This window comes from Bacillus mycoides, assembly GCF_018742245.1.
Taxonomy (GTDB): domain Bacteria; phylum Bacillota; class Bacilli; order Bacillales; family Bacillaceae_G; genus Bacillus_A; species Bacillus_A cereus_U.
The window spans coordinates 535,686-651,028 of record NZ_CP036132.1; the positions used below are offsets into that span (position 1 = coordinate 535,686).

The window sequence follows — 115,343 nt, forward strand, 5'->3', positions numbered from 1 at the left end:
TCACCACTTTTGGAGGATTAGCTCAGCTGGGAGAGCACCTGCCTTACAAGCAGGGGGTCGGCGGTTCGATCCCGTCATCCTCCACCATATAAATTATATGAATAATATTGTCGCGGGGTGGAGCAGTACGGTAGCTCGTCGGGCTCATAACCCGAAGGTCGCAGGTTCAAATCCTGTCCCCGCAACCAAACATTCTTGTAATTTGGTTGCTAACACTTATCATATAATTATATAAATAATATTATCGCGGGGTGGAGCAGTACGGTAGCTCGTCGGGCTCATAACCCGAAGGTCGCAGGTTCAAATCCTGTCCCCGCAACCAAATGGTCCCGTGGTGTAGTGGTTAACATGCCTGCCTGTCACGCAGGAGATCGCCGGTTCGACCCCGGTCGGGACCGCCATTTTAATAAGGCTCGGTAGCTCAGTCGGTAGAGCAGAGGACTGAAAATCCTCGTGTCGGCGGTTCGATTCCGTCCCGAGCCACCATTTTAATAAAATATGCCGGCTTAGCTCAATTGGTAGAGCAACTGACTTGTAATCAGTAGGTTGGGGGTTCAAGTCCTCTAGCCGGCACCATGTAAGTTTCGGAGGGGTAGCGAAGTGGCTAAACGCGGCGGACTGTAAATCCGCTCCTTTGGGTTCGGCAGTTCGAATCTGCCCCCCTCCACCATTTTACATAGGGGCATAGTTTAAAGGTAGAACTGAGGTCTCCAAAACCTCCAGTGTGGGTTCAATTCCTACTGCCCCTGCCAAATATATAAACACAACATGGCGGTTGTGGCGAAGTGGTTAACGCACCGGATTGTGGCTCCGGCATTCGTGGGTTCAATTCCCATCAGTCGCCCCATTTTATTTTTAAAAATTACAAATAAATTAATGGATACTTACATATAATTAAGTAAAACTTCGGTGGGCTATAGCCAAGCGGTAAGGCAACGGACTTTGACTCCGTCATGCGCTGGTTCGAATCCAGCTAGCCCAGCCATTTTTGCGGAAGTAGTTCAGTGGTAGAATACAACCTTGCCAAGGTTGGGGTCGCGGGTTCGAATCCCGTCTTCCGCTCCATTTTAACTTCATATGGCGGCATAGCCAAGTGGTAAGGCAGAGGTCTGCAAAACCTTTACCACCGGTTCAAATCCGGTTGCCGCCTTTATTTTATGCCGATGTGGCGGAATTGGCAGACGCGCACGACTCAAAATCGTGTTCCTTCGGGAGTGTCGGTTCGACCCCGACCATCGGTATCGGTGACTTAAAAAAGACTCTAACAGAAATGTTAGAGTCTTTTTTGTTAAATTATGCTATGTGATTCTAAAATTCGTAATAAACTTAGGAATTCATGTATAATATAACTTGTCGAAAGAACAAAATGATAGTGATTTATATTATGTCTGTAATATGAATCAAAAATGAACTTTTTATATTTCTTTTAAAAATGTGTTGAATACACATTATATTTCATATTAATATTTTTATGTAGATTTAAAATGGGAAAGAGAGTGGAAAGTATGGGTCGTAAATGGAACAATATTAAAGAAAAAAAAGCATCAAAAGATGCAAATACAAGCCGTATATACGCGAAATTTGGACGTGAAATTTATGTGGCAGCAAAACAAGGCGAGCCAGATCCAGAATCAAACCAAACGTTAAGAGTTGTATTAGAACGTGCGAAAACATACAACGTGCCAAGAACAATTATTGACCGTGCGATTGAAAAGGCAAAAGGCGGTTCAGAAGAAAACTATGACGAGCTTCGTTATGAAGGCTTTGGACCAAACGGATCTATGGTAATTGTAGATACACTGACAAATAACGTAAACCGTACTGCAGCAGATGTACGAGCTGCATTTAGCAAAAACAGTGGTAATATGGGTGTAAACGGTTCTGTGGCTTACATGTTTGATGCGACAGCTGTTATCGGTCTTGAAGGTAAAACATCAGATGAAGTTCTTGAAATTTTAATGGAAGCAGATGTAGATGCACGTGACATTTTAGAAGAAGAAGATTCTGTTATCGTTTATGCTGAACCTGATCAGTTCCATTCAGTACAATCTGCACTTAAAGGTGCTGGTGTTGAAGAATTTACAGTTGCAGAATTAACAATGCTTGCACAAAGTGATGTAGAACTTCCTGAAGATGCTCAAGTACAATTTGAAAAAATGGTTGATGCATTAGAAGATTTAGAAGATGTACAACAAGTTTACCACAACGTAGACTTAGGAGAATAATAAGACAGGAGACCCTTTCGTTTAGCGAATAGGGTCTCTTTTTTATGGATTTTTTAAAGGTGTTTTTATTGTCGGGAGGGAATATGGTTATATGATATATATGAAATAACCGTATTTCTAGGAGGTATTTCTGTGGAGCATAAAACACCGAAGCATATTGTTGCTGTAGCAGGTTACTTAACAAATGAAAAGAATGAGGTGCTTTTAACGAAAGTGCACTGGCGAGCTGATACGTGGGAAATGCCTGGAGGACAGGTAGAAGAAGGGGAAGCGCTCGATCAAGCTGTTTGCAGAGAAATAATGGAGGAAACAGGATTAACTGTGAAGCCTATCGGAGTTACAGGGATTTATTATAATGCTTCTATGCATATTGTAGCTGTTGTTTTTAAAGTAGCATATGTTAGTGGTGAAATAAAAATTCAACCTGAAGAAATACAAGATGCTAAATTTGTTGCTTTAAACGAAGAGAACATTGATGAGTATATAACGCGTCCTCATATGAAATCAAGGACACTTGATGCGATGAAAGCAATGCATTTCATTCCATACGAAACATGGGAAGTTCAGCCATATAATCTTATAGGAAGATTGTAAAGTTTTGGTTAGTTATTTGAGGACATCTCAAATTGCTAACCTTTTCTTTATGTATACTGTTTCAGAAAAAGGTCACAATAATAAAGTGTAGGCTAATAATTAGTGGAGGAAGCAGGGCTACTACCTAATTTTCTAGCTTTAGCCAAGTTTTGAGGGAGAAGTCTTACTGCCCAAAAATAGCGAGATAATGCGAAAGCTACTATTGATTTACGGAACGTTTGTTCTGTAAAATAGTGATATATCATATATAATTAGATTGCTAGATGTTTAAAAGTATAAATGTATAAACTGATATAATAAAAGAATAAAATGAAATTAAGGAGAGTCCTACTTCCTATAAATAGTATGATAAACAAATGTATATTCAATATTTCATATGAATAGTAGATAAAAAAGGACTGTGATACAATACACTTTTACACCTTACAATGTTGTAAGGTAGGTGTAAGAGAAATCGATGGGATATTCTTTTACAACAAGGTATTCTTAAATTAAGAGTTATATATGCTGTGTGGAAAAGAGGTGTTCGAGATGAAAGAACGAGTATTATCTAGAGTGAATTATCATCAAAAAGTTGCATTAAATCCATTAACTAAATTTCTTTATAAAGCCATTATATTATTATTATTGTTAAGTTTTGCATTATTATTCGTTGGAAATGTAATGATTGAGCGAAGTGATATTAGTAAATTACATGTACCCGCTAAGTTAGAGGTGCCAGAATCATTAACACACGCATTTATTGCGACGGAAGATAAAAGGTTTTATCATCATAACGGTTTAGACTATATAGCAATTATTCGAGCTTCTATTGAAAATATAAAAGCTGGTGGTGTTGTGCAAGGAGGAAGCACGATTACACAGCAGCTATCTAAAAATGCTTTTTTATCTAATGAACGTACATTTTCTCGTAAGTGGAAAGAAATTTTTTATACGAAAAAAATTGAACGTACATTCACAAAGGATGAGATTTTAAAATTATATGTGAGTAATATTTACTACGGAGAAGGAGCATGGGGAATTGAAAAAGCAGCAAACCTTTACTTCGGTAAAAAGGTGGATCAATTAACATTGGCAGAGAGTGCAATGATGGCTGCTGTAGTAAAAGCACCAGCTTATTACTCACCTGCACAAAATTATGATAAAGCAGTTGAGAGACGGAATGTAGTTTTAAGGCTAATGGAGAAAGAAGGGTATATAAATCATGATGAATATGTGCAAGCAGTTAGTGAGAAATTAGTAATTCGTCATGATATAAAAACAGAGCAATCCATGTTAAAAAATGCCCGTGAAAAAGCAGTAAGTTAAGAGAAGTTCCTATATAGGGACTTCTTTTTTTGAATAAATTGTGACAAATCGTGACACAATATCGTCACAAATGTTGTATTTTTGTAATTTATGTGAGCGTGTTCATTGCGTGACCTATGTAAGTATTGATATTATGTGTATTGTGTACAATGCTGTATACAGAATATGAATTTAAAGAGGAATGTATATGAAATCATCGAACAAACTCATGGTTCTTGGTGTAGTTTTTTCTATCGCAGTATTGATTGTAATCGGGACAATTGTGTATAGCATCATAAATGACAAGAAAGATAAAGGGAATGAGATGTTTGCTTATTCTACGCAACAATCTTTAGGGAAAGATGATGCTCCAGTTAAGGTAGTTGAATTTGGAGACTTTAAATGTCCTGCTTGTCGTACTTGGGATGTAACGGTATTACCACGATTAAAAGAAGAGTATATTGATAAAGGTAAAGTGCAGTTATATTTTATTAACTTCCCGTTTATCGGAAAAGACTCTGATTTAGGTGCAGCTGCCGGTGAAGCAATTTATAAACAAGATCAAGATTCATTCTGGATTTTCTATGATGAGATTTATCAAAATCAAAAGAAAGATACGGAAGAATGGATTACAGAAGAATTACTTCTTAATATTGTGAAAGAAAAGCTTCCGAAAATTAATGTAGAACAGTTTAAAAAAGATTTACACAGTAAAGAAATGAAAGACAAAGTACGTAAAGATTCAGATCGTGCTCAAAAATTAAAAGTTCAAGGTGCTCCTTCAGTATATATAAATGGGAATCTTGCAAACCCTGATTTCGATAGTATGAAGAAGGCAATTGATAAAGAATTGAAAAAGTGATGAGGTATCTCATCACTTTTTCGACTTTTTTCGATAAATTTCTTGCTTCGATTTTTTTTACATGCTATACTACTTTACATAAGTTATTTCAATATCTTATATTTATTCATATTTGCGGGTGTAGTTTAGTGGTAAAACAAGAGCCTTCCAAGCTCTGGTCGAGAGTTCGATTCTCTTCACCCGCTCCAAATTTTATTTAATGTTTTTCTGATAAATTGTGATCAACGCAGTGTTTCGTTTCTAAGATAAACGAAGCATTGCGTTTTTTTAATGTTTGAAAATCATAATTATATGCGAAAATAGAAGTAAAGAATATTATTCCAAAAGTGAATTGCTAACCAATATAGTCGTTACATAAGGGATGGATTCATCGGAGGAGGCGATAAAGAATGGATTTTGAACAATTAAAGCAAGATGTAATTGCGTATAGTAAAACGATTGGTATAGATAAAATAGGTTTTGCCAGTGCTTCACCATTTGAGGAGTTAAAGCAGCGTCTAATCCAGCAACAACAGTTGAATTATCAGTCTGGATTCGAAGAACCTGATATAGAGAAGAGAACGAATCCACAGCTATTGTTACCTGGTGCGAAATCAATTATTGCGATTGCTTTAGCGTACCCTTCAAAATTAAAAAATGCACCATTAAGTAAGCGTGGAGAACGTCGCGGGATTTTTTGTCGTGCTTCTTGGGGCCAAGATTATCACCTTGTTTTACGAGATCGTTTGCAAAAGTTAGAGGCGTATTTAATCGAAAAGCTTCCGGATATAGAAGTGAAATCAATGGTTGATACAGGGGAGCTAAGTGATCGAGCTGTTTCAGAGCGTGCCGGTATTGGATGGAGTGGTAAGAACTGCGCTATTATTACGCCGGAATTTGGTTCGTATGTATACTTAGGAGAAATGATTACGAATGTTCCATTCCCTCCTGATCGGCCAATAGAAGATCAATGTGGAAGTTGTACGAAATGTATTGATATTTGTCCTACAGGTGCTTTAGTACAAGGCGGCCAGTTGGACTCGAAGAAATGTATTGCATTTTTAACACAGACAAAAGGATTTCTGCCTGAAGAATATCGCGATAAAATAGGAAATCGTATATATGGATGTGATACGTGTCAGACTGTTTGTCCGAAAAATAAAGGAATGGATTTTCATAACCATCCTGAAATGGAGCCTGATCCTGAATTAGTTAAGCCATTATTAACACCACTTTTAACAATTAGTAATCGTGATTTCAAGGAAAAATATGGGGTTATGTCTGGTTCATGGCGAGGTAAAAAGCCATTGCAACGAAATGCTATTTTAGCACTTGCACATTTTAAAGAAACAGCAGCAATTCCTGATTTAATCGGTGTTATGAAAGATGATCCAAGACCAGTACTTCGGGGAACAGCAGCATGGGCACTTGGGAAAATTGGTGGAGACGGAGTAGGAGAAGACATTGAGAAAGCAATGGAACGTGAGAAAGATGAAGAGGTTCTTCATGAAATGAATCGTGGACTTGAATTGTTAGCACAGAAAAAAGAGTAGATAATATTTCCCTTTTTCATATTGTAATATGGGAGGGAGACGAAATGGTTGTAAAAGCGAATATTGAAAAGCAAGTGCAACAGTTTTTAGCATATATAACAGAGAAACGAACAGATGTAGATGGTATTGCAGTAGATCTGTTACAAATGGTACAGAGAAAGAAACAATTGTTTCAAAAGCGTAGTGCACATATAGTGGAAGCAACTGCAGATATTTCTTTCATTAGACAATTGAATAGTAATGAGCATCAAGAAATTGATTATCAAATACACTTGAAATATTTAATTAAGCATAAAGAATTATTTTATATCGAAGAGGAACAATTAAAACGACGAGTTTGTTTAAAAAATAGTCGTATAATAGATGATTATGCTCTTGAAGTGTCAGAAGAAATAGAAATAGGTGAAACGTTAGAACGGGAAGTCACGAAAGAAAAATACGGTTCATATCAATATAATCGTTTAGAGGCAGTGAAATATGCAGAGCGTTGGTGGGATGATCGCAATCCTGCATACCGTAATTTTCCTGATAATTGTACAAATTTCATTTCACAATGTCTGCACACTGGAGAAGTGCCAATGAATGGACATCCTAATATTCGTAAAGGGTGGTGGCAAAGGGGAAACCAGTGGAGTTGGAGCTGGGCTGTAGCACACTCTTTTTATTGGTATTTGTCAGGTGCTACAGCTGGTCTTCGAGCAGAAGCAGTAGAAAAGCCAGAAGACCTTATTCTTGGCGATGTAATTGCGTATGATTTTGAGGATGATGGTAGGTGGAATCATACGACAATTGTAGTAGCAAAAGACGCAGCTGGTATGCCGCTTGTAAATGCACATTCAGCGAATAGCCGCAGGCGTTATTGGAACTATGAAGACTCTAGTAAATATACACCACAAATGAAATATAAATTCTTTCATATTATTAATGGGTAGAGATTTTTCGTTCAAGTGGTATAATACGTAGTAGACAAAAAATAGAGGTGAATATCGCGTGGGAGTACATGTTGTTTTATATCAACCAGAAATTCCAGCAAATACAGGGAATATTGCACGTACTTGTGCAGCAACTGGAACAGAGTTACATTTGATTAGACCGCTTGGATTTTCAACGGATGACAAAATGTTAAAGCGTGCAGGACTAGATTATTGGCAGCACGTAAAAGTTACGTATTATGATTCAATCGAAGAATTTTATGAGAAAAATAAAGATGGTGAATTCTTCTATTTAACAAAGTATGGCGAGAAAGCTCATACAGCATTTGATTATAGCAAACGTGAGAAGGATTACTATTTCGTATTTGGAAGAGAAACAAATGGATTACCAGCTAATGTAATTGAAGAAAACTTCGATCATTGTTTACGTATTCCAATGACGGATAAAGTACGTTCATTAAATTTATCTAATACAGCAGCAATTTTAATTTATGAAGCGTTCCGTCAACAAAATTATCCAGGATTAGATTTAGAAATCGTTTATTAAAAGTCGCCATTTGGCGACTTTTTTATTTTTTTGAAAAAATATGTAATCATACATTTTAAAAAAGGTACATATTCATATAGAATGAGATATATGAATAAAAATAGATAAGACGGGTTGAGATAAATATGAAGGAACAATATAATAATCAAAATACCTTTTTAAGTATGATAGATATGGATTTAGTAAGACAGGGACTGTTACATGCTATTCAAGATTTAGTGTTTATTGTGAAAGTTATTGACGATGAAACTTTTAAATATATTTATGTGAATAAAATAGGAATGGATCACGCCAGGCTAGGGAAAGAATGTTATGGAAAAACTTTTGCAGAAGTATTACCAGAAGATACGGCAAGATTATTGCAAGGACAATATGAAAAAGTAATGAGAGAAGCGAGAGCAAATACATTTTGTGATGTAATTAGTTTGCCAACTGGAGATATACATTATGAATCTTCACTTAATCCAGTATGCGATGTAAATGGAACATGTCAGTTTATTATTTGTATTACTAGAGATATTACAGCACAGGTTAAGAAAAAAGCGGAAATAGAAGAAAAACAAATGTTATTTAAGTCATTACTAGAATATAATAATGATTCCATTGTATCTGTAGATTCTATTGGAAGAATTACATATGCAAATCCAGCAACTTATGAAATTTTTGGGTATCGATATGAGGAGTTAAAGGACCAATTTATTTTTCAGTTTATAAATAAAGAATATGAAAAAACTTTTCAAATTATATTTAAGAATGCTTTACAGGGAAAAGCAAAACAAATTGTTGCAAAGAAATATGTTCATAAAGAAGGATATGAACTTTATATTTCTGTGAGGACTATCCCCATTATTGTGAATAGTGAAATCGTCGGGGTGTACATTGTTACGAGAGATGTTACGAGGCAAGTATTAAATGAGATGAAAACAGAGTATTTGGCTTACTTCGATCAGTTAACGGGGTTAATGAATAGAATATCATGTACAAATAAACTAAATGAATTTTTAGATGATAATAAAGAATTTGCATTGGTTTTTATAGATTTGGATGAATTTCACCTTATTAATGATACATTTGGTCATAAAGAAGGGGATCAAGTATTAAAAAAAGTTACTGAATGCCTACGAGAACTAAAAATAGAAGATATGCATTTATTTAGAGAACATGATGATCAATTTGTTATGTTAATAGAAAATATAACGAAAGAATGCGTAGAGGAAGTGGCACAAACAATATTAAAAAGAATTAGTGAGCATTTTGTAATAGAAGAAGAGGATGTTTATTTGAGTGCATCAATTGGGATTGTAATGGCTCCAAAAGATGGAATGGATGAAAAAATGCTTTTCCAAAGAGTCGACACAGCTTTGGAAAAAGCAAAGGAAAAAGGAAAAGGATATTATCATTTTTATTGTAGTGGATTAGATTGTGAACGTGAACAAAGGTTTATAATAGAGAATCAGTTACATCGTGCTATAGAGAAAAATGAATTTTTCCTATATTATCAACCTCAAATTAATATTGAAACGGGAAAGATAGCCAGTATGGAAGCGTTAATAAGGTGGGAGAATAAGGAGCTAGGATTTGTCTCGCCAAATCAATTTATCCCACTTGCTGAAAGAACTGGATTTATTATTAAACTTGATGAATGGGTAGTACATCAAGTTTGTGAACAGATACGTGAATGGTTAAATAAAGGGTATGAAGTTGTACCAATTGCAGTTAATATTTCAGCTAGACATTTTCGTTCTATTACATTAATAGAGATGATTACACGTGCTTTAAATAAGTACAACGTCCCCCCTCATTTATTAGCAATAGAAGTTACAGAAGGGGCTCTTATACATAAAGATTTATCGAAAAGAGTGTTAATGCAGTTAAAAGAACAAAATTTAAAGATTCATTTAGATGACTTTGGAACGGGATATTCATCTTTAAGTTATTTAAAAACATATCCGATTGATACGTTAAAAATTGATCGTTCTTTTATGGAAGGTATATATAAAGATGAAAGAGATACGAATATTACGGCTGCAATTATTCATTTAGCACATACTCTAGGGTTAAATGTAATTGCAGAAGGAGTAGAAAAATCGGAACAGATACAATTTTTAAAGGAAAAGAATGTGAAACTCGTACAAGGTTATTTTTATAATCGTCCTTTGTCAATATACGATGTAGAAAATATTTATTTTAAATAGTGTATAAAAAACAAGAAAAAAAGTGATGTGCTGAAAAGCACATCACTTTTTATGTGTACCTGGTTTATCGTTATAACCAGATGTGAAAATAGCTGTAAGAAATGTGAGTGATACACCTAAAATTAATAATAACTTCATCCTAATTTCCTCCTTACTTTTTCGGTTTACGAATCCTATTTGTGAATCGAAATGTATGTAAGGTTCCTAGAAGAAAAGAATTTATTTACAATGAATAGCAGCGTGAAAACTTTAATACCTTTATTATACAGAATTTTCTTTGAATTTTGGAGAGAATTTTATAGCGCTATTATATATTTCGTTTTGATTTAAAGAATGTTTAAGGACATCCTAGCATACCTTTTATAATAATCCGATTGAACAAGGAGATGGGGGAGGAGCTATAATGGATATTCTAAAGAAAATTGAACAATATCGGGAAGCAGAAGAACGTTTACAATGGGAAGGTACGTTTGCGGAGTATTTGGAGCTTGTGAAAGAAAGACCATGGGTGGCTCAAACAGCACACTCTCGCATTTACAATATGATAAAAGATGCTGGAATTGAAGAAGTTGATGGTAGAAGAAAATATAACTTCTTTAGTAATCAGCTATTTGGATTAGAGGATGCTTTAGAACGCCTTGTGGAAGAATATTTTCATCCATCTGCAAAACGATTAGATGTTAGAAAACGTATTTTGTTATTAATGGGGCCTGTTAGTGGTGGGAAATCAACATTAGTTACGATGTTGAAACGAGGATTAGAAACATATTCACGAACAGATCGTGGAGCGATTTTTGCAATAAAAGGCTGCCCAATGCATGAAGATCCACTTCATTTAATTCCGCAGCATTTACGGAATGATTTCTTTGATGAGTATGGAGTAAGAATTGAAGGGAATTTATCACCATTAAATGTTATGCGTCTAGAGCAAGAATATGGGTCAAGAATTGAGGATGTAGTTGTAGAGCGTATTTTCTTCTCTGAAGATCGCCGTACAGGAATTGGTACATTTAGTCCTTCTGATCCAAAATCACAAGATATTGCCGATTTAACAGGTAGTCTAGACTTTTCTACAATTGCAGAATACGGTTCGGAATCAGATCCTCGTGCATATCGATTTGATGGAGAATTAAATAAGGCGAACCGTGGAATGATGGAATTCCAAGAGATGCTAAAATGTGATGAGAAATTTTTATGGCATTTATTATCGCTTACGCAAGAAGGAAATTTCAAGGCAGGCAGATTTGCGCTTATTTCAGCAGATGAATTAATTGTAGCGCATACAAATGAAACAGAGTATCGATCCTTCATAGCAAATAAGAAAAATGAAGCATTGCATTCACGAATTATTGTAATGCCGGTTCCATATAATTTACGGGTTAGTGAAGAAGAACATATTTATGAAAAAATGATTCGTGAAAGTGATGTGTCCAATGTTCATATTGCACCGCATACACTTCGCGTTGCAGCAATGTTCACTATTTTAACTCGTTTAAAAGATCCGAAGCGTCCAGATATTGATTCAATTAAAAAGATGCGTTTATATGATGGAGAAACGGTAGAAGGGTATAATGCGATTGATGTAGAAGAATTGCAACGCGAATATCAAGATGAAGGTATGAAGGGGATTGATCCTCGTTATGTCATTAACCGAATTTCTTCTACAATTATTCGAAAAGAGGTACCATCTATTAATGCACTAGATGTACTGAGATCGTTAAAAGACGGATTGGATCAGCATCCATCAATTAGTAGTGAAGACCGAGAGCGCTATATGAATTTCATCTCATTAGCGAGAAAAGAATACGATGAAATTGCTAAGAAAGAAGTACAAAAAGCGTTTGTTTATTCATACGAAGAATCAGCTAAAACACTTATGGATAATTACTTAGATAACGTCGAAGCGTACTGCAATAAATCAAAATTACGTGATCCTTTAACAGGTGAAGAAATGAGCCCAGATGAAAAACTTATGCGTTCGATTGAAGAGCAAATTGGAATTTCAGAAAATGCTAAAAAGGCATTCCGTGAAGAAATTTTAATTCGCATTTCTGCCTATGCACGTAAAGGGAAACGCTTTGATTATAATTCACACGAACGTCTTCGTGAAGCGATTCAGAAAAAACTATTTGCTGATTTAAAAGATATAGTGAAAATTACAACATCAACGAAAACACCAGACGAAAATCAGCTTAAGAAAATCAATGATGTTGTTGCACGCTTAATTGATGAGCATGGCTATAATTCTTCATCTGCGAATGAATTGTTACGATATGTAGGTAGTTTGTTAAATCGATAGTTTGATAACAAAACGCTGTCTCTTATTCTCGGGACGGCGTTTTGTTATCTATTGATATTTGTAAAAAATGTCATAGCTTGTCCGAATATAATAAATTAAGATGCGATTTTATGAATTTCTTGTCAATTATTTTTACAATATGCATATGATAGAGTAACCAACCATTCATACAAAAAAGCCAACACAATATAATATGTTGCAAAACGAAAATGTGTGCAACAATGCATTGTGTTTCTTTCTTATCAACGGCTGAATGTTTATTTCTATTATGTGAGTGGCAAAATTTTGTTTAAGATGCTCGGAGTATTGTATGAAAAACGCTATATATGTTTATGGGATGATTTTCGATGAACAGTTATTTTTTAAATATTATAGTTACGCACACTAGAAAACAAAATTATAGATTGCTGTTCATAAGAGAAAACAAATACAGTAAGGAGGGAAAGGCATGGGCGAAGAAAATCAACCAAACTATACAATTTCACAGGAAAACTGGTCCCTCCATCGCAAAGGATATGACGACCAACAACGCCATCAAGAAAAAGTACAAGAGGCAATTAAAAATAATTTGCCAGATCTTGTAACAGAAGAAAATATTGTTATGTCTAATGGTAGGGATGTTGTGAAAATACCGATTCGTTCTTTAGATGAATATAAGATTAGATACAATTATGATAAAAATAAACATGTTGGGCAAGGGAACGGTGACAGCAAAGTTGGCGATGTCGTTGCGAGAGATGGATCAGGTGGTCAAAAGCAGAAAGGACCAGGAAAAGGGCAAGGGGCAGGAGATGCAGCTGGAGAAGATTATTATGAAGCAGAAGTCTCAATTTTAGAATTGGAGCAAGCGTTTTTCAAAGAGTTAGAGTTGCCTAATTTAAAGAGAAAAGAACTGGATGAAAACCGGATTGAACACATTGAATTTAATGATATTAGAAAAACAGGATTATGGGGAAATATCGATAAGAAACGAACGATGATATCTGCATATAAACGAAATGCAATGCGTGGTAAAGCATCTTTCCATCCAATTCACCAAGAAGATTTAAAGTTCCGTACTTGGAATGAAGTGTTAAAGCCAGATTCAAAAGCTGTTGTATTAGCGATGATGGATACGAGTGGATCGATGGGGATATGGGAGAAGTATATGGCACGTAGCTTCTTTTTCTGGATGACAAGATTTTTACGCACAAAGTATGAAACCGTAGACATTGAGTTTATTGCCCATCATACGGAAGCGAAGGTCGTTACAGAAGAAGAATTTTTCTCAAAAGGAGAAAGTGGTGGAACGATCTGTTCTTCTGTGTACAAAAAAGCACTTGAGTTAATCGATAATAAATATTCACCAGATCGCTATAATATTTATCCATTCCATTTTTCAGACGGTGATAATTTAACTTCGGATAATGCTAGATGTGTAAAGCTTGTTGAAGAGTTGATGAAGAAGTGTAATATGTTTGGGTATGGGGAAGTGAATCAGTACAACCGCCACAGTACACTTATGTCAGCATATAAAAATATTAAAGATGAGAACTTCAGATATTATATTTTAAAACAAAAAGCAGATGTATTTCATGCGATGAAGAGCTTTTTTAAAGAAGAATCAGGAGAGAAAATGGCATAACCCCTTTTGAAGGGGTTTATTTTTTTGTAAACTTTTTATTTTTTTAGTTGACAATGATAATGAAAATCATTATCATTTATTCGAGAATGATTACATTTTGATTTATATATTTCGGAGGAGATGTAAAGTTGAAAAAAAATAAAAGAAAACATATAAATGCAATGTTAATAGCGGCGACGTTATCGTTACCGTTTGCTGTATATTCGACACCTGCTTTAGCGGCAGTAGCAATTGAGGCAAATAAAACTGGATATGCTTTAGAAAATGGTACATATGATGCTGTTATTAAAGCGTATAAAGATAAAACAAATGAAGAGTCCATGGCAGCTGTTTATATAAAGGATCCGAAATTAACAATCGAGAATGGAAAGAAAATCGTAACGGCAACGTTAAGTGATAGTGATTTCTTTCAATACTTGAAAACAGAGGATATTCATACTCCTGGTGTGTTTCATGATGTGAAAGTAATATCTGAGGATAAAAAGAAAAATGGGACGAAGGTTGTTCAATTTGAAGTTGGAGAACTAGGAAAAAGGTATAATATGCAAATGCATATTTATATTCCAACAATGGGATATAATAATAAATATCAAGTACAGTTTGAAGTAAATACTTTAAATTTAGAAAATAATGTTCCAGAAAAGCAAAAGGAAAATAAAGAGGATAAAGTGGAAAAACAAGAAAAAGTTGCGAATGTAGTAGTTGATAAGAAATTACAACAGCATATTAATAAGTACAATTTAGATAGAAAAAATATAAATGAACCTATAACGAAGGAAGATTTATTAAAGATTAAAACATTAACCATATATTCAGGTGAAGGAATAAATGAAATAGCTGGTTTAGAATATATGACAAACTTAGAGAAGTTGACATTAAGAGAGTCTAATGTAACAGACATATCTGCTATCTCGGAATTGAGATATTTAAAGTTTTTAGATTTATCCTCTAATCCAATTGAAAGCATTCAACCCGTTTCTAAGCTAGAGAATCTTGACATGCTCTTTTTAAGAGATAACAAAATTGCGGATCTTACACCATTAAGTCAAATGAAAAAGATTAAAACATTAGATTTAATCGGTAATAATATAAAAGATCTTACACCATTATTTACAGTGTCATCTTTAAAAGAAGTATACTTAGCAAATAATCAAATTAGTAATCTTTCGGGTATTGAGAAGTTAAAGAATGTGAAACTACTATGGATAGGAAATAATAAAATTAGTGATGTTGAGCCTATTAGTAAAATGAGTAACCTTATTGAACTAGAAATTGCTGATAGTGAAATAAAAGATATATCACCATTATCTAAATTAGGAAAATTACAAGTACTGAATTTAGAAGAGAATTATATTTCTGATATATCAGCACTTGGCGAGCTAACAAATTTACACGAAGTAAACCTTGCAGCGAATGAGATTTTTGATATAAGGCCTGTTCAAGAACTAGGTAAGCGAATTTGGATTGACATTCAGAGACAAAAAATCTTTTTAGATGAAGCAAGCGTAGATGAAGCAATAAAAATTCCAATATATAATCTTAAAGGAGAACCACTTCAAAATATTAATTTAAAAAGTGAGGGAGCTACTCTGAATAACGGATTTATAAAATGGAATAGCCCTGGAGAAAAAATATATGAATTTAGATTAGATACGAATTCTGCTGAAAGTAAAATAAGGTTTAATGGGATGGTTATACAGAATATAGTTGAAAAACAAAAAGAAAGTGAAAATGTAATTCTTGATAAAACTTTACAACAACATATTAATAAAGAGAATTTAGGTAGAGAGAATCTCAATGCCCCTATAACAAAAGAGGATTTATTACAGATTAAAACATTAGAGATACTTAAAGAAAAAGGAAAAGAGATAAAGGATGTAACTGGTTTAGAGTCCATGGTGAATTTAGAAAACTTAACTTTAGAAGGAGTGGGCTTGAAAAATATTGAGTTCATCTCGAACTTGAAACAATTGAACGCTATGAATGTATCTCATAATCAAATTGAAGATATAACACCGTTATCTTTATTGAAAAATCTACAGTGGTTAAATCTTGCAGACAATCGTGTTAAAGATGTATCGGTTCTTGGCTCGATGTTAGACTTAATTAGTCTAACATTAGCTGGAAATGAGATTCGTGATGTAAGGCCGTTAATACAGTTAGGTCAGTGGTTTACAATTGATGTCGGAAGACAAAAAATCGTTTTAAATGATGCAAAAGTAAATGAAGAAATTCAAGTTCCTGTATATGATTTAGAAGGAGAAACTATTGAGAATATTAAATTGTCAAGTGAGGCGGGAACGCTTAATAACGGAGTAATAAAATGGAGTACTCCAGGCGAAAAGGTATATAAATTCGAGTTAGATTCTGATGAAATTAGTATAAGATTTAACGGAACAGTGATTCAAAATATAGTTGAAAAAGAAGAAGTAAAAGAGCCGGTAAAAGAAGTTGAAGAAACAAAAGAAGAAGTAAAAGAGCCGGTAAAAGAAGTTGAGGAAACAAAAGAAGTTGAGGAAATAAAAGAAGAAGTGAAAGAACCGACAAAAGAAATTGAAGAAACAAAAGAAGAAGTAAAAGAGCCGATAAAAGAAGTTGAAGAAACAAAAGAAGAAGTAAAAGAGCCGGTAAAAGAAGTTGAAGAAACAAAAGAAGAAGTAAAAGAGCCGGTAAAAGAAGTTGAAGAAACAAAAGGAGAAGTAAAAGAGCCGGTAAAAGAAGTTGAAGGTATAAAAGAAGAAGTGAAAGAACCAGCAAAAGAAGTTGGAGAAACAAAAGAAGAGGTAAAAGAACCAGCAAAAGAAGTTGGAGAAACAAAAGAAGAGGTAAAAGAAGCGACAACTAGATTGGATCAAGAGCCAAAAGGGGATAATCAAGTTGGGTCAGTGAAAGTGGTAGGACAAGAGAGTACGAAAGAAAAAGATTCAAATAAACAACATGCTAAGAAGCAAGAGGAAAATCAGAAATCTTTAGCAGCAACTGGTGGTCAAGCTAACACATCGAGTTTACTTTCTGGATTAGCACTTGTTTTTTCAGCATTAAGTATGTTTGTATTTAGAAAGAGATTATTTAAGAAATAAATAACGTTTTATCTTATTATTACAAAGAATATATATTTTTTGAGAATACCTTATCATAGCAATTTCATGTTGAAATATGCTTATGATAAGGTATTTTTGAATAGGGGAAGGATATTAATACGAGGATGTTTTGATCACTTAAATAATGGAGAAACTGTAGCGGAAATTGTGAGTACTCTTCGTTCACGATACGTTCAAAATGTATGAAGAAATAATATGAAATATTGCATTTTATATCACTTTATCCAGATAATATGTTAATTTCGTGAATGGAATATATAAATAGGGGGCAATGATATGAACAAGAAATTAAAGATTAATAAAGTGATGCTTAGTATTAGTACAATGGCGCTATCGTTAGGAGCAATTCAAACGAATGTATTAGCAGAAGAACAGGTATCGTATAACGTGTTGAAAACGAAACCGGTTGGAATTGAAAAGCCAGTAGATGAGGTTGGACATGCTTCTAAAGCCGAGGAAACATTATCGTTTCAAGAACGTTTAAAAGTAGGAGACTTGTCACAGCGACCAGCACCTATTACGAAGAGTTCAGAAGTAAAGCAAGTTAAAGAAAGCTATTCGATGGCTGATTTAAACAAAATGAATGATCAAGAATTGATTGAAACGTTAGGAAGTATTAAGTGGAATCAAATTACAGACTTGTTCCAGTTTAATGAAGACGCGAAAACTTTTTATCAGGACAAAGGAAAAATGCAAGTAATTATAGACGAATTAGCTCATAGAGGTAGTACATTTACGAAAGATGATTCAAAAGGAATTCAAACGTTTACTGAAGTGTTACGTTCGGCTTTTTATCTTGCATTCTATAATAATGAATTAAGCGCCTTAAATGAAAGAAGCTTCCAGGATAAATGTTTACCTGCTTTAAAAGCAATCGCAAAAAATCCAAACTTTAAGCTTGGAACAAATGAGCAAGATACAGTAGTATCTGCATACGGTAAATTAATTAGTAATGCATCAAGTGATGTTGAAACGGTGCAATACGCATCGAATATTTTAAAACAATATAATGATAATTTTAATGCATATGTAGACGATCGTATGAAAGGACAAGCTGTGTACGATATGATGCAAGGCATTGACTATGATATACAGTCTTACTTAATTGAGGCTCGTAAAGAAGCGAATGAAACGATGTGGTATGGAAAAGTAGATGGGTTTATTAATGAAATAAATCGTATTGCTCTTCTAAATGAAGTAACGCCAGAAAATAAATGGCTCGTTAATAATGGAATTTATTTTGCTAGCCGTTTAGGAAAGTTTCATAGCAATCCAAATAAAGGATTAGAGGTTGTTACACAAGCAATGCATATGTATCCACGTTTAAGTGAACCGTATTTTGTTGCGGTAGAACAAATTACAACAAACTATAACGGGAAAGATTATAGCGGGAATACGATAGATTTAGAAAAGATACGTGAAGAAGGGAAAGAGCAGTACTTACCAAAAACGTATACATTTGATGATGGATCTATTGTATTCAAAACGGGAGATAAAGTATCCGAAGAGAAAATTAAGAGATTATATTGGGCAGCAAAGGAAGTAAAGGCTCAATATCATCGTGTAATTGGAAATGATAAAGCTTTAGAACAAGGTAATGCAGACGACGTATTAACGATAGTAATCTATAATACTCCAGATGAATATCAGTTAAATAGACAATTGTATGGATATGAAACAAACAATGGTGGAATTTATATTGAAGAGACAGGTACATTCTTTACATATGAGCGTACGCCAGAGCAAAGTATTTATAGTTTAGAAGAGCTATTCCGTCATGAGTTCACTCATTATCTTCAAGGAAGATATGAAGTTCCTGGTTTATTTGGAAGAGGAGATATGTATCAAAATGAAAGATTAACTTGGTTCCAAGAAGGGAATGCAGAATTTTTCGCAGGATCTACTCGTACAAATAATGTAGTACCGAGAAAGAGCATCATTAGCGGATTATCATCTGATCCTGCAAGCCGTTATACAGCAGAGCGTACACTATTTGCTAAATATGGTTCTTGGGATTTCTATAACTACTCGTTCGCATTGCAGTCGTACTTATATACTCATCAATTTGAAACGTTTGATAAAATTCAAGATTTAATTCGTGCGAATGACGTGAAAAATTATGATACATATCGTGAAACTTTAAGTAAAGATCCGAAGTTAAATAAAGAGTACCAAGCTTATATGCAGCAGTTAATTGATAATCAAGATAAGTATAATGTGCCGGAAGTAGCAGATGATTATTTCAATGAACATGCACCAAAATCGTTAACAGAAGTGAAGAAAGAAATTAGTGAGACGTTGTCTATGAAAGATACAAAAATGACAAAATATGAGTCTCAATTCTTTAATACATTTACATTAGAAGGTACGTTTACAGGTAGTGTAACAAAAGGTGAATCAGAAGACTGGAACGCAATGAGTAAAAGAGTAAATGAAGCTTTAGAACAAGTATCGCAAAAAGAATGGAGCGGCTACAAAACGGTTACAGCATATTTCGTCAATTATCGTGTGAATAGTTCCAATCAATTTGAATATGATGTAGTCTTTCATGGTATCGCAAAAGATGACGGAGAAAATAAAGCTCCGACAGTTAATATAAACGGTCCTTATAATGGGCTTGTAAAAGAAGGAATTCAATTCAAAAGTGATGGATCAAACGACGAAGATGGAAAAATCGTTTCTTATTCATGGGAGTTTGGAGACGGAAGAACAAGTACAGAAGTTAATCCAGTACATGCATATGAAAGAGAAGGAACTTATAAAGTAGCGTTAAGAGTAAAAGATGATAAAGGAAAAGAGAGTAGAAGCGAAACAAATGTTACGATTAAAGATGGACGTTTAACAGAATCTGAACCAAATAATCGTCCAGAGGAAGCAAATCGTATCGGGCTAAACACTACTATAAAAGGTAGCCTTATCGGCGGGGATCACACCGATGTTTATACATTTAATGTAGCATCAGCGAAAGATATCGATATTTCTATTTTAAATGAGCATGGAATCGGGATGACATGGGTACTTCACCATGAATCAAATATGCAAAATTATGCAGCTTACGGTCAAGCTAATGGAAATCATATAGAAGCAAAATTTAATGCAAAACCAGGTAAGTACTACTTGTATGTATATAAATATGATAATGGCGATGGAACATACGCATTATCAGTAAAATAAATGCTTTTCCAATGTATGTTTAACTTTACTTTTTGTGGAAAATAGTATATTATATAGATATATAATATATCGGTTATTTACTAGGAGGAGCCTGTCACAATAGGTTTCTCCTGTTCTTTTTTAGGGGCCTGTCTTACAGGTTTTTCTTTAAAAAATAAATAACTGAAAATTAAGAACGATAATCTTTGAAAGAGGTGATTCATACAAATAAAAAGAGGGTTGTTTAAGAAAGGGGGATAAGAAATGATCTTGTTTGGTTATCCACTTGAAACAATTTATTTATACGGATTTATAATTGCAACTATACTTACTGTTATTTATATCTTTTTTGGAGATATTTTTGAATCAATATTTAGTTTTGGAGGCGGATCTGTATCCGTTGTAACGTTGCTACTTAGTTTTTTCGCAATGTTATGTGGACTTAGTTATATAGGAGAGTATTTATATTCCTATAATAGTCTCGTTATTTTCGGGGGCTCATTTGCTATATCTTTTATCGGTGTTTTCATAATGAAAATACTAATTTTAAAACCAATTGCAGAAGCAGAACAAAACACGGTGCAGCGTATGGATGAATTCATTGGTTGCAAGGGAGAAGTCATTACGACAATTCCTACAGAAGGATTTGGTGAAGTATTAATCTCCTCTAAATTTGGAAGTAATGCAATCCCAGCTAAAACAATTGGAAAGAAAGATATTTCACAAGGAACTGAAGTTATTATCGAGGGAGTTCAAGATGGTGTTTTGCTTGTACAGAACATCGCTTATTCTTTAAAAAAACCAAAATTATAAGGGGGAATTTACATGACGATTCCATTAATTATCGGTGGAGTTTTACTCGCAATTTTAATTCTACTCATTTTAGTATTCATTACGAAGTATCGTACAGTTGGTCCAGATGAAGCATTAATTGTAACAGGGAACTGGCTTGGTGGTGGAAAGAATGTTGTTACCACTGATGATGGAAAGAAGATTAAGATTATCCGCGGTGGTGGTACTTTCGTTGTGCCAATTATGCAACGAGCAGAACTTCTTAGCTTATTAAACTATAAATTAGAAGTTGGAACACGTGATACGTATACGAAACAAGGTGTACCGATTACAGTAAACGGTGTTTCTATTATTAAAGTAGGATCGACAATTGAAGAAGTTTCTACAGCAGCTGAACAATATTTAGGAAAAGAAACGGAAGAGTTAAAAGTAGAAGCAAAAGAAGTTTTAGAAGGGCATCTACGTGCTATTTTATCTTCTATGACAGTAGAAGATGCTTATAGTAATAGAGAGCAATTCGCACAAAAGGTGCATGAAGTAGCTTCTACTGATTTGAAGAAGATGGGACTTCGCATCGTTTCCTTTACAATTAAAGAAATAATGGATAAAAACGGTTACTTAGATGCACTTGGTCAGCCGCAAATTGCAATGGTTAAGCGTGATGCAACAGTTGCAAATGCAGAGCGTGAAAAAGAGGCGAGAATTGAAAAAGCTCGTGCTGAGAAAGAAGCAAAAGAAGCAGAATATCAACGTGATGCACAAATCGCTGAAGCTGAAAAACATAAAGAATTAAAAGTACAATCTTATAAGAGAGACCAAGAACAAGCTCGCGCAGATGCAGATCTTTCTTATGAATTACAACAAGCGAAAGCACAACAAGGTGTTACAGAAGAGCAAATGCGAGTTAAAATCATTGAGCGTGAAAAGCAAATTGAGTTAGAAGAAAAAGAGATTGCGCGTCGTGAAAAGCAATACGATGCAGAAGTAAAGAAAAAGGCAGATGCAGATCGCTATGCTGTTGAACAATCAGCTGAAGCGGAAAAAGTAAAACAAATGAAAAAAGCAGATGCGGATCAATATAAAATTGAAGCAGAAGCAAGAGCACGTGCAGAAGAAGTTCGTGTAGAAGGGTTAGCAAAAGCAGAAATTGAAAAAGCACAAGGTCAGGCAAAGGCAGAAGTACAAAAGGCACAAGGTACAGCGGAAGCAGATGTTATTAGATTAAAAGGTTTAGCAGAAGCAGAAGCGAAACAAAAAATTGCAGAAGCATTTGAATTATATGGGCAAGCCGCGATTATGGATATGGTTCTTAAAATGCTTCCAAGTTATGCGAAAGAAATTGCGAGTCCACTTAGCAACATTGATAAAATTACAGTCGTTGATACAGGCGGTGGTGGAAAGAATAGCGGTGCCGGGAAAGTTGCAGGGTATGCGACAGATTTAATGGCAACAATGCAAGAAACTTTAAAAGCCTCTTCTGGTATTGATTTAAAAGAATTACTAGAAGGATTTGCTGGAAAAGGTGCAGTACAGCAACTATCAAACGATAAACCTGTCGTATCTGTAGTAGAAGGTGAGAAAAAAGAAGTAGAGAAAGATAAGGAATAGTAAGGTGAAAAGCCCCTCTAGTAAATAGATATTAGAGGGGCTTTTGTGTGTTTATATGACTCTCTGCTAACACTAAGGCAGAGTAGTGAATAATGATATAAAAGTAAAGAAATAAATGTGGTATGATTAAGTTGAAAAATCTGTATATTCTTTGAATTCTATCTTCAGTAATGTTAGGGGAATGATTTTGAAATTGAAGAAATTGAAATTGCAACCGAGAATTACATTAACTATTAGTACACTTATTCTTGCTGTACTGCTGTTAACGAGCTATTTATTTTACTATATATTATCTGAAACAGTAGAAGAGCAAATTGGAAAAAGGGCGTTGCATGTTGCGAAAACAGTTGCTGCTATACCGGAAATCGGGGAAGCTTTTCAAAAAGAAAATCCAGCTTCTATTATTCAGCCAATTGCAGAAGAAATTCGAATCGAAACAGATGCTGACTTTATTGTAGTTGGAAATAAAGATGGTATTCGTTATGCACATCCTAAGCGAGATAAAATAGGAGAAGCTATGGTGGGTGGAGATAACGAAGGGGTTCTATTAGAAGGGAAATCTTACGTTTCGAAAGCAACGGGATCATTAGGGCCTTCATTACGTGGAAAAGTCCCAATTCGTAATCAGGATAATGAAATTATTGGTGTAGTATCTGTTGGTTTTTCAATGGATGATATTCATGGAGCGATAGAAGTGTATGGAAAGCGTGTGTTTTGGATTACAATAACAGGTCTGTTAATTGGGATAATTGGCTCTGTATATTTAGCAAAAAGTATTAAGCGGATGATGTTTGGAATGGAGCCAGAAGAAATTTCATCTTTATACGAGGAGCATAGTACAGTTATTCAATCTGTACGTGAAGGAATTGTAGTAATCGATAAAAATGGAATGGTTAGTTTAGTAAATCAAGCGGCATACGATATCCTTTCTTTAGATAAACAACAAAATATAATAGGGGCATTTATTTTAGATGTTATTCCTAATTCATCGATACTGGATGTACTTCAAACTGGAGAAGAACAATTTGATCGCCAATTAAATATAAAGGGGCAGGATGTTATTGCCAATCGTCTCCCTATTAAAGTTAATCATAAAGTAACGGGTGTAGTATCCAGCTTACGCCTGAAATCTGAAATGGATCAATTAACAGCAGAATTGTCTCAAACGCGGCAATATACAGAGGCATTGCGGGCACAAACGCATGAATATAACAATTTATTATATACGCTTTCAGGTCTTATCCAATTAGAGTCGTATGAAGATGCTTTAGAGCTTATTCATAAGGAAACGGCAGTATATCAAGAGTTCGTTCAATTTATTATGAAACGAATTCAAAATCCATGGTTAGGTGGGATTTTAATTGGATTTTATAATAGGGCGCGAGAGTTGAAGATTGATTTTATGTTAGATAGGGAAAGTAGTTTAGAAGAGTTAAGTCCGCATATTGAGAGTAATTACGTTGTTTCTATTTTAGGGAATTTGATTACGAATGCATTTGAAGCAATTGAAAGAAATCACGAGCATAATAAGAAAGTAAGAATGTTTGTAACAGACATTGGTGAAGAAATATTAATTGAAGTGGAAGATTCAGGACAAGGTGTTCATGATGAAATAATTACAAGCATATTCTATAAAGGTTTTTCGACGAAAGCGGGCGAAAAACGTGGATATGGGTTAGCAAAAGTGAAAGAGTTAGTGGAAGATTTAAATGGAAGTATTGCGATTGAAAAAGGGGATTTAGGTGGTGCTTTATTTATCATTGCATTACCGAAAGAGAGAGGCGAATTGTAATGAATGAGGGGATTGAAGTATTGATTGTAGAAGATGATATTCGGATTGCGGAAATTCATCGTCGTTTTACTGAAAAAATTGAGGGGTTTAAAGTAATTGGAACAGCAACGACTGGGGAACAGGCGAAGGAATGGTTAGAGTTTGTAAAGCCGCAACTCGTTTTATTAGATGTATATTTACCTGACATGCAAGGGACTGAACTCGTCACATATATTAGGCATAATTTGCATGATACAGATATTATTATGATTACAGCCGCATCAGAGACGGATGTAGTGCGGCATGCTTTACGAGGCGGAGTAACAGATTATATCGTAAAGCCACTTACGTTTGATCGGTTTAAAACAAGTTTAGAAAGTTATCAAAAGAAGATTACGAAGTTAAAGAAAAATGCTCAATTATCTTCAGAACAGATTGAACATCTATGGTCCCAAAGAGGGGTGCAGGCAAATCAAATAGAATATGCACCAAAAGGAATCGATCCTTTAACGTTAGCAAAAATAAAAAAGCATATGTTAACTGTTAATGAGGAGGGAATTACTGCAGAGATGCTAAGTTCAATGGTAGGTGTAAGCCGATCAACTTCGAGGCGCTATTTAGAGTATTTGATCTCTGGAAAGAAAGTGCATGCGGAGCTTATATATGGAAGTGTGGGGAGGCCAGAAAGAAGGTATTTCCGCGTTTCTTCATAGGGGACTTTCACAACAATAAAAACAGTAGAGGATTACATTTCCTCTACTGTTTTTATTGTTTCATCTTATATTGGAATAATTCCAATTGCAATTCCAGTAATCAACATAACCATTGTCGTTCCAACAGCCCAAAGTAAAGTAAATCGTTGGTGTTCACCAAAATCAACCTTTGCCATACCGACTAATAAATAAGTGGAAGCAACGAGGGGACTCAGTAAGTGAACAGGTTGACCGAGTAACGAAGCACGTCCCATTTCTGCTGCACTAATTCCGTAAGCTGCAGCAGCTTTCGTTAAAATAGGTAATACACCGAAGTAAAAAGCATCATTAGACATGAAAAATGTGAACGGCATACTTAGTAAAGCTGTAATAATTGGAAGCTGGGGGCCAAGTGCATCTGGTATAAGAGTAACAACACTTTGAGCCATCGCATCTACCATTTTTGTTCCAGATAGAATACCTGTGAAAATTCCAGCAGCAAAGACGAGAGAAACAACCGCTAATACGTTCCCAGCGTGAGACGCAATACGCTCTTTTTGTTGTTCTAAGTTAGGGTAGTTAATCATAACAGCAATAGCAAAAGCGACTGTAAATAAAACAGGTAACGGCATAATCTCTAGTATGAGACAAACGAGGAGGGAAGCAGTTAATAAAAAGTTAATCCATAGCAGTTTCGGGCGTTTATGTATTTCAGCTTCAACTGTCGCAGCTTGCTCATCCATTGTTTGCATGTGTTTTAAGTATTGCACATCCATAATTCCTAAACGTTTTCTTTCTTTTTTTCCAAGATAGTAGGCAACGAAAACTACCCAAATTGCACCAGCAATCATTCCTGGTATAAGTGGTGTGAAGAGTTCTGATGCATCAAGTCCAAGAGCACTCATAACCCGAGCTGTTGGTCCACCCCAAGGTGTAAGATTTGTCACACCTGCTCCTAACATAACAACCCCAGCTAATATAAGTGGATTCATCCCAAGACGTTTATATAGTGGATACATTGCGGAAACTGTAATCATATATGTTGTTGTTCCGTCCCCATCTAATGAAACGATAATAGTAAGGATAGCCGTACCAACAACAATTTTTAAAGGGTCACCTTTTACAAATTTCAAAATTTTACTAATGACAGGATCAAATAAACCACTATCAATCATAATCCCAAAATATAAAATGGCGAACATAAGCATAATACCAGTAGGTGCTAACTTTTTAATACCGTCTAACATCATAGGACCCATATTTGCATAAAATCCACCAATTAATGCGAAAATAATTGGAATTAATATTAATGCTACTAATGCTGACATACGTTTAGTCATAATCAAAAACATAAAGACAAATACCATTGCAAATCCAAGTAATGCTACCATGTAATCTCCCCCTCAAAAAAATGATTGCGCTTTCAATATAGAACGAAAATTCAGATAAAAGGTTTTTTATTTATAATAAAAGGTTCAATTCGAATGGTAAATAATTAAAGAAATAACATCATTAGAAACATAATCTTTATTTTGATCATTTTGTTCACGAGGTAATTTTGAATTTTTAAAAAGATAAATACCTGTATGCAAGAATGGTAGAATAAGGTGAAAAAGAGAAGCGCGTGAAGTAGGGAGTAGATTTTGAATGGAAACAAGAATAGAAGAAATTTATAGTTCATGTACAGGAATAGTAGAAGAGATTTTTATTAATGAAACCTCTTACGTATATGAATGGGAGAAATTAATGATGATCCGAAAAAATGACGGCGAGATTGAAAAAATCGCAGTAGGGATCAGTGGAAATATAAGATTAGTAAATGTAGAAGTTGGACAGAACATTGATACGGACACATTATTAGTTAAGTTGGAAGATGATTTATTAATTACTGGTTGTGAATGATGAGAGATGTGTAGAAGTAACTGCACATCTCTTTTTTGTTCCATATATTACAAAAAGAACATTGTTTTTTCACAAATCTCACACAGTTTTTTGATATTCTTCTAGTTGAATATAAATATAACGAATAGATATTTTGAAATAATGTATTCTCGTTGAGGGGGATTATATTGTTTTTTAGGGAGGAAATAAGGATGAGAGTAAAGTATGCTGCGCTTGCTATATGTTTATGTTTCGTATTTACAGTAGTAGGGTGTGGAAAAAAGGAAATAGAAGTTGTTGCAGTTGATGAGAAAAACGATAAGTGTGATATTTGTCAAATAGGGGTAATGGATAATCAATTCACAACAGAAATTATTTTGGAGAATGGAAAAGCATTAAAATTTGATGATATTGGCTGCATGTATAAATGGATGGATAACAATAAAAATGAGAATATGAAAGAAAAATTTGTGCGAGACTACGATACGAAAGATTGGATTCCATTGCAGGAAGCAACTTATGTATATGATAAAACAATAACAACACCTATGGCTTATAACGTAATTTCTTTTAAAGATAAAAAAGATGCAGAAAGTTTTGTGTCTAAATATACTGGGGCGGTCCTTTCCTATAAAGATTTATCAGAGCATAGGTGGGAAATGAATAAAGAGATGATAGGGAAACCGAAAAAAGGGAATAGCGGAGGACATTCTCATTAATCCGAAACAGTAGTTACATAAAGGACAACCATCTAAGGTTGTTCTTTTCTTTGGCTGATGAGATGAAAAATTGAAAGATAAAAGGTGTAAAATAGTTAGAAGAACAGTTACAATATAATATAGTGACATATTCAGAGTGATTACTATGTGTATTTGAGTAATTAAGGGTAACAAAGATGTACAAGTATCGCTGAAACATGCTAAACTAATTGCTCCATAATATTAATGATGGAGCTGGGTGGCATATCATTCCAAACATGAATTATATGTTGAGAAAACATGAGCATAAGTATACTATGACAATTGAAGAAGGAATATAAGGTGCTTATGGATAAATCTATTGAAGAAGAGTTATTGCATGTGATGGAGGAATGGTTAAGAAAACATTATCTTTCATAGGAGCTGTAGTTGTGAGAAAACAAAAAATTTTATTATGTACATTATTAGGACTTTTAATGATGGTAGTGGCTTGTGATAAGCAAGAAGAACCTGAATCGAAACCGGTTCACGTGAAAAACGAAAAAAAGCAAGAAAAGCATAAAGAAAAGGAAAAAGATAAAGAAGAGACTGGTATAAATTTAATGGATAAGCAATTATTGCTTTCTGCGACCCTAGGTGATACAGAAACGACTATGAAATTAATAAAGGACGGGGCAAATATAAACGTAGAGGGCGATAATGGAGAAACACCTATCTTGGCAGCGGTGTATCAAAATCATATAGAGACAGTTAAAGCGTTAATTGATGCAGGCGCCGATATTGAAATCCAAGATGAAAAACAAAGCAATCCATTTCTTTATGCTAGCAGAGAGGGCTATACAGACATCGTAAAACTACTAATTAATGCAGGTGCTAATACGAAAGAAACTACTAGGTCGGGTGGAACAGCATTAATTTCTGCATCAGAGCGTGGTCATGTAGAGGTCGTAAAAGAATTATTAGAACATACGGATATTGATGTGAATTATAAAAATAATCGTGGTGGGACAGCATTATTAGAAACGATTGTGTTAGGAAATGGTAGTGACAGCCATAAAAGGGTAATTCAAATGCTTATTGAGCATGGAGCGGATGTAAATATGGCTAACAATGAAGGGACTAGGCCATTGCAACATGCTGAAAAAAGAGGTTTTAAAGATATTGCGAATATGTTGAGGGTAGCTGGAGCGAATGAAGTAGTGCAGCCACAACAACCAATGGAGTAAAAAGAAGAAGAAATAAAGGGTACGAATTAATCCCATTTAGATAGACAGAATGAAGAAGTCATTTAGTATGATGGATTCAGTAATGTGTATTTAAATGGGGTTTTTGTTTTGAACATGAAAAATAGAGTATGGATGGATAGTATATGGAGACACACATAGTAACTAAGGAGGATATAAATGAGGCTTTCAGAACTTGAGTTAATAGCAATTCAGGCAGAGGTTTTATTTGTTCATAATCAAGTAGGAAAAATGATATGTGTAAATGAACAGGGAAATTCGAAAGCACCGCGTTTTTTTCTTGGCAGAACTCGTGAAGGGAATATAAAGAGATATCATTATAATCTGGATAGTGAAATGATAAGTAAGATTGAGAAAATAATTTTAGAATGTTCAAATCATATAGAGATAGCAAAGATTATTAAAGTATTAAATGATGAGAGAACGGTGGAGAATATTTGGATGGGTTCTGCTTACATGTTTCCAAATAATTTAAATAAGCCGACTAGGGCGATACAAATAACAGAGAAAAATAAAGAGCTTTTGCGAGAAAATTTCCCTAATCTAATAGAACAGATGGAATGGAGGCAACCTTATTTTGCAATTGTTGAAAATGAACAAGTAGTTTCTATATGTTGTAGTGCAAGAAGCAGCCCAGAGGCTTCTGAAGCGAGTGTAGAAACGTTAGCTGAGTTTCAAGGGAATGGATATGGTTCGGATGTTGTTACAGCCTGGGCGATATCGGTAAAAGAAGAAAAACGTATTCCACTGTATAGTACTTCTTGGGAGAATTTTGCCTCACAAGCAGTGGCGAGAAAACTAAAATTGATTAAATACGGAATGAATTTACATATCACTTAAATTTTAAACACAGTTGTTTGCTGTTGGAGTTTATTCGAATATCTAGATTCCTGTAAAGAAAGCCGCATCCTTGTTCAGGATGCGGCTTTCTTTACAGGGAGATAAGGGATCAAAGAAATGATGAAGTCTTATCTCTTTTATATGAGTAAAGGGTCTAGAATGAATTTTGTCCTTGTCATTATTTGTTTAACTCCATTGCAACCTGTTTCCCATTTACGAAAACCTCTGCCACCGCTACTAAAACTTCCATCACTTTTTTCATATCTTATCTCTCCTTGTTTTTTGTTTTATTTCTTACTTTTAGTATAAGGAAATGCAGTAATTACAACCATCGAATTGGATGACAAGAGACTTACAGTGTTGTAAGGATAATAGTTTTAGTTTGTAATAAATGTGATTTCGAATATCGATTCAGAAATTTCTGTCGTTTTGAATTATAATTAGAAAGAGAATGGTTTAGAAAGAAGAGGATAATATGAAAAGAATTCTTGTTATTAGTGATATTCATGGAGAAATAGAAAAGTTCGAACAATTATTGGAAGAAGCTCACTACGATACAAAACAGGATCAACTAATTTTATTGGGGGATTATGTAGATCGTGGCCCGAATGCACGTGCTGTAATTGAAAAGGTGAAAGATTTAAAAGAAGAAGGAGCGTTCGTTTTAAAGGGGAATCATGAAGATATGATGATTAAAGCGTTAACGACTGATGAGGAACGTTCATGGAACCATTGGGTAAAAAGCAATGGTGGGGATAAAACATTATATAGCTATGGATTCGTAGAAGAAGACATTGTGGTTAATGAGGAGGACTTCCAAAAGCCGATTTTAAAATCTCATGTATTAGAGGAACATGTAAAGTTTATTCAAGAATTAGATCATTACATTGAAACAGAAGAGTATATATTTGTACATGCTGGTGTTGAGACAATGAAACAAGTTTCTGAATCTGAACCGTACACGTTAATGTGGATCCGTAATGAGTTTCATAGTGGGTATAGTGGCGAAAAGGTTGTTGTATTTGGCCATACGGAAACAAAAACGCTTCATGGTAGTGAGAATTGCGGAGTGTATTTTGGTAGTAATCGTATTATTGGAATTGATGGCGGGGCTGTGTATGGTGGTCAGTTAAATTGTTTGGAGTTGCCGAGTAAAAAGGTATATGTAGTAAAAAATTGAAAGAGATAAGGGCAATCTTATTTCTTTCAATTTTTTATTAAGCGAAATTTAAGAAAGAGCTTTTATAATAAAGGTTTAAAATTCTCTATCGAGCAAAAATTCAGCAGGGGATATGTGGGAATGGAATTACATGATATGATTACATTCTTTCGTTAGGAAGAGAAGAAATGTAATAATAAATAGAATTGAACTATATTGTGGAAGGTGAGAAAGGCCGATGCGCTTACTTGTAGTAGAAGATAATGCTTCTTTATTGGAGTCTATAGTACAAATTTTACGTGATGAATTTGAAGTGGACACGGCAATGAATGGGGAAGATGGTTTATTTTTAGCATTACAAAATATATATGATGCAATATTACTTGATGTCATGATGCCAGAAATGGATGGATTTGAAGTTATCCAAAAAATACGAGATGAAAAGATTGAAACGCCAGTTTTATTTTTAACAGCGAAAGATTCTTTGGAGGATCGAGTTAAAGGCTTAGATTTTGGCGGGGATGATTATCTCGTTAAGCCGTTTCAAGCACCGGAACTAAAAGCGAGAATTCGTGCTTTATTAAGACGAAGTGGTAGTTTAACAACAAAGCAGACAATTCGTTATAAAGGAATCGAATTGTTTGGAAAAGACAAAGGCGCACAAGTCGATGGGCAAGCAATTAAGTTGACCTTAAAACAGTATGAACTTCTAGAGTACCTCATTCAAAATAGCGGTAAAATTTTAATGCGTGAACAAATTTTTGATCGTGTTTGGGGATTTGATTCAGATACAACAGTAGCTATCGTAGAAGTGTATGTTCATCACTTACGTAAAAAATTAGAGCCATTCGGTTATCAGAAAGATATTCAAACTGTTCGTGGTATTGGATATATATTAAAAGGACAATGAAAAAGGGAAGTATGTTTCAAAAAACACGTATTCGTCTGACTATAGTAAACTCATTAGTATTTATCCTATTAATAGGAGTATTAGGGAGTATTATTTATTCATACACATATAAGCGCATTTATAATGAAGTAGATACATCCATAGAAAAAATGGTTCAGCATAGAGAGATTTCAGATGATAAAAAACTACCTAAAAAAATCAGGGGATATTTCCCAATTGGGGATCCAAGGATAATAGAGTTAACTTGGAGTGGAAACAGAGTGGAGATAGGTGGCGAAAACGGCAAACGTCGTTTTATCTTCGAAGACAATTTGGAAAAGTTTTCTCCAAAAAAATTAGAATCTTTGCAAGATATTGAAGTGCAAGGGCTATATTTTAGAACGTTCGCGTTTCAAAAAGATGGAAAAATAGTTCAAATCGTACGCGATATAACAGCTGAAGAAGAAATGCTAAATACATTATTTTTAATTCTCGTTATAGGTTGTAGCGTAGGAAGCCTATGTGCAATAGGAATCGGCTTTTTCCTAGCTGGTAGAGCACTCATACCTATTCAAAATTCATGGGAAAAACAGCAGCGGTTCGTTTCTGATGCATCACATGAATTAAGAACACCGCTTGCAGTTATTCAATCAAAAACGGATGTGTTATTCCAGTCACCATCCGCTACGATAGAAGAAAAGGCGATGGATATTTCTACAATTTCAAAGGAATGTAGGCGGTTATCGAAGCTAGTTAGCAATTTATTATTATTAGCACGTTCGGATTCTAATCAAATTGAGGTGGATAAGAAAACATTTAAACTTGATAAATTGTTAGAAGAAATAGTAGATCCATATAAAGAAATTGCTTCTTATCAAGAAAAAGAGATGATATTAAAAGTAGAACACGACATATTGTTTATGGGCGATAGAGAGAGAATCCATCAAATGATGGTCATATTGCTAGATAATGCGATGAAGTATACGAATGAAGGCGGGCATATTCAAATCGATTGCACGCAAACGAACAGTTCGATTCGTATACAGGTGAAAGATGATGGGATAGGAGTTACAGAAGAGGATATTCCAAAATTATTTGATCGTTTTTATCAAGGCGATAAAGCGAGAAGTACATCAGAGGGTGCGGGATTAGGTCTTTCAATTGCGAATTGGATTGTAGAAAAGCATTACGGGAAAATATCAGTAGAGAGTAAATTGGGAGAGGGCACCTGTTTTGAAGCGATTTTCCCTAAAAACCAAAGAATATAAGTGAGAAGACGATCTTGTTTTTACAAGGTCGTCTTTTTTTAAGGGAAAGTTAAGGAACAACTTGTAGCATGTATTACATAATGGAAACTTGTGATGGAAAGAAAAGCTGTAAGGTTTTTTGAATGAACTGGATAAATCATAAGGTTATTTCTAACAGAGATGAAGTTTATGTATAGTATAAAAAAAATTATGGGAAAGCTGGAAAAAGAAAGCGTGAGAGGGAGGAAGAAGTCTTGAAAAAGAAAATGATGACGGTATTCACTATTGGAGTAATGAGTTTAAGTATATTAGGGGGTGCCTCTCCTTCTGGAATGACAAAAGGAAAGACAGATTACACGCAGCGTAGTAAAGAACAATTAAACAATGGGAAGATACATGCAATACATACAGAAGAAAAAGCAGAGAAATTAGGAATTGAAACAGAGGGAAAAGAACAAATTACGTTAGAAAAAGAAATTCATGAGACGGAAGTAGGAAGAGAAGCTGATCAATTAGGTATCTCGGCAGAAGGAAAAGATGTTGGAATTCTTTCAGAAGAAATTTATGAAACAAAAGTGAGGCAAGAAGCGTTGAAACTAGGAATATCTATAGAGAATACGCCGATTGTAAGTTTAATTGATCAAATTAATAAGATTAAAATTAATAATGAAGCAGAAAAGCTTGGTGTTTCAACTGAAGGAAAAGAAATAGAAGAAATTGAGGAAGAAATCTACGGCACGAAAGTTAAAGAAGAGGCAGAAAAGCTAGGTATTGCTCAACAAGGAAAAGAGATGGAAGAGTTAGCACAAGAAGTGTACGAACAAAAAGTACAGGAAGAAGCAAAAAAATATCATATTGATTTATATGGCAAAGATATATATCAAGTATTAAGAGAAATAAATGAGCAAAAGGTAATAGAGATAGCAGAGGAGCTTAATATGGATAGAACGAATATGGGCATTCAAGAGCTAGCGGAAAAAATAAAACGAGAACAACCTGAAAAAGGAAACGAACTAAAATTTATACCAATGATTCAAACAGATGCAGATGCGTTTTATTCGTATTTAACGAATTAAAAAGGGCGTGAGAGTGATACGAAAATGGAAGTGGTATATATGTATTACCGTACTATGTATAGGAATATGGTGGGCATATACAAATGGGATTACAACGTATGTGGAGAAAGTAAAGGGGTTACTATTATCAAGTATACAAAGTCAAAAACGAATAGAGTTTAGTAATAACGATGAAACAGTCATGTTATCAAATGTGCCCTTAATTCAGCAGTTACCAGAGCTAGAGAGAGGCTGCGAAGTAACAAGTTTAGCGATGATGTTACAATACGCGGGTGTTTCTGTAGATAAGATGAAATTGGCGAGTGAAATAAAAAAAGTTAATTTTTTAGACGATGGTGTAAGAGGAAATCCGAATGAAGGATTTGTTGGGAACATTTATACGTTTTCTGAATCGGGATACGGTGTATATCATGGACCACTTTTTCAATTAGCGAAAAAGTATTTACCGAATGAAGCTGTTGATTTAACAGGGAAGGGTATAGAAGAAATTTATAAGAGTGTAAATAATGGACAACCGGTAGTCATGATTACGAATGCAACATATGCACCGCTAGATGAGGATGAATTCACTATATGGGAAACAAATGGTGGAGATGTTTCCATTACTTATAATGAACATTGTGTTGTTCTTGTTGGATATGATAAGGAATATGTATATATTCGCGATCCTCTTAATGAGAGCTTGGATGTAAAGGTGCCAAGAGGAAGCTTTGAACAGGCATGGATGCAGATGGGAAGTCAGGCAATTAGTTATGTAAAAGGTGTTTTTAAGAAGCGAAAGTGATATGAAACAAGAGAACTTCTATATGGGGTTCTCTTATTCTGTAAGTTAATCTTTTTAAAAATAACTAAATATGCAGAAATGCATAATTGAGCAAAATAATACATATTATTATATATTGTTTCCAAAGTTGTTGAAATAACGAAGAGTGCAGCGGCTGTAGAAGAATAAGTTTATTTGATGGAAGAAGAAAAGAACTATAAGAAACGACTGTAAATTTAAAGTATAATAACAGCAAATAAGTAAGGTGAAAATGATACCACCTTACTTATTTTTCTATTTAATAACTAGGGGAGCTATTGAAGGAATGAGAAAAAGAAAAAAACTATGGAATTTATGGAAAACGATTACATTATTAGTGTGTACAGTTGTAATTTTTTCTTTACTCGTAACAGATATTTTAATTAGCCATAATGTTGAACGAACGACAGAAGAAAGTCAGGCAGAGAAGGCAAAAACGATTGCACGTATTGTGGCAAATGATTCTATTGTAATTGATGGATTGGCGGGGAATGTAGATACCTCCTTGATTCAAGTGTATACAAATAAGATATTAAAGAGTACGGATGTTCAATTTATTGTAGTTATGGATATGAATGGAATCCGAAAATCTCACCCCAATCCTCAAAAAATAGGGCAACATTTCATTGGAGGAGATGAAGGAACGGCATTGAAGGGAAAGGAACATGTGTCGTTAGCAGAAGGAACTTTAGGGGTCTCTATGAGAGTATTTATACCGGTTTTTTCTGAAACAGGGGAACAACTTGGAGCGGTTGCGGTTGGAATTTCAGCAGATAATGTAAAAGAGCGAGTTAAGGAAAGTAGACATATTATGTATATCGGTGTTGGAGTTGGAGTGTTAGTTGGCATTATAGGAGCGATATTGCTAGCTAGACATATAAAGAAAAGTTTATTTGGTCTTGAGCCGCATAGGATAGCGAAAATTCTTGAAGAAAGAAATACGATGTTACAATCGGTCAAAGAAGGTATTATTGCTGTGGATAAAGAAGCGAAAGTAACGTTAATTAATAATGAAGCAAAACGGCTATTTAAGAAAAGTGGACTTGAAGAAGACTTTATTGGTAAAGATGTTGAATTGTATATGCCGAATTCACGTATAAAAGAAGTGTTGCAAACAGGAGAGGTACAATTAAACGAAGAACAAAAGATTTATGGGATTACGATTGTTACTAATCGTGTTCCTTTATATGTAAAAGGAGAAATAGTTGGTGCAATTGCAACATTTCGTGATAAAACAGAAATTAGAAAATTAGCAGAAGAATTAACTGGTATTAGGCTATATGCGGAAGCATTACGGGCTCAATCTCATGAATTTATGAATAAAATGCATGTCGTATTAGGGCTAACACATATGAAACAGTATGAAGAATTACAGAAATATGTAAGTAGTATGGTATCAGAGCATCAATATGAAATGGGGGGGATTATGAAAAAAATTCAAAGCCCAGTATTTGCTGGATTTTTACTAGGTAAACTCAGTTATGCTAGAGAGAAAAATATAAAGTTAATTATAAAAGAAGATTCTTACTTACCAGAAATATATGATGAACGTATCATTCATGAACTGATCACCATTGTCGGAAATTTAATCAATAATGCATTAGACGCAGTGACGAATTGTGAGAAGAAGCAGGTTGAAGTTGGAATACAATATGGGGATACATTAATCATTACAGTACAAGATACGGGGAAAGGCATAAAAGAAGATGAAATTGATGCATTATTTATAAAAGGTTATTCTACAAAGGGTGATAATCGGGGGTATGGTTTGCATCTTGTAAAGGAAAGCATACAGCGAATAAATGGAGGAATTTATGTTCAGTCATTGTTAGGAACAGGAACGACAATAACGATTGAAATACCTAAAAGTAGGGATGAGAGATAAAATGATCAAAGTTTTGATTGTAGAAGATGATCCGATGGTTGCGATGTTAAATACGCATTACTTAGAGCAAGTTGGAGGGTTTGAACTTGTCCATGCAGTTAACTCAGTTAAATCGGCGATAGAAGTGTTAGAGAAGTCACGAGTAGACTTCATATTACTTGATATTTTTATGCCTGAGGAGACTGGATTTGAGCTTTTAATGTATATTCGAAATCAAGAAAAAGAAATTGATATTATGATGATTTCAGCTGTACATGATATGGGAAGTATAAAAAAAGCATTACAATATGGAGTTGTAGACTATCTAATTAAACCATTTACATTTGAACGCTTTAAGGAAGCATTAACTGTGTATCGAGAAAAATTTACTTTCATGAAAGAACAACAAAAAATTAGTCAATCGGAATTAGATTCGCTAATTTTACAAAAAGAAAAAAGAGAGTCCTTTGACTATAAAGAGCTTCCGAAAGGATTAACAAAGCAAACATTGCAACTAATTTGGCAGCAAATCAAATCGCTTCACGGGCAAGCATTTACAACAGATGAAATGGCGAAATTAGTAGGGGTTTCAAGAGTTTCTATTCGAAAGTATGTAATGTTTTTGACTGAAATTGGAGTTTTAGAGAATGAAATGGTGTATCAACATGTGGGAAGGCCGGTAAGTAAATTAAGGTGTATTGACCAAAATAAAATAGACTTTTACGTATAAGCGACTTATTATAGGTCGCTTATACTTTTTTTAATTACAAAAGTAGTTACAAAACTTACAAAAACTATTTTTACTATTGAAAGCGTTTTAATATTGTTATTAAGAAAACAAGGGGGTGCCATATGGGAATTCAAAAGAATGTGGAAGCGGTATCATTTTCTGAGGGGAATGAGGTACAAAGAGAATCGTTCGCTTCTAAAATTATGAATGTAAAAATCGGTGTAATACCTTTACCGTTATATGTAGTATTGGCTGCTATTATTTATGGGGCATCTGTATATAATAAATTACCAGCAGATATGATTGGTGGATTTGCAGTTATTATGATTATGGGTATTTTCTTAGGTGACATTGGGATGAGAATTCCAATTCTAAAAAACATCGGTGGTCCAGCAATTCTTTCATTATTTATTCCATCGTTACTTGTATTTTTCAACTGGATGAATCCAGCTTCAATGGAAGCTGCGACTATGTTAATGAAAAAATCGAACTTTTTATATTTATATATTTCTTGTTTAGTAGTAGGAAGTATTTTGGGAATGAATCGTAAAGTGTTAGTACAAGGTTTCGTTCGCATGTTTATTCCTTTAGTAGTAGGAACGTTAGCTTCTATCGCAGTAGGCTTATTAGTAGGTTCACTATTTGGATTTGAAATGAAGCAGACATTCTTCTTTATCATCGTACCAATTGTGAGTGGTGGTATTGGGGAAGGGATTTTACCGCTATCACTAGCTTACGGTGATATTTTAAATGAATCATCAGCAACATTTGTATCACAGCTTATTCCAGCAGCTATTATCGGAAATATGTTTGCAATTGTGAGCGCAGGCTATATGAAGCGTTTAGGTGAGAAGAGACCTGAGCTTAGTGGGAATGGTGTATTAGTAAAAACAGATAATCAAGCAGAGTTATTAAAAGAGCAAAATACAGAAAAGCCAATTGATTTCTCATTAATGGGAGCAGGGTTATTGATTGCATGTACATTCTTTATTTTCGGAGGATTTGCTTCTAAATTTATCGGTATTCCAGGAGCAATTATTATGATTTTTTCAGCAGCACTTGTGAAATACTTTAAATTAATGCCAGCAAAAATGGAGCAAGGTGCATTCCATTTATATAAATTTATTTCAAAGAATTTAACTTGGCCGTTAATGGTTGGTTTAGGATTGCTATATATTCCGTTAAAAGACGTAGCAGCAGTTCTTTCTGTAGGATATGTTGTTGTTTGTGCATCAGTTGTTCTTACAATGGTAGCATCAGGTTTTCTTGTAGGGAAAGTGATGAAAATGTATCCAGTTGAATCAGCAATTGTAACTGGATGTCATAGTGGTTTAGGTGGAACTGGAGATGTTGCTATTCTATCAGCTTCAAATCGTATGGAATTAATGCCGTTTGCGCAAATTTCAACGCGTTTAGGCGGGGCAGCTGTGGTCGTAACAGCAACAATTTTATTAAAAATGTTTTCATGATCAAAACAAGCTAGCTATATTCGTATAGCTAGCTTGTCAAATTAAGGGGAGATTATAAGTATGTTAGAAAATGAAATTAATGAAAGATCATTATTATTGCATAAAGAGTTAGTAGGGAAAATTGAGATTACAAGTAAAGTAGAAGTGAATTCAGCAGATGATTTAAGTCTGACTTATACACCAGGGGTAGCTGAGTCTTGTAAAGCAATTGCAGCAGATGAAGAAACAGCGTATGACTATACAGCAAGAGGGAACATGGTGGCAGTTGTTTCAGATGGAACAGCAGTACTAGGTTTAGGGAATATTGGACCGAAAGCGGCTATGCCTGTTATGGAAGGGAAAAGTATTTTATTTAAGAAGTTTGCGAATGTAGATGCTTTCCCGCTATGTTTAGGGACGACTGATGTGGATGAAATCGTTACCCTTGTGAAAAATCTAGAGCCTACATTTGCAGGTATTAATTTAGAGGATATTGCAGCACCACGCTGTTTTGAAATTGAAAAACGATTAAAAGAAGAAACGAATATTCCTGTATTTCATGATGATCAGCATGGGACGGCTATTGTCGTTTTAGCAGCTGTTATTAATGCATTAAAAGTTGTAAGTAAACAAATGGATGATGTGAAAATTGTTATTAACGGTGCGGGTTCGGCAGGAATTGCAATTGGAAAATTATTATTAAAAGCTGGCGCAAAACACATTACGTTAGTTAGTTTAGAAGGTATTGTTTGTGAAGGTGAAACATGGATGAACGAAGCGCAAATCGAAGTTTCACAGAAGACAAATCGAGAATATGTACGTGGAACATTAAAGGAAGCGATTCATCAAGCTGATATTTTCATCGGTGTATCTGCTCCAAACGTATTAACGAAAGAACTTATACAGACGATGAACGAGAAACCAATTGTGTTTGCAATGGCGAATCCAATTCCAGAAATATTCCCAGAGGACGCATTAGAAGCTGGGGCAGCTGTAGTAGGAACTGGGCGTTCTGATTATTCGAATCAAGTAAATAATGTATTGGCGTTCCCTGGAATATTCCGCGGTGCGTTAGATGTACGTGCGACTGATATTACAGAAGAGATGAAATTAGCGGCAGCATATGGGATCGCTAACATAATTACAGACGAAGAGCGTAATGCGAATTATGTAATTCCAAATCCATTAGATAAAAGAGTTGTTCCAAGTGTTGCAGAAGTAGTAGCGAAAGCAGCCATTGATTCAGGGGTGGCGCAAATTACGAAAATGCCAAGTTATAGATAGTCAAAAGCAGTGCCTTAAAAAGGCACTGCTTTTTTTGAGATAAGAAATCAAAATAATGAAGAAGGATAGAATTATTTATGTCCCTTCATTATTTATTTAATTCCATTGTAACTTGTTTACCATTTACTAAAACCTCAGGTACTGCTACGATCACTTCTATCATTTTTTTCATCTCTCATCTCTCCTCGCTTCATTTCTTACTTTAAGTATAAGAGAAGAGAGAGAATCCAACTATTGAAGTACGTGACGTAGAAATTACATTGTTGTAAGGAAGTATTCCAGTTTTGTCACTTTATTCGGCAGTGATTACAAATTGATCATAATATCTTTCATTCACATATATGTTTAATACCCATAATCCAGATGAAGGTAGTGACATTACGAGAGGGAGTTCTTTTATTGTAGTATCGATTGTATTTGAAGTAGTCCAATTTGGTTCGGAAGTTTCTTTTGGAACGATTATTGGTGTTGGAAGGATAGAGCCTTGTTTTAAAGCAATAATAGATAGTTTTCCAGTTGGCATTTTAGGATCTAGGAAGAACCACATTATTTCATTTTGCTCATTTGCGATAATAGAGCTATCAGCCATTGCAATTTTTCCTTCAATGCCTTTTAACGGTATTTTTCCTTCTACGAATGATGGCGCTTCTTCCCAATTTACACCTTTTAGGACACTAAGATGAAAAAAGGAAGGTGCGTTAATTTGAGAGGATGACGTTTCTAGTACTTCTTTTTTAGGTACATTTGAATCGGGTTGCACTTGCGCGCAGCCAGTGATGAGGAAGGAGAAAAGTAGCATAGTTCCGATTTTTTTCATGGTGCCACACTCCTAATTTTTATTGTTAGTGTAATTGTATTTGCTAGAAGACGAGACAATTCCTTTAAATCATAAAAAGAGGTCGTAAGTTTTGTACGACCTCTTTTGACATTTTCTATCCCGATTGGTGCGGGCTAATAATCAGTGGGGGATGGAATCTCCCGCTGATTAAAGTTTCACTTTATATTTGTTCAGTTGAAAAGGTTGGTTCTCTTTCTTTTTGAGGCATTGTTAAGAAAATAACAGAAAGAACGATACATACTCCGCCTAATAATTGATATGCTCCAAAGGATTCATTAAGCCAAGCGATTGAAACGATGGCAGCTACAAGTGGTTCAATGCTAGATAAAATACTTGTTTCTGTTGCTGCTAAATATTTAAGACTCCCGATATAAAGAAGGAAAGAAAGAGTGCCACTTATAATGATAAGAATAAGCATAGAAAAAGTTTGAAATGTGAAAGTTTGCGAAATCTGATTCCATCCAAAAGAACGATTACAAATAAGCAGTGCAATCCCTCCAATTAACATCCCCCAGCCAATTACTATAGTTGTTCCGCATTCTTTAATAAGAGAAGCCGGATGAAGGGTATAAAACGCAAAACCAATCGCTGTTAATAGGCCGAAAGTAATAGCTGCTTTAGATAAAACAATATTTTCAATTGAACCGTTTGTAATAATAAAGTATGTCCCTGTTAGAGCAGTTATAATTGCGAGTATTTGCATAGAAGCAGGGAATTTCTTTCGCTCAAACGCAACGTAAATGGTAATAAGAATAGGACCTAGAAATTGAAATAGTGTTGCCGTTACCGCATTACTAATATGAACTGTTTCGATAAAAGCGTACTGAGCACCAAGCATGCCAAGAATAGAGAAAATTATAAGTTGTATAAAGTGTTTAGGATGTTTCCAAATGTGAAATATGTTTTGTTTTTTAATAAGTAAGAAAGCCAAAATGAATATTCCTGCGAGTAAGAGGCGAATTGTTAAAAAATCAATTGATGATACGTTCGTATGTTGAAATAGCCACTGAATCATGGGACCAGATAATCCCCACAGGGTAGCTCCTGTAATAATCATCATAAGTCCGATGCGTCTACCATTGTTCATTATCATGCATCTCCTCTCTAGTATTTGATTATTAATGTGTTACATGATAAAAGGAATTATATAGAACTTCTGGTACTGTAAAAAGTATCAGTTATGTGTTTTTGGGAGGGGTCAGATGTTGTGTTAGAACTAACACCTAATTTGAGTGCAAATAGTAAGACAGCATTGTATGTACAATTGTATGAGTATATAAAAAAAGAGATTAAAGATGGAACGATTCCGGCCTTTACGAAATTACCGGCTAAGAGGAAGCTGGCGACATATTTACAAGTGAGTAAAAATACAGTTGAAGCTGCTTATGAGCAACTTCTTGCTGAAGGATATATTGAGTCGATTTCTAGAAAAGGTTATTTTGTATGTGAAATCGAGCAAATGATTCATGTGGAAGGCAGCGAAGAGGTAATAGGAGAAGCGCCTTTTCAAGATAAGAAGTATAAATTTGATTTCACTCAAACGGGTGTGGATACTAATACTTTTCCGTTTCATGTATATCGAAAAATCACGAACGAGGTATGGCAATTTGAAAATAAAGATTTACTTTTTATTGGACATCCGCAAGGGGAGGTAAGTTTACGAGAAGAAATCGCGAGCTATTTGTATGAATCTAGAGGTGTACGATGCGTAGCTAGTCAAATTGTAATAGGAGCGGGTACGCAAATATTAGTAAAAATGTTATTTCAGTTGTTAAAGGGAAGTCGTTATGCGGTTGAAAACCCTGGGTACCATCGGAAAATGGTTGTTTTCGAGCAAGGGGAACAAAATGTACAAATGTTATCTTTAGATAGAGATGGAATTCGTATGTCACAGTTAGCGGATAGCCATGCAAATGTTGTATTTGTTACACCTTCGCATCAGTTTCCTTGCGGGATGATTATGCCAATTACGAGAAGAATGCAGCTTTTACAATGGGCGGAAAAAGAAGAAGGAAGATATATTATTGAGGATGATTATGATAGTGAATTTCGCTATTCAGGAAAGCCAATTCCAGCGCTGCAAGGGTTAGATAGAGATGGGAAAGTAATTTATATGGGGACGCTCTCTAAAGCGCTATTACCGTCATTACGGATGAGTTATATGGTGTTGCCAAAATCCCTCATTAAGCAGTATCAGGAGCAATATTTATTTTACACACAAAGCGTTTCAAGAATCGATCAAGAGATCATTAAGAAATTTTTAAATGACGGGCATTGGGAAAAACATATTCATAAAATGCGTGTTGTGTACCGAAAGAAGAGAGACCGTCTTGTTTCGGTAATAGAAAAATATTTTTCTAATCGCATTGAAGTAATAGGGGAAGATTCCGGCCTACATATTTTATTAAAAGTGCATAACGGGATGGAAGAGAAAGAATTAATGGAAGCTGCAGCTGAAAGGAGTATTAAAGTGTACCCTGTTTCGATGTATTATAGGGAAGGGACTTCTCCCAAAAGTACAGTATTGCTTGGATTTGCGACTTTATTAGAGGAAGAAATTGAAGAGGCCATTCAATTATTATATACAGCATGGTTTACAAGAAAGTAAAAAACATCCTCATAAATGGAGGATGTTTTTTTATTATTTTTCTTCATCTAGGAAAAGAACCATATGCTCTTCATCCCAATATTGTCCGTTATATTTTAATGAGCGTTCTTGCACACCAAATGTTTTAAATCCTAATGACTCATAAAGTTTTTTTGCACCATCGTTTCCGACAACAACATCAAGCATAACTTGCTCTACTTCTAGAGATTTAGCAAGTTCAAGACATTCCTTAATAAGTGATTTTCCTGCTCCAAGTCCGCGTGCTTTTGGAGACACGTATACTGAACCAATTTTCGCTTTATGTTCTTGTTTTACATATGGTTTCGTTTCCAGTGTTGCAACTCCGATTAATTCTCCATCTTTAAATGCACCTAGTGTATAGTTCTCATCTTGTGCTAATTTTTGGGCTTTATATTCAATAGCACACTCTTTATTAATAATATCTTCATAAGAAGAGCTGAAAGCTTCCGGGTTTTGTTTTAACCCTTCTACTCGAAGTTCTAAGTAAATTTCTGCTTCGTCTTTTGTTAATACATGGATATCCAATTATATCACCCTCCAAATCTTTGACAGTTATACCTATATTTTATATTGAAATAAGAATAATTTCAAAAGCTTAGCTTATATGAGCTGGTTTTATAAATAAAATAGCACCAGTAGTGTTGACTACTACTGGTGATTTCACACATATATTATTCAAATGGTAATTCAATTATAAATTCTGTTCCGACTTCTAACTCGCTTTTAACTTTGATAGAACCATTATGAAGTTCTACAATTTCCTTTGCAACAGCTAGTCCAATGCCTTTTCCTCCTGTAGCTCGTGTTCTAGATTTATCGACACGGTAAAAGCGATCGAAAATGTGTGAGATATCCTCTTTTGGAATACCTTCACCTTCATCTTGTATACTTATTATAAAAGTATTCGCACTGGTTAGTACACGTATTGTTATAGAAGTGTTTTCTGGCGAATGTTGATAAGCATTATGCAATAAATTTAACATCACTTGTTCCATACGCCTTTCATCTATACAAACTTCTAAATCATTTTTACAGTACACATGAATTTCTATTTGTTTGTTTGTTAATGTTGTTTTTGTTTTTTCAACCATTCGTTCTAAAAATGGCCTAAGGAGCATTTTTTGTTTTTTAATAACGAATTGATGTTGCTCTAATTGTACGAGCATAAATAAATCTTGTACGAGATCAGTTACACTATCGGTTTCATCCTCGATGATTTGTAAATACTCTTCACGTTCTTCCTTCGTTAAAGAATCTCTCTTTGCCACTTTCGCATAACCTTTCATATAAGTTAGTGGAGTGAGTAACTCGTGCGCTACACTGGCAAGAAATTCGTTTCGCTCTTTTTTCATATACGTCAGTTCACTAGACAGTTCCTCAATGGTTGTGGCTAAACTTCCAAGTTCATCATTGCGTTTAATCCCTAATTGAATTGGCTTGTTTAATTTTGACATTTTTTCTGTTGCTCTCTTCATCTTTATAAGAGGATCTGTAATAACTCGAGAAAAAACAAAGACAGAAATAGTTGTTAAAATAAGTGTTAAAATACTCACGATAATGAATTGATTCATGAGTCTAAGTAGCATATCTTCTAAGAAGGATGTTTTTAAGAACATGTGTAATTTGCCTTGAAAGTCTTTTGTATCAATTGGTGTTACTGTTGAGATGAATTTTGATTTTTTCCAATTCTTTTCTACTATTAATCCGCCCCTTTTAACGGGGGCGATTTTACAATGAAGTTGTTTTTGCATATCTTTTGTTACTGTTTCTGAGGCCGAAGTGATTTTTCCATTACTGTCAGTGATAACAATGGCTATATCAGAATTAGTAAGTGCTTCTGTTTCCATTAAGTCTTCAGCGGCACTTTCAATAGAGAAGCCGGAAGAGGCAGGGCGGTTGAGATGTTCAGTATGTTTTCTTTTCTCAGCGTATTTGCCGTATTTGCTCCATTTTGCACGCTGTTCAATCGTATTACGATAGCGATTTCCTTTCTCTAAAAGAGCAAGCGTCTCCTCTTCAACACGCATTTTTGAAAGACTTTTATAAAAAGATACGAAAGCGATTGTCTCAATACATAAAGCTAATATTAAAAAGTATGTCCCAACTTTAAGGGAAAGTTTGCTCATTTTCTCACCATACCTTATTTCATATAAAGTGAAACTTTAATCAGTGGGGATTTATCCATCCCCACTGACAGAAGTAATTATTCATTTTTCCATTTATATCCGACTTTATAGACAGTTTCTAAGTAATCTTCAACTGGAAATCCTTTTTTGCGTAACTTATCCCGTATGTTACGAATATGTGAATCGATAGTTCTATATTCGATATCTGTTTGATAGCCCCAAATCTTCTCGATTAAATCGTCTCGGCTGTAGGCACGGTTTGTATTTTGTAAAAATAGTCCGAGTAACGAAAATTCAATAGGAGTTAGTGAGATTTTTTCATTATAAACTGTAACAGTATGTTTCGTTTTATCCCACTCAATACCATTGAAGCTAACAAAGCTATCTTTCTTTGTACGACGTAATATAGCCTCGATTCGCGCGACTAATACATGTTCATCGAATGGTTTTGTAATATAGTCATCTGCTCCCATGGTCAGGCCTTTGACCATATCATAATTTTGGTTGCGAGCTGTTAGCATAATAATTGGAACGTTGGAAATTTGACGGATTTGATAGCAAGTATCCCACCCATCCATATTTGGCATCATAACATCTAATAAAATAATATCGAAGACCTTTTGTTCGATTAATTCTAGCGCTTCAAGGCCAGAGGTAGCTTTCATACAAAAATAGCCACGAGGGCTTAAGAACAGATCTAATAATCGTAACATACGTTCTTCATCGTCTACTAATAAAATTTTCACCATAATCTTGTGCACCCCAAACTCTTCATTCTACTTGTATAGTTTACATGAAAATAATAAAAAACTCTTTTTATGTGATTGAATGGATGGCTGATTTTTTCAATCAGGGCAATTGACATAAAAAATGCACTAGTTTTGCACAACTATTTTTTATAATAGAAAACGTAGCGACACAAATACCCTATGTTGCGACATAACGTCATGTCATTTTATTTATAAAATGACAATTCCATTCTATTGTGTATGTGAGATAGAGAGGGTTTTCGTATTCACCTCGCATCGGATAAGAAAAATTTCCTATCTCACACTTTTTTTAATATAAAGGGGATTGTACACATGAGTAAAAAAGTAGAACATTTACAAAAAGAAAAGCAAGATCGTAATGCGATTGTAATGTGTGTTGCGGTATCTATGCTTATTATGATAAGTTGTGTAAATAAATTTTTCGGGATTTTATAATAGAAAAAAAGCTTATTGCTTCTTAAGAAGCAATAAGCTTTTTTAATGTTTTCTATATAATAAACCAAGGTAGAATTGCCAGTCCAGAAGTTACAATTGCTGTAGCAAATATTAAAAAGATAGCTTGTTTGTTTTGTTTCATGTTACATTCTCCTCTACATATCAATTGCATGCTATACGTTCATGAAATACTCAGCGGGAGATAGATTATCCCCACTGATTAAAGTCTCACTTTATATTTTTAGTATAACGAATGGAAAGGATTGGAACGATTGATAAAGGTGACATGAAGATTACATTGTTGTAATGAAAAAAGCATCTTAATTAATAAGAAGATGCTTTTGAAAAATTATATTAAAATGTTAATTATTTAAGAATAAAACCATATGCTCTTCGTCCCAATATTGGCCATTATGTTTTAAGGACCGTTCTTGCACACCGTAAGTTTGGAAGCCGAGGGACTCATATAATTTTTTTGCAGCAGTGTTATCAGCAACAACATCAAGCATGAGCTGTTCTACATGTAATTTATCGGCATTTTCAATAATCGCTTTAATTAAAGCTCGTCCTGCACCGAGACCACGCGCTTTTGGAGAAACAAAAACGGAGCCGATTTTTGCTTTATGCTCTTGCTTAATAAATGGCTTTGTTTCTAGAGTAGCAATACCGACTAAATCATTATCTTTGAAGACACCTAGAGTATACTTATCCGGATTGCTTAATCGCTTTGCCATAGCAGCGACAGGGTTTTCATGTTTAAGAACATCTTCATAAGAAGAGCTAAAAGCCTCAGGGTTTTTCGTTAAACCTTCCATACAAACTTTCAAATAAATTTCTGCGTCCTCTGTTGTTAATAAGCGAATTTCCATAGTTGTAACCTCCTAGATTGATTCAAATTTAATTCATTAACTTTGTAAGATTAAGTTTAGTTAAATGTATTCTGTGACTATTCTTTCTTAATTTGTAAAAGAATGAAGAGATTATGCTACTATGTTTTTATTTTATTTATGTAATGAAATTATATATTAACTTCATTAACTATTCAAGGATTTAATATATTACATTTTTATAACTAAAATTCCCACTTTGTAAAGGAGTCATTTTTATCCCACTATTCGTGGGAGTCGGGTTGCCCGTAAAAGCCCGATTGGTTTGGGCTAATAATCAGTGGGGAGGGAAAAACCCTCCACTGATTAAATTTCCACTTTCTTTTACGTAGTCAATCGTTTATTTTGTAGCCATCGATTCGTTCTGGATGTGTATAAATATTGCAAGATCCATTTCGAATAAATCCTACTACGGTAATACCTAAATCATGGGCGAGTTGCAGAGCTAGTTTAGTTGGAGCTGATTTAGATAGAACAATTTCGCAACCTATTTTTGAAACCTTTAACAAAATTTCAGATGAGATGCGTCCGCTAAACGCAATGATTTTCCCTTGAACGGATATATTGTTTCGTAAACAATGACCGTATATTTTATCTAGCGCATTATGTCTTCCGATATCCATTCGTGCTAAAAGAATGTTTTTTCGATCACATAGAGCGGTATTATGCACACCACCCGTTTGGCGAAATGTAGTTGAAGATTGTTGTAAGGAAGTCATTAGGTGAAAACATTCTTCCGGAGTAATAGTTATATGTATATCATGTAACTTCTTTGCTTTTGCTGCATCGTTGACGAAAACAAAACCTTGTCTACTTTTTCCGCAACAAGAAGTTACGTACCGTTTATTATATAAAGTTTGATAGAGCGGATTAATTTTTGATGATTTTACATGAACAATACCGTTTTCTTTTTGGATCCATAATTCTTCAATATCTTTATAAGAAGAAATAATTCCTTCAGAAATTAAAAAACCGATTACCATATCTTCAATGTAATTAGGAGTGCATACAACTGTTACGTATTCTTCGCTATTTAATTTAATTGTAATAGGAGATTCCGTAACAACCTCATCGGTTTGTTTTGAAAATGTACCAGATTGATAGCGTACAATCGTATATGTTTCTTGAGTAGGCCCCATATTAAATTCCCCTTTATATATATTTTTCTCCATATTTATCATAAAACATCGAAAAAACAAAAGCATCTACTAGTAAGAAGATAGCAGATTATTTTGGTTATTATTGTATATGTACGATATAATAGATTTGTAGAATAGCGACATTTTCAAGCTTTCGTAGTTATACCTTATAACATCTAGAATCGACTTCCAAAGGAAAGTATTTTAACAGGGCGTTTCAAAAATATGTACAGCAACGCATTTTTGAAAACGGATTCAAAAATGTGTTGTACAGTTAGTTGTAAGGAGAGGGGAAACTATGACAGAACAGACAGTCCGTGTAACCGTTGATGGTAAAGAATTTTTCGCATCAGGTGAAAAGACGATACTCCAATTATTTAACGAAAGTAATTTAGAACATCCTCAAATTTGTCATGTACCAGAGGTAGATCCTATTCAAACTTGTGATACATGTATTGTAGAAGTAGATGGAAAGTTAATGCGTGCTTGTTCAACAAAGTTGGAAGATGGCATGCATATTGAGAGGCAATCGGAACGTGCGAAGGAAGCACAAACTGAAGCGATGGATCGAATATTAGAGAATCATTTATTGTACTGTACGGTATGTGATAATAATAATGGTAACTGTAAAGTCCACAATACAGTAGATATGATGGGAATTGAAGAACAGAAATATCCATATGAACCGAAAGTAAGTGCATGCGAAGTGGATACGTCGCATCCATTCTATCGATACGACCCAAATCAATGTATTGCCTGTGGGCAGTGTGTAGAAGTATGCCAAAATTTACAAGTGAATGAAACTTTATCGATTGATTGGAGTTTAGACCGCCCACGTGTTATTTGGGACAATGGTGTGAATATAAATGACTCGTCTTGTGTTAGCTGTGGGCAATGTGTAACAGTTTGTCCTTGTAATGCATTAATGGAAAAAACGATGCTAGGAGAAGCTGGATTTATGACTGGTTTAAAACCAGATGTGCTAAATCCAATGATTGATTTTGTAAAAGATGTAGAGCCTGGATATAGCAGTATTTTAGCAGTTTCAGAAGTAGAGTCCGCGATGCGTAAGACGAAAATTAATAAGACAAAAACAGTGTGTACATTTTGTGGTGTAGGTTGTTCATTTGAAGTCTGGACGAAAGATCGTCAAATTTTAAAAGTGCAACCTGTTTCAGATGCACCGGTTAATGGTATTTCCACATGTGTAAAAGGCAAATTCGGATGGGACTTTGTGAACAGTGAAGAGCGTATTACAAAGCCGTTAATTCGCCAAGGAGATATGTTTGTTGAGGCTTCATGGGAAGAGGCTCTTGAAGTTGTTGCATCTAATATGCAACATATTAAATCAGAATATGGTAGCGATGCGTTTGGGTTTATTTCTTCTTCGAAAGTAACAAATGAAGAAAACTATCTTATGCAAAAACTAGCTCGTCAAATATATGGAACAAATAATGTAGATAACTGTTCCCGTTATTGCCAATCTCCAGCAACAGACGGTTTATTTAAAACTGTCGGTATGGGCGGAGATGCTGGAACAGTGAAAGATATTGCTGAGGCAGGTCTTGTTATTATTGTTGGTGCAAATCCAACAGAAGGACATCCTGTACTTGCAACTAGAGTGAAACGTGCTCATAAATTACATGAACAAAAACTAATTGTCGCAGACCTTCGTAAACATGAAATGGCGGAGCGTGCTGATATATTTGTTCACCCGAGTCAAGGGACGGATTATGTATGGCTTGCTGGGATAACGAAATACATTATCGATCAAGATTGGCACGATAAAAAGTTCATAGCTGAAAATGTAAAGAATTTTGATGAATATAGCAAAATGCTAGAGAAATATACGCTTGATTATACTGAGAAAATTACAGGGATTTCTAAAGCTCAGTTAAAAGAAATGGCTCGTATGGTATATGAAGCAGATGGTACTTGTATACTTTGGGGAATGGGTGTAACTCAAAATACAGGAGGAAGTACAACGTCGGCAGCAATTTCAAATTTACTTCTCGTTACAGGTAACTACCGTCGTCCTGGTGCCGGTGCGTATCCGTTACGCGGGCATAATAACGTACAAGGTGCTTGTGATATGGCGACATTACCGAACTGGCTTCCGGGTTACCAAGCAGTTTCAGATGATGTGCATCGTGCGAAATTTGAAAAAGCATACGGTACTACCATTCCGAAAGAACCGGGATTAAATAATATCGCAATGTTACTTGCGGCCGAAGAAGGAAAACTGCGTGGTATGTATGTTATGGGAGAAGAAATGGCTTTAGTAGATTCAAATGCCAACCATGTACAACATATTTTAGCGAATTTAGACTTCCTTGTTGTTCAAGATATGTTCTTATCGAAAACAGCTCGTTTTGCCGATGTTATTTTACCGGCAGCACCAAGCTTAGAAAAGGAAGGAACATTTACAAATACAGAGCGCCGTATTCAAAGATTGTATGAAGTATTGAAGCCACTTGGTGATTCTAAACCAGATTGGTGGATTTTACAAAAAGTAGCTCGTGCACTGGGCGGAGACTGGAATTATGGAAGTCCAAGTGAAATTATGGATGAAATTGCATCGCTTGCCCCGTTATATTCACAAGCAACGTATGACCGTTTAGAAGGCTGGAATAGTTTATGTTGGGGTAGCCATGATGGTAGTGATACACCGTTATTATATGTAGATGGATTTAACTTCCCAGACAAACTAGCACGATTATCACTAGATGAATGGGTTCCGCCAGTTGTAGCACCAGATGAGTATGATTTACTATTAAATAATGGCCGTATACTAGAGCATTTCCATGAAGGAAATATGACGAATAAGTCGGCTGGAATTTTATCTAAAGTGTCTGAAGTATTTGTTGAAATTTCACCTGAACTTGCTAAAGAACGCAATGTGAAAGATGGTGGTCTTGTAGAGTTAGCATCACCATTTGGAAAGATTAAAGTACAAGCGCTTGTTACAGATCGTGTAACTGGAAATGAGTTATATTTGCCGATGCATGCGACAGTAAATGAAGAGGCAATCAATATTTTAACAGGAACAGCAACAGACATTTATACGTGTACACCAGCTTATAAACAAACAATGGTGAAACTGCGCGTATTACGTGAAAAAGGAAATCGTCCGTTACCATCTTCAAACCCGAGAGATAAAAAACGCCATCCGCAAAATGGTGTTGAAATCGAGAAAAAGTGGCAAAGAAAACAATACGTATCACTTGTGGACCAGAATTAGGGGGCGGAGATAGTGGCAAAAGAGATTACTTTAATTAAAAAGAAGATTGTAACAGAAGAAGAAAAAAAACAGCAAGTAACAGATGAGTTGTTAAATGATCTAGCTGAAAATAGAGAAGCAGTAGAAGAGACGATGCAGCTATTAGCGCAGTTGCACAAAGCTGGAATTTTAGATGCAGCAATTAGTTTACTTGCTGCAAAAGAAGATGTTTCCAAAATAGCTGTTGAACAATTGAATCGTGAACCAGTAAAAAACGCATTAAACAATATGATGGGGGCAGGAGAGGCATTATCTTCAGTGGACCCAGAAATAACGAAACAAATAACATCTAGTTTAGTCACTGGATTACAATTTGCAACGGATGAGCTGAAAAATGGAAAGAAAACAAAAGTGATGGATTTCTTTAAGGTATTAAAAGATCCAGATATCAACAGGGCGATTACATTCGGTTTTAGTTTCTTAAAAGCATTTGGACAAGGATTAGAGAAAAAATAGAGTGAGTGAAAAAAAGTGATGGGATTAGCCATCACTTTTTTCATTATATGTATAAGAGTGTTCATGTTAAGCGGAATATATTATTATTAAAAAGATGGATTGGAACTGGAAATGTGGAATCCATCTCAAATACCGTTTTAGAATTTGGAGGAATATATGCAACACCGTAAAAAACTATCTATACCAGGAGTAATGGGACATTCCTTTCAAACAGTTAGATTTGCTTTTTGGAATGTATTAACCTTTCAACTTGTTTATAAATTATTAGCAGCGATTGTATTTGTCCCGCTATTTGGGATCATTTTTAATAAGTTATTGTATTTTGGTGGTTATGCAAATGCAACGAACGATGAATTATTAGTGTTTTTAAAGACACCATACGGCATCGTGGCAATCGTAATTTTGTCATTGTTAGCACTGTTTCTTATTTTTACGGAATTTGCGGTACTTATTATTATTTCGTATTTTGCTCATAAAAGACAAAAGGTGAAATTACGTCCGATTTTATATAAAACGGTAACGTATTTACCTACTCTTTTCACATATTGCTTACCAGGATTTATTTTATATGCTGTCGTATTATTACCTCTTTTAAATATGGGATATGAAACGGCATTAATTCCGCAAATTCAAATTCCTAACTTTATTACAGGAGAACTCTTCAAGACAACGATGGGACAAGTTGGTTATTACACGTTCTTTGCTGTAGTCGCGTATTTGAACCTTCGCTGGATTTTTGTTCTACCTATTGTCGTTTTAGAGCAAAAAACATTTCGCGTGGCAGCACGCAAAAGTGCAGCTTTAGTAAAAGAAAGCTTTTTTAAAGTACTATTCTTTTTAGTAGGTTTTTTCATTTCAATAGGGATTGTGTATATTGTATTTTGGGGAATATATTTATTGTGCCTATGGGGTGTGTATGAATTTACAAACCCGAAAGGAACATTCGCATTGTTAGCTGAATCAACAATGTCTGTATTCCTAACAAGTACATTGTATTTATTTAGCTTTATCGTGACACCATTTTATATTATGGCGATTACGCGATTGTATTTGCAAAAGGTTCCGGTTGAAGATGTTTTACTAGAAGAAGGATTAGACTATTCAAAATCGAAAGCAGATAAATGTTTCTTCCAAAAACATCGTTGGAAATTTATTGGTGTATATATTGTGGGAATTATTATTGCTGGAATGGTCGTTGCCTTCATTGTAACCTTTATTTCAAATTCGTATAAAGAACCGATTATTATGGCACATCGTGGATATATATCAAAAGGGGTAGAAAATACGAAAGAAGCTGTGCAAGGTGCTATTGATGCAAAAGCAGATTACGCTGAAATCGATGTACTGCAAACGAAAGATGGCGAGCTGGCAGTAATTCATGATTTGAAGTTAAAACGTCTTGCCAATGAGAATGTACATGTATCAGATTTGACAATGGATGAGTTAAGGAAACTTACTCTTAGCCAAGATGGATTCTCAGGGGGAATTAGCACATTAGATGAAATTATTAAGCTTTCAAAAAATAGAATAAAACTCAATATAGAAGTGAAGCTTCACGGTAATGAGAAGGATTTCGTAAATAAAGTACTAAAAACAATTAAAGATAATGACTTTGAGAAACAATGTGTTATTCAAACGTTACATTATCCGCTCATTAAAGAGTTTAAGCGTGCAAATCCAGATATAAAAGTAGGATATATACTTTATGCAAGTAGAGCTAACTTAAAGAATGTGAAGGCTGATTTTTATGTAGCAGAAGAATATATGTTAAATAAGAAATTAGTAAAAGAAGCAAGGAAGTTAAATAAGCCAATTTACGTATGGACAGTAAATGATATGGAAAGTTTAAAGGCATATTATAAGTTAAACGTAGATGGTATCATTACCGATTATCCTGAAGACGCAGGTGAAACAATTAAGATGTTAAAAGAACAAGAAGCTGAAGAAAGCGATATATTTGATAAAATTACAGAAACGACAGAAGACTTGTTTTCAAAATTATTTATAAGTTACCCAGCTGCTGGTTAAATGCCAGTAGCTGTTTTTTTTATGAAAAGAATATATTTCTAAAGTATTGTACAAAGTAATAAGTGTATATGTATACGTAACTACTTAGTTTTTTTACATTGTTACGTTATTGTCAAATAATAAATAATAACTATGCATTTTGAATGGATATAATAGAAATAGAGTGATAGATGATGAAGTGGTACGCAGAACTCAATAGAATCCATGTTTTATATATTTACACTATTCTAAATATATAAACTTTAAAAAAATAGTATGTTAGCGTTTTCATAACTTTTAAGTTATGCTAGAATAAGGACATAAGTTATTAATTATTTAAAAAAGAAAAAAGAATTCCTTTTTTCTGTTAATTATAAGGGGGCATTTCATTATGCGTATTGGGGTACCAGCAGAAATTAAAAACAACGAAAACCGTGTGGCAATGACACCAGCAGGTGTTGTACATTTAGTTCGTAACAATCACGAAGTATTCATTCAAAAGGATGCAGGTGTAGGATCTGGTTTCACAGATGCTCAGTATGTTGAAGCGGGAGCAAAAATTGTTGATACAGCTGAAGAAGCTTGGAACATGGAAATGGTTATGAAAGTTAAGGAACCAGTTGAAAGCGAATACAAACACTTCAGCGAAGGTTTAATCTTATTCACATACTTACACTTAGCTCCAGAACCAGAATTAACAAAAGCGTTAATTGAAAAGAAAGTTGTTGCTATCGCATATGAAACAGTACAATTAGAAAACCGTTCATTACCATTACTTGCACCTATGAGTGAAGTAGCTGGTCGTATGGCTGCACAAATCGGTGCGCAATTCCTTGAGAAAAACAAAGGCGGTAAAGGTATCTTACTTGCAGGTGTTCCAGGAGTTAAACGTGGTAAAGTAACAATTATCGGTGGTGGACAAGCTGGTACAAATGCTGCTAAAATTGCAGTTGGACTAGGTGCGGATGTAACAATCATCGACTTAAGTGCAGAACGTCTTCGTCAATTAGATGACATTTTCGGAAACCAAGTAAAAACTTTAATGTCTAATCCTTACAATATTGCAGAAGCTGTAAAAGAATCTGATCTTGTAATCGGTGCAGTATTAATCCCAGGTGCAAAAGCGCCAAAACTTGTAACAGAAGAAATGATTAAATCAATGGAACAAGGTTCTGTTGTTGTAGATATCGCGATTGACCAAGGTGGTATTTTCGAAACAACTGACCGTATTACAACTCATGATAACCCAACTTATGAAAAACACGGCGTTGTGCATTATGCAGTTGCAAACATGCCAGGTGCGGTTCCACGTACATCAACTCTTGCATTAACAAACGTAACAGTACCATATGCAGTACAAATTGCTAACAAAGGCTACAAAGAAGCTTGCCTAGGCAACACTGCATTATTAAAAGGTATTAATACATTAGAAGGCTATGTAACATTCGAAGCAGTTGCAGAAGCTCACGGTGTAGAGTACAAAGGTGCAAAAGAATTATTAGAAGCAGAAACAGTATCTTGCTAATAGAAGCATTATACAAAACAAAATCGAACAATATATAAAACAACATGATAAGAGCTAAGAGATAATACCTCTTAGCTCTTCTTGGTAAAAGGGGGCATTCATCGTGGCCAACCTATTTAAAAAGAAATCCGTTACGCAATTGTTAGGGGAAAGTAAAAGTAAAACTTTGACGAAAACGCTAGGGGCATTTGACCTAACAATGCTAGGGATTGGTGCGATAATTGGTACAGGAGTTCTAGTATTAACGGGATTAGTAGCAGCAAGAGATGCTGGTCCAGCAGTTATTTTTTCATTCATGATTGCAGCAATTGTTTGTGGATTTGCAGCTTTATGTTATGCAGAGGTTGCATCTGCACTTCCTGTTTCAGGTAGTGTGTACACATATTCATATGCAACAATTGGTGAGTTTGTTGCCCATTTAATGGGATGGACATTGCTATCCGTATATGTCGTAACAACTGCCGCAGTAGCTGGCGGATGGACAGGTTATTTCAATAATTTAGTGAGCGGATTGGGAATTGAAATTCCTAAAGCATTGTTAACGATTCCAGCGCAAGGTGGTATGGTGAACTTACCCGCAGTTATCGTTACGTTGGTGATAACTTGGTTATTATCACGTGGTACAAAAGAAAGTAAGCGTGTGAATAACATAATGGTATTAATTAAAATTGGTATTGTTGTTTTATTCATTGCAGTTGGTGTATTCTACGTGAAACCAGAAAACTGGATACCATTTGCACCGTACGGCTTAAGTGGAGTCTTCGCCGGAGGAGCAGCAGTATTCTTCGCTTTCTTAGGATTTGATGCATTAGCAACTTCTGCTGAAGAAGTGAAAAATCCACAACGTGATTTGCCGATTGGTATTATTGCTTCATTAGTCATTTGTACAATCATTTATGTTGTAGTTTGTCTCGTTATGACAGGTATGGTTTCTTATAAGGAATTAGATGTACCTGAAGCGATGGCCTATGTATTAGAAGTTGTAGGACAAGATAAAGTGGCTGGTGTAATCGCTATTGGAGCTGTAATTGGTATTATGGCTGTAATTTTCGCATACATCTACGCTACGACACGTGTATTCTTCGCTATGAGCCGTGACGGTTTATTGCCAAAATCTTTTGCGAAAATTAACAAGAAGACAGAAGCACCAACATTTTCAGTTTGGTTAACAGGAATTGGTAGTGCTTTAATTGCCGGATTTATCGATTTAAAAGAATTGTCGAATTTAGCGAATATTGGAGCGTTATTAACATTTGCGATGGTTGGTGTAACTGTCATCATTCTTCGTAAAACGCATCCGAAATTACAACGTGGATTTATGGTACCACTTGTACCGATCTTACCGATTATTTCAGTTGCAAGCTGTCTATTCTTAATGGTAAATCTACCGTTAAAAACATGGATATACTTCGGTGTTTGGTTAGCAATCGGAGTGGTTGTATACTTTGTTTATTCGAAAAAACATAGTCATTTAAAAGACGATGGAAGTTCGCAAGATAGTTTAGAAAAAGCTAATTAAAGGGATATAAAGTTAGTAAGCCTTGTGCGTCTAGGGAGCGCGCAAGGCTTTTTCTTTTGGGGAAATAAAGGAGACCAATGTTATGTTGTCGAATTTTTATGTCGGAATATAAGAAGGGGTGGAAAGATGGAGGCGAAAGTTGTCGTTGGAGCAGAGGGATATAATAATAACCCAGGTTGGTTACATACGAATGAAGAAGAATTAAATTTATTAAAAAGAGAAACGTGGCTTAATAAATTTCAGCCTAATTCTTTATCAGTAATTTTGGCTGAACACGTATGGGAGCATTTATCGTATGAAGAAGGTATAGAAGCAGCTAAAATATGCTATGAATTTTTACAAGATGAGGGTTACATTCGTTGTGCGGTACCAGATGCATTTTTTCCAAATGAAGAATATCAGCAAGGTGTGCAAGTAGGAGGGCCAGGTCCATTAGATCATCCGGCTGCAAGTCATAAAATTGTACATAACTATAAAACGATTGTATCTATGTTTGAAGTAGCGGGTTTTCAAGTAAAGTTGCTAGAGTATTGCGATGAAAATGGAGAATTTCAGTATAATGATTGGAATGAGCAAGGAGGTTTTATTTATCGATCGAAACGTTTTGATTATAGAAATCAGGATGGTAAATTAGGATTCGCTTCGTTAATTGTGGATGCAGTGAAAGTTAATAAATAAGAAAAGGATGTGCGATAGCTTTCGTGCATCCTTTTTGTATGAAGAGCATGATAGATGCGGAGAATATTTAGGTGTTTATTTTGAAATGTGAACGAAATTGTCAAAAAAATCTTACGGATTTTATTGACACATATGAACAGACGCTCATATAATAAGAGTATAAGATATATGAATGATTGTTCATATGTTCAATTAAAGAGGTGAGCTATAATGGCTGGAAATAAAATAGAAACGCAACAGGAAGCATGTTCTCAAACGGTAATTCACGAGGAAATCGTGGATCAAGTAAAACAAACAATTCCGACTGATGAAAGTTTAAGTAAAGTAGCAGAATTATTTAAAGTATTAGGTGACCGTACACGTACGAGAATATTACATGCATTATTTGAAGCTGAAATGTGTGTTTGTGATTTAGCTTATTTATTAGGAATGACGCAATCTTCAATCTCACATCAGCTTCGTGTATTAAAGCAAGCAAAGCTTGTAAAGAACCGTAAAGAAGGAAAGGTAGTTTATTATTCATTAGCTGATCAACACGTAATTCATATCTTCGAGCAAGCGTTTGAACACGTAAACGAGGAAGAATAAAAACGCGAGGAGGGAGAACGATGGCAGAAGCATTAGTGAAAAAGAAACTTATGCTAGAAGGTTTAGATTGTGCAAATTGTGCAATGAAAATTGAAAAAGGTGTTGGGAATATAGAAGGAGTAACGTCTTGTTCCGTAAACTTCGCAACAAAAACGATGCTTTTAGAAACACCGCAAAATAAAGAAAATCAAGTTGTTACGGAAGCGAAGCAACTTGTTACAAAATTAGAGCCGCATATTAAAGTGCAAGAAGAACAAAAAACAAAATCAATAAAAGAAGTATTTGTATTAGAAGGCTTAGATTGTGCAAATTGTGCAATGAAGATTGAAAATAAGGTAAAGGAAATGCCAACAGTTTCAGAAGCGACTGTTGATTTCGTATCAAAGAAACTACGAGTAGAAGTTACGAATAAAAGAGAAATTGAATCGACTGTGCAAAATATAAAAAATGTTGTTCAAAAGTTAGAGCCAGATGTAAAAGTTGTTCGGGAAGAGGAAAAAGGACACGACCACGGTCATGATCATGGTGATGGAAATGTGAAAAAGATGATAGGACGATTAGTAGTCGGTGGAATTTTGACAGGAATTGCTGCATTAGCTGGATTACCGCAAATGATAACAATTCCATTATTCGTCCTTGCGTATTTATTAATAGGTGGAGATATCGTTTGGAGAGCGGTAAGAAACATAACTCGCGGCCAAGTATTCGATGAAAACTTTTTAATGGCGATTGCAACTTTAGGAGCTTTCGCGATTCAACAATATCCAGAAGCTGTAGCAGTTATGCTATTTTATCAAGTAGGGGAATTGTTCCAAAGTATTGCAGTAAATCGTTCTCGAAAATCAATTACGTCATTAATGGATATTCGTCCTGACTATGCGAATGTGAAATTTGGAAATGAAACGAAACAAGTATCACCAGAAGATGTGCAAATTGGTGAGTATATTATCGTAAAACCAGGTGAAAAAGTACCGTTAGACGGGAAAGTAATTGAGGGAACATCAATGATGGATACTTCAGCGCTAACAGGTGAGTCTGTACCGCGAGAAGTAGAAGTTGGTAATGACGTATTAAGTGGTTTTGTAAACCAAAATGGTGTATTAATTGTTGAAGTTACAAAAGAGTTCGGTGAATCGACTGTATCGAAAATTTTAGACTTAGTACAAAATGCAAGTAGCAAAAAAGCACCAACAGAAAACTTTATTACGAAGTTTGCACGTTATTACACTCCTGTTGTAGTTATAACAGCAGCAATAATGGCATTTATTCCACCACTTATTTTAGAGGGTGCTACATTCTCCGATTGGATTTATAGAGCGTTAGTGTTCTTAGTAATCTCTTGTCCATGTGCGCTCGTTGTATCGATTCCTCTTGGATTCTTTGGCGGTATTGGTGGGGCATCTAAAAGTGGTATTTTAGTAAAAGGAAGTAACTATTTAGAAGCATTGAATGATGTGAAATATATCGTTTTTGATAAAACAGGAACATTAACAAAAGGTGTCTTTAAAGTTACGAAGATGGAGCCTAGTGAAGGTATTACAGCTGAAGAGCTATTAGAATATGCAGCATTTGCAGAAGTATATTCAAATCATCCGATTGCACAATCTATTCGAAATGCATATGGAAAATCAATCGATGAAAATGCTATTGAAGACTATAGTGAAATTTCTGGTCATGGTACGGTTGTAAAAGCACAAGGAAAAGAAATTTTCGCAGGTAATGCTAAATTAATGAGCAAAGAAAACATTACATTTAAGCAACCCAATACAGTAGGTACACTCGTTCATGTTGCTGTAGATGGTAAATATGCGGGTTACATCGTTATCTCTGATGAGGTAAAAGAGGATTCAAAACAAGCAATTCAAAAGTTAAAAGAACTAGGTATTAAGAAGACAGTCATGTTAACTGGTGATGCAAAATCAGTTGGTGCAGCTGTTGGTAAAGAATTAGGTTTAGATGAAGTTCATGCCGAATTATTACCACACCAAAAAGTAGAAGAAATCGAAAAAATTGATGCAGCAAAACGCGGTAAAGAAAAGATTGCATTTGTTGGTGATGGTATTAATGATACACCAGTATTAGCACGAGCAGACGTTGGTATTGCGATGGGCGGTTTAGGGTCAGATGCAGCAATTGAAGCTGCTGACATCGTTATTATGACTGATGAGCCTTCAAAAATTGTGACAGCAGTAAAAATTGCAAAACGTACACGTAGCATCGTATGGCAAAATATTATATTTGCATTAGGGGTAAAAGGGTTAGTGTTATTACTCGGCGCCTTTGGTATTGCAACAATGTGGGAAGCGGTCTTCTCAGATGTTGGTGTGACGCTACTTGCAGTTTTAAATGCAATGCGTGTACTGAGAGTGAAAGATTTATAAAAATAAGAGAGGGCGCGATTACGCCCTCTCTTATTTTTATTATTTTACTGTGTTATTGAGGATGACTGTTGGTAGCGTAATATTGAAAAAAACAGAGAAGGAGAAACTTCTCTGTTTATTTTTGTATATTTTTCGCAACCTTTTCTCGAACAGTTTGAATATAATTCATTTTATGATCCCAACATTCTTGGCTTAAATCGACAGGGTACTCTTCAGGGTTTAAAGTTCGCATATACTCTTCCCAAAATAGTGAGAGGCTGCGTTCGTTATATTTTTGGATATCTAATATATTGGGTAATTCATACGTTCTTTTACCGTTAACGAAAATATCTTGATGCAGTTCGCGTGCTTCAAAGTTTGTTACGAATTTACTTATATATGTGTGAACAGGATGGAACATTTTTAAACGTTCTTCTTTTCCAGGTTCTTCTGACTCTAACGCAATATAATCGCCTTCTGCATGATCGTTAACACGGTTAATAATACGATAAATTCGTTTAAGTCCTGGAGTGGTAATTTTTTCAGGGTTAGATGAAATTTTAATTGTATCATTTAATTTTCCGTCAGTATCTTCAATAGCGACTAGTTTGTAAACAGCCCCTAATGCTGGTTGCTCAAAGGCTGTAATCAGCTTTGTGCCAACACCCCATACATCAATCTTTGCCCCTTGAGATTTCAAATGCATAATCGTATATTCATCTAAATCGCTAGAAGCGATAATTTTTGTGTTTGTAAATCCAGCTTCATCAAGTTGTTTTCTTGCTTCCTTTGATAAATATGCCATATCACCACTATCCAGGCGAATGCCATAAAAATTGATACGATCCCCGAATTCTTTTGCGACACGAATCGCATTTGGAACACCAGATTTCAAAGTGTCGTATGTATCGACGAGAAATACGCATTTTTTATGTGTTTCAGCATATTTTTTAAACGCAACATATTCATCACGATATGCTTGAACGAAAGAGTGGGCATGTGTGCCGGCTACAGGGATGCCAAAGCGTTTCCCTGCCCGAACGTTACTTGTAGAAGAGAAACCGCCAATGAAAGCAGCTCGTGTTCCCCAAAGGGCAGCATCAAACTCATGAGCACGCCTTGTACCGAACTCTAAAAGCTCATCGTTATTTGCAGCGTGCTTCATACGTGCAGCTTTTGTAGCAATTAATGTTTGGTAATTTACAATATTTAAGAGGGCGGTTTCAATTATTTGTGCCTCGCCAAGTGGTGCATCGACACGTAATAAAGGCTCATTATTAAAAACAACTTCGCCTTCTTGCATACTACGAATTATTCCAGTGAACTTCATATTTTGTAAATAATGAAGGAAGTCTTCTTCAAATTGCAGCTCGGCTAAATAAGCGAGATCACTTTCGGTAAAGCTGAAATTTTCTATGTACTCTACAATTTTTTCAAGCCCAGCAAAAACAGCATAGCCGTTTTCAAACGGAAGCTTTCGAAAGTATAGATCAAAAACAGAACGGCGAGTATGAATACCATCTTTCCAATATGTATAAGCCATGTTGATTTGATATAAATCTGTATGTAAGGCGTAACTATCGTCTTTATAATGATTCATTGCGAAAACACCTCCGTAATTTGGTTATAGTATACCAATTTTTCCCCTTTCGTAGCAAAGAAGTAATAGGGGATTGAAGTCAAGAGAGAAAAAAATGAAATAATGCATATTTTTTAGAAAATTTACATTTATCAATTTATATTTCTTTAGATTTTATGTATTATTAGAGTAATGGGGGTAATGAGAATGGAGGAGGACAATGCAACAAACATTAGAAAAAATAGGCAAGCAAGTCTTTTATAAACGGCTACAGCAAAAAATGACACAAGAAGAATTATGTCAGGGCATTTGTTCTGTCTCATATTTAAGTAAGATCGAAAATGGAAAGATTGAAGCATCAGAAGAAATTCTACAATTGCTCTGCACAAGACTAGAAATTGCTGTGACAGATTTGAGAGATGTAGAAGAAGATGTGAAGGTGAAGTTGGACGAGTGGTTGAATGCACTAATTCATTTGGACAAGCAACAGGTAGAACGCATATATGAAGAGTTACAAGGTGAAATAAAACATGTTGTAGATTTTGAAATTATAAATTATTATAAACTGCTTTATACACGTTATTTAATTATGAAAAGGGATTTTCCTGCTGTTGAAGAAGAGTTAGAGAGCTTAAAGAAGATGTACAAAAAGTATTCACCATTCCAGAAATTATTATATACGTATAGCAAAGGGTTATATTATTTTTTACAACATAAATATAAGAGGGCTTTGGAGTACTTGGCTCGAACAGAAGTAATGGCAAAGGAACAAGGTTATCACGAAAATGGAATATATTTTAATTTAGCTCTTGTTTATAATGAATTAGAAGTTGAACATATGACTTTACATTTTGCTAATGTAGCGATGGAAGGATTTAAGAATGAATATAAGTTCCGTTATGTGATAAATTGCCAATTACTTATTGCGCTGAGTTATATACAAAAAAAACAATATAATGAAGCGCTATCTATTTATAACAATATTTTGAGAGAAGCAAATTCTTTCGCTGATAAAGAAAGCATAACAGCTATTGCTTTAAATAACTTAGGATTCTTGTACTATAACTTAAAAGATTATGCAAAAGCTAAAGATTATTATTTGCAATGCTTACAGTATAAGAAGGAAGAGGATTTAAATTATATTGATGCAGTATATGAGATTGCTTTACAATGTATTGAATTAAAAGAATTTGAAGAAGCGAAAGATTGGATCGGTAAAGGGATAGATGTCGCGAAGAGGGATGAAAAGTATAAAAGTATGCTATATATACTTTTAATGCTTAAGTATAAATACTTTGAAACTAAAGATGTTTATAAAAAATTTTTAGAAGTTGAGGCAATCCCATTTTTTAGAGGTGAAGAGAATAAAAAGGAATTAAAAATGGTGTATTTAGAACTAGCAGGGTATCATGAAGAATTATTAGAGTTTCGAGAAAGTAATAACTATTATAAATTAGCAATTAATTTATTAGAAGAAAAGGGAGGAAAATAATATGAAGAAAATAATTATTGGTGCTTTGGCTTTGGTAGCTGTATTAGTGGTATTGGAACCGCAATATGCTTGGACATCGGATATCTATGGTCAAGGAGAGAAAGTAGTTGAAGTGATAAACTCTTAATAAAAACCCCTTTCCAAACGGAAAGGGGTTTCTCATTATTTGTTCCCTAAAATTCTACAAAACTTGAGAAAAAAGTTATTTGAATTTTTAGTATATTAATAGTGGAAACATAATGCTAATATGAAATTACTCTTTTTCAAAAATTTTTTATTAGGGGGAAGGTTATATGAAAAGGAAGAGTTTAGCGTTAGTGTTAGCGACAGGAATGGCAGTTACAGCGTTCGGAGGGACAGGCTCTGCATTTGCGGATTCTAAAAATGTGCTCTCTACAAAGAAGTACAATGAGACGGTACAGTCACCTGAGTTTATTTCTGGTGATCTAACTGGAGCGACTGGTAAGAAAGCGGAATCTGTTGTGTTTGATTACTTAAATGCGGCAAAAGGTGATTATAAGTTAGGGGAAAAGAGTGCGCAAGATTCTTTCAAAGTGAAACAAGTGAAAAAAGATGCTGTAACTGATTCAACAGTAGTACGTATGCAACAAGTTTACGAGGGAGTACCTGTATGGGGGTCTACTCAAGTAGCTCACGTAAGTAAAGATGGTTCTTTAAAAGTACTGTCTGGAACAGTTGCGCCTGATTTAGACAAGAAGGAAAAGTTGAAAAACAAAAATAAGATTGAAGGCGCAAAAGCAATTGAAATCGCGCAACAAGATTTAGGGGTAACACCTAAATATGAGGTGGATCCAAAAGCGGACTTATATGTATATCAAAACGGTGAAGAAACAACATATGCATATGTTGTGAATTTAAACTTCTTAGAGCCAAATCCAGGAAACTATTACTATTTCATTGAAGCGGAAAGCGGTAAAGTGTTAAATAAATATAATAAACTTGATCATGTAACGAATGATGATAAGTCACCAGTTAAACAAGATGCTCCGAAACAGGATGCGAAAGCGGTTGTAAAGCCTGTAACAGGAACGAATAAAGTGGGAACTGGTAAAGGTGTATTAGGAGATACGAAATCGCTTAATACAACGTTATCTGGATCATCTTACTACTTACAGGATAATACGCGCGGAGCAACAATTTTCACATATGATGCGAAAAACCGCTCAACATTACCAGGAACATTATGGGCAGATGCAGATAATGTTTTCAATGCAGCGTATGATGCAGCAGCAGTAGATGCTCATTACTATGCAGGTAAAACATATGATTACTATAAAGCTACATTTAACAGAAACTCTATTAATGATGCGGGAGCGCCATTAAAATCAACAGTTCATTACGGAAGTAAGTATAATAATGCATTCTGGAACGGCTCACAAATGGTCTACGGAGATGGTGATGGTGTAACATTTACTTCGTTATCTGGTGGCATTGATGTAATTGGCCATGAATTAACACATGCTGTTACGGAAAACAGTTCAGATTTAATTTATCAAAATGAATCAGGAGCGTTAAATGAAGCAGTTTCTGATATTTTTGGTACGTTAGTAGAGTATTATGATAACCGTAACCCAGATTGGGAGATTGGTGAAGATATTTATACACCTGGTAAAGCGGGAGATGCACTTCGTTCTATGAGTGATCCAGCGAAATATGGTGACCCAGACCATTATTCTAAGCGTTACACTGGTTCAAGTGATAACGGTGGAGTTCATACAAACAGTGGTATCATTAACAAACAAGCTTATTTATTAGCAAATGGCGGTACGCATTTTGGTGTAACTGTAAATGGTATAGGCAAAGATAAATTAGGTGCAATTTACTACCGTGCAAATACACAGTATTTCACGCAATCTACTACATTTAGCCAAGCGCGTGCTGGCTTAGTGCAAGCAGCAGCTGATTTATATGGTGCTAGCTCTGCAGAAGTAGCGGCAGTTAAGCAATCATTTAGTGCTGTTGGTGTAAACTAAGATATTTCTATTCATATGAGATAGGTATTAATAGAATATACTTCAAAAAATAAAGAAGGAGCATAGGCTCCTTCTTTATTTTTTTCTCCATTTTTTCCACAAATAAAACAATCCAACGCAACCCGCGATTGTTACAATCCACTTCGCTTCATTTGTTCCGTTAATGACATGATATGCAGAATATACTTCAATCAATAAGGCTGGTACTTTCCCTATTGTACTGGCAATACTGAAAGAGAGTAATGACATTTTGCCGAGAGCTGCAAATAAAGTAACGATACTGGACGGAATGAAAGGAATAAAACGAAAAGATAGGACGAGTAGAAATGCCTCTCTGCCTTCTACGTAAAGAAGACGTTCTACCTTTGGATACTTATTTACTTTATCGTGAGTGAACTTTTGAAGGCCTATGCGATAAATATAAAACGAGATAATAGCCCCTAATGCCTCACCTGAGATCGAAATGATTGTGCCATTTGTTACACCGAAGAGCTGTATATTAATGGCGGTCAAAAAAATACTAGGGATAAAACCTAAAAGACTGATGATGATGTTGATTAAGATACTAAGTGGAATTGCGATTGAATAATAGTCTGTTAAGAAGTTTTGAATTGTTTCAGCCATTTTATAAAATCCTTTATCTTTTTTTGCATTACACCATATTTCCATTGTATAGGCAAGTGCAAATTTACATAATGTAGAAAACAGTTGATAGAAAGGGGTTTGTATACCTTATATAGGTATTGGGTATATAAAAGTAGGGGTATATTTATTCTGTTTAAAAAACACTCCATAAACCCTATATTTAAAGGATTTATGGAGTGTTGTGATTGGTATTTTTATCTGGGAAATAATCAGAAAAACATGGGGGTATATTTTAAGGGGGGCGAAAAACAGTGATTTGATGAAAGGGGGTTGGAAAATATAGTGAAATGAATGAGGGATTTTAAAACTGTATACATTTTTTCTTTGTGAAATTGACTTTTAGTGGAGTTACGATAATAATCATGGAAGAGGTGATACGATGAAACGACTAAGTAGTCTTTTCTTGAGTAGTTTATTGGCACTAATGCTGATTTTAAGTGGATGTGCAGGAAAAGAACAAAAAACAGAAAAACCAAAAGAGGATCATTCTACATCAGTAGAAAAAATTAGTGATAATATTTTAGATGAAATGGAAGGGCCACCTAAAAATGGTCATACGATTGAAAGGCATGTTGGAAAGACAGAAGAAGAGCTGAAAAAACGTTTGAGTACAGATAAAGTTTCAGCGGCAAGTACATACTATGATAAGGAAACAGCGACAAAGGCTGTGAAAGATAGTTTAAAACAACATGATAAAGAAATTCAGGATTGGTTAAAAAACTCTAAAGAGGCTCGCCTTGTATTGAATACAACTCATTCATTCCCAGTTGGAAAAACAGTAATAAAGAAAAATATGAATGTAAAAGACAAACTAGTAAAGACTGTTACTGTTTTAGCGAGAGATAAATCAGGAGATCTAGGATTTAAGATTATTACTTCTTATCCATCAGATAAATAAAGGGGGGAGTATATATGTATCCAACATTACAATACTTTTTAAAATCATACTGTACGTTAAGTATTCATGAGGATGAAATAGTAAGCGTGATGGAAGAGTTTATAGAGCAAGAAGATGAAGGAATTGTTTTGAAATTACGCGATGAATTAGTAAATATGAAGAAAAAGAACGCGTGGGAAGAAGCGTGCGTATTAGCTGCGAAGCAAGGGAATCGTATGTGGTCTTTAGAAGAAACGAAAGACCATCTCGAAACTTTTTTACTATTATTGCAAAAGAAAAAGGCGTGAGTAGATCACGCCTTTTTGCATACGCTTTTTGAAATTTGTCCGTTTGATATTATCTCATTGTTTTGGGGCACTTTTATATACGCTTTTTGAAATTTGTCCATTTGATATTACTTCACCGTTTTGTGTTACTTTTTTATACGTAACCGCTGTTATTTTATCACCAGTATTACTAATTACTTGAGAAGAAACTTCAACATTTTTACCAGTATTTGTACCGAAAATGCGAGTAGTAATACTACCTCCATTTGAAAATGCTTGAATGTAAATATGCTTACCTGTATTGTTTTTAAATTTTAAATCCGGACCATAATCTGCCACTGCTGCATCTTGCCCAAGTGGTAAATAATTTACGGGCATAGAATGATTGCTTCGAGAAACAATTCCTAAATCTGCCCTTAAAGCTGCGCTATATAAAGTACTACTTACTTGGCAAACACCTCCGCCTGCACTTTGTATAACTTTACCTTGTGAATATACTGCTGCGGATTTATAGCCATTTGCAGCATCAGTTACGCCAACACGACCATTAAAACTAAACGTTTCATCAGGTGCTACAATAACTCCACTTAAAGTATTAGCTGACTTATTTACGTTATAGGACTGATTTCCATTACGGCCAGCCATTGGGGTAGAGTATTCAGCAATCACTTCTTTAATCCCCATTTGTTGTATATCTTCTGTAGAACGTTCAGGTTTTATTGGTGTAACTGGTAATACCACATCGGATGTGCCAGAAGTAATAGCCTGATTCGTTAAAGCGGTTAATTGTCCTTTATCAATTTTTTCCCCATTTTGACTTTGGCTAATATTCACTGTAGAGCCTTCAACACTTAATTCGGCGTTGACAGGATTTTTTAATGTTTCATTATATTTATCCTTTATAAAGGTTTCATAAGTTGTTGTATTTAATTGTGGTGTTAATTTATAGTCACGTTTTACTTCACCGTTTTCAGCTTGCTTACGCATGTTGTAACGATTCATTACGTTCCCTTCTTGCTCTTTAAAGATATTGTCGACAATATCCTTCTCTTTATAATCTACTCCTAAATCTTTCCATGTGTAATTTTGTTTATCATTTTGGAATACGTAGTTAAGAGATTTTTGATTTAATTCATTCACCTTTTGATTAACAAGGGCTTGAATATCTGCTTTATTTTTTCCATCAAGAGAAATACCTTCAAATGTAGTGTTTGGTAGTGCAGTTGTATTTAGTTGATTATTTAATTTGGATACATATTGATATCCACCAATACCACCAACACAAAGTAATATGCCACCAGCAATAGCGGAACCAATCAGTATTTTGCTTAGCTTCATTTATTTCCCCCCAGAAAAATTTGTATAAATATATGTATTACATTTTTTGTATAAAAATGATGAAAATAACATTATGTACGTACTAGTATACTATTATTTTCACTACGCGTGTAATGTTTTTATAAAAAATGTTACACCGTTGTAATAATTGTCTCTTTTTGTCACAATATGCATGAGAAATATGTTGAAAATTATAATAAAAAGGCTGCTTAGAAAAATCTAGCAGCCTTTTTATTATAATTTTTTATGCTCATTTTTATTCGTAACACCGAGATGTTCTTGAAGTGTTGTCGATATATCATTAACACTCTTTTCGTTGGGAACGTAATAATAAATACCACCTATATATTTATCAGTACCTTCCACTTGCAATTTATCCATTTTTAAATCTGAACCCATTGAATTTTTTGCAATCGTCATCATATCATCGAAAGTTAAATTTGTTTTTAAGTCTGTATCGACAGCATCTAATAGGCCACCGATTTTATTAATGGAATTAAGGGACAGTGCTTTTTCAGCAATAGCTTCTAAAACAAGTTGTTGTCGTTGACCACGCATATAATCACTGTCGATATGACGAGTTCTCGCTAGTGCAAGTGCTTCTTCTCCATTTAAATGTTGACGCCCTTTTTTTAGGTGAATAGCATCTGCTTCGTCACTACTATTTTGTTCTGTGAACTCAACTGGAACGTCGACAGTTATACCACCTAGAGAATCAACGATCTTGATAAAGGATTTGAAATTAAATTTTACATAGTAATCAACTGGGACATCTAAAAAGTTTTCTACTGTATCAATTGTGCTGTCTACACCACCAAATACGTGCGCATGTGTAATTTTATCATATTTATCACGTGATTTAATGTAGACGCGTGAATCACGTGGAATGCTGACCAGTTTAACAGATTTATCATTTTTATTAATTGTTGCAAGTAGTAATGCATCTGTACGAGTCGCTTTTCCGTAACCTTTTTCCCTGATATCACTTTCATCAACACCCATAATCAGGACAGAAATATTGTCAGTCATAGGTTTAACAGCTTTTTCACGTTTGCTGGATTTATCTCCTCGGCCTAGTTCAGAATAAGCATTACTTAAAACAGATTTTGCTTTACTGTATATATGGAAGGAGTAACCTCCTGCCCCAAGTGCTACAATCAATAATGGAATAAGAATGAACCAAAGTAGACGTTTTTTCTTAAAGCGTCCTTTTTTGGCTCGAGTTTCGTTGTTAATGTCGGATTTCATCATTTTTTCTCCTTTAAAACAATCAAAGTGTATACATCTAGAAGCGTATTAAAACACATAAAAAATATTGTACGCTAAATAAAAGGTATTGTACATGTATAAAAAATAGATGTCTTGATTATTTATAAGACATCTATTCGTTATTGTATACAAAAGACAGGGATAAGAAAATGATAAAATTTTACCTAATTAAAGCATAATACTTACAATAATCGCAGATAAAATACTAACAAGAGTAGCTCCGTATAGTAATTTTAGGCCGAAGCGGGCAACAACATTTCCTTGTTCTTCGTTTAACCCTTTTACCGCGCCGGAAATAATTCCAATGGAAGAAAAGTTGGCAAAAGAAACGAGGAAGACAGAAATAATACCAACTGTACGGATAGAGAGAGTGCTAGAAATTTTATTAAGATCCATCATTGCTACAAATTCATTTGTTACAAGCTTTGTTGCCATAATGCTACCAGCTGTGACAATCTCAGAACTTGGTACGCCGATAAGAAATGCAATAGGGGCGAATACATAGCCTATTAGTTGTTGGAAAGTAATGCCGAATATAATGAGGAATAGGTCATTAATACAACTCATTAATGCGACGAATCCAATGAGCATAGCGCCGACGACAATGGCTACGCGAAAACCATCAAGAATGTATTCTCCAAGCATTTCAAAGAAACTTTGTTTATCCCCTTTGATTTCCAAAATGTCTTCATCATCGTTAACGTCGTAAGGATTAATAATGAGTACGATAATAAAACCACTAAATAAATTGAGAACGAGTGCGGTTACTACATATTTTGGTTCGATCATTGTCATATAGGCACCGACAATAGACATAGATACTGTTGACATAGCAGAGGCGCAAAGTGTATATAGTCGATGTTTTGGAATTTGGGCTAATTGTTTTTTTACCGTAATAAAAACTTCTGATTGGCCGACAATAGCGGAAGCGATGGCGTTGTAAGATTCTAATTTCCCAAGACCGTTTATTTTACTAAGAAAGAAACCAATCCAACGAATGAAGAATGGTAGTATTTTGAAATGTTGTAATATACCAATTAAGACGGAGATAAAGACAATCGGTAATAATACGTTAAGGAAAAATGGCATTTCCCCTTTATTTGCAAGGCCGCCAAATACAAAGTTTATACCACTGGCAGCATATTCAAGTAGCCTCGTAAACAGGTTGGAAATTATCGTAATAAGTATGAGGCCAACTTCTGTATTTAATAATAAATAGGTTAAAATTACCTGTATAATAAGCATGATGAAAATTGGTTTGAATTTAATGTGTTTTTTATTGTTGCTAGCAATGTAGGCAAGAATAAAAACAACGATAAGTCCAACGAAAAAAGTGATAAATTTCATAATAAGCCCCCTAAAAGAGATATTCTGATATATGTTTTTCATTTAAAGTGAGAATATGCATGTTTGGTAAAGAGAGGAATAGAGGAATCATGAATATATGTAGAATACATCACGTTGCAATTATTTGTTCAAATTATGAAGTGTCAAAGGATTTTTATACACGAATATTAGGTTTCAAAGTGAAGAATGAAGTATATAGAAAGGAACGAAATTCGTATAAGTTAGATTTATGTGTAGGAGGAGAGTATCAAATTGAATTATTTTCATTTCCAAGTCCGCCTGACCGCGCAAGCTTTCCAGAGGCTGCTGGACTTAGACATTTAGCTTTTGCGGTTACTGATATAGAAGATGCTGTTAAACATTTAAACCGATGCGATGTTGAGACGGAATTGATACGTGTTGATGAGATAACGAGAAAAAAATTCGTCTTTTTCCAAGATCCTGACGGTTTGCCATTAGAATTGTATGAAGGCTGAAAATTGGTGAATTTTATATAGGGTTGCTTTCAAGTAAATGAAGAAACTAAAGTGAAACTTCTTTATTTAAAGGAGGTGTAACTTTAGCTAAGAAAAGCTAAAGGACATATGTGGATATTTTAAAATTATTGATGGTAGCTGTTCTTATTGCGCTGACAGGTTTCTTTGTAGCTGTAGAGTTTGCAATTATAAAGGTGCGTAGCAGTCGTATCGATCAACTCGTTAGTGAAAAAAGACGAGGCGCATTGGCAGCTAAAAAAGTAACTTCAAATTTAGATGAGTATTTATCGGCATGTCAGTTAGGAATTACGATTACTGCTTTAGGGCTCGGGTGGTTAGGAGAACCGACGATTAAACATTTACTCGAACCGCTATTTTTAAAATTGGATTTATCTGCTGCAATTGCAAGTACAGTTTCATTTATTATTGCATTTGCAGTTATTACGTTTTTACATGTTGTAATTGGTGAACTTGCTCCAAAGACTTTTGCAATCCAAAAAGCAGAGCAAGTTAGCTTATTATTATCAAAGCCCATTATTTATTTTTACCGAGTTATGTATCCATTTATTTGGGCTTTAAATGGCTCTGCGCGATTTGTGACAGGCTTATTTGGTTTACATCCTGCTTCTGAACATGAAGTTGCGCATTCTGAGGAGGAACTAAGATTAATCTTGTCTGAGAGTTATGAGAGTGGCGAGATTAATCAAACTGAATTTAAATATGTAAATAACATCTTTGAATTTGATAACAGGGTAGCAAAGGAAATCATGGTACCTCGTACTGAAGTTGTTGGTTTATATGAAGATGAGCCGTTTGAGACACATATTAAAGTAATCGCACAAGAAAAATATACGAGATATCCAGTATTTGGTGAAGATAAAGATGAAATTATTGGGATGGTTAATGTAAAGGACTTATTTATTCGTTATATGGATGGTAATCGAGATGAAGAGTGTTCGATTACACCATATACACGTCCAGTTATTGAAGTGTTAGAAAATATCCCAATCCATGATTTACTATTGCAAATGCAAAGAAGGCGCATTCCATTAGCTGTATTATATGATGAATATGGTGGCACAGCAGGGATTGTTACATTGGAAGATATTTTAGAAGAAATTGTTGGAGAAATCCGAGATGAATACGATGAAGATGAGCATCCACCTATAGAACATATAAGTGAAGTGTGTAAAATCACAGAGGGGAAAGTGCTTATTAGCGAAGTAAACGATTTATTTGGCATACATTTGGTCGCTGATGATGTTGATACAATTGGTGGTTGGATTATGGTACAAAAGCAAATCGTTGCTGAGGGGGATATTATTGAGAAACACGGCTTTTCTTTTAAAGTTCTTGAAAAGGATATGCATCAAATTAAGCGAGTTGAAATAAAGAAAGTAGAAGAATGAATTTTCTATTATATAAACTTTAATAAAAAGTATATATAGAAAAATAAATGTTTGCGCTTTCAAAAAAGGTGCTATATAGTGAAGGTGGATACTGAAGAATTCTTTTAATGATACTCGTATTTTATAGGGCGAATTCTTTAGATAAGGATTTAGAATGAAAAGTATAGGTGATGAAAAATGATAGCAACGAAGGATATACGTATAGAAAAAGATTTTTTAGGTGAAAAGGAAGTACCGAGTATAGCTTATTATGGTGTACAAACATTACGTGCCGTAGAAAACTTTCCTATTACAGGATACCGCATTCATCCGTCACTCATTACGGCAATGGCAATTGTAAAGAAAGCGGCAGCGCTTGCGAATATAGATACAGGTTACTTAGCTAAAGATATCGGGCAAGAAATTGCAGAAGCAGCACAAGAGATTGTGGATGGAAAGTTACATGATCAATTCATTGTAGACCCAATTCAGGGCGGAGCAGGTACTTCAATTAATATGAATACTAATGAAGTAATTGCTAATAGAGCGTTAGAACGTATGGGATACGAAAAAGGTGGATATGCGAAAATTAGCCCAAATACTCATGTGAACATGGCCCAATCAACAAATGATGCGTTCCCAACTGGGATTCATATTGCAACTCTTATGATGCTAGAAGAACTTCTTGTTACAATGGAAGAACTTCACTCTGCTTTTCATGATAAAGCAAAAGAGTTTGATCACGTCATTAAAATGGGGCGTACACATTTGCAAGATGCAGTTCCAATTCGCCTTGGGCAAGAATTCGAAGCATATAGCAGAGTGCTAGAGCGTGATATAAAAAGAATTAAACAGTCTCGTCAACATTTATACGAAGTTAATATGGGTGCGACAGCTGTCGGTACGGGATTAAATGCAAACCCTACTTATATAGAACAAGTTGTGAAGCATTTACGAACTTTTAGTGGTTTCCCTCTTGTTGGTGCAGAGCACTTAGTTGATGCGACGCAAAACACAGATGCGTATACAGAAGTATCTGCATCACTAAAAGTATGTATGATGAATATGTCTAAAATTGCAAATGACCTTCGTATTATGGCGTCTGGTCCACGTGTTGGATTGGCGGAAATTCAATTACCAGCTCGTCAACCAGGTTCATCTATTATGCCGGGTAAAGTAAATCCAGTTATGGCAGAAGTAATTAACCAAGTTGCTTTCCAAGTAATTGGAAATGACCATACCATTTGCTTAGCGTCAGAAGCTGGACAATTAGAGTTAAATGTAATGGAGCCCGTATTAGTATTTAATTTAATTCAATCCATCAGTATTATGAACAATGGATTCCGTGTATTCCGTGAATATTGTATTAAAGGAATTACAGCGAATGAAGAGTTGCTTAAGCAATATGTTGAAAAAAGTGTTGGAGTTATTACAGCAGTGAACCCTCATATTGGTTATGAAGCAGCTTCTCGCATTGCACGTGAAGCAATTGCGACAGGAAAATCTGTTAGGGAGCTATGTTTAGAACATGGTGTACTTACAGCAGAAGAGCTTGATATTATTTTGGATCCATACGAAATGACGCATCCTGAAATTGCTGGTGCATCTTTATTAAAAAATAAAAAAGTATAAAGTAAAACACCGATCCCCCTTATATAGGGATCGGTGTTTTATTTTAAAAGATATTAAATACAGAGTTAAGTTGAAGTAAGCTAATAATAGCTAAGAAGATTAAACTATATTTCATCACTGTTTTAAATAAGGCAGATTCTTGACCAACTAGTCCAACTGCTGCACAAGCAACTGCTACAGATTGTGGTGAAACCATTTTTGCGATTGTACCACCAACTACGTTTAATGAAACGAGAGTAGATGGAACGAGGTTTAACTGATCGGCAGTTACTGCTTGAAGTGGTGCGAATAATGAACCACTTGATACGACTGAACCTGTAATGAATACGCCAATCCATCCTAAAATTGGAGAAAGAACTGGGAATGCATTTCCTGTAGAAGAGAATGCAAGTCCAAGTGTAGATGACATACCAGAGTAGTTCTCTACGTAAGCTAAAGCGATAACGCTACAAATTGTATATACTGGAACTTTTAATTCTTTTATTGTTTCGATCATTAATTCTTTAATTATTTTGCCGTTTACGCGGTAGACGATAAGTGAAACGATAATTGCTAATACAATCGCAGTAGTTGTAGAAGAGAATACATCTAGTTTGAAAATAGCTGCGAAAGGTGTATCAGCCTTTGTAATTGGTGCAGTTTTCATAACCGCATTATGAAGACCAGGGAATTGAATGTTAAATACTAAGTTTGCCAATGGACCATCCGGAGCAAATAAAGCTTTAATCGGTTTTAAATTAAAGATTGTTACGAATGCAGTTAAGAATACGAATGGAGACCAAGCATATAAAATTTGATTGAATGTATGAGATTCTTTTTCTTCTTGTTTTTCTTCTTTAGCAGAAGATTTTGGTTGCCACACACGTAAGAATAATGCAAGAGAGACCATACTTACAACGGCTGCGAAAATATTAGTAAGTTCTGCACCTAAGAAATAAGTTACAAGGAATTGAGTAATTGCGAAAGAAACACCACTTACAAGAATACCTTGCCAAGTTTCTTTAATACCTTTAATTCCATCTACCATTGAAACAAGTAAGAAAGGTAAAACAATGCTAATGAATGGTAAAATGTAAACAGTTTGACGACCGACAGTTAATGCATCAAGCTGAGTTAATTGTGCAGGTACTGTAACTGGAATACCCATAGCACCCATAGCACCACCAGCGATATTAGCTACTAAGCAAATACCGGCTGCCTTTAATGGATTAAAGCCCATACCTACAAGTAATGCTGCTGTAATAGCAACTGGAACACCGAAACCAGCCGCGCCTTCTAAGAAAGCACCGAAAGAATAAGCAATTAATAATACTTGTAAACGTTGATCATTTGTAATGCTTGAAATACTATCACGAATGACATTGAATTGTTCTGTTTTAACAGTTAATTTGTAAAGGAAAATAGCTGCGATAACAATAGTACAAATTGGATAAAATCCAGATAAAACACCAAATCCCGCAGATGCTACGGCCATAGTTGCTGGCATTTTATAAACAAATATTGCAAGAATAATGGCTACAATTACACTATAGAGACCAGCGATATAACCTTTCATTTTGAATCCCACTAAACAAATAATGAAGCAGAAAATTGGAAGTGCAGCGATTAGTGCAGATAACCAAATGTTGTTTAATGGGTCATAAATTTGTGTCCAAGTACTCATAATAATGACAACTCCTATCTATTATATGTGAAGAAATTCACATTATTTGTGAAACTATTCACAATCAACTTACATGCTTAGTATATTCTCCTTCAACACTATTGTCAACGTAAAAAAGTATAATTATTCCATAATAGTGTTAAAAGAAAAGCTTTGTTCATAAAGTAGACAAAAAGCGTAATCAAATTGATTTGATTACGCTTCTATAAATTATTTACATATTCTTTCATTTTTTCATATGTCATTGGTCCTACATGCTTATATTGAATGACACCGTTTGTATCGATGACAAAAGATGTTGGAATGCTGATGATTTGATATGCGGCACTTGCCTGTCCTTTCTGATCTAATAGGACGGGGAAGGTATATTTGTTTTCTTCAAGAAATTGTTTTACATTGTTCGGGTCTTTTTCAGTAGCTGTCGCATTTACAGCGACAATTTCAATCCCCATATCTTTAGTATCATGATAAAACTTTTCCATATCAGGCATTTCTATTTTGCAGGGACCACACCAGCTTGCCCAAAAATTCAATATTACTTTTTTTCCTTTATAGTCTGTAAGGTGAACTTCTTGACCAGTAGTTGTTTCCAGAAGGAAATCGAGGGCAACATTGCCAACTTCAGTTCCAATTGGGATGTTTGATTTTGAAGCTATATCTTCTTTTTTGTCTAATAGGAAGTGAGCGATAATAGTCCAGCCAACCGCAATGCTAATTAACGCAATAATAAACCATTTTTTAATACTACATCATCCTCCTTACTTAAATTTCCTTTTTATCGTAACAAAGTGGTTAAATATGGTCAAATTACTTTACGATAGGTTATCAATTATAGACGATATTTTACAATATCATTACTGTACATTTCAGTAAGGTGAAAATATAACAAAAAGGCTGATAAATCAACATTTGTAAGCAAAGTATTACTATCCCTTTGTTTTGCTTTTTCTTTATATCATATAGTATAATATTCAAAATCAGCAGGGATTTTTTCCTGAACTGTGTGCTGATAAAAGGAGGAAAAATTTTTCAGCATTATAGGTTGATAAAGTTATGTCGTAACAGGAAATATAAGAACAGATATATAAATAAATAATAAAGAAAATAAAAAACGAAAATGAGGGGAACTTTATGAACCAAAATCAATTTGACTGTCGTATTTCAGAAGAAGACGTGCAGATGTTAAGAGCATTAGCTCATCCACTTCGTCTACGTCTAGTAATGGAACTAATGCAGCGTGGAACATGTAATGTAACACAATTACAAGAGGTATTAGAAATTCCGCAATCAACTGTTTCGCAGCATTTAACGAAATTAAAGCAAAATAAAGTAGTACGCTTTGAGAGACGCGGGTTAGAAGTGTATTATCAAATTCATAACGATAAAGTAAGTGAAGTAGTAAAAACATTATTTTCTTAATTTTTGAATATTATGGAAAGAAGACGTGTGAAATATACGTCTTTTTTTATTTGGAAAGGGTCTAATAATAGGAAGATTTGAGAGCGTATATATTAGCGCGTTAGAAAGAAACAAACTATCGGTTGAAGTGCTAAATTGACGGAATATATTCTGAAGGGATATGAAAAGATAGAAAGGAGTGTTGTAAGCCAAAGGAGGAACAATATAATGGATGTAAAACGTGTGAAACAGATATTATCTTCTTCAAGTAGAATTGATGTTACATATGAGGGAGTCCCCGTATGGATTGAGAGCTGTGATGAGCAGAAGGGGAGTGCTCAAGTGTATGACGTATCCAACCCAGGAGAGAGCGTTCACGTGGATGTGACGGCTTTAGAAGAGATGTAATAGAAAAGACGCTTCTAATTGTAGAAGCGTCTTTTCTGTGTTATTCCATCATACTTGCAACTTTTTTAGAGCAGAGAAGAAGTACAAATCCTAGGACGATAACGATAATACCGATACTTGCAAATACTTCAAGATAGCCTAATGATTGTGTAAAGGAAGCAAGCTTACCAGCTAACCAGTTAGCCATACCTGAACCAGCTAACCATACACCCATTAGTAATGATGCTAATTTAACAGGTGCAATTGCACTTACCATTGATAGACCGATTGGTGATAAGAATAGTTCGCCAATTGTATGGAACATATAAGTGATAACGATGAATAATAAGTTTGCTTTAACAGTTATATCAGCTTCACTACTTCCAGTTTTTAGAACCGCTAATGTTAAAACAAGGTAACCTATACCTAGTAAAATCATACCAAATGCCATTTTTGTTGGTACTTTTAAATCGCCACGCTTTGATTTAGAAAGTTTTAACCATAGCATAGATACGAATGGTGCAAGTAGTACGATGAATGCTGGGTTAACTGATTGGAACCAAGATGTTGGAACTTCCCATCCGAAAATTGTACGATCTACGAATTTATCTGTATAAAGTGTTAAAGAACTACCAGCTTGTTCAAATCCTGCCCAGAAGAATACAACGAAACAAGTTAAAATTACAATTGCCCAAGTGCGATTTTTTTCTTGTTTTGTTAAAGGTTTCTTTTCAGTTGCAGGTTGATTTTTTGTTTTTTTACCAACAACTGTTGTTCCTGCTGTACCAAGGTAGCGAGGAGCTAATAAGTTGAAAACAATTTGGCCAATAATCATACCGATACAAGCTGCTAAGAATCCGTATTTATATCCCATAACCATAACGCCATCAACGCTTGTTTTAAAGAAATCTTCTGCTAAAAATCCACAAATAAGTGGAGCGAAGAAAGCACCTACGTTAATACCCATATAGAAGATAGTAAATGCACTGTCACGACGTGAATCATTTTCGTCATACAATTCACCTAACAGTGTAGAAATATTTGGTTTAAAGAATCCATTACCAATAACTAATAGTACTAATCCAAGTAATAGTCCTGTTTTTGTATTCATGGAGAATAGTACAAAGTTACCAATCGCCATAATAATTCCGCCGAGAGTAATGGCATGACGTCTTGTAATATAATGATCAGTTAGCCATCCGCCTATAATTGGCATGAAATATACTGCCGCTGTAAAAGTACCATATAATTGCACTGCAACTGCCTTATCAAATCCTAACCCGCCACTAACAGCAGCAGTTGTTAAATAAAGAACTAAAAGGCCACGCATTCCATAATAACTAAATCTTTCCCACATTTCTGTTAAGAACAACAAATATAATCCTGGTGGATGTTTTTTTGGTGATTGTTGTTCTCCAGCTTTTTCTAATTTTAAAGCTGCATCCATTTTTGTTTCCCCCTAATCCTGTATAACGGATATTTATGTAATTATTTTAATTCACAAAATATTTAGAAGTCAATAGAATTATATGGAAATAGCAAGAAAATTTCTAAAAAAATCTATTTTTCTTCAACCGTTATTGTATTTTTCCCTGAAAACAAGATAATAAGCGTTTTCAAATGTAGTAATTGAATTCTAAAAGAAAGTAAAATAGTGACAAATCAGAAAATTTAGATTAGAATATTTATTCTGATATAGAGAAAATAAACTATATTTACTTTTATAATATAACATATCGGGAATAAAAATACAAAATGAAATAATGTGACACTTCAGTGAAATGAAAAAACCAGCTCCATAAAAGAGGGAGCTGGTTAGAATGAAATTATTTAACAAAGCGTTTTTCAATGTCGTCTAGTAGTAAGTTAGCAGCCATTACACCGCCAGCTGTATTCCAAATAACGTCGTCAACTTTGTATGCTTTTCCGTTCTTTACTGCATTTAAGTTTTTAAATAGAGGGTCGTTTATATATTCTTTTTCTAGTTCAGAGCCTTTTTTCTCGTTGCCTTTATCGAATGTGAAGTAGAATAATACATCACCATCCATTGCAGAAATACGCTCTTTAGATACATTGCGTTCTGCGAAATCATCTTTGTTTTGATCACCAGGACGCTTAAATCCAAGTTCTTTTAAAATAACGCCAGAGAATGTATCACCGTGATAAATACGAACATCACCAGGCATAAAGCGTACCATAGAAATTTCTTGATTTACTTTATCACCAAGTTTGCCTTTTAAATCTTCCATACGTTTTCCGTAATCAGCTAAAACCTTTTGACCTTCTTTTTCTTTATTTAAAGCTTTTGCATAAAACTTAAAGTTATCTTTCCATTCACCACGTAATGTTTCAGAGAAAACAGTAGGTGCAATAGCTGTTAGTTGCTCGTACACTTTTTCGTGACGCATTTTGTTACCGATAATTAAGTCTGGTTTTAAAGAAGCGATAGTTTCAACGTTAACTTGTCCTTCATCACCAACAACTTTTACATCTTTCATTTTATCCTTAATATGCGGATACCATGGGTCACCTGTCCAAGACTTTACAGCACCGACCGGTTTCACACCTAATTCAAGTAAAGCTTCAGTTCCTTCATTAGTTAAAATAACTACACGTTTTGGATTGGCAGGAACTTCTGTTTTACCCATTGCGTGCTCAACTGTAATCGTTTCTTTTTTATTATCTTTTGTTGCTTCTTCTTTGTTATTTGATTTTCCACAAGCACTTAAAAGAAGTGAAAATGCTAGTAAAAATACAAATACTGTAAACGATTTCTTTTGCATGAAATTCATTATGTACCCCCTACATGTTGAGAATATTTTTCAATAGCAAGCATGATATTAAAACTTTTTGGTTCGATTGTCAATGAAAATAATTCTCATTATCGTTGACAATGAGAATTAAGTTGAAATACACTTACAACGTATCATTATACATTGAAGGGGAAACGCTGCATGTTATTAAAAACAAATCAAGCAAAATGGATTGGATTATTTGTTGGAATCATTGCAGTCGTTATTTGTATTTGGGGAAGTATTATTTTCGGATATACAAATACGAGTTGGAAATTAGCGCTAGATGCTTTTTTTCATTTTAATGGTTCAAATGAGCATATTATTATTCAAAATGTGCGTTTACCAAGGGCGTTAATTGCAGCAAGTGTTGGTGCTAGTTTAGCCATAGCGGGTTGTTTAATGCAAACTTTAACAAAGAACCCACTTGCTTCTCCAGATTTTATTGGATTAAATTCAGGTGCTGCTTTCTTCATAGTTGTAGCAATTGTGATTTTTTCCGTTACATCATTATCAGCCTTTACTTGGATCGCCTTTTTAGGGGCAGCAGTTGCTGCAGTACTTGTATTTGCCTCTAGTTCTTTAGGAAAAGAAGGGACAACGCCTCTTAAGTTAACGTTAGCAGGTGTCGCGATAAGTGCTTTGTTTTCATCATTAACACAAGGGTTACTTGTTTTAAATGAAAAAGCATTTGAAGAAGTGTTATTTTGGCTTGCCGGATCTGTGCAAGGAAGAAAGTTAGAGATTTTACAATCTGTATTCCCGTATTTATTAATAGGCTGGATTGCATCTCTTATGATGGCAGGGAAAGTAAATACATTAATGATGGGGGAAGACGTTGCAAAAGGACTTGGACAACGAACAATTTTAATGAAATCATTCGTACTACTTATTATTGTACTGCTGTCTGGTGGTTCAGTTGCGGTCGCTGGTCCAATTGGATTTATTGGTATTGTTACTCCGTATTTTGCCAGATTCCTTGTTGGAGTAGATCACAGGTGGAGAGTACCGTATAGCGGCTTGTTAGGTGCAATACTATTACTCTTAGCTGATATAGCAGCTAGATATGTCATTATGCCACAAGAAGTACCAGTAGGGGTTATGACAGCATTTATCGGGGCCCCATTCTTTATTTATATTGCACGTAAGAGAGGGCTTAGCAAATGAAGAAGTATATTCCGTTTCGTATAGGAAAAGGTGGGCTCTCGTTTTTAATGTATAAACGAGCTGTTCTAGTCTTATTCAGTTTACTAGTTGTTTTAATAGGATTATTTTTTGCGAGCGCAGGTATGGGAGATATGAAAATAGCTCCTTATGATGTATGGCAAGCGATTACCGGAAATGGTGATGCGATGTCAAATATGGTTGTAAATAAGTTTCGTATGCCGCGTATTTTAAGTGCGATCCTTGTAGGAATCGCACTTGCTGTAGCGGGGTGTATTTTACAAGGGCTCGTTCGAAATCCGCTTGCTTCTCCTGATATCATCGGAATTACGGGCGGGGCAAGTGTTGCAGTTGTACTATTTTTAGCTATATTTAGTGATAAAAATAATGCGCTAACAGTAAGCATTCATTATATGCCGCTCGCAGCCTTTGCTGGGGCAACGATTGTAGCGTTATTTGTATATTTATTTGCATGGAGAAATGACGGGTTATCACCGATTAGCCTTGTTTTAATTGGTGTTGGATTTTGGGCATTAACGAAAGCAGCAACGACTTTATTTATGTTGTTAGCACCAATTTATCAAGCGAGTCAAGCGAATGTATGGATTACAGGTACTGTTTACGGTTCTTCATGGCAAAATGTTATGGTACTTGCGCCGTGGGTTCTTATTTTAACTGTAATATCATTTATAGCGGCTAGACAATTAAATGCCCAAGAGCTAGGGGATGATATTGCAGTAGGACTCGGTATTCCTTTAACAAAGTCGCGCGTATTCATGCTATTACTTAGTACAGCTTTAATTGGTGGAGCAGTTGCTTTCGCAGGAGGAATTGGATTTGTTGGTTTAATGGCACCTCATATTTCTCGAAGGCTAGTTGGTTCTTTATACGGTGCCTTACTTCCAGTTGCGGCGATTGTCGGTGCAATTCTAGTGCTTGCTGCAGATTTAATTGGGCGTACAGTTTTCACACCACTTGAAATTCCAGCAGGGGTATTTACATCAGCAATTGGTGCACCTTATTTTATTTATTTACTTTATAAAAGTCGGAATTCATAAAGGGAGATGAATATGCAAAAAGCATTGGAGACGAAACGCTTGACGCTGTCGTATGGTGAAACGATTATTATTGATGAGCTGAATTTAGAAATTCCAAAAGGGGAAATTACAATCTTCATCGGTTCTAACGGTTGTGGGAAATCAACTTTATTACGTTCACTAGCTAGATTATTAAAGCCAACAACTGGTGACATTTTGTTAGATAATCAAGCGATTCAAAGTATGCAAACGAAGCAAATTGCTCGTCAAATGGCGATTTTACCGCAAGGGCCACAAGCGCCAGAAGGACTTACAGTATTGCAACTTGTTAAGCAAGGACGTTATCCATATCAAACATGGCTGAAGCAATGGTCCGAAAAAGATGAGGAAATGGTACAAAAAGCGCTTGCGGCAACGGGTATGACAGAATTTGCTGAGCGTGATGTTCATGCTCTTTCAGGTGGACAACGTCAACGTGCTTGGATTGCAATGACCCTTGCACAAGATACTGATATTATTTTACTGGATGAGCCAACTACATATTTAGATATGACTCACCAAATTGAAGTGTTAGATTTATTATTCGAATTAAATGAAACAGAGAAAAGAACGATTGTTATGGTATTACACGATTTGAACTTGGCATGCCGTTATGCAGACAACATTGTAGCTATTCAAGATAAACAAATATATGCGCAAGGTAAACCAGAAGAAGTTGTTGATCAAAAGTTAGTTCGTGATGTATTCCGTATGGAGTGTCAAATAAGCGCTGATCCATTATTTGGAACACCGCTCTGTATTCCGCATGGAAAAGGAAGAAGTGTACGAAAAGAAGCTGTTCAGGCGATGAGATAAAAAAACGATGAATAATTCATCGTTTTTTTTATTTTTTGCAAGAAAATAGTAGGAAAAGGGGAATACGTAAGCGACGTTCATATTCTTCTTTTCCCTGAAAACAGTTTCGATTTGGTGTGGCTTCTTTTAAGTTTGTAATTGTAAATCCGGCTTGTTGTAATAATGTAAAATATTCTTCCGTTGTCCGATGATATTTAATAACCTCTTGATCAATCCACGGCTCAACTCGTTTTCCTGTTTTGAAATAATCATCGACGAGCCAGCTAGTTCTTTTACCACTTGTTTGTAAGCTTTCAAACGAAGAGGTAATAACGGGATGTTGAACGCTAAAGGTAAAGGTCCCGTTTGTTTTTAAAGTTTGAAACACATTTTGAAAAATGATATCAAGATGTTCAATATAATGTAAGGCGAGTCTAGATGTTACTAAATCAAAAGTAGAAGGAGGATAGGTATAGTCTTTGAGGTTTATAAAATGAACAGATCCATTTTTATTTTCTAGGTGCTTACTAGCTTTTTCATACATGAGCTCGGAGCCTTCAATGCCAGTGTAAGAGTGGCAACCATTTTCTAATAATTCCTCGCCAAATTTAGCGTCACCACAACCTAAATCGAGAATTTGTTTTCCTTGTACATCACCAATGAGCTGAAAGAATGCTGGTTTTTCAAGTACTTCGTTTGGGCTATTTTCTCGATATCTTCGCTTCATATATTGTTCTAAAAACGATTCGTTATTATATACATCAGATTCTGTAAATGCCATGTTTGAAGCCCCCTTGAATATTTTTTTCATTCTATCAAATATGAAAAGTAAATAATAGATTTCTTGTAATGAATCGTATATAATCTAAAATTGTAAGCGGTTTCTTTAAACTATTTTTCTATAATAAATTCTGAAAACGTGTTAAGCTAGTAGAGGGATTATTAGAACTATTAAGACAATAATTCGCTTACATGAACGATGGGAGGCTTCACAATGTCTAGTAAAACACTTGCAAACTTTTTAGAAGAAAATTTAGAGGATTTAAAATCAAAGGGGCTTTATAACGTAATTGATCCGCTTGAAAGTCCAAATGGACCGATTATTACAATTGGCGGAAAAGAATATATTAACTTATCTTCAAACAACTATCTTGGATTAGCGACTGATAATCGCTTACAAGAAGCAGCAATTGGTGCAATTCATAAGTACGGCGTTGGAGCAGGAGCTGTTCGTACAATTAATGGTACTTTAGATTTGCATATCAAATTAGAAGAAACAATTGCAAAGTTTAAACATACAGAAGCAGCAATTGCTTATCAATCAGGATTTAACTGTAATATGGCAGCGATTTCAGCTGTTATGGATAAAAATGATGCGATTCTTTCAGATGAATTAAACCATGCATCTATTATTGATGGTAGTCGTCTATCAAGAGCGAAAATCATCGTTTATAAGCATTCTGATATGGAAGATTTACGCAAAAAAGCAATCGAGGCAAAAGAATCAGGTCTTTATAATAAATTAATGGTTATTACAGACGGTGTTTTCTCAATGGATGGAGATATTGCAAAATTACCAGAGATTGTTGAAATTGCAGAAGAGCTGGATTTAATGACATATGTAGATGATGCACACGGTTCAGGGGTACTTGGCAAAGGTGCAGGTACTGTAAAACATTTCGGCCTTTCTGATAAAGTTGATTTCCAAATCGGTACATTATCAAAAGCAATTGGGGTAATTGGTGGATATGTAGCTGGGAAACAAAACTTAATCGATTGGTTAAAAGTGCGTTCACGTCCATTCTTATTCTCAACAGCTTTAACACCAGCTGATGCAGCTGCTTGTATGAGAGCAATTGAAATTTTAATGGAAAGCACAGAGTTACACGATCGTTTATGGGAAAATGGTCGCTATTTGAAACAAGGGTTAAAAGAACTTGGCTTTAACATTGGAGAAAGTGAGACACCAATTACACCTTGTATTATTGGTGATGAAGTATTAACACAAGAATTTAGTAAACGTCTAAATGAAGAAGGCGTATATGCAAAATCTATCGTATTCCCAACCGTAGCAAAAGGAATGGGACGCGTTCGAAATATGCCTACAGCAGCTCATACGAAAGAAATGTTAGATGAAGCAATTCGTAAGTATGAAAAAGTAGGGAAAGAAATGGGTATCATTTAATTAACGACATCTTTTGAATAGCTTGCAAATGAGGAGTGGGAAAAATGAAAAAAATTCTAGTAACCGGTTCTTTAGGGCAAATTGGTTCTGAACTAGTAATGAAACTTCGTGATGTATACGGTGCATCAAACGTTATTGCAACAGATATTCGTGAAACAGATAGTGAAGTGGTAACGTCTGGTCCATTTGAAACGTTAGATGTAACAGATGGACAAAAATTACATGATATTGCAAAGCGTAATGAAGTAGATACAATTATTCATTTAGCGGCTTTACTTTCAGCAACTGCAGAAAAAAATCCGTTATTTGCTTGGAATTTAAATATGGGTGGACTTGTAAATGCATTAGAAGCAGCACGTGAATTAAACTGTAAGTTTTTCACGCCAAGTTCTATCGGTGCATTTGGTCCATCAACGCCAAAAGATAATACACCACAAGATACAATCCAGCGTCCTACTACGATGTATGGGGTAAACAAAGTAGCAGGAGAATTATTATGTGATTATTATCATCAAAAGTTTGGCGTTGATACGCGCGGTGTACGTTTCCCAGGTTTAATTTCTTACGTAGCTCCTCCAGGAGGCGGAACAACTGATTATGCAGTTGAAATTTATTATGAGGCGATTAAAAAAGGTACATACACCTCATACATTGCTGAAGGAACATACATGGATATGATGTATATGCCTGATGCTTTACAAGCGATCATCTCATTAATGGAAGCTGATCCAAGTAAGTTAGTGCATAGAAATGCATTCAACATTACAGCAATGAGCTTTGAACCAGAGCAAATCGCAGCATCAATTCGTAAACACATTCCGAACTTTACAATGGATTATGCTGTAGATCCAGCTCGTCAAACGATCGCTGATAGCTGGCCGAACTCTATTGATGCAACAGCAGCAATGAAAGAGTGGGGCTTTAAAGCAGAATATGATTTAGACAAAATGACAACTGATATGTTAGCCAAGTTAAAAAAAAAGCTTGCAGCTGAGTTAGTGATGAATTAATAGGAAGAGCTGATTCTTAGGAATCGGCTCTTTTATTTGTATTTTTAGGAATATACAAACAATTATAAACGTGATAAAATGAGTTAATTTGTGCATAAAGGGGAGAGATAAAATGGAGAAATGGGAGTTAGCAAAGGAAATTTATAATACGTCGCGTTTAACGGGCACATTTAAGCTTCGATCAGGACAAGTATCAAATCAATACTTTGATAAGTACTTATTTGAATCTAACCCAGTACTGTTATTAGAAATTGCCAAACAATTGAAAGAACTCATTCCTCCTGAAACAGAAGTGCTAGCAGGTTTAGAAATGGGAGGTATTCCAGTAGCAACAGCATTATCTTTACAAACAGGGATTCCAGTTGTATTTGTAAGAAAAGAAGCGAAGAAATATGGAACATGTAAGTTAGCAGAGGGTATTGATATTGTTGGGAAAAATGTTTGTGTCGTAGAAGATGTCATTACGACAGGCGGTCAAATATTATTAAGCACGAAAGATTTGAGAGAATTAGGTGCGAATGTGAACCATGTGCTAGGTGTTATTGAGCGTACAAAAGAAGGAAGAGATAACTTATTAGAAGATGGATTGCAGTTACATTCCTTATTTACAATGGCCGAGTTAATTGAAGGAGAAAAGCAACATGCAAAGAGTTGATGTCGTATATGCACTAATACATGATGAAGAAACAGATAAAATATTAATGGTACATAATGTAGAACAAAACGTTTGGTCACTGCCGGGCGGGGCTGTTGAAAAAGGTGAAACGTTAGAGGAAGCTTTAGTAAGGGAAGTAAAAGAGGAGACAGGCTTAACTACCGTAACAGGTGGACTTGTCGCAATAAATGAGAAGTTTTTTGAGAAGCAAGGCAATCATGCGCTATTGTTTACATTCCAAGCAAATGTTGTAACAGGTGAACTTGGTGCAGAAGATGAAGGAGAAATTTCCGCAATCGAGTGGGTAGATAGAAAAATCGCGAATGAGCGATTCCCATACTACGATGGAGGGTTCGAATTATTATTAGAAGTTTCCATTCCATACAAGTTTCAACCAGAAACAAAGTAAGTTAACGAAGAAAAACAGGAGCCTCGTGGCTCCTGTTTTTCTATTCAATCGTCTTCAGTAATAGTTTCTTCAACAATGGTTTAATCTTCAGGCGTAAATCTTCAGCATGATTTGCAACTAAGAAGTGATGGTTATAAATGTTTTTCATTAGTTGATAAGTTGCTTCTTTCGCTTCGCCTTCTTCGATGAAGATACCGATTACTTCCATACCACTTTTACGAGCGAGTTTGACAGCTTCATGTGTATCTAAAATACCGTCTTGTTGATAGTCTAATGCAGAAGGCTCACCGTCTGTAAAGACAAGTAAGAATTTATGCTTTTCTGGTCTTTTCGCAAGCTTTTCAGAAACGATGCGAATAATATACCCGTCGCGGTTATCTTCTTCTTCGCGAAGTTGCATAATTTCTGGACCGACATTTGGTAACGTTGAGTTTTTATACGTAACAACTTCATGAATAACATTCGGTTTATCTTCAGGTTTAGCACTAGAAGCATCTTCCCAAAATCCGCTAATAGCGTGCGGGATTTTTAAAGATTTTAAAGCTTCATGGAATAGGACCACACTCTTCTTCGTTTCTTCCATTTTGTTATACATAGAACCAGAGCAGTCCACTAATAGTTGGAATGCAACGTCTAATTCTTGAGATTCTTGTCCTTTTTTATAAAACATCCGCGGCTGCTTTTCTGTATAAATACGAAGGAATTTCTTACGAAGTCTTCCGTAATATTTATCACTATTTGCATTCGTTTTGTTTTCAATTGTTTTTTCGATGATTTTCTTTAATTCTTTTACATCTTTATTAACGACTGATTTGATACCTTGGTAATCTTTTTTCTCATCAGGATTTGATTTGCGAGCTTCTTTAAATGTATGAGAAGCTCCCACATTATACTTGCCGTATGCACCGTCGTTTTGGCTAGAAGCATGAGACGCTCTTGCTTCTTCTGTATCAGCACCATCAAAGTTAGATTGTGTACTTTTTTGGGAAGTACCTTGTACAGAACCAAGTGCTTGGTCACCATCTTCTGATTCACGAGCAGTATCACCCATCATATTTGTTTTTGTTCCGCTTTCTAATTCAAAGCGGAAAAAGTTCTCGTTTTCATTGTTTTTATTTTCACGGTGCCATGTCGAGAAGCTTTCATCCATTTTGTTTTTGTTATCATCGTCATCTAGGAGCTGCGTATCATCATTTGCTAATTTTTCAGCGCGACTGTCTTTCTCATCTGCAATAACAGATAAATAAAGCGGGGCATGTCCGAAATAATTATTAAGCATATCACTTTCAAGAAGTCCTTCTAAGCGATAGCGAATTTTCTCAACGATATACATAATATCTTCCGTATTACGAGCTTGGAATGTTTCATGCAAAATTGATTCAATTTGCTCGAAATATTCATTATTAAACATTTCATATTTATCACTCGTTAATGAAAGATAGCATAGACAAAATAGACGGTCACCGTGATAGTTACGAACACGATTTATTTCATTTTGTGAGCCAAAGTAATTGCGATACATTTCTTTTCGGCGTTTAAAAATGTGTTTTGTGCCAGGACGTAAATTTTTGACGATTTCCTCAACACGTAAATCTTCTAATAGAACAAATAATTGTGTTAAAAACTTTTTTAGAGGCGATTCTTGTAATTCAATCGCATAAGAACGAATTAAAGTCATGTCCGAGTAATGTTTATTACCAAGTGCCTTTAAGAACACTTCGCTTTTTAATCCGATTACTGTATCCTCTTCTTTTCGATCATCCCAAAAGTGACTAATGACAACCTTTTTTTCAATTTCGTCGTAGTATGCTTTATAGCCATACTCAAGATAGGCATCGTCTTCTTTTAGAAGAGCATACATTAAGTTTTCCATTTGTAGAAACAGCGACGCATCAATTTTTTTGTCACTAAAAATTTGTCTCATGAATTATTCCTCAAAGAAATAACTTTCTGCTAATTCACGGACAGTCATTTGTTCTGTTTCATCGTTTAATTTTGCGATAATACTACGTTCAATTGCACGCATAACAGGAATATATACACCTAAATCACATGCATCGATAATGCCACGAATACTAGCTGCTTCTTCACTTACGCGTCCATCACGAGCTAAAGGCATAAGATCGCTTGCGAATGCAACGAACTTTTCAATTGTTGCAACATCATTTAATTTTGATTCAGATAGTAATAGTTCTTTTAATGTATCACCTTGAATGTAAGGAACTTCAATAATAACGAAACGGTTTTTTAACGCTTCGTTTAGTTCACTTGTCCCAACATAACCTTCGTTAATCGCAGCGATTACGCGATATTCGTCATCACCGTATACAACTTCTTGTGTAAATGGGTTTGTAATCATTTTACGATAATCTAACGCACCATGAAGAAGTGGTAATGTTTCAGGTTTTGCCATATTGATTTCATCAATATATAAGAAATGACCGTTCTTCATTGCCTTCATAAGAGGACCATTAACGAATGTAACTTCAGATGCACCCTCTTTTGTTTGTAATGTGTTGTATCCTAAAATACCTTCTACATCTAAGTCGACAGAACAGTTAATGCTATGCATTGGTTTTTGGAATAAAGAAGAAAGAGTTTCCGCTAGTACTGTTTTACCACTACCAGTTGGTCCTTTTAATAGAATGTTTTTACCAAGTAAAAGTGCTGTAATGGCATCTTCAATAATGCTGTTATCAGATGCTTTATATATTTTCTTTCCAATTAAATGTGCATTTTCGCCAGCTTCTTGTTTGTTTTTTTCGTGAAGGGCTGAGAGCTGTTGTTTTAAATCAGCGTGTATATGAAATTGTTCTAACATGTATTTCCCACCTAACATTATTTTCATAAAGTAATACATCTTATGATAACTTGTTTTAATATGGTATGCAAAGAAAAGGAGAGAGGGGAAATGTAAAAGAAAAAGCAATCAATATTATATTGATTGCTTATAGCAAAGGAGAAATGAGTCGCATGAAAGACTCTAATATTCGTTTTTTGATACTTCTTTTTTGGAACGAGTTCCATTTAATTTCAGTGGAATGCTTAAAGTCTTCTTCAAAATCATGTTTAATATCATGAACGGTTTCTGATTCATAAAGTACACTAATAATTTCATAATTTAACTCAAAGCTACGCACATCCATATTTGCTGTTCCAATTGTTGCGATCTTATCATCAACGAGTACAATTTTCGCATGCATAAAACCATCTTTATAACTGTAAATGGAAGCACCGGCTTTTAAAAGTGGAGTGAAATAGGATTGAGATGCTTGATCACTAATAATACTATCACTTTTACCTGGATATAAAATGCGTACATCTATGCCGGATATTGCACTTAAGCGTAATAATGTTAAAGTTTCTTGATCGGGAATAAAGTATGGCGTAGCGATCCAAATAGATTTTTTGGCAGAGCCCATAACAGCTAGTAACGTATTACGAATACTTTTATCATCTGAGCTTGGTCCACTTGCTACAATTTGAACAGCACCTTCTGCATTCGAAATTTCTTTACCAGGGAAGTATTGTACATTCATAAATTGATCCCAAGAATAGTTACTTAAACCACTAGAGGCATAGAGCCAATCTTCTAGAAAGATTGCTTGTAATTTATATAATGCTTTTCCTTCTATTTTTAAATGACTATCACGCCAAACGGGAAATTTCTTTGAACGGCCGAGATATTCGTCACCGACGTTGAGTCCTCCAGTAAATCCAATTTCTCCATCTACAATAACAATTTTACGATGGTTACGATAATTGACTGTTTCAAGTAACCAAGCTGAAAAAATAGGGTCAAATTCCACAATTTCAACTCCAGCTTCTTTCATAGGCTGTAAAAATCGTCTTCTTAACGTGTTACTTCCGAGTCCATCATAAAGGAAGCGTACAATAACCCCGGATTTTGCCTTCTTTATTAAAGCATCCCGAACTTTTGTACCAATCTCATCGGCTTTATAAATATAGTATTGAATATGTATATGGTGTTTTGCATGCTCAATAGCGTGCAGAATTTCTGAAAATGTTTGATCTCCGTTTGTTAAAAGTTTTGTAGTCGTTCTATCTGCGGCAGGACCGCCTCCGAATTTTTGTACTACTTCTGTTAAATGGATAGAACGCTCATGTAATGGAACTGTAAGAGAAAGTTCTAGTCGTCTTCCTTCTAATATTTCACGGAATAACTTTCTTTGCTCTTCTGAGCGATGTAGATGCTTTTTTCTTCTCCAACGGCTACGCCCGAAAAGGGAGTATAAAAGCACACCTAAAACAGGAAGAAGTGCTAATACTAAAAACCACGCTAAGGTGCTTTGAGGAGACCTGTTTTCGATAAAAATAACGAACGAAATTCCAACGATTGTAATAGACCATAATACACCGACGAATGTATATAACGAGATAATCGATGTATTTAATAGGAAGAGAACGATAGATACAATTGTAAATACCAATAATAATTGAACGATAGGCTTCTTCATTTCTATAAAATTCCTCTAATCTTTCTTAAATATAGACTTCTTATATAAAAGGTGTAATCTGACATTCTTATTATAAAGTGTTTTGTTTTTTTTACAAAATATAGACATTTTCCCCATGCTTTCCGCATTTGTCCTACATACAGTATATTATTACATTTTTATATAGAAAAGGGGATGAATAAAATGTATGGTCGTCCAGTTGGAGGCTTCGGACATGGCGGATTTCATGGGAGTTTTGGACATTCTCCATTTTTGGGCGGAGGATTCTTTCCAGGATTTGTAGCAGGGGCTTTACTTAGTCCTGCGTTTGGCTATGGCGGATATGGTTATCCATATTATTCAGATACTCCATACTATACGGAGTATGAACAGTATCCTTACTATTCATACAACACATATTAAAGTAGGGAAATTGAAAAGGAGAGGAAGAGAAATGAACTATATACTAAATCACGGAGGATATTATCGTAATCATCATGGTGGGGGAGGACATCATCACCATGGTGGACACAATCATTATGATCATCATCACCACCATCACGGCGGCAGCTGGGGTGGCGGCTCGTGGGGCGGAGGATTCTTTCCAGGAAGTTTTGCTGGTGGAGTATTAGGGGGACTTACAGCTGGAGCATTAACAGGTGCAGCTAGTGGTGGGGGATATTACCCAGCGCCGTATCCAGTAACTTACCCAATGCCATATCCAGCACCATACCCAGGTTATCAGCAAATACCGTATCCAAATTATTAAATTAAAAAAGAGGATATCCTCTTTTTTAATTTAATAATTTATTTATAAAATACTTCCAAAATTAAGGTGAAAATATGTTAATATTTTGTTATTGTAATTCAGTATATTAAATGCAAATTTTGATTTTATCCCGCTATTTGTGGGCAGTAAAATTTCCACCTCAAAATTCAGGTGGAAGCCCTGCTACCCGTAAACGCCCACTGATTAAAGTTTCACTTTATATTATTATTCGTGAATCGTTGCATTTTGTATTTTAATCTCTATTTCATTATGTATCGGCAGTTAGATTTATATCTTAACATTTCATGAAATAAAAGAGATTAGATGTGAGGCCACATTAGTAGGGAGCAGAGGCTAATAGTGATGAAATTGTCACTTGGAAAATTCAAAGAATGCAAGAGAATACTGTATAATAAGCTTAAATAAGCAGAGAGATGAGAAGCTTCTACTATAATTAAAACAGCACGATATTGCTTTTTTTTATAAATAATATTATGTTATTTTAATCGGCCTATTTAGAAAAAGTTTGTGATTTATCCCGCTATTTGTGGGCAGTAAGACTCCCACCTCAAAATTCGGTGAATGCGAGGAAGTTAGGTGGGAGATAACTGCCCGTAAAAGCCCGATTGGTGAAGGCTAATAATCAGTGGGGGATGGACAAAACCCCCACTGATTAAAGTTTCACTTTATGTAAAGGCATATTGTTAGAAAATGAAATATCTCTATTTCTATGAAGAGAAACGAATTGTGTTTTAGTCAGATAGGAAGCAAGGAGAGATGCGCATGCTAGAACAAAGAGGTCATGCATTATATGACTCTTCATTGCAAGATTTAAAATTAGCATTAGATGAGTCTTCAATTGTTGCTATTACAGACCGAAATGGTCTTATTACATATGTGAATGATAAATTTTGTAAAATCTCAAAATATAAAAGAGAAGAGTTAATAGGAAAAGATCACCGTATTTTAAATTCCGGATATCATCCGAAAGCATTTTTTCAAATCCTATGGAAGCGTATTTTGAGTGGAAAAGTCTGGACGGGGGAAATTCGAAATCAAGCAAAAGATGGTACGTATTATTGGGTTAAAACAACAATTGTTCCATTTTTAAATGAAAAGGGAGAACCCTATCAATTTATTGCAATTCGAAATGATATAAGTAGTAGGAAAGAAGCAGAGCAAAGATTACGATTAAGCGAAAGTCGTTATAGGGAACTTGCTTATCATGATGCGTTAACAAGTTTACCAAACCGTTTACAGTTAATTACGACTGTAAATAAGATGATCGCAGAGAAAATAGAGTTTGGCATGATTTACTTTGATTTAGATCGCTTTAAATTAGTGAATGATACGTTAGGTCATATGATAGGAGATTTACTTTTAAGTGAAGTCGCTTCCCGATTGCATTATGTACTAGGAGATAAAGATGTTCTGGCTAGGCTTGGTGGAGATGAATTTGTACTATTAACAAAAAAACATACACAAGATGAGATGAGGCAGTTAGCGACATCTGTGTTGTCATGCTTTCAAGCACCATTTATGCTGGAAGGTCATGAAGTATATATTTCAGCCAGTCTAGGACTTTGTTCCTATCCGCAAGATGGAAAAGACGTTGAAACATTATTGAAAAATTCAGATTTAGCCATGTATAGTGCGAAAGAGCAAGGAAGAAATGGGGCGTGCTTCTTTACAGATGAATTACGTGCGAAAATAAATCGTAGAATGAAAATAGAGTTTGCTTTGCAAAAAGCAATTCGTGACGAAGAATTAAAAGTGGCATTACAGCCCATTATTGATTTGAAAACAAAGAAATGTACTGGTATTGAGGCTTTAGTACGCTGTAAGACAGAAGAAGGTCCTATTTCACCAAGTGAATTTATACCTGTAGCTGAAGAGTGTGGACTTATTATAAAACTAGGAGACTGGGTACTAGAAAAGTCATGTCGATTGTTTAAAACTTTGCCAGAGTATCAAGAGGGACTGAAGTTATCTGTTAATTTATCAATACAACAATTGATGCAAAAGCGCTTTATTTTATCTGTTCGTAGTATATTGAAGCGAACAGGGTTTCCGCCAAATCGTTTAATATTAGAAATAACAGAAAGTATAGCTGTACGTCATTTTGATTATATTATTGCTACATTACAAGAATTAAGAAGTATGGGGATTTTAATCGCTTTAGACGATTTCGGAACAGGGTATTCCTCATTATATTATTTGAAAAAACTACCACTTGATATTGTGAAAATTGATCGTAATTTTATTCGTGAGTTTCATTATGATCACGCACAGCCAGAGCGAACGATTGTAAAATCAGTTATTGAAATTGCCCATAGTTTAAATTTATTAGTGGTTGCTGAAGGGGTAGAAACGGTAGAACAAGAAAGTTTATTAAAATCAATGGGTTGCGACTTTGTACAAGGTTTTTATTATGCGAGACCGTTAGATGTAGGTGAACTAAAAGAAAAGTTATTAACTGACTTTTAATAAAAAAAAAGAGAAGCGGAAAGCTTCTCTTTTTTTTTATTTTTTTTGTGAATCTTTCATTAAAATTGGATAAAGAATAAGGCCTAATACAAACAACCCAATTCCTAAGAAGAACGTTTTTAAATCAGCAGTTCCTGTTTTAATAACCCAAATGGAATATAAAAATGCTAGTGCAGTAATGATCCCATCTTTTATTCGAGATCCAGGCATTATATCATACGTTTCTCCCGTAATAACTAATTTTAACTGGTACAAGGTAGAAACAAGGTACGGGATTAAATATGCTAATGTCGCTACAACAATAGCGAAATTATATGCTTCGGAAACAGTACCAGAAATCGTTGAAAATAAGAAAATTTGTGTCATCACATTTGTAATAAATAATGATTTTGAAGGACTTCCTTTTTTATTTGTTTTTCCGAAAAACTTAGGGAAAACCCCATTTTTTGCTGCTTGGTAAGGTACTTCTGAGCTAACAACGATCCATCCTACAGTAGAGCCGAATAAAGATACGAGTGCAAGTAAGGCCATTATATAAGCACCCTTAGTACCAATTGCTAAATTTAATGCATCTACTAATGGCTTTTGAGACTCTTTTAAAACGTCTTGTGGAAGAGCACCCATTGTTAGTAGAGTAATTGCCATGTAAATAAGAAGAGCGATGATTAATCCGAAAATCGTAGCTTTCTTAACATCGTGCTGAGATTTTGCGCGGTTAGAGAGCATAACTGCTGACTCAATACCGATAAACGCCCAAAGTGTTGCAATAGCAGCTGAATTTATTTGTCCACCCAACGAAATAGGTTGTCCAGCTTCATTCATAAATGTTTGACCGTCCCCGAAATTAGAGGCATTGAAAATGAATAATGTGATTACAATAAACATTGTAAATCCGATGATTTTTGCGATTGTTGCAAGAAGGTTCATATTTCCTGCTCTATCAATATTTTGAGAAAGAATATATTGAATTCCCCATAGCATCATACTACATACTATGAAGGTTAAAGCTTTTCCAAGTTCTAATGAAAATCCGTTTGTTGAAAAGAGAATTTGCTTACTTTGTAAAACTGGGAAGAATGTTGATAAATATCCTGCAAAGGAAATAATTACAGATGCTGTAGCAGCCCAGTTAGCAGCCCAGTACCCCCAAGCCATACTATATCCTGCAACTTTACCTGCCTTTTGGGAGGTAAACATTGCTTGGGCGTAACTTTGTGGTCCTGCTTTTAATTCTGGTTTACGAATTGCTAAATTTCCAAATACGAGTGCAATCATAAATACACCAAGTCCTGTAATACTCCATGCAAGTGTAGATCCCATTGGACCTGATACGTGTGCTAAATTTGCTGGGAGCATAAATACGCCACCGCCAACCATATTCCCGATAACAAAAGCTGTTAAAATCCATAATCCCCATTTTTTCGTTTCCATTTTTGTTAACTCCTTTGTAGTAAGTTTTGCTTAAACATCATTTTTTACTAGCATTTTTTGCAATAAAAAAAGAGCCATGTAGATAAAAAATACCTACATGGCTCTTTGCCAAAGCGTAGGTACAATGGGAATAACCCTTGTACCTACGCGTAATTTTTCCGCTAGGTTTCAAGGGTTAAGTATGATGATGATGTTTTTGTGCAAATGTAACTACAGTTGTATAAGTAAGCATAGTTTTTTGCTCCCTTTCTCCTCTGATTTTGAAGTTAGTATACTACATGTTTTTTTGAATGAAAAGAGAAATATAAAAAAATTTATAAAAATACGTTTTAGAGACTAAATATTTACCTATAGTTTTCTTGTACTGGAAAATAAGTGAGAGATTGGCAGAAGAGTATAGCGTGGTATAATACATATAGAACTAGAAGGTGACAAGGGGCTATTGTAGATGATGAGTAAGTATGAACAAATTTATACAGCAATCAGCAAGTCTATTGATAATAAACAATTAAAAGAAGGATGCAAAATTCCATCAGAAACGGAATTAATGAAGCAGTATGAGGCAAGCCGGGGTACTGTAAGAAAAGCTGTAGATTTATTGCAAGAGCGTGGATATGTTCAAAAAATACACGGAAAAGGTGTTTTTGTATTAAAGCGCAAAAATATTGAATTTAACTTTGGTGGTATTGTAAGTTTTCAAGAAGAAAATGAACGTTTAGGACGTTACTGTATTACGGAAGTCGTGGAAATAGAGAAAATGACAGCTACGAAAGATGTAGCAAAGTTATTAAACGTGAAAGAAAAAACGGAAATAGATCATATTAAACGTGTACGAAATATTGATGGAGAAAAAGTAATTTTAGATATAAACCATTTTGTATCGGAGTATATTCCAGGATTAACGAGAGAAATTGCAACTGCATCGATTTATAAATACATTGAGAAAGAATTAGGGCTACATATTAGCTATTCACAGCGGGTAATTGAAGTACAACCATGTACAGATGATGACCGAAAGTATTTAGATTTAAATGGAACAGACTATGTTGTCGTTGTAAAAAACTTTACTCATTTATACGATGGGAGTCAGTTCGAATATACGGAATCACGTCACCGTTTAGATATTTTTCACTTTTCGGATGTGGCGCGAAGAAAATAAAGAGATGGGGCGAAATAATCGTTCCATCTCTTTATTTATCCCGCTATTTGTGGGCAGTAAAACTCCCACCTCAAAATTCAGCTGGAGCAAAGAAGTTAGGTTTGAGCCCTGCTGCCCGTAAACGCCCGAATGGTGAGGGCTGATAATCAGTGGGGGATGAACAAAACCCCCACTGATTAAAGTTTCACTTTATAAAAAAAACACCAACTTATATATACGAGTGTTGACTAACTTATATATACGAGTTAATATGTAAGTGTAAACGGTATCAAAAAAAGAAAAGAGGGACGGGAATATGGGGAAAGACTATCGTAAAACAGCAGAAGAAGTGTTGCAGTATATTGGTGGGAAAGACAATATTGAACAAGCTGCGCACTGTGTAACGAGGCTCCGTATCGCTGTAAAAGATGAAAGTAAAATAGATAATGATAAATTACAGTCTGTTTCATTAGTAAAGGGAGCGTTTCATAACGCTGGGGTATTTCAAATTGTAATTGGTCCAGGCGATGTCGATCGAGTATACGCTGAATTGATAACGCTTGCAGGTATGGAAGAATCGACAGTAGCTGACGTAAAAGATTCTGGAAACCAAAAGTTAAATCCAGTTCAAAAGTTTGTAAAAGTATTTTCAGATGTATTTATGCCGATATTACCAGCGATTGTAACAGCTGGTTTACTGATGGGGATTAACAATTTATTAGGGGCAAAGGACTTATTTTTTGATGGTAAAAATTTATTAGATGTTTATCCGAACTTAGGCGGGCTTTGGGACTTAATTAATATGATGGCCAATACAGCATTCGTATTCTTACCGGCACTTGTTGGTTGGTCAGCGACGAAGCGTTTTGGTGGTAGTCCAATACTAGGTATTGTTATGGGATTGATGCTTGTGCATCCGGCCTTATTAAACGCGTGGGATTATGGAAAAGCAGCGACTGGTTTAGAGGGACAAAAGATTGAGTACTTCGATATTTTAGGGTTATTCCAAATTGAAAAGGTAGGGTATCAAGGTCAAATCTTGCCGGTTTTAGTAGCGGCATTCGTATTAAGTAAAGTGGAAATCTTTTTAAAGAAACATGTGCCAAACGCAATTCAATTATTAGTTGTGCCAATTACAACAATCGTTGTAACGGGTGTATTAGCATTAGGGATTATCGGTCCAGTTACACGTCATATTGGAGATTTATTAACAGCCGGATTAGTAGGAGTATATGAAACGGTACCAGCACTTGGGGCAATATTATTTGGAGCATTATATGCACCGCTTGTAATTACGGGAATGCATCATATGTTTATTGCAATCGACTTACAATTAATCGCGCAGCACGGCGGTACATTTATTTGGCCAATGATTGCTCTTTCTAACATTGCACAAGGTAGTGCGGCACTAGCGATGTTCTGGATTTCTAAAAATCAAAATGATAAAAGTATGGCATCAACATCAGCAATTTCAGCGTACTTCGGTATTACGGAGCCAGCGATGTTCGGTGTAAACTTACGAAATAAATTCCCGTTCTATGCAGCTATTATTGGATCTGCTATTGCGGCGATATTCATTACTTTAAATGGTGTATTAGCACCTGCTATCGGGATTGGCGGATTACCAGCATTTATTTCTATCATTCCGAAATCGATTCCAATATTTATTGTCGGGATGATTATCGCGGTTGTAATTCCATTTACGTTAACATGGTTATTTGCAAAACGAGTAAAACAGAAGTAGGAGGAAGTTAAACATGAAGGATTGGCATAAAAGTGTAGTCTATCAAATTTATCCGAAGAGCTTTAATAGTTATTACAATAAAGAAACTGGTGATATAAAAGGAGTTACAGAGAAACTAGATTATTTAAAAGAACTCGGAGTAGATTATATTTGGTTAACACCGATATACGAATCACCACAAAACGATAATGGATACGATGTAAGTGATTATTACAGTATTGATCCATCTTACGGAACGATGGAAGAGTTTGAAGAGCTTTTAGAAAAAGCGAAAGTACGTAACATTGAAATCATGCTTGATATCGTTGTAAATCATAGTTCGACGGAGCATAAGTGGTTTAAGGAAGCGAAGGAAGATAAAAATAGCCCATATCGTAATTACTATATTTGGCGTGATGAAAAAAATAATTGGCAGTCTAAGTTTGGTGGATCTGCTTGGAAATATGATGAGAAGACAGAGCAATATTTTTTACATCTATTTGATGAGACACAAGCTGATTTAAACTGGGAAAACGAAAACCTTCGTGAAGAAGTGTATGATATGATGCGCTTTTGGCTGGAGAAAGGTGTAAAAGGATTCCGCCTTGATGTTATTAATTTAATTTCAAAAGATCAAAGATTTTTAAGTGATGAAGGCACCACGGCTACAAGTGATGGGCGTAAATATTATACGGATGGTCCACGCGTCCATGAATATTTACAAGAGATGAACCGAAATGTTTTTGAAGGGAAAGATGTAATTACAGTTGGAGAAATGTCATCTACGACAATTGATAATTGTATTAAATATTCAAACCCAGAGCGTAATGAACTAAGTATGACGTTTAGTTTCCATCATTTAAAAGTAGATTATCCGAATGGTGATAAGTGGACGAAAGCTGATTTTGATTTCATTAAATTAAAAGAAATTATGTCTGATTGGCAAAGTGAAATGCAAAAGGGCGGAGGATGGAATGCGTTATTTTGGTGTAATCATGACCAGCCTCGTATTGTTTCACGGTTTGGTGATGATGAGAAGTACCGAAATGAATCTGCTAAAATGTTAGCGACAGCTATGCATATGCTGCAAGGAACACCGTACATTTATCAAGGGGAAGAAATCGGTATGACGAATCCTAACTTCCATTCTATCGAGCAATATCGTGATGTAGAATCGTTAAATATATATGATATAAAACAAGAAGAAGGATTATCTAAAGAAGAGATTATAGAGATTTTAAAACAAAAATCTCGTGACAATTCACGTACTCCGATGCAGTGGAATGAAGAGGTGAATAGTGGTTTTACAACAAGTGCACCTTGGATTTCAGTGGCTGAAAACTTTAAAGAAATAAACGTGGAAAAAGCATTAGAAAATGATGGATCTGTATTTTACCATTATAAAAAGTTAATTGAACTAAGAAAAACGTATGATGTAATTACAAAAGGGAAATATGATGTTTTAGATGGGAATCATCCTAAGATTTGGGCGTATACACGTACTGTAGACAATGAATTATTACTTGTTGTAAATAACTTCTACGGAGAAGAAATAACGTATTCTGCACCAGTGAATGTTCAATTGGATGGAATGAAACAAGAAGTATTATTATCAAATTACAAAGATTCAAGTAAGGATATTACGAATCTTAACTTAAGACCGTATGAGTCAATTGTATATCGATATACGAAATAAAAAGGTTGTATGCCCGCTTGGCATACAACCTTTTTATTTTAAGACGCCGCTATATAAAATCTTTACTTCTACTTCCGGTTTAAATTTTACCTTTGCATAATCTTTATTCCAATTCTTTTTCTTCCATAGACAAATCAGATCGAGTTAATAGTGGTTCAAGAGCTAATTGGTGAATTAAATTGGGGTCTGTTAAAGATTCGATATATAAGATTTTTCCTTTTCCATTTTGAGAAGGAACATCTAATTTTTTTATATCATCGGAATGAGAGAGCTTGTTTTCAATGTAATTAATATTTTCCGCAAGTGATGGAAACATAGGCTTCGTTTTATTCGTCTGTTGGTTATTGTTTTGTTCTGTCACATTGTCCACCCCTTTTAGGATTAAATTATCACTGTTAATTTTTGTTTTTTATGAAAAATTTATGCTTGGATTATTTGAAAAAAATTAACTTGAAAGTTACGTTACGTCATCTTCTATACTAAAGAAAATGAGAAGTAGGGGGATGGTATATATGACTTTAAAATATATGTGGGGATGGAAAGAAATTTTATATTTATTTGTTTTTGTATTTATTATTGTTCCAGTAACAATTGAATCCATTTTTTATAAATATGCTTTAAATCTATTAGGGAATTCATTATATGCTGGGGTTTTAATGGGATTTATTATGGCAGTTGTATTTACTTTTTTAGTTTATGTGTTTTGCATAAAAAGATATAACTTGTCGTGGGCAGATATTGGGATTCGGAAGCTTTCATGGAAAGATTACTTATGGACATTTGTAGCGGTTATTTCTTTGATTGTAGTTAGTATTGGTGTATTAATGATAATGGAGAAAATGGGTATTTCCTTTGAAAATAGTAAAACGGATACGGTCCAAAATGATAAATCAATATATTCATTTTGTATCGCGGTAATTGGAGCGGCGGTTATATCACCAATATATGAAGAGATTTTATATCGGGGTGTTTTTTATACGTTTTTTCGAGATAGATATGGCATATGGGGCGGTGTGCTTATAAGTTCAATAATATTTACAGTTGTTCATATTCCCACATATAACACATTACCGGTGAATTTTTTAAGCGGAGTAGTATTTGCGTGGTTATATGAGAAAACAAATTCTATTTTATCGGCTATGATCGCCCACGCATTATTCAATTTCATAGCAGTACTTCTCACATTCATGTCGAATTAATTAGAGGGTACATATAGGAGGGAATAAATATGGAAATAGCTGTGGAACGAGTTTTTACAAATGAGATTTTAGCAGAAGCTGCAAAGATATTTAATGTGAAAGTAGAAGAAAAGCCACTTGGTGATTTTGAAAATTATATTTTTAAGGCGAAAGATAAAAATGATGAAGATTACGTATTACGTTTAACGCATTCTTCTCATCGGTCTAAAAAAGAGGTAGAGGCCGAACTAGATTTTTTACGGTATGTTGCGGAGCATGGGGCGAAAGTGGCGGGACCTCTTAATTCAATATCTCAAAATCTTGTAGAAGAAATCGGAGCGGAAGATGGCACTTTCTTTTTTGCGTCTTTATTTATATATGCAAAAGGTGAACAAGTAAAAGGAGATGAATCGCCTTATTGGGGAGATGCTTACTTTGAAGCGTGGGGAAAAGCGATTGGACAACTGCACCGACTTACAATGAATTACCCTATAACTGACTACCGTGATACGTGGGAGGAGGATGAGAGTGCAATTGTTAGCGGATTAGAAGATGCGAAGGTGAAAGAGATTGCTACTGTATTAATGGATGAAATAAAGGCTCTGCCGGTTAAAAGAGAAACATTCGGTCTTATGCATGGTGATATTCATCCAGGTAACTTTCAGTATGACGGCAAAGAGCTAACAATCTTTGATTTTGATGATGCAGCTTATAATTACTTTATACATGATTTAGCAATGGTTCTTTATTACTCTGTTCTTTTTACACCGTGGACATTGGAGAAAAAGACGGAATTTGCTCGTAAACAGTTACAAGTATTACGAAAAGGTTATGAATATGAGCACAGACTGGCGGATAGTTGGTATGGATCGTTACCGCTATTTTTACGTCTACGCGATATTGGTTTATACGGTACGCTTCAAAAGAAGTTTAAAGGGAAAGATATGCCAGATCATTTTCGAGAATTAGCAGAACAACTCTATGAAAGAATTATAAAGAAGGAAGCAATTGTGAATATATAATACATTCATCTCAAAACAAAGTATGTAAAATAAATATATACTTTGTTTTTTTATACAAAAATATGTTTGTTTTATTAAAATAATATTGTCATAGATTCGATTTACATTATATAATTTTATTTATATTCTGAATATTCTTTACAAAAAGGAGGAGGAATGTTGGAAGCTATCGTAAGTTGGATAAATAATATTGTTTGGAGTCCGGCACTTGTCTATTTATGTTTAGGAGTAGGCTTATATTTTTCCATTCGAACGAGGTTTTTACAAGTAAGACATGTAGGAGAAATGGTGAAGCTTACATTTCAAGGAGAAAAATCGGATGCGGGTGTTTCTTCGTTCCAAGCGTTAGCACTTTCGTTATCAGGACGCGTTGGAACGGGAAATATTGCCGGTGTTGCAACGGCTGTTGCCTTTGGTGGTCCAGGGGCTGTCTTTTGGATGTGGGCGGTAGCCTTTCTAGGAGCTGGTTCTGCATATGTAGAATCAACACTTGCACAAATATATAAGACGAAGCATCAAGGACAATTCCGCGGTGGTCCGGCTTATTACATTGAAAAAGGACTAGGGGTTAAATGGTACGCATTGGTGTTCGTCGCAGCAACGATTCTTGCAACAGGAATGCTGCTTCCAGGTGTTCAAGCGAATAGTATTGCTGTAAGTCTAGAAACAGCTTTTGGTATTAATACTTCTGTATCCGGAGCAGTATTAGTAGCGGCATTAGCACTTATTATTTTTGGTGGAGTTAAGCGAATTGTTAACGTAGCGCAAGTTGTAGTGCCGTTTATGGCGCTTGGTTATATTTTAGTAGCTTGTGTAATTGTAGCTATGAATATTGAAAAATTACCAGACGCTTTCATGTTAATTTTAAAAAGTGCATTTGCACTAGAAGCAGCTTTTGGCGGGATTATCGGTTTAGCAATCTCTTGGGGTGTAAAACGTGGTATTTATTCAAATGAAGCAGGGCAAGGAACTGGGGCCCATGCGGCGGCAGCTGCTGAAGTATCGCATCCAGCTAAACAAGGGTTAGTACAAGCATTTTCCGTTTACATTGATACATTATTTGTTTGTTCAGCAACAGCATTTATGATGATTATTACAGGCATGTATAACGTATTTGATGCAAGCGGAAAAAACTTTATCGTCAATAAATTAAATGGTGCACAGCCAGGTCCTGGTTATACACAGGCAGCGGTAGAATCTGTTTTCCCTGGATTTGGAAACGGTTTCGTCGCAATCTCTCTACTATTCTTCGCATTTACAACAATTATGGCTTATTACTACATTGCAGAAACGAATATAGCTTACTTAAATCGTGATAAAGACCGCCCTTGGATGTCTATCGTACTAAAGTTTGTATTCTTAGGGGTTGTATTCTACGGTTGTGTAAAAACAGCAGAAACAGCATGGGCTTTAGGAGATATTGGTGTAGGAATTATGGCATGGGTTAACATTATTGCGATTTTATTATTACAAAAACCGGCATTGATCGCATTAAAGGATTATGAAAAGCAGAAAAAAGAAGGAAAAGATCCAGTATTCGATCCACAGTCATTAGGAATTAAAAATGCTGATTTCTGGGAGCATGAATATGGGAAAGATAAAAAAGAAGAAGTATCTTAATAGAATAGGAATGAGAGAGCAAAGGGAAATCCCTTTGCTCTTTTTATGGACAAAATGAAGCTGAAAGTTATTTTTTTGCCCATTTTTGAATATAAAAAGAATGTACATGCTTTGTTAGGGGAAGGGGGGAGTATGTTGATTGAGTTTCGTAAAGTTAATAAATATTACGGTAACTTTCAAGTTTTGAAAAATATTAATGTACAAGTGAAAAAAGGTGAAGTGGTAGTAGTTGTTGGCCCTTCGGGATCAGGAAAAAGCACGTTGCTTCGGTGTATAAATCAGTTGGAGGCGATTACCGATGGAGAATTAATTGTACAAAATACAGACGTACACAATAAAAAAACAGATATGAATGAATTACGCCGAAATATTGGGATGGTCTTTCAACACTTTTATTTATACCCGCATAAAACAGTTCTTCAAAATATTACACTAGCACCGATTAAAGTAAATAAAGTTTCCAAAGAAAAGGCGGAGCAAACAGCGATGTTTTATTTAGAGAAAGTAGGAATCCCGGAGAAAGCAGGTGTATATCCACATCAATTATCTGGTGGACAACAGCAAAGGGTGGCGATTGCTAGAGGGCTCGCGATGCAACCGGAAATTATGCTATTTGATGAGCCTACGTCTGCTCTTGATCCAGAGATGATTGGGGAAGTGCTTGATGTTATGAAAGCGCTGGCTAAAGAAGGAATGACGATGGTTGTCGTCACACACGAGATGGGATTTGCACGTGAGGTAGCAGATAGGATTTTATTTATGGATGACGGTCAAATTATCGAAGATACAACACCAGCACAATTTTTTGCAAATCCTGAACAAGAAAGAGCTCGTCTATTTTTAAGCCGAGTGTTAAATCATTAAAGGAGGAATTTCATGCTTAAAATGAAAAAGCTGTTTACCCTAATCGTATTCTCATGTTTATTCGTGCTTATTGTTGCTGGATGCGGGGGTAAAAAAGACGAGGCGAAAGAAACAAATACGAAACAAGGCGGAGTTATTGAACAAATTAAGAAGCGCGGGAAATTAGTAGTTGGGGTAAAGAACGATACGAATTTATTTGGATTAAAAAATCCTTCAACAGGGCAGGTAGAAGGATTCGATATTGATATCGCGAAGGCGCTTGCGAAAAAAATTCTTGGTGATGAAAAGAAACTAGAGCTGAAAGAAGTAACGTCTAAAACACGTATTCCAATGCTGAAAAATGGAGATATTGATGCCATTATTGCGACAATGACAATTACAGAAGAGCGTAAAAAAGAAGTAGATTTTTCAGATGTATATTTTAAAGCGGGTCAATCGTTACTTGTGAAAAAAGGAAGCAATATTAAAAGTATTGATGATGTGAAACAAGGGGTTAAAGTATTGGCTGTAAAAGGCTCAACGTCTACAAATAACATCCGTCAAAAATCACCAGAAGCAACAGTATTAGAATTTGAAAATTATAGTGAGGCATTTACAGCGTTAAAAGCAGGTAAAGGCGATGTTTTAACGACAGATAATGCGATTCTTTATGGAATGGCAAAACAAGATTCTAATTATGAAGTTGTAGGGAAAAAATTTACGGATGAACCGTATGGAATTGCAGTGCAAAAAGGTGCAGACGATTTAACGAAAGAGATTAATAGTTTACTAAAAGATATGAATGCGAATGGGGAATACGATAAATTGTATGAAAAATGGATCGGTCAAAAGCAAGAAAAATAAAGTGAAACTTTAATAAGTGGGGAAGGGTTATCACCTACTGATGATTAGTAGCCTATACCAATTGGGATAAATAGTAAGAGTGAGAGGATGAGAGATGCTCATCCTCTTCTTATAAAGAAAGAGGGGAGAATATGTGCCTGATTTTTCTATTTTGACGAATAATATTGATATGTATTTAGAAGGATTTAAATATACGGTAATGTCTAGTGTAGTTGCGCTAATAGGAAGTTTTGTTTTAGGAATTGTTATGGCAGTGATGCGAATTTCACCTATTCGTATTTTGAATTGGATTGGCTCTGCCTATGTAGAGTTTGTTAGAAATATTCCACTCGTATTAATTGCATTCATTTTCTATTTTGCTTTGCCTGTAATAGGAATTACTTTCAACGGTTTTGTAGCAGGGACAGTTGCACTTACAGTTTATACAGCGGCTTTTATTGCGGAAGTAATTCGTGCTGGTATTTTATCAGTCGCGAAAGGTCAAATGGAAGCAGCGCGTTCTTCAGGATTAACTTATACGCAAGCGATGTATTATGTCGTCTTACCTCAAGCGATGAAAATCGTAATTCCTCCTCTAGGAAATCAATTTCTCAATTTAGTAAAAAACTCTTCAATACTCGGAATTATTGCTGGAACGGATTTAATGTATCAAGGAGACTTAATTTCAACGAAGACGTTTGTTACGTTTGATGTATATATATTTGTGGGGATGTTTTATTTAGTATTAACAATTCCGCTAAGTATGCTGGTGCGTTATTTGGAAAGACGCTTGGCAAAGGAGGGGGTGTAGATGGATTTTCAAGGTGCTATTACAGGAGATCATATACTCTTTTTATTAAAAGGATTGCTTATCACGCTAGAAGTCGCTCTTGTAGCAATTGTACTTAGCTTTATTATTGGTAGTGTAATAGGAATATTGCGCTATACGAAAATACCTGTCGTCGCACAAATATTAGGCTTGATCGTGGAAGTAATTCGAAATTTACCACTACTTTTAATTATATTTTTCACATATTTTGCACTCCCAGAAGCGGGCTTGAAATTAGAAATTATAACAGCTGTAATTGTTGCTTTAACAATATTTGAAGCAGCAATGATATCTGAAATTGTTCGAAGTGGTCTATTATCGATTGAAAAAGGGCAGATTGAGGCCGCAAGATCTTCAGGATTAACGTACGTTCAAGCGCTTTGGCATATTATTTTGCCACAAGCATTACGAAGAATGGTCCCACCGCTTGTCAGTCAGTTTATTTCATTGCTGAAAGATACATCATTAGCAGTTGGTATATCACTGCCGGAGCTTATGCATAATGCTCAAATTATTAGCGGGCAGAATGTAAATTATATGATTCCAACGTTTATAGTAGTAGCTTGTATGTACTTTATCGTAAATTATAGTTTATCAATTTTATCGAGAAGATTAGAACCTCGTTAACTCTTACAATATATGTAAGGGTTTTTCCTTGTTTATCCTTATTTTCCTCTAATTAGAATCTGAATCTCGCGATAATTCGATTTTTTATATTGTTTTATCAGAAAAGTTTTAATTTTATATAGAAATCGTAATCGCTTTCGTGTATATTTTTATTATCAGAAAATTTTAACAAGATATAGGGGTATCGGTAGGGGGAGGATTAAGATGCAGCAAACAACGAATGAGCAATTACATCGTACGATGAAGAGTAGACATTTATTTATGATCGCACTAGGTGGTGTAATCGGAACTGGTTTTTTTCTAGGTTCAGGTTATACCATTAATCAGGCTGGACCAGGGGGAGCCATCCTTTCATATTTAGTGGGCGGATTTATTATGTATTTAACAATGCTTTGTCTTGGAGAGCTAACGGTAGCAATGCCAGTTTCAGGATCTTTCCAAAAGTATGCGACGAAGTTTATTGGACCAGGAACTGGATTTATGATCGGCTGGTTATACTGGATTGGATGGGCAGTAACAGTAGGATTAGAATTAACATCGATCGGTTTAATGATGAAAAGATGGTTTCCGAATGTGGATGTTTGGGTATGGTGTCTCGTATTCGGGGTTATTTTATATGCTTCAAATGCAATATCAGCGAAGAGTTATGCTGAATTAGAGTTTTGGTTCTCTAGTATTAAAGTAGTTACAATTATTGCATTCATTCTACTTGGTGGTAGCGCATTACTAGGATTTTTACCATACGACGGAAAAGAAGCAGCGCCTCTTTTCTCTAACTTTGTAAGTGATGGAGGGCTATTCCCAAATGGACTAGCTGCAGTGCTTCTTACGATGATTACAGTTAACTTTTCCTTCCAAGGAACAGAGTTAATCGGGATTGCAGCAGGAGAGAGTCAGAATCCTGAAAAAACAATTCCACGCGCAATTCGTAATACAGTATGGCGCATTATGTTATTCTTCATTTTAACAATGACAATTTTAGTAGGGTTAATTTCTTGGAAAGAAGCAGGGATAATTGAAAGCCCATTCGTAGTTGTATTTGATAAAATCGGTATTCCATATGCAGCTGATATTATGAACTTCGTTATTATTACAGCTTTATTATCTGTAGCGAACTCAGGATTATATGCAGCAACGCGTATACTATGGTCACTTGCAAATGAAGGAATGGCACCAACTTCTTTCAAGAAGGTAAATAAACGTGGTATTCCAATTACAGCGCTAGTCGTAACGATTGCTGTTGCGGCGTTATCTTTATTAACAAGTTTCCTTGCAGAAGATACAGTATATATGTACTTATTATCTATAGCTGGTTTATCTGCTGTTTCAAGTTGGATCATTATTGCTTTATCGCAACTTCGCTTTAGAAGTCAGTATTTAAAAGGCGGAGGAAAATTAGAGGACTTAAAGTATAGAACACCACTATACCCGCTTGTTCCAATTTTAGCTTTAATTACAAATAGTATCGTTGTTATTAGTTTAGCGTTTATTCCAGAACAAAGAATGGCGTTATATTGTGGTATTCCATTTATCATTTTCTGCTATATATATTATTATATTAGTAAGAAACGGCAGAAACCGATGAAAGTGGAGATGGAGACAACAAATGAAACTAACAATCAAACACGATGATATTGAGGCAGATTTATCGTATGGTCAATTAGCGATTGGAAAAGAAAACGGGTATTCACCGTTACAATTACTCGTTTCTTCTATCGCAGGATGTAGTGCAATTGTCTTTCGAACAATTTTAGAAAAGAAACGTATTTCATACGATACGTTTACAATTGAAACTGAAGTTGGTAGAAGTGAAGCTGTATCAAAACCAGTTGAAAGTGTTCATTTGCACTATAAAATTAAAGCGCAAAACATTACAGAAGAGCAATTAGACAAGGCACTGCAACTTGCGGTGAAAAATTGCACAATTGTTCAATCTGTAAAGGATAGTATAAAAGTTACGGAGACAATTGAATTAATGAAGTGAAATGTAAAAACGTGAGAATAGGGCGCTCACGTTTTTATGTTTTTGACAGAGGGGGAAGCATGATGGAATGTTTAGGGTGTAAATTAGCAAATGAAGAAGAAATTATATATAAAGTGTATGAAGATGAGTATGTAACGTGTTTTTTAGATCATGTGCCCTTCTACCCAGGACATACTTTAATCGTTCCAAAGCAGCACGTTTTAGAAGTAGACGAATTAGATGATGTTGTAGCAAAATCAATTATGGATGCTTCTAAGCTTATTGCAAAAGCGATTAAGGCATTATATAAACCAGATGGAATTACGATTTGTCAAAATGGTGGGGTTTTTAATGAGTTAGCACATTACCATATGCATGTCGTACCAAGATATAAAGAGCGCTCGTTTGCTGAGTTTTATACGGTACAAGCAGAAGAAAAGCAGAATCATAACTTTGAAGAGACACAGAATTTGTTAAAAGAAGCGATAGAACAAATATTGCTTACTGAAAAGGTGTAAGAGGGATGTTCTTAAGGGAACAGTTAGGAAAACTCTAATATTAAAAAGCACAATTTCTCAGTTAAAATAGAGAAATTGTGCTTTTGTTTATTCTATTATTATATTATTAGATTTTTTTATTGAAGAATTACTCATTCGTGTTTTCAGTGTCACAAAGTATATCGTCCATTCGTTATATAGAGTGAGAGGAGGAATTATATGAAATTTACAAACAAAGATTATGAAAAGATGGAAGAGCTATACGAGTTATATGAACAAAAGATTTATTATGTAGCTTATTCTATTTTAAATAATATTCAGCAGGCTGAAGATGCAGTTCAAGAGACGTTTATTACTCTATATAAGAATTTGGAAAAGCTCCATAGCTTGAATACTCAAGAGCTTAAACGCTATATTTTGAGAATCGCGAAAAATAAAGCGATTGATAGCTACCGGAAAAATAAAAGGCATGAAGTATTCTTAGAAGAATATCAACGAGAATCAACAGAAATAGTAGATGAAAATATTGAAGAGTGGGAAAAACGTGTAATGTCCGAGGTTCAGATTGATACATTGTTAGAAGAGTTAAATGAGTCTAACAGACAGGTGTTTAAGTACAAAGTCTTCTATAACTTAACGTATCAAGAAATTTCAAATGTCATGGGGATAACGGAGGCCAATGTCCGCAAGCAGTTTGAACGCGCTCGAAAACGAGTCCAAAATATTATAGGAGGGATACAAAATGACGAATTTAAAGAACTCCAAAGAAATGTATGACCTTGCTGAAAAGATTGCTTTAGATGATTTTGATAAAATCGAAGAACAACATGAATTTTCACATACATATACGCGTAAAAAGAAAGTGTTTATGGAGGAAATGAAGCTGAAAGGCGAGCAACCGCAGAAAAAGCGTAAAAGACATCGTATGTTAATCGCTGCTGCCTGCTTATTGATTGGCATGCCGACAACCGTTTTTGGTGCAGTAAAAGTCTACAATATGATTGTCCAAAAACAAAATTACGAAGTAAATGTTTCAGTAACAAATAAGGACTCGAAAAAAATTGATAAGTGGTATAAGTTGAAAATTGGTAAATTACCAGAAAATATGGAAGCAATTGATGACTCTGCTATGAAATATTCATTTAAAGATAACGACGCAAATGGAGGCTTTTCATTTAGTCTTTGGAGAGTAGGGGAAAATGCGGATTTTCAAACGCTGTACTCGAAAAGTTACGAAGAAAAAGAGGTAAATGGTAGGAAAGCAGTAATTGTCCATAAAGAAACTGGAAACAACAATTTAATGTTTGACAGGAAGGTCTTTCTCTTTTTTGAGAAAGAAGGGATTATGTTAGAAAGTTATATTGGATCCGATGTAAATGAAGAACAAATGATGGATGTGTTAGGGAACATCTCACTTGAGCCTACGTCAAAAGAAAAGGCATCACATATAGTAGATTATGATGAAAATCGTTCTAGCAAAGCAGATGAACCTAAAGAAACTAAGGTTATTCCTTTGAAAAAAGATAGTAAACGACTATTTAGTGTAGGTCAAAAGATTCCAGTAACGATAGAGCAAATTACAGATAACAACAAACTTGAATACGTTATAGAAAAAGTTGAAGTCTTTGATTCAATCAAAGATTTTAAACAAGATAACTTTTATGAAATGGGCTTAGGAATACTAAGCAGGAATCAAGCTTTGGATCAAGCGGGACAATTGATACCATATAGACGAGATAAATATAAGATTGGAAATGGTAAAGATGCAATTGATAAATTAGTAGAATCAAAATTAGTTCATCCTAAATTTGTCTACCTAACAACAACAGTGAAAAATATAGGTAAACAGGCGACAGAAGAAATCTATATGCATCCATCTATAAAACTGCTTAAATCTGAAGGTAATGCATGGAACTACGCTAAAGAAGATGGAATTGCCGAAAAAAATATTATGACGGGCGAGGTTGATTATCTAGAACCCCACGGAGACGGAAAAAGCTTTTATAATATTGGCAGTATCCGACCAGGACAAGTGATGAAAGTTAACTTAGGTTATTTTGTAGATGAGGATAAACTAGATTCAATCTTCCTTGATGCTTTCCATTACAGAGGATTTAGTGGCACTGAAAATATGAATGCGGAATATCGTTGGTGGATTGATATTCGTCAATAGTAAAAACAATAGGAACAACTAGACTAAAAAGCTGCTTATATTTAGCAGCTTTTTTCGTCTCCATACATATGTAAAACTTCTTTCGCACGTATACGTAAACCATCTATTAATTCTTTCGGTTCTAAAACTTTTGCATCTTTTCCAAGCCTATAAAATAAAGGGGTAATAAAGTTAATTTCACCTTTATCAATTGTTGAATTTATATATCCTGTCCCGTCTTCGTTTACTACAACGAACTCTTCAAGGTAAGGAACGCTTTTACATTGGCGCACGCCTTCTGTCGTTAATAAAACATGTAACTGAGTAGGAATGTTTATTACGTTAGAGTTAGAGGCAAACCATTCTTCTAAATTCATGAATGTATCTTCATTTTCTTCCGTTGATAATATAGAAAGAATACGATCGACGCGATACAGTAATACCTTTTTTCTACTAAAGTCATAGGATGGCAAATACCATAAACCGTCGTGAGCATATACACCGATAGGATGAACATGTTTTGTTTTTATTCCAGATTTAGATTCGTATTGAAAGTGTAAATTTTTATTTTCAATAGCCGCGGTTAACACTTCTTTT

At 35.0% G+C, this 115,343-nt stretch carries 97 protein-coding genes, 15 tRNA genes and 2 pseudogenes (2 of these 114 cut by a window edge); 89 read left to right on the top strand and 25 right to left on the bottom strand.

The window, feature by feature from the left end; translation table 11 throughout:
* The 31 genes from EXW56_RS02705 to EXW56_RS02855 all read left to right on the top strand — a co-directional run.
* Window positions 1–6 (top strand) — tRNA-Glu (locus EXW56_RS02705); it begins 69 nt to the left of the window's first position.
* A gap of 5 nt (window positions 7–11) precedes the next feature.
* Window positions 12–87: transfer RNA gene (locus EXW56_RS02710), tRNA-Val, on the top strand.
* A gap of 24 nt (window positions 88–111) precedes the next feature.
* A tRNA-Met gene (locus tag EXW56_RS02715) sits at window positions 112–188 on the top strand.
* Between the two features lie 57 nt (window positions 189–245).
* Window positions 246–322: transfer RNA gene (locus EXW56_RS02720), tRNA-Met, on the top strand.
* Window positions 323–325: 3 nt separating this feature from the next.
* Window positions 326–401 (top strand) — tRNA-Asp (locus tag EXW56_RS02725).
* A 9-nt stretch (window positions 402–410) separates the two neighbouring features.
* A tRNA-Phe gene (locus tag EXW56_RS02730) sits at window positions 411–486 on the top strand.
* Window positions 487–500: 14 nt separating this feature from the next.
* A tRNA-Thr gene (locus EXW56_RS02735) sits at window positions 501–576 on the top strand.
* A 10-nt stretch (window positions 577–586) separates the two neighbouring features.
* Window positions 587–670: transfer RNA gene (locus EXW56_RS02740), tRNA-Tyr, on the top strand.
* An 8-nt stretch (window positions 671–678) separates the two neighbouring features.
* Window positions 679–752: transfer RNA gene (locus tag EXW56_RS02745), tRNA-Trp, on the top strand.
* A 19-nt stretch (window positions 753–771) separates the two neighbouring features.
* Window positions 772–847: transfer RNA gene (locus EXW56_RS02750), tRNA-His, on the top strand.
* Between the two features lie 63 nt (window positions 848–910).
* Window positions 911–985: transfer RNA gene (locus EXW56_RS02755), tRNA-Gln, on the top strand.
* A 5-nt stretch (window positions 986–990) separates the two neighbouring features.
* Window positions 991–1,065: transfer RNA gene (locus EXW56_RS02760), tRNA-Gly, on the top strand.
* 14 nt (window positions 1,066–1,079) lie between these two features.
* Window positions 1,080–1,150, top strand: a tRNA-Cys gene (locus EXW56_RS02765).
* Between the two features lie 9 nt (window positions 1,151–1,159).
* Window positions 1,160–1,241, top strand: a tRNA-Leu gene (locus tag EXW56_RS02770).
* Between the two features lie 264 nt (window positions 1,242–1,505).
* Entirely contained in the window at window positions 1,506–2,225 is a 720-nt protein-coding gene (locus EXW56_RS02775) for a YebC/PmpR family DNA-binding transcriptional regulator (RefSeq protein ID WP_002113875.1), read from the top strand.
* Between the two features lie 132 nt (window positions 2,226–2,357).
* A complete protein-coding gene (locus tag EXW56_RS02780) occupies window positions 2,358–2,819 on the top strand; it encodes an NUDIX hydrolase (protein WP_002201842.1) in 462 nt (153 codons plus the stop codon).
* A 531-nt stretch (window positions 2,820–3,350) separates the two neighbouring features.
* Window positions 3,351–4,127 carry a transglycosylase domain-containing protein gene (locus EXW56_RS02785; RefSeq protein WP_002113878.1) on the top strand — a complete coding sequence of 259 codons (777 nt, stop codon included), beginning with the start codon at window positions 3,351–3,353 and terminating at the stop codon, window positions 4,125–4,127.
* Between the two features lie 187 nt (window positions 4,128–4,314).
* Window positions 4,315–4,968, top strand: coding sequence for a DsbA family protein (locus EXW56_RS02790; RefSeq protein WP_002113880.1), 654 nt, complete (start codon window positions 4,315–4,317; stop codon window positions 4,966–4,968).
* 114 nt (window positions 4,969–5,082) lie between these two features.
* Window positions 5,083–5,156, top strand: a tRNA-Gly gene (locus tag EXW56_RS02795).
* Window positions 5,157–5,357: 201 nt separating this feature from the next.
* Window positions 5,358–6,500 carry a tRNA epoxyqueuosine(34) reductase QueG gene (gene queG, locus EXW56_RS02800; RefSeq protein ID WP_002113883.1) on the top strand — a complete coding sequence of 381 codons (1,143 nt, stop codon included), beginning with the start codon at window positions 5,358–5,360 and terminating at the stop codon, window positions 6,498–6,500.
* A gap of 44 nt (window positions 6,501–6,544) precedes the next feature.
* Window positions 6,545–7,432 carry an amidase domain-containing protein gene (locus EXW56_RS02805; RefSeq protein WP_215597164.1) on the top strand — a complete coding sequence of 296 codons (888 nt, stop codon included), beginning with the start codon at window positions 6,545–6,547 and terminating at the stop codon, window positions 7,430–7,432.
* A gap of 58 nt (window positions 7,433–7,490) precedes the next feature.
* Window positions 7,491–7,979 (top strand): tRNA (uridine(34)/cytosine(34)/5-carboxymethylaminomethyluridine(34)-2'-O)-methyltransferase TrmL, encoded by a 489-nt coding sequence (gene trmL, locus EXW56_RS02810; RefSeq protein ID WP_000538149.1) that lies wholly within the window; start codon window positions 7,491–7,493, stop codon window positions 7,977–7,979.
* 125 nt (window positions 7,980–8,104) lie between these two features.
* Window positions 8,105–10,174 carry a sensor domain-containing protein gene (locus EXW56_RS02815; RefSeq protein WP_002201841.1) on the top strand — a complete coding sequence of 690 codons (2,070 nt, stop codon included), beginning with the start codon at window positions 8,105–8,107 and terminating at the stop codon, window positions 10,172–10,174.
* 403 nt (window positions 10,175–10,577) lie between these two features.
* On the top strand, window positions 10,578–12,473 hold the full coding sequence (locus tag EXW56_RS02820) for a PrkA family serine protein kinase (protein ID WP_002113899.1): 1,896 nt from the start codon (window positions 10,578–10,580) through the stop codon (window positions 12,471–12,473).
* Between the two features lie 448 nt (window positions 12,474–12,921).
* Window positions 12,922–14,097 carry a sporulation protein YhbH gene (gene yhbH, locus EXW56_RS02825; protein ID WP_002113900.1) on the top strand — a complete coding sequence of 392 codons (1,176 nt, stop codon included), beginning with the start codon at window positions 12,922–12,924 and terminating at the stop codon, window positions 14,095–14,097.
* Between the two features lie 128 nt (window positions 14,098–14,225).
* The gene (locus tag EXW56_RS02830) at window positions 14,226–17,177 is read left to right on the top strand and encodes a leucine-rich repeat domain-containing protein (protein WP_215597165.1); all 2,952 of its coding nucleotides are present in this window, start codon (window positions 14,226–14,228) and stop codon (window positions 17,175–17,177) included.
* Window positions 17,178–17,474: 297 nt separating this feature from the next.
* Window positions 17,475–20,372: a collagenase ColA gene (gene colA / locus EXW56_RS02835; protein WP_215597166.1), complete on the top strand. Its 2,898-nt coding sequence runs from the start codon at window positions 17,475–17,477 to the stop codon at window positions 20,370–20,372.
* Between the two features lie 243 nt (window positions 20,373–20,615).
* Window positions 20,616–21,164, top strand: a complete 549-nt coding sequence (locus EXW56_RS02840) for an NfeD family protein (RefSeq protein ID WP_215557924.1) — start codon at window positions 20,616–20,618, stop codon at window positions 21,162–21,164.
* A gap of 12 nt (window positions 21,165–21,176) precedes the next feature.
* Window positions 21,177–22,751, top strand: coding sequence for a flotillin lipid rafts scaffold protein FloT (locus EXW56_RS02845; protein WP_002113918.1), 1,575 nt, complete (start codon window positions 21,177–21,179; stop codon window positions 22,749–22,751).
* 181 nt (window positions 22,752–22,932) lie between these two features.
* Window positions 22,933–24,543, top strand: coding sequence for an ATP-binding protein (locus tag EXW56_RS02850; protein WP_080013751.1), 1,611 nt, complete (start codon window positions 22,933–22,935; stop codon window positions 24,541–24,543).
* Window positions 24,543–25,235 carry a response regulator gene (locus EXW56_RS02855; protein WP_002113922.1) on the top strand — a complete coding sequence of 231 codons (693 nt, stop codon included), beginning with the start codon at window positions 24,543–24,545 and terminating at the stop codon, window positions 25,233–25,235. The genes EXW56_RS02850 and EXW56_RS02855 overlap by 1 nt, the downstream gene beginning before the upstream one ends.
* A gap of 65 nt (window positions 25,236–25,300) precedes the next feature.
* On the opposite strand, the gene EXW56_RS02860 is transcribed toward EXW56_RS02855, so the two are convergent.
* Complete coding sequence (locus tag EXW56_RS02860; RefSeq protein ID WP_002201835.1) at window positions 25,301–26,605, bottom strand: CitMHS family transporter; 1,305 nt, start codon at window positions 26,603–26,605, stop codon at window positions 25,301–25,303.
* A gap of 256 nt (window positions 26,606–26,861) precedes the next feature.
* On the opposite strand from EXW56_RS02860, the gene EXW56_RS02865 reads away from it, so the two are divergent.
* The 13 genes from EXW56_RS02865 to EXW56_RS02925 all read left to right on the top strand — a co-directional run bounded on the left by EXW56_RS02865 (window position 26,862) and on the right by EXW56_RS02925 (window position 40,376).
* On the top strand, window positions 26,862–27,116 hold the full coding sequence (locus tag EXW56_RS02865; protein WP_002201834.1) for a hypothetical protein: 255 nt from the start codon (window positions 26,862–26,864) through the stop codon (window positions 27,114–27,116).
* A gap of 191 nt (window positions 27,117–27,307) precedes the next feature.
* On the top strand, window positions 27,308–27,814 hold the full coding sequence (locus tag EXW56_RS02870) for a nitrous oxide reductase accessory protein NosL (protein WP_002201833.1): 507 nt from the start codon (window positions 27,308–27,310) through the stop codon (window positions 27,812–27,814).
* A gap of 371 nt (window positions 27,815–28,185) precedes the next feature.
* Window positions 28,186–29,019, top strand: coding sequence for an ankyrin repeat domain-containing protein (locus EXW56_RS02875; RefSeq protein ID WP_141558707.1), 834 nt, complete (start codon window positions 28,186–28,188; stop codon window positions 29,017–29,019).
* Between the two features lie 177 nt (window positions 29,020–29,196).
* Complete coding sequence (locus tag EXW56_RS02880) at window positions 29,197–29,877, top strand: GNAT family N-acetyltransferase (RefSeq protein WP_002201831.1); 681 nt, start codon at window positions 29,197–29,199, stop codon at window positions 29,875–29,877.
* Window positions 29,878–30,352: 475 nt separating this feature from the next.
* Window positions 30,353–31,057: a metallophosphoesterase family protein gene (locus EXW56_RS02885; protein WP_002201830.1), complete on the top strand. Its 705-nt coding sequence runs from the start codon at window positions 30,353–30,355 to the stop codon at window positions 31,055–31,057.
* A 217-nt stretch (window positions 31,058–31,274) separates the two neighbouring features.
* Window positions 31,275–31,946 carry a response regulator transcription factor gene (locus EXW56_RS02890; RefSeq protein ID WP_002159355.1) on the top strand — a complete coding sequence of 224 codons (672 nt, stop codon included), beginning with the start codon at window positions 31,275–31,277 and terminating at the stop codon, window positions 31,944–31,946.
* An 11-nt stretch (window positions 31,947–31,957) separates the two neighbouring features.
* Window positions 31,958–33,193, top strand: a complete 1,236-nt coding sequence (locus EXW56_RS02895) for a sensor histidine kinase (protein ID WP_002201829.1) — start codon at window positions 31,958–31,960, stop codon at window positions 33,191–33,193.
* Between the two features lie 233 nt (window positions 33,194–33,426).
* Window positions 33,427–34,248 carry a transporter gene (locus EXW56_RS02900; RefSeq protein WP_215597167.1) on the top strand — a complete coding sequence of 274 codons (822 nt, stop codon included), beginning with the start codon at window positions 33,427–33,429 and terminating at the stop codon, window positions 34,246–34,248.
* A gap of 43 nt (window positions 34,249–34,291) precedes the next feature.
* On the top strand, window positions 34,292–35,032 hold the full coding sequence (locus EXW56_RS02905) for a C39 family peptidase (protein ID WP_215597563.1): 741 nt from the start codon (window positions 34,292–34,294) through the stop codon (window positions 35,030–35,032).
* 304 nt (window positions 35,033–35,336) lie between these two features.
* A complete protein-coding gene (locus EXW56_RS02910) occupies window positions 35,337–36,935 on the top strand; it encodes a sensor histidine kinase (RefSeq protein WP_033716788.1) in 1,599 nt (532 codons plus the stop codon).
* Window position 36,936: 1 nt separating this feature from the next.
* Window positions 36,937–37,644: a response regulator gene (locus EXW56_RS02915; protein ID WP_002113945.1), complete on the top strand. Its 708-nt coding sequence runs from the start codon at window positions 36,937–36,939 to the stop codon at window positions 37,642–37,644.
* Between the two features lie 122 nt (window positions 37,645–37,766).
* Window positions 37,767–39,113: a 2-hydroxycarboxylate transporter family protein gene (locus EXW56_RS02920; protein ID WP_002113946.1), complete on the top strand. Its 1,347-nt coding sequence runs from the start codon at window positions 37,767–37,769 to the stop codon at window positions 39,111–39,113.
* 60 nt (window positions 39,114–39,173) lie between these two features.
* Window positions 39,174–40,376 carry an NAD(P)-dependent malic enzyme gene (locus EXW56_RS02925; RefSeq protein WP_002201824.1) on the top strand — a complete coding sequence of 401 codons (1,203 nt, stop codon included), beginning with the start codon at window positions 39,174–39,176 and terminating at the stop codon, window positions 40,374–40,376.
* 292 nt (window positions 40,377–40,668) lie between these two features.
* Here EXW56_RS02925 and EXW56_RS02930 read toward each other — a convergent pair whose 3' ends face one another.
* Together EXW56_RS02930 and EXW56_RS02935 are read right to left on the bottom strand one after the other, a co-directional pair.
* Window positions 40,669–41,193: a DUF4871 domain-containing protein gene (locus EXW56_RS02930; protein WP_002113951.1), complete on the bottom strand. Its 525-nt coding sequence runs from the start codon at window positions 41,191–41,193 to the stop codon at window positions 40,669–40,671.
* Between the two features lie 181 nt (window positions 41,194–41,374).
* Window positions 41,375–42,301, bottom strand: a complete 927-nt coding sequence (locus EXW56_RS02935; protein ID WP_002201823.1) for a DMT family transporter — start codon at window positions 42,299–42,301, stop codon at window positions 41,375–41,377.
* 120 nt (window positions 42,302–42,421) lie between these two features.
* On the opposite strand from EXW56_RS02935, the gene EXW56_RS02940 reads away from it, so the two are divergent.
* The gene (locus tag EXW56_RS02940) at window positions 42,422–43,822 is read left to right on the top strand and encodes a MocR-like pyridoxine biosynthesis transcription factor PdxR (protein ID WP_002201822.1); all 1,401 of its coding nucleotides are present in this window, start codon (window positions 42,422–42,424) and stop codon (window positions 43,820–43,822) included.
* A gap of 33 nt (window positions 43,823–43,855) precedes the next feature.
* Here the strand turns inward: EXW56_RS02940 and EXW56_RS02945 are convergent, their stop codons facing one another.
* The 3 genes from EXW56_RS02945 to EXW56_RS02955 all read right to left on the bottom strand — a co-directional run bounded on the left by EXW56_RS02945 (window position 43,856) and on the right by EXW56_RS02955 (window position 46,718).
* A complete protein-coding gene (locus EXW56_RS02945) occupies window positions 43,856–44,368 on the bottom strand; it encodes a GNAT family N-acetyltransferase (protein WP_098988687.1) in 513 nt (170 codons plus the stop codon).
* 146 nt (window positions 44,369–44,514) lie between these two features.
* Entirely contained in the window at window positions 44,515–45,969 is a 1,455-nt protein-coding gene (locus tag EXW56_RS02950; RefSeq protein WP_002201820.1) for a sensor histidine kinase, read from the bottom strand.
* Window positions 45,970–46,046: 77 nt separating this feature from the next.
* On the bottom strand, window positions 46,047–46,718 hold the full coding sequence (locus tag EXW56_RS02955; RefSeq protein ID WP_033716787.1) for a response regulator transcription factor: 672 nt from the start codon (window positions 46,716–46,718) through the stop codon (window positions 46,047–46,049).
* A gap of 333 nt (window positions 46,719–47,051) precedes the next feature.
* Here EXW56_RS02955 and EXW56_RS27825 point away from each other — a divergent pair, with 333 nt between their 5' ends.
* Window positions 47,052–47,174, top strand: coding sequence for a hypothetical protein (locus EXW56_RS27825; protein ID WP_002113959.1), 123 nt, complete (start codon window positions 47,052–47,054; stop codon window positions 47,172–47,174).
* Window positions 47,175–47,536: 362 nt separating this feature from the next.
* Here the strand turns inward: EXW56_RS27825 and EXW56_RS02960 are convergent, their stop codons facing one another.
* Together EXW56_RS02960 and fdhD are read right to left on the bottom strand one after the other, a co-directional pair.
* Window positions 47,537–48,043: a GNAT family N-acetyltransferase gene (locus EXW56_RS02960; RefSeq protein ID WP_000405886.1), complete on the bottom strand. Its 507-nt coding sequence runs from the start codon at window positions 48,041–48,043 to the stop codon at window positions 47,537–47,539.
* A gap of 350 nt (window positions 48,044–48,393) precedes the next feature.
* A complete protein-coding gene (fdhD, locus tag EXW56_RS02965; protein WP_002113960.1) occupies window positions 48,394–49,200 on the bottom strand; it encodes a formate dehydrogenase accessory sulfurtransferase FdhD in 807 nt (268 codons plus the stop codon).
* A gap of 298 nt (window positions 49,201–49,498) precedes the next feature.
* Here fdhD and fdhF point away from each other — a divergent pair, with 298 nt between their 5' ends.
* The 8 genes from fdhF (at window position 49,499) to EXW56_RS03005 (ending at window position 61,634) form a co-directional block, all read left to right on the top strand.
* Window positions 49,499–52,441, top strand: a complete 2,943-nt coding sequence (fdhF, locus tag EXW56_RS02970; RefSeq protein ID WP_002113962.1) for a formate dehydrogenase subunit alpha — start codon at window positions 49,499–49,501, stop codon at window positions 52,439–52,441.
* 12 nt (window positions 52,442–52,453) lie between these two features.
* Window positions 52,454–52,936 carry a helical membrane plugin domain-containing protein gene (locus EXW56_RS02975; RefSeq protein WP_002113965.1) on the top strand — a complete coding sequence of 161 codons (483 nt, stop codon included), beginning with the start codon at window positions 52,454–52,456 and terminating at the stop codon, window positions 52,934–52,936.
* A 156-nt stretch (window positions 52,937–53,092) separates the two neighbouring features.
* Window positions 53,093–54,964 (top strand): glycerophosphoryl diester phosphodiesterase membrane domain-containing protein, encoded by a 1,872-nt coding sequence (locus EXW56_RS02980; RefSeq protein ID WP_002201817.1) that lies wholly within the window; start codon window positions 53,093–53,095, stop codon window positions 54,962–54,964.
* 370 nt (window positions 54,965–55,334) lie between these two features.
* Window positions 55,335–56,468, top strand: a complete 1,134-nt coding sequence (gene ald / locus EXW56_RS02985) for an alanine dehydrogenase (RefSeq protein ID WP_002010453.1) — start codon at window positions 55,335–55,337, stop codon at window positions 56,466–56,468.
* A gap of 103 nt (window positions 56,469–56,571) precedes the next feature.
* Window positions 56,572–57,987, top strand: coding sequence for an amino acid permease (locus EXW56_RS02990; protein ID WP_002113970.1), 1,416 nt, complete (start codon window positions 56,572–56,574; stop codon window positions 57,985–57,987).
* Window positions 57,988–58,113: 126 nt separating this feature from the next.
* A complete protein-coding gene (locus EXW56_RS02995; RefSeq protein ID WP_002201816.1) occupies window positions 58,114–58,665 on the top strand; it encodes a class I SAM-dependent methyltransferase in 552 nt (183 codons plus the stop codon).
* A 210-nt stretch (window positions 58,666–58,875) separates the two neighbouring features.
* On the top strand, window positions 58,876–59,253 hold the full coding sequence (locus tag EXW56_RS03000; protein WP_002113975.1) for an ArsR/SmtB family transcription factor: 378 nt from the start codon (window positions 58,876–58,878) through the stop codon (window positions 59,251–59,253).
* A gap of 20 nt (window positions 59,254–59,273) precedes the next feature.
* Window positions 59,274–61,634, top strand: coding sequence for a heavy metal translocating P-type ATPase (locus EXW56_RS03005; protein ID WP_002201815.1), 2,361 nt, complete (start codon window positions 59,274–59,276; stop codon window positions 61,632–61,634).
* A 115-nt stretch (window positions 61,635–61,749) separates the two neighbouring features.
* Here EXW56_RS03005 and EXW56_RS03010 read toward each other — a convergent pair whose 3' ends face one another.
* Window positions 61,750–63,213 carry a nicotinate phosphoribosyltransferase gene (locus tag EXW56_RS03010; RefSeq protein ID WP_002159335.1) on the bottom strand — a complete coding sequence of 488 codons (1,464 nt, stop codon included), beginning with the start codon at window positions 63,211–63,213 and terminating at the stop codon, window positions 61,750–61,752.
* Window positions 63,214–63,412: 199 nt separating this feature from the next.
* Here EXW56_RS03010 and EXW56_RS03015 point away from each other — a divergent pair, with 199 nt between their 5' ends.
* From EXW56_RS03015 to EXW56_RS03025, 3 genes are all read left to right on the top strand, one after another.
* Entirely contained in the window at window positions 63,413–64,684 is a 1,272-nt protein-coding gene (locus EXW56_RS03015) for a tetratricopeptide repeat protein (RefSeq protein WP_002113979.1), read from the top strand.
* 1 nt (window position 64,685) lies between these two features.
* Window positions 64,686–64,811, top strand: coding sequence for an NprX family peptide pheromone (locus EXW56_RS03020; RefSeq protein ID WP_002113982.1), 126 nt, complete (start codon window positions 64,686–64,688; stop codon window positions 64,809–64,811).
* 166 nt (window positions 64,812–64,977) lie between these two features.
* Window positions 64,978–66,678, top strand: a complete 1,701-nt coding sequence (locus EXW56_RS03025) for a M4 family metallopeptidase (protein WP_215597168.1) — start codon at window positions 64,978–64,980, stop codon at window positions 66,676–66,678.
* A 75-nt stretch (window positions 66,679–66,753) separates the two neighbouring features.
* Here the strand turns inward: EXW56_RS03025 and EXW56_RS03030 are convergent, their stop codons facing one another.
* Window positions 66,754–67,302 (bottom strand): TVP38/TMEM64 family protein, encoded by a 549-nt coding sequence (locus tag EXW56_RS03030; protein ID WP_002113987.1) that lies wholly within the window; start codon window positions 67,300–67,302, stop codon window positions 66,754–66,756.
* 400 nt (window positions 67,303–67,702) lie between these two features.
* Between EXW56_RS03030 and EXW56_RS03035 the strand changes: the two genes are divergently transcribed.
* Together EXW56_RS03035 and EXW56_RS03040 are read left to right on the top strand one after the other, a co-directional pair.
* Window positions 67,703–68,221: an RNase A-like domain-containing lipoprotein gene (locus EXW56_RS03035; protein WP_002113988.1), complete on the top strand. Its 519-nt coding sequence runs from the start codon at window positions 67,703–67,705 to the stop codon at window positions 68,219–68,221.
* A gap of 14 nt (window positions 68,222–68,235) precedes the next feature.
* Window positions 68,236–68,508: a hypothetical protein gene (locus EXW56_RS03040; protein ID WP_002201813.1), complete on the top strand. Its 273-nt coding sequence runs from the start codon at window positions 68,236–68,238 to the stop codon at window positions 68,506–68,508.
* Window positions 68,509–68,562: 54 nt separating this feature from the next.
* On the opposite strand, the gene EXW56_RS03045 is transcribed toward EXW56_RS03040, so the two are convergent.
* From EXW56_RS03045 to EXW56_RS03055, 3 genes are all read right to left on the bottom strand, one after another.
* Window positions 68,563–69,825, bottom strand: coding sequence for a VanW family protein (locus tag EXW56_RS03045; RefSeq protein ID WP_002113998.1), 1,263 nt, complete (start codon window positions 69,823–69,825; stop codon window positions 68,563–68,565).
* A 234-nt stretch (window positions 69,826–70,059) separates the two neighbouring features.
* Window positions 70,060–71,076: an LCP family glycopolymer transferase gene (locus EXW56_RS03050; RefSeq protein ID WP_002201811.1), complete on the bottom strand. Its 1,017-nt coding sequence runs from the start codon at window positions 71,074–71,076 to the stop codon at window positions 70,060–70,062.
* 186 nt (window positions 71,077–71,262) lie between these two features.
* The gene (locus EXW56_RS03055; RefSeq protein ID WP_002201810.1) at window positions 71,263–72,441 is read right to left on the bottom strand and encodes a NupC/NupG family nucleoside CNT transporter; all 1,179 of its coding nucleotides are present in this window, start codon (window positions 72,439–72,441) and stop codon (window positions 71,263–71,265) included.
* Window positions 72,442–72,530: 89 nt separating this feature from the next.
* Between EXW56_RS03055 and gloA2 the strand changes: the two genes are divergently transcribed.
* The 3 genes from gloA2 (at window position 72,531) to aspA (ending at window position 75,937) form a co-directional block, all read left to right on the top strand.
* Window positions 72,531–72,917 carry an SMU1112c/YaeR family gloxylase I-like metalloprotein gene (gloA2, locus tag EXW56_RS03060; protein ID WP_033714312.1) on the top strand — a complete coding sequence of 129 codons (387 nt, stop codon included), beginning with the start codon at window positions 72,531–72,533 and terminating at the stop codon, window positions 72,915–72,917.
* A 110-nt stretch (window positions 72,918–73,027) separates the two neighbouring features.
* Window positions 73,028–74,326 (top strand): hemolysin family protein, encoded by a 1,299-nt coding sequence (locus tag EXW56_RS03065; RefSeq protein ID WP_002114005.1) that lies wholly within the window; start codon window positions 73,028–73,030, stop codon window positions 74,324–74,326.
* A 177-nt stretch (window positions 74,327–74,503) separates the two neighbouring features.
* Entirely contained in the window at window positions 74,504–75,937 is a 1,434-nt protein-coding gene (aspA, locus tag EXW56_RS03070) for an aspartate ammonia-lyase (RefSeq protein WP_098988685.1), read from the top strand.
* A 43-nt stretch (window positions 75,938–75,980) separates the two neighbouring features.
* Here aspA and EXW56_RS03075 read toward each other — a convergent pair whose 3' ends face one another.
* Together EXW56_RS03075 and EXW56_RS03080 are read right to left on the bottom strand one after the other, a co-directional pair.
* The gene (locus EXW56_RS03075; RefSeq protein ID WP_002201808.1) at window positions 75,981–77,600 is read right to left on the bottom strand and encodes an L-lactate permease; all 1,620 of its coding nucleotides are present in this window, start codon (window positions 77,598–77,600) and stop codon (window positions 75,981–75,983) included.
* A gap of 203 nt (window positions 77,601–77,803) precedes the next feature.
* Complete coding sequence (locus EXW56_RS03080; protein ID WP_346023524.1) at window positions 77,804–78,343, bottom strand: redoxin domain-containing protein; 540 nt, start codon at window positions 78,341–78,343, stop codon at window positions 77,804–77,806.
* A 388-nt stretch (window positions 78,344–78,731) separates the two neighbouring features.
* On the opposite strand from EXW56_RS03080, the gene EXW56_RS03085 reads away from it, so the two are divergent.
* Window positions 78,732–79,019, top strand: a complete 288-nt coding sequence (locus EXW56_RS03085) for an ArsR/SmtB family transcription factor (RefSeq protein ID WP_001075217.1) — start codon at window positions 78,732–78,734, stop codon at window positions 79,017–79,019.
* A gap of 207 nt (window positions 79,020–79,226) precedes the next feature.
* Complete coding sequence (locus EXW56_RS03090; protein ID WP_002010492.1) at window positions 79,227–79,406, top strand: acid-soluble spore protein H; 180 nt, start codon at window positions 79,227–79,229, stop codon at window positions 79,404–79,406.
* Between the two features lie 40 nt (window positions 79,407–79,446).
* Here the strand turns inward: EXW56_RS03090 and EXW56_RS03095 are convergent, their stop codons facing one another.
* Both EXW56_RS03095 and EXW56_RS03100 read right to left on the bottom strand, forming a co-directional pair.
* Complete coding sequence (locus tag EXW56_RS03095; RefSeq protein ID WP_002114013.1) at window positions 79,447–80,832, bottom strand: peptide MFS transporter; 1,386 nt, start codon at window positions 80,830–80,832, stop codon at window positions 79,447–79,449.
* 379 nt (window positions 80,833–81,211) lie between these two features.
* Window positions 81,212–82,177, bottom strand: a complete 966-nt coding sequence (locus EXW56_RS03100) for an ABC transporter substrate-binding protein (RefSeq protein WP_002201807.1) — start codon at window positions 82,175–82,177, stop codon at window positions 81,212–81,214.
* Between the two features lie 162 nt (window positions 82,178–82,339).
* Between EXW56_RS03100 and EXW56_RS03105 the strand changes: the two genes are divergently transcribed.
* From EXW56_RS03105 to EXW56_RS03115, 3 genes are read left to right on the top strand one after another with little or no spacing between them, the layout of a single operon-like run.
* Window positions 82,340–83,344 (top strand): FecCD family ABC transporter permease, encoded by a 1,005-nt coding sequence (locus tag EXW56_RS03105; RefSeq protein ID WP_002201806.1) that lies wholly within the window; start codon window positions 82,340–82,342, stop codon window positions 83,342–83,344.
* Window positions 83,341–84,399: a FecCD family ABC transporter permease gene (locus EXW56_RS03110; protein WP_098988684.1), complete on the top strand. Its 1,059-nt coding sequence runs from the start codon at window positions 83,341–83,343 to the stop codon at window positions 84,397–84,399. The genes EXW56_RS03105 and EXW56_RS03110 overlap by 4 nt, the downstream gene beginning before the upstream one ends.
* Before the next feature lie 12 nt (window positions 84,400–84,411).
* On the top strand, window positions 84,412–85,233 hold the full coding sequence (locus EXW56_RS03115; protein WP_002201804.1) for an ABC transporter ATP-binding protein: 822 nt from the start codon (window positions 84,412–84,414) through the stop codon (window positions 85,231–85,233).
* A gap of 28 nt (window positions 85,234–85,261) precedes the next feature.
* On the opposite strand, the gene EXW56_RS03120 is transcribed toward EXW56_RS03115, so the two are convergent.
* Window positions 85,262–85,993: a class I SAM-dependent methyltransferase gene (locus EXW56_RS03120; protein WP_002114022.1), complete on the bottom strand. Its 732-nt coding sequence runs from the start codon at window positions 85,991–85,993 to the stop codon at window positions 85,262–85,264.
* Between the two features lie 213 nt (window positions 85,994–86,206).
* Between EXW56_RS03120 and EXW56_RS03125 the strand changes: the two genes are divergently transcribed.
* From EXW56_RS03125 to EXW56_RS03140, 4 genes are all read left to right on the top strand, one after another.
* Window positions 86,207–87,397, top strand: a complete 1,191-nt coding sequence (locus EXW56_RS03125) for a glycine C-acetyltransferase (RefSeq protein ID WP_215597169.1) — start codon at window positions 86,207–86,209, stop codon at window positions 87,395–87,397.
* A gap of 44 nt (window positions 87,398–87,441) precedes the next feature.
* A complete protein-coding gene (locus EXW56_RS03130) occupies window positions 87,442–88,407 on the top strand; it encodes an L-threonine 3-dehydrogenase (RefSeq protein ID WP_002201803.1) in 966 nt (321 codons plus the stop codon).
* Between the two features lie 112 nt (window positions 88,408–88,519).
* The gene (gene pyrE / locus EXW56_RS03135) at window positions 88,520–89,062 is read left to right on the top strand and encodes an orotate phosphoribosyltransferase (RefSeq protein ID WP_002114028.1); all 543 of its coding nucleotides are present in this window, start codon (window positions 88,520–88,522) and stop codon (window positions 89,060–89,062) included.
* On the top strand, window positions 89,049–89,471 hold the full coding sequence (locus EXW56_RS03140; protein WP_002201802.1) for an NUDIX hydrolase: 423 nt from the start codon (window positions 89,049–89,051) through the stop codon (window positions 89,469–89,471). The genes pyrE and EXW56_RS03140 overlap by 14 nt, the downstream gene beginning before the upstream one ends.
* A 40-nt stretch (window positions 89,472–89,511) precedes the next feature.
* Here EXW56_RS03140 and EXW56_RS03145 read toward each other — a convergent pair whose 3' ends face one another.
* The 3 genes from EXW56_RS03145 to EXW56_RS03155 all read right to left on the bottom strand — a co-directional run bounded on the left by EXW56_RS03145 (window position 89,512) and on the right by EXW56_RS03155 (window position 93,949).
* Window positions 89,512–91,395 carry a vWA domain-containing protein gene (locus EXW56_RS03145; RefSeq protein WP_002201801.1) on the bottom strand — a complete coding sequence of 628 codons (1,884 nt, stop codon included), beginning with the start codon at window positions 91,393–91,395 and terminating at the stop codon, window positions 89,512–89,514.
* Window positions 91,396–91,398: 3 nt separating this feature from the next.
* Complete coding sequence (locus EXW56_RS03150) at window positions 91,399–92,292, bottom strand: ATP-binding protein (RefSeq protein WP_002201800.1); 894 nt, start codon at window positions 92,290–92,292, stop codon at window positions 91,399–91,401.
* A 127-nt stretch (window positions 92,293–92,419) separates the two neighbouring features.
* Window positions 92,420–93,949: a cardiolipin synthase gene (locus EXW56_RS03155; protein WP_002201799.1), complete on the bottom strand. Its 1,530-nt coding sequence runs from the start codon at window positions 93,947–93,949 to the stop codon at window positions 92,420–92,422.
* A 183-nt stretch (window positions 93,950–94,132) separates the two neighbouring features.
* On the opposite strand from EXW56_RS03155, the gene EXW56_RS03160 reads away from it, so the two are divergent.
* The 3 genes from EXW56_RS03160 (at window position 94,133) to EXW56_RS03170 (ending at window position 97,184) form a co-directional block, all read left to right on the top strand.
* Complete coding sequence (locus tag EXW56_RS03160) at window positions 94,133–94,351, top strand: hypothetical protein (protein ID WP_098988681.1); 219 nt, start codon at window positions 94,133–94,135, stop codon at window positions 94,349–94,351.
* Window positions 94,352–94,382: 31 nt separating this feature from the next.
* A complete protein-coding gene (locus EXW56_RS03165) occupies window positions 94,383–94,697 on the top strand; it encodes a hypothetical protein (RefSeq protein WP_002201797.1) in 315 nt (104 codons plus the stop codon).
* Between the two features lie 783 nt (window positions 94,698–95,480).
* A complete protein-coding gene (locus EXW56_RS03170; protein WP_002114053.1) occupies window positions 95,481–97,184 on the top strand; it encodes a putative bifunctional diguanylate cyclase/phosphodiesterase in 1,704 nt (567 codons plus the stop codon).
* Between the two features lie 36 nt (window positions 97,185–97,220).
* Here the strand turns inward: EXW56_RS03170 and EXW56_RS03175 are convergent, their stop codons facing one another.
* Window positions 97,221–98,615: an amino acid permease gene (locus EXW56_RS03175; RefSeq protein ID WP_002114055.1), complete on the bottom strand. Its 1,395-nt coding sequence runs from the start codon at window positions 98,613–98,615 to the stop codon at window positions 97,221–97,223.
* A gap of 448 nt (window positions 98,616–99,063) precedes the next feature.
* Here EXW56_RS03175 and treR point away from each other — a divergent pair, with 448 nt between their 5' ends.
* The 3 genes from treR to treC all read left to right on the top strand — a co-directional run bounded on the left by treR (window position 99,064) and on the right by treC (window position 103,172).
* A complete protein-coding gene (treR, locus tag EXW56_RS03180) occupies window positions 99,064–99,774 on the top strand; it encodes a trehalose operon repressor (protein WP_002201796.1) in 711 nt (236 codons plus the stop codon).
* Window positions 99,775–100,069: 295 nt separating this feature from the next.
* On the top strand, window positions 100,070–101,497 hold the full coding sequence (treP, locus tag EXW56_RS03185) for a PTS system trehalose-specific EIIBC component (RefSeq protein WP_002114061.1): 1,428 nt from the start codon (window positions 100,070–100,072) through the stop codon (window positions 101,495–101,497).
* A 13-nt stretch (window positions 101,498–101,510) separates the two neighbouring features.
* Entirely contained in the window at window positions 101,511–103,172 is a 1,662-nt protein-coding gene (gene treC, locus EXW56_RS03190) for an alpha,alpha-phosphotrehalase (RefSeq protein ID WP_002201795.1), read from the top strand.
* A 33-nt stretch (window positions 103,173–103,205) separates the two neighbouring features.
* On the opposite strand, the pseudogene EXW56_RS03195 reads toward treC, so the two are convergent.
* A pseudogene (locus EXW56_RS03195) lies at window positions 103,206–103,301 on the bottom strand (Ger(x)C family spore germination protein); the annotation flags it as partial.
* Window positions 103,291–103,488: pseudogene (locus EXW56_RS03200) on the bottom strand (hypothetical protein); the annotation flags it as partial. The pseudogenes EXW56_RS03195 and EXW56_RS03200, both read right to left, overlap by 11 nt.
* Window positions 103,489–103,684: 196 nt before the next feature.
* Here EXW56_RS03200 and EXW56_RS03205 point away from each other — a divergent pair.
* The 12 genes from EXW56_RS03205 to EXW56_RS03260 all read left to right on the top strand — a co-directional run bounded on the left by EXW56_RS03205 (window position 103,685) and on the right by EXW56_RS03260 (window position 114,767).
* Complete coding sequence (locus EXW56_RS03205; protein WP_002159308.1) at window positions 103,685–104,371, top strand: CPBP family intramembrane glutamic endopeptidase; 687 nt, start codon at window positions 103,685–103,687, stop codon at window positions 104,369–104,371.
* Window positions 104,372–104,400: 29 nt separating this feature from the next.
* The gene (locus EXW56_RS03210) at window positions 104,401–105,372 is read left to right on the top strand and encodes a phosphotransferase enzyme family protein (RefSeq protein ID WP_215597170.1); all 972 of its coding nucleotides are present in this window, start codon (window positions 104,401–104,403) and stop codon (window positions 105,370–105,372) included.
* A 159-nt stretch (window positions 105,373–105,531) separates the two neighbouring features.
* A complete protein-coding gene (locus EXW56_RS03215) occupies window positions 105,532–106,992 on the top strand; it encodes an alanine/glycine:cation symporter family protein (RefSeq protein WP_033714297.1) in 1,461 nt (486 codons plus the stop codon).
* Between the two features lie 45 nt (window positions 106,993–107,037).
* Window positions 107,038–107,856, top strand: coding sequence for an amino acid ABC transporter ATP-binding protein (locus EXW56_RS03220; RefSeq protein WP_080013777.1), 819 nt, complete (start codon window positions 107,038–107,040; stop codon window positions 107,854–107,856).
* Window positions 107,857–107,868: 12 nt separating this feature from the next.
* Window positions 107,869–108,699, top strand: coding sequence for a glutamine ABC transporter substrate-binding protein GlnH (glnH, locus tag EXW56_RS03225; RefSeq protein ID WP_002201791.1), 831 nt, complete (start codon window positions 107,869–107,871; stop codon window positions 108,697–108,699).
* A gap of 133 nt (window positions 108,700–108,832) precedes the next feature.
* Window positions 108,833–109,489, top strand: coding sequence for an amino acid ABC transporter permease (locus EXW56_RS03230; protein WP_002201790.1), 657 nt, complete (start codon window positions 108,833–108,835; stop codon window positions 109,487–109,489).
* Window positions 109,490–110,134 (top strand): amino acid ABC transporter permease, encoded by a 645-nt coding sequence (locus EXW56_RS03235; protein WP_215597171.1) that lies wholly within the window; start codon window positions 109,490–109,492, stop codon window positions 110,132–110,134.
* Between the two features lie 204 nt (window positions 110,135–110,338).
* Window positions 110,339–111,766 (top strand): amino acid permease, encoded by a 1,428-nt coding sequence (locus tag EXW56_RS03240; protein ID WP_215557941.1) that lies wholly within the window; start codon window positions 110,339–110,341, stop codon window positions 111,764–111,766.
* Window positions 111,741–112,118, top strand: coding sequence for an OsmC family protein (locus EXW56_RS03245; protein WP_002201787.1), 378 nt, complete (start codon window positions 111,741–111,743; stop codon window positions 112,116–112,118). The genes EXW56_RS03240 and EXW56_RS03245 overlap by 26 nt, the downstream gene beginning before the upstream one ends.
* Window positions 112,119–112,129: 11 nt before the next feature.
* A complete protein-coding gene (locus EXW56_RS03250) occupies window positions 112,130–112,615 on the top strand; it encodes an HIT family protein (RefSeq protein ID WP_215557943.1) in 486 nt (161 codons plus the stop codon).
* Window positions 112,616–112,813: 198 nt separating this feature from the next.
* Window positions 112,814–113,371, top strand: coding sequence for an RNA polymerase sigma factor (locus EXW56_RS03255; RefSeq protein ID WP_215557944.1), 558 nt, complete (start codon window positions 112,814–112,816; stop codon window positions 113,369–113,371).
* Window positions 113,337–114,767, top strand: coding sequence for a DUF4367 domain-containing protein (locus EXW56_RS03260; RefSeq protein WP_215597172.1), 1,431 nt, complete (start codon window positions 113,337–113,339; stop codon window positions 114,765–114,767). The genes EXW56_RS03255 and EXW56_RS03260 overlap by 35 nt, the downstream gene beginning before the upstream one ends.
* Before the next feature lie 41 nt (window positions 114,768–114,808).
* Here the strand turns inward: EXW56_RS03260 and EXW56_RS03265 are convergent, their stop codons facing one another.
* Window positions 114,809–115,343 carry the 3' portion of a helix-turn-helix transcriptional regulator gene (locus EXW56_RS03265; RefSeq protein ID WP_215597173.1) on the bottom strand. 419 nt of this gene lie beyond the right edge of the window, so the window shows 535 of its 954 coding nt (coding positions 420–954); the start codon falls outside the window, past its right edge; it ends in the stop codon at window positions 114,809–114,811.

What these genes read in the sequence shown, in the direction of transcription:
- EXW56_RS02775 (WP_002113875.1), top strand. Translation starts at nt 1,506, where the DNA reads ATGGGTCGTAAATGGAACAATATTAAAGAAAAAAAAGCATCAAAAGAT.
- EXW56_RS02785 (WP_002113878.1), top strand. Translation starts at nt 3,351, where the DNA reads ATGAAAGAACGAGTATTATCTAGAGTGAATTATCATCAAAAAGTTGCA.
- EXW56_RS02790 (WP_002113880.1), top strand. Translation starts at nt 4,315, where the DNA reads ATGAAATCATCGAACAAACTCATGGTTCTTGGTGTAGTTTTTTCTATC.
- queG (WP_002113883.1), top strand. Translation starts at nt 5,358, where the DNA reads ATGGATTTTGAACAATTAAAGCAAGATGTAATTGCGTATAGTAAAACG.
- EXW56_RS02805 (WP_215597164.1), top strand. Translation starts at nt 6,545, where the DNA reads ATGGTTGTAAAAGCGAATATTGAAAAGCAAGTGCAACAGTTTTTAGCA.
- EXW56_RS02815 (WP_002201841.1), top strand. Translation starts at nt 8,105, where the DNA reads ATGAAGGAACAATATAATAATCAAAATACCTTTTTAAGTATGATAGAT.
- EXW56_RS02820 (WP_002113899.1), top strand. Translation starts at nt 10,578, where the DNA reads ATGGATATTCTAAAGAAAATTGAACAATATCGGGAAGCAGAAGAACGT.
- yhbH (WP_002113900.1), top strand. Translation starts at nt 12,922, where the DNA reads ATGGGCGAAGAAAATCAACCAAACTATACAATTTCACAGGAAAACTGG.
- colA (WP_215597166.1), top strand. Translation starts at nt 17,475, where the DNA reads ATGAACAAGAAATTAAAGATTAATAAAGTGATGCTTAGTATTAGTACA.
- EXW56_RS02840 (WP_215557924.1), top strand. Translation starts at nt 20,616, where the DNA reads ATGATCTTGTTTGGTTATCCACTTGAAACAATTTATTTATACGGATTT.
- EXW56_RS02845 (WP_002113918.1), top strand. Translation starts at nt 21,177, where the DNA reads ATGACGATTCCATTAATTATCGGTGGAGTTTTACTCGCAATTTTAATT.
- EXW56_RS02850 (WP_080013751.1), top strand. Translation starts at nt 22,933, where the DNA reads ATGATTTTGAAATTGAAGAAATTGAAATTGCAACCGAGAATTACATTA.
- EXW56_RS02855 (WP_002113922.1), top strand. Translation starts at nt 24,543, where the DNA reads ATGAATGAGGGGATTGAAGTATTGATTGTAGAAGATGATATTCGGATT.
- EXW56_RS02860 (WP_002201835.1), bottom strand. Translation starts at nt 26,605, where the DNA reads ATGGTAGCATTACTTGGATTTGCAATGGTATTTGTCTTTATGTTTTTG.
- EXW56_RS02865 (WP_002201834.1), top strand. Translation starts at nt 26,862, where the DNA reads ATGGAAACAAGAATAGAAGAAATTTATAGTTCATGTACAGGAATAGTA.
- EXW56_RS02870 (WP_002201833.1), top strand. Translation starts at nt 27,308, where the DNA reads ATGAGAGTAAAGTATGCTGCGCTTGCTATATGTTTATGTTTCGTATTT.
- EXW56_RS02875 (WP_141558707.1), top strand. Translation starts at nt 28,186, where the DNA reads ATGGTTAAGAAAACATTATCTTTCATAGGAGCTGTAGTTGTGAGAAAA.
- EXW56_RS02880 (WP_002201831.1), top strand. Translation starts at nt 29,197, where the DNA reads ATGAGGCTTTCAGAACTTGAGTTAATAGCAATTCAGGCAGAGGTTTTA.
- EXW56_RS02885 (WP_002201830.1), top strand. Translation starts at nt 30,353, where the DNA reads ATGAAAAGAATTCTTGTTATTAGTGATATTCATGGAGAAATAGAAAAG.
- EXW56_RS02890 (WP_002159355.1), top strand. Translation starts at nt 31,275, where the DNA reads ATGCGCTTACTTGTAGTAGAAGATAATGCTTCTTTATTGGAGTCTATA.
- EXW56_RS02895 (WP_002201829.1), top strand. Translation starts at nt 31,958, where the DNA reads ATGTTTCAAAAAACACGTATTCGTCTGACTATAGTAAACTCATTAGTA.
- EXW56_RS02910 (WP_033716788.1), top strand. Translation starts at nt 35,337, where the DNA reads ATGAGAAAAAGAAAAAAACTATGGAATTTATGGAAAACGATTACATTA.
- EXW56_RS02915 (WP_002113945.1), top strand. Translation starts at nt 36,937, where the DNA reads ATGATCAAAGTTTTGATTGTAGAAGATGATCCGATGGTTGCGATGTTA.
- EXW56_RS02920 (WP_002113946.1), top strand. Translation starts at nt 37,767, where the DNA reads ATGGGAATTCAAAAGAATGTGGAAGCGGTATCATTTTCTGAGGGGAAT.
- EXW56_RS02925 (WP_002201824.1), top strand. Translation starts at nt 39,174, where the DNA reads ATGTTAGAAAATGAAATTAATGAAAGATCATTATTATTGCATAAAGAG.
- EXW56_RS02930 (WP_002113951.1), bottom strand. Translation starts at nt 41,193, where the DNA reads ATGAAAAAAATCGGAACTATGCTACTTTTCTCCTTCCTCATCACTGGC.
- EXW56_RS02935 (WP_002201823.1), bottom strand. Translation starts at nt 42,301, where the DNA reads ATGAACAATGGTAGACGCATCGGACTTATGATGATTATTACAGGAGCT.
- EXW56_RS02950 (WP_002201820.1), bottom strand. Translation starts at nt 45,969, where the DNA reads ATGAGCAAACTTTCCCTTAAAGTTGGGACATACTTTTTAATATTAGCT.
- EXW56_RS02955 (WP_033716787.1), bottom strand. Translation starts at nt 46,718, where the DNA reads ATGGTGAAAATTTTATTAGTAGACGATGAAGAACGTATGTTACGATTA.
- EXW56_RS27825 (WP_002113959.1), top strand. Translation starts at nt 47,052, where the DNA reads ATGAGTAAAAAAGTAGAACATTTACAAAAAGAAAAGCAAGATCGTAAT.
- EXW56_RS02960 (WP_000405886.1), bottom strand. Translation starts at nt 48,043, where the DNA reads ATGGAAATTCGCTTATTAACAACAGAGGACGCAGAAATTTATTTGAAA.
- fdhD (WP_002113960.1), bottom strand. Translation starts at nt 49,200, where the DNA reads ATGGGGCCTACTCAAGAAACATATACGATTGTACGCTATCAATCTGGT.
- fdhF (WP_002113962.1), top strand. Translation starts at nt 49,499, where the DNA reads ATGACAGAACAGACAGTCCGTGTAACCGTTGATGGTAAAGAATTTTTC.
- EXW56_RS02980 (WP_002201817.1), top strand. Translation starts at nt 53,093, where the DNA reads ATGCAACACCGTAAAAAACTATCTATACCAGGAGTAATGGGACATTCC.
- ald (WP_002010453.1), top strand. Translation starts at nt 55,335, where the DNA reads ATGCGTATTGGGGTACCAGCAGAAATTAAAAACAACGAAAACCGTGTG.
- EXW56_RS02995 (WP_002201816.1), top strand. Translation starts at nt 58,114, where the DNA reads ATGGAGGCGAAAGTTGTCGTTGGAGCAGAGGGATATAATAATAACCCA.
- EXW56_RS03000 (WP_002113975.1), top strand. Translation starts at nt 58,876, where the DNA reads ATGGCTGGAAATAAAATAGAAACGCAACAGGAAGCATGTTCTCAAACG.
- EXW56_RS03005 (WP_002201815.1), top strand. Translation starts at nt 59,274, where the DNA reads ATGGCAGAAGCATTAGTGAAAAAGAAACTTATGCTAGAAGGTTTAGAT.
- EXW56_RS03010 (WP_002159335.1), bottom strand. Translation starts at nt 63,213, where the DNA reads ATGAATCATTATAAAGACGATAGTTACGCCTTACATACAGATTTATAT.
- EXW56_RS03015 (WP_002113979.1), top strand. Translation starts at nt 63,413, where the DNA reads ATGCAACAAACATTAGAAAAAATAGGCAAGCAAGTCTTTTATAAACGG.
- EXW56_RS03020 (WP_002113982.1), top strand. Translation starts at nt 64,686, where the DNA reads ATGAAGAAAATAATTATTGGTGCTTTGGCTTTGGTAGCTGTATTAGTG.
- EXW56_RS03025 (WP_215597168.1), top strand. Translation starts at nt 64,978, where the DNA reads ATGAAAAGGAAGAGTTTAGCGTTAGTGTTAGCGACAGGAATGGCAGTT.
- EXW56_RS03030 (WP_002113987.1), bottom strand. Translation starts at nt 67,302, where the DNA reads ATGGCTGAAACAATTCAAAACTTCTTAACAGACTATTATTCAATCGCA.
- EXW56_RS03035 (WP_002113988.1), top strand. Translation starts at nt 67,703, where the DNA reads ATGAAACGACTAAGTAGTCTTTTCTTGAGTAGTTTATTGGCACTAATG.
- EXW56_RS03040 (WP_002201813.1), top strand. Translation starts at nt 68,236, where the DNA reads ATGTATCCAACATTACAATACTTTTTAAAATCATACTGTACGTTAAGT.
- EXW56_RS03045 (WP_002113998.1), bottom strand. Translation starts at nt 69,825, where the DNA reads ATGAAGCTAAGCAAAATACTGATTGGTTCCGCTATTGCTGGTGGCATA.
- EXW56_RS03050 (WP_002201811.1), bottom strand. Translation starts at nt 71,076, where the DNA reads ATGATGAAATCCGACATTAACAACGAAACTCGAGCCAAAAAAGGACGC.
- EXW56_RS03055 (WP_002201810.1), bottom strand. Translation starts at nt 72,441, where the DNA reads ATGAAATTTATCACTTTTTTCGTTGGACTTATCGTTGTTTTTATTCTT.
- gloA2 (WP_033714312.1), top strand. Translation starts at nt 72,531, where the DNA reads ATGAATATATGTAGAATACATCACGTTGCAATTATTTGTTCAAATTAT.
- aspA (WP_098988685.1), top strand. Translation starts at nt 74,504, where the DNA reads ATGATAGCAACGAAGGATATACGTATAGAAAAAGATTTTTTAGGTGAA.
- EXW56_RS03075 (WP_002201808.1), bottom strand. Translation starts at nt 77,600, where the DNA reads ATGAGTACTTGGACACAAATTTATGACCCATTAAACAACATTTGGTTA.
- EXW56_RS03085 (WP_001075217.1), top strand. Translation starts at nt 78,732, where the DNA reads ATGAACCAAAATCAATTTGACTGTCGTATTTCAGAAGAAGACGTGCAG.
- EXW56_RS03090 (WP_002010492.1), top strand. Translation starts at nt 79,227, where the DNA reads ATGGATGTAAAACGTGTGAAACAGATATTATCTTCTTCAAGTAGAATT.
- EXW56_RS03095 (WP_002114013.1), bottom strand. Translation starts at nt 80,832, where the DNA reads ATGGATGCAGCTTTAAAATTAGAAAAAGCTGGAGAACAACAATCACCA.
- EXW56_RS03100 (WP_002201807.1), bottom strand. Translation starts at nt 82,177, where the DNA reads ATGAATTTCATGCAAAAGAAATCGTTTACAGTATTTGTATTTTTACTA.
- EXW56_RS03105 (WP_002201806.1), top strand. Translation starts at nt 82,340, where the DNA reads ATGTTATTAAAAACAAATCAAGCAAAATGGATTGGATTATTTGTTGGA.
- EXW56_RS03110 (WP_098988684.1), top strand. Translation starts at nt 83,341, where the DNA reads ATGAAGAAGTATATTCCGTTTCGTATAGGAAAAGGTGGGCTCTCGTTT.
- EXW56_RS03115 (WP_002201804.1), top strand. Translation starts at nt 84,412, where the DNA reads ATGCAAAAAGCATTGGAGACGAAACGCTTGACGCTGTCGTATGGTGAA.
- EXW56_RS03120 (WP_002114022.1), bottom strand. Translation starts at nt 85,993, where the DNA reads ATGGCATTTACAGAATCTGATGTATATAATAACGAATCGTTTTTAGAA.
- EXW56_RS03125 (WP_215597169.1), top strand. Translation starts at nt 86,207, where the DNA reads ATGTCTAGTAAAACACTTGCAAACTTTTTAGAAGAAAATTTAGAGGAT.
- EXW56_RS03130 (WP_002201803.1), top strand. Translation starts at nt 87,442, where the DNA reads ATGAAAAAAATTCTAGTAACCGGTTCTTTAGGGCAAATTGGTTCTGAA.
- pyrE (WP_002114028.1), top strand. Translation starts at nt 88,520, where the DNA reads ATGGAGAAATGGGAGTTAGCAAAGGAAATTTATAATACGTCGCGTTTA.
- EXW56_RS03140 (WP_002201802.1), top strand. Translation starts at nt 89,049, where the DNA reads ATGCAAAGAGTTGATGTCGTATATGCACTAATACATGATGAAGAAACA.
- EXW56_RS03145 (WP_002201801.1), bottom strand. Translation starts at nt 91,395, where the DNA reads ATGAGACAAATTTTTAGTGACAAAAAAATTGATGCGTCGCTGTTTCTA.
- EXW56_RS03150 (WP_002201800.1), bottom strand. Translation starts at nt 92,292, where the DNA reads ATGTTAGAACAATTTCATATACACGCTGATTTAAAACAACAGCTCTCA.
- EXW56_RS03155 (WP_002201799.1), bottom strand. Translation starts at nt 93,949, where the DNA reads ATGAAGAAGCCTATCGTTCAATTATTATTGGTATTTACAATTGTATCT.
- EXW56_RS03160 (WP_098988681.1), top strand. Translation starts at nt 94,133, where the DNA reads ATGTATGGTCGTCCAGTTGGAGGCTTCGGACATGGCGGATTTCATGGG.
- EXW56_RS03165 (WP_002201797.1), top strand. Translation starts at nt 94,383, where the DNA reads ATGAACTATATACTAAATCACGGAGGATATTATCGTAATCATCATGGT.
- EXW56_RS03170 (WP_002114053.1), top strand. Translation starts at nt 95,481, where the DNA reads ATGCTAGAACAAAGAGGTCATGCATTATATGACTCTTCATTGCAAGAT.
- EXW56_RS03175 (WP_002114055.1), bottom strand. Translation starts at nt 98,615, where the DNA reads ATGGAAACGAAAAAATGGGGATTATGGATTTTAACAGCTTTTGTTATC.
- treR (WP_002201796.1), top strand. Translation starts at nt 99,064, where the DNA reads ATGATGAGTAAGTATGAACAAATTTATACAGCAATCAGCAAGTCTATT.
- treP (WP_002114061.1), top strand. Translation starts at nt 100,070, where the DNA reads ATGGGGAAAGACTATCGTAAAACAGCAGAAGAAGTGTTGCAGTATATT.
- treC (WP_002201795.1), top strand. Translation starts at nt 101,511, where the DNA reads ATGAAGGATTGGCATAAAAGTGTAGTCTATCAAATTTATCCGAAGAGC.
- EXW56_RS03205 (WP_002159308.1), top strand. Translation starts at nt 103,685, where the DNA reads ATGACTTTAAAATATATGTGGGGATGGAAAGAAATTTTATATTTATTT.
- EXW56_RS03210 (WP_215597170.1), top strand. Translation starts at nt 104,401, where the DNA reads ATGGAAATAGCTGTGGAACGAGTTTTTACAAATGAGATTTTAGCAGAA.
- EXW56_RS03220 (WP_080013777.1), top strand. Translation starts at nt 107,038, where the DNA reads ATGGACAAAATGAAGCTGAAAGTTATTTTTTTGCCCATTTTTGAATAT.
- glnH (WP_002201791.1), top strand. Translation starts at nt 107,869, where the DNA reads ATGCTTAAAATGAAAAAGCTGTTTACCCTAATCGTATTCTCATGTTTA.
- EXW56_RS03235 (WP_215597171.1), top strand. Translation starts at nt 109,490, where the DNA reads ATGGATTTTCAAGGTGCTATTACAGGAGATCATATACTCTTTTTATTA.
- EXW56_RS03240 (WP_215557941.1), top strand. Translation starts at nt 110,339, where the DNA reads ATGCAGCAAACAACGAATGAGCAATTACATCGTACGATGAAGAGTAGA.
- EXW56_RS03245 (WP_002201787.1), top strand. Translation starts at nt 111,741, where the DNA reads ATGAAACTAACAATCAAACACGATGATATTGAGGCAGATTTATCGTAT.
- EXW56_RS03255 (WP_215557944.1), top strand. Translation starts at nt 112,814, where the DNA reads ATGAAATTTACAAACAAAGATTATGAAAAGATGGAAGAGCTATACGAG.
- EXW56_RS03260 (WP_215597172.1), top strand. Translation starts at nt 113,337, where the DNA reads ATGACGAATTTAAAGAACTCCAAAGAAATGTATGACCTTGCTGAAAAG.